This is a genomic window from Streptomyces sp. NPDC096339, from assembly GCF_044762985.1.
Lineage (GTDB): Bacteria > Actinomycetota > Actinomycetes > Streptomycetales > Streptomycetaceae > Streptomyces.
In genome coordinates, this window is record NZ_JBIWFI010000021.1 from 1 (window position 1) to 115343 (window position 115343).

The window sequence follows — 115343 nt, forward strand, 5'->3', positions numbered from 1 at the left end:
GAACCCCGCGTAACCCAACAGCCCACCGTTCTTGTCCGACACGTAGAACACCGACTCACCCGGCCGGTACACACCCGCCCTCTCAGGGTTCGAGTTCTCGGTGATGTTGTCGTAGCGCAGGGCCGAGTAGCTGCTCGTGGGGTGGTTCGCCAGAGTGGAGGCGTACAGGTTGCCGTCGGTGTTGTAGTTCGTCGGCCGGCTGCGGCTGCTCTCCTGGTAGTAGTTGAAAGTGCCCGCGCTCTTGTCCTTCCAGCCGGCGAAGAGGACGACGTGGTCGTTGCTGTTGAGGACGTCGCCGGGCTGGAGGTCCCACTTGCTGATCTGGGTGGAGACGTCGGGGAGGGTCCACGTGGTGCGGCTGGAGTTGAGCTGCCAGGCCATGGAGACGAAGCCGGAGCAGTCCTGCCGGTAGCGTCCGCCGGTGCGGCTGTCGGCCCACCAACTGTATGGAGCCTCAAGGCCGTTGGTGCTGTAGGGGACACGTTCGTCCACCCACACCTGGGCTCGGGAGATGGCCTGGTTGCGGGAGACCTTGCCGCCGGGGGAAGCGTAGTTGCCGAGCGATCCGGTGGAGGTGACGGACGAGTACGTGGCCTGGATGCTGTCGGCGTGGGCGGGCATGGCGGACAGGACGAGCGAGGCGGCACAGGCAGCGGCAACGATGCTCGCGGCGCGGAGGGACGAGGTCTTGACGGACAAGGTGACTCCTGATGAAGAGGGTGGGTGCAGCGGGAATTCCTGCTGCTTTGTTCGTGGTTGACGGGGCGCCCTCAGTTCGGGGCGCCGAGGTCGGCGAGCGCGCCGAGTACGGCGGCGTCGGTGCCGGTGTCGTGCGGCGGTGCGGGACGCTCGGCCAGCTCGTCGAACTGGAAGAGCGTGAGGTGGTCGCCCTGGAGGACGGCGTAGAGGTGGTTGGTCTGCACGTCGCGGCCGATGCCCGTCCAGTGCCGCGACCAGGCACTGCCGTCCTTGACGGTGGCGGTGTTGGACACGACGGCGTCCTGCGGCACGCCCTCGCGGGCCTGGAGTCCGCGGGAAGTGGCCTGGCAGTCGTTCATCTGGGCGACGAGCCGGTCGTAGGCACCCTTGGCGGATCCGGAATCCGGGAAGAACAGCAGTTGCTGACCGGCGGAGTTCCTGGCCGCGCTCAGGTATCCCTGCTGCTGCCATTGGGTGGCGCCGGCGACGGCGACGCACTCGTTCAGCGTGATCTTCTGGCCCTTCAGGTCCTGGCTGCTCAGCGGGCCGTCCGGCTTCCAGTCGAGGCTTTTGTCGACGGGCAGCTTCGCCAGTCCCTCCGGCTTGACGGCCACCGTCCGGGCCGCGGCCTGATCGCGCTTCCCCTGTACCGGCTTTCCTTCCGGTGACCTCGGCGCCGACGGAGTCGTGGCCTGGTTGTCCTGCTGGGGAGTTGCGGAGGACTCCTTTCCCGGCGGCGCGCTCGTCGAGGGAGAGGGCGCCCGGGTGACGGCCGTGGCCCCGTGGGCCGCCGCGGGCGGCGCGGCGGCGGCGTCGGCGCGGCCGCAACCGGCCGTCGCCGCGGCCGCCGCGCAGACGGCCAAGGCCACCGAGAGTGCGCTGAACGCGGATCGGTTCGAGTTTCTGGGCATGACGGCTCCCGGTGTGGTGAAGGGCATGACGGAGGAACTCCCGAAGGGGGAGGGGATGACCGCGGCGGGTCGGTGGGCCGGCGGGGGGGCACGGCGCTCGTTGGCGGGGCCGTACCTGTCGGCGGACGGCGGATGGTGGAGGGCGTCCGCGCCGGGGGCCGGTGTCGGCTCAGTGGTGGAAGGTGACCTGGAGTCCGCGGGTGGCGGCGGCGCCGGAGGTGAGCGCGGCGGTCATCAGGCATCCGGCCTTGGCCTGTGCGCCGGCGTCACCGGCGGCGCGGATGAAGAAGACGATCTCGATGCCGGCCGGGCTCGTTCGGGCCCGGACGTGTTCCATACCGCATTCGGGCGTTGCATGGGCCCACAGGAGGTCGACGAGGGTGTGGGCCTGGTCCTCGGTGGGTGCTTCCCCTCCCGTTGGTACCAGGGTGAGGTGGACCGGCACCATCTCGGGTCAGTCCCAGCCGATGCCGTTGTGGTCGGAGGTGCCGATCGTGGCCGCCGTGTACGCCGGGGCGGAGTCCCAGCCGATGCCGCCCGGTCCCGTCGCGGCGTACGCGTTCGACGCGAGGGGCGCCGCGAAGCCGGAGAGGACGGAGGTGAGGAAGGCGATGGTGATCAGGCGGACGGTCTTGGACACGGGGGTACCCCAAACTGGTGACATGGGCGGGATCGATCGGAACCGGGCCCTCGGGCCTCGGTTCCCCCTTCCCGGACGGGACTTGGTGTCCCCCGCCGTTCCGGTGAGCACCATCCTGCCGACGCCGGGAACCCCGCGGAAGCCGCTCCGCCCGTCAGCATGCGGCCTGGCCGCATCAGGACGCGGCCTCCATCGAGGGGTCCTCGGAGAGTCCCTTGACGGCTCCCCGGCCACGTGACGACTTCCGGTAGGCGGCGGCCACTTCGAGCAGCCAGGCGATCTCCTCGCCGGGGGTCCTGGCATCGGACGGGAGGGGTGCGTGGTGGGAGCCGGGGGCGCCGTGGAGTGCCGCGGTCAGCCATGCCGCTTCCTCGCCCGCGCCCGCCCCGCCTCTCGGCGTCAGCGTCCCGGAGCCGGTACCCGCTCCTTCGGGACGAGTCGCCCCGCACCGGTCGCGGAGCACGAGGCAGGCGTCGCGGATCTCGAAGGCCCGGTGTGCCACGTCCAGGGTGCGGTCTCCGAGGGTGAGCAGATCACGGGTGCGGCCGACCCGGGGGCCGAAGGCCACCGCCGGGACGGCGCGGACCAGGTCCGACCACAACGGGTACAGCCGCCAGAGCGCGTACTGGTCGTGGACGTAACGGACGAGCGTCTTCAGAGGCGGCAGGGCCAGCCCGACGGCGAGGACGAGAAGTATGACGGCCGGCAGGAACTCGGAGACGGGATCGCCGAATCCCTCCTGCGTGCCGTGCGTCCGGCTCTGCTGGCGGGCGAGGAAGACCACCCTGTAGACGGTGTAGACGAGGCCCAGCGCGCAGCCGCCGGCCAGGCACACGACTCCCGCGCGCAGGAGACCGGCGGGCACGGCGTGCCGGTTGGACCAGAAGAGCTTCGCCGACAGCAGCGTGGCGGTTCCGAAGTAGGCATAGACGACGCCTTCGTACAGGCGCACCGCCGGGTCGCCGAGGTGGTCGTCGGTCACGGCGGTCGCCGGAACGCCGGGGTCGTGCTCGAAGAAGAAGACGAACAGCACGGTGAGGGCCAGCGCGGCGGCTGACACCACGGCGACGCGCAGCCGCACGGCCGCCGCCCTCTGCGGCCTACGACCGTAGACGCTGATCACGTACTCCAGCATGAAGTGGAACGAGGCCAGGCAGGCAAAGTGTTTGACGAGCACCGAGAGGTCGGGCGAGCCGGTGGAGATCCTGATGAGGTGCTCCACGGCGGGCGGTCGGGTCGTCAACGCCACGGCGACGGCCACGAGGAAGCCCCAGAGGCAGCGTGAGGGGCGTGCGCCGCCGATGGCGGCGGGGGCGCGCCAGAGCACCAGCGTCCAGACCAGGGCGGGGAGGGTGAACTCGTATATCGGGTGCATCAGTCTCCTCGCCAGCCACGCAGGCGGCGTATGGGGTGCGCGAGGCTGGAGGCGAGTCTGCGCGAGGACGGGGTGCCGACCCGGTCGGCTCCGGCGAGGTCGGCGAGGAGCACGGCGATCATCTCGGCCTCCTGTTCTTCGACGTCGTCGAAGTTGCTGCGGGCCCTGCCGAGCGTCCGGGCGAGCAGTTCCGGGGTCAGCTCGGTGAGGGCCCCGGCGAGGCGGGCGAGTTCGACGTTCGGGGTGTGGCCGCACAGGACGTGACCGAGCTCGTGGAGTTTGATCAGGTCCTGGTGGGCCGGGCTGGTCCGCTGCTCGTAGAGGACGACGTCCACGCTGGGCAGCGTGATCCAGGCCCCGCACGGGGAGTTGAGGCCGAGCGCGGGCAGCGGCTCCATCACGATGGGGCGACCGCGTTGCCTGGCCAGCGCATCACGGAAGGAGTCGACCGTGAACGGATCGGGCAGCTCGAACTCGGCCAGGATGCTCTCACAGCGTCTGCGCAGACCCCGAGGTACAGGCATGCCGGAGTGGATCCTTCGGGTCGACCGTCACTATCCCGATCACCTTACTAAGGGCGGGTGTCCGGCGTGCCCGCATCCGGCGTGTGGCCTGCGGCCTCCGCCTCGAGCGCGCAAAGCCGGTCGGCGAGTGCGACCAGCATGTCGAGGCTGTTGTCGGACAGTCCCGAGGCGCGCTGCGCGAGGCCGATGACCGTGGTGTTGCCCGTGGCCGCGCGGAGCTCCGCGAGCTTGTCCAGAGCCAGTAGTTGCTCGTCCACGACGGCTGCCTTGGCGTCGTCCAGGAAGTACGTCGCCCCGGAACGGATGCCGAACGCGAGGCCCAGCCAGTCCAGTGTCTCGATCGTCGGGTTGGGGGGCTGACCCTTTTGCGTACTGGCCTGGTGCAGATTGCGGATCGTGTCCCTGGAGATGACGTTGCGTCCGGCGATCCGGTTCACCCGGTCGGCCAGCTCCCGGTACACGGGCGCCTTCCCTCCGGCCCGGGCGGCCTCACGGGCGATCAGCCCTTCCAGCCTCTCCGAGATCCTGCGGGCGCGGTCCGGCGCCGAAGACGAGCGTTGACGGTCACCCGGTTCTTCTGCGTTCATCCCGGCCGGCTCCGATCCGTCAGCGGTCGACGTGCCCCGAGCACGTGCGGGCGCGATTTTACTCGCCGGGTCACCGATGATTCAACCTGACCATGATTCAGCAGCTCTCGAGAATGGCTGGATTCACGCCGGTTGATCGATGATCGGGTGAACCCTAGACTCGGTGCGATCTAAATCGTCTTGTGAGCTGGGGGGCTGGCAGATGTTGGACATGCTCGGGCTGGACAGCACATCGGAAGCCGTATACCGAGCCATGCTCGCCCATCCCGAGGGCAGCGTGCAGGACCTCTGCGAGCAACTGGGCCTCACCGAGACCACCGTGCGCGACGCCCTGGACAAGCTCGCCGACCTCAGGCTCCTGCGTGCTTCGCGGGACGTACTGGGTGTCATGCGCCCGGTCAGCCCGGAACTCGGCCTGGAACTGATCCTGCGCCGCCAGGAGGAAGAGCTCGTGCGCCGCCGCCAGGAGCTCGAACTGGGCAAGGCGGCCGCGGCGCGGGCCATCGCCGAATACGCCGACCTACGACCCTCCGCCCCGGCCGCCCCGGCGACGACGACCCAGCGCCTGGTCGGCCTCGACGCCATTCAGGCGACGCTGGAGGTCCTCGCGCGGGAGGTGGCCGACGAGTGCCTCTCGGTGATGCCGGGCGGAGCCCAGTCCCAGGCCAGCCTCGACGCGTCCAGACCGCTGGACGAAGCGGCCATGGCGCGGGGCGTATCCGTTCTGACGCTCTACCAGGACAGCGTGCGCCACGACCCCCCGACCCTCGCCTACGCACGGTGGCTGACCGAACGGGGCGGCATGGTGCGCACCTGCCCGACGCTTCCTCCGCGCATGCTCGTCTTCGATCGCCGGGTCGCCGTGGTCCCGATCGATCCGGCCGACACGAAGCGCGGCGCGCTGTGCATCCACGAGGCAGGGGTCGTCGCTTCGCTGGTGGCGCTGTTCGAGCAGACCTGGCACTCCGCCATCCCCCTCGGCGCCGACCGCGCCAAGGACGTCGAGAGCGGTCTCACCGCCGCCGAACAGGAACTCCTGCGGCTCCTCGCATCAGGCCTCACCGACGAGGTCGCGGGGCGCAAACTCGGCATCTCCGCCCGCAGCGTACGCCGACAGATGTCGGCGCTCATGGAACGCCTCGACGCGTCGAGCCGGTTCGAGGCCGGTCTGAAGGCAGCCCAGCGGGGCTGGCTCGCGTAGCCACGACGCCGCGGCCGCGCCGCGGACCGTTGACGGGGGTGGGGCCCCGGCCCGCGCGGCAGGCCGGGGCCCCTCGTACCGTCAGCCCCGGCGCAGCCGGACCGTGACGATCTGGAACGGGCGCAGGGTGAGGGCGACCGTGCCGTCCGGGTTCGCGACTCCCACGGCAGTGCCTTCCATGGGGCGTTCCAGCAGGTCGCTCTCGACCGCCTCCGTGATCGGGAAGCCCGCGGTGAGGGTGGCCCCGGCCCGGCCGCCCCGGGATTCGTAGAGGCGGACGATGACATCGCCGCCGCGGTCCTCGGCCGGCTTGACCGCCTCGACGACGACCGCGTCGTTGTCGACGCAGAGCAGCGGGGGCACGACGCCCGCGCCGCGGACCACCCGCTCGGGCAGGTTCAGCGCGTGGCCCTCGCGGACGGCGTCGCCGATGCCGGCGCCGGGCGCGAGGGAGAACCGCAGGGTGTGCCGGCCCTGGTCGGTCTCCGGGTCCGGGTAGCGCGGGGCCCGGAGGAGGGAGAGGCGGATCGTGGTGGTCTGGCCGCCGTCGGGCCGCACGTCGCGGGTGACGTCGTGGCCGTACGTGGAGTCGTTGAGCAGTGCCACGCCCCAGCCGGGTTCCTCCGCGTGGATCCAGCGGTGCGCGCAGATCTCGAACTTGGCGGCCTCCCAGGAGGTGTTGGTGTGCGTGGGCCGGTGGACGTGGCCGAACTGGGTTTCCGAGGAGGTGTGTTCGGCCTTCACGTCCAGCGGGAAGGCGGCCTTCAGGAACTTCTCCGTCTCGTGCCAGTCCACGTCCGTGACCATGTCCACCGTCTTCGCACCGGCTCGCAGGGTGATCGTCTGCACCACCGAGGAGGAGCCGAAGGAGCGGGTCACGGTGACGGTCGCGGAGGCCTGACCCGCGTCCGCGAGCTCCAGGGAGTCCACCTGTACGAGGTCGGTGACCTTGTTGCGGTAGAACTCGTCGATGTCCCAGGCGTCCCACATGTTCGGGAAGTCGGGGTGGATCTGGAGCAGGTTGGCCGCGCCGCCCGGGGCGAGCGACTCCCGACCCGCTTCGAGGTCGCAGGCCGAGACGATCAGGCCGCGGCCGTCGACCTCCACGAGCAGCCGTCCGTTCCCGAGGACGTACCCGCCGCCGGACCGTTCCCCGGCCGTGACCGGCTGGTGCCCGCCCTCGGCCGGGCGGCCCGCGCCGCCGGCCGGGACACCGCGCCGGGTGTGCGGGGCGCAGTTGAAGACCAGTTCCTCCGTGCCCCGCCCCGCCAGCGCCTGCTGCGCGGCGAGGGTGATGCCCTGGAGCTCCTCCCGTACCCGCTCGTACGTCTCACGTGCCTCGCGGTGCACCCAGGCGATGGAGGAGCCCGGCAGGATGTCGTGGAACTGGTGCAGCAGGACCGTCTTCCAGATCCGCTCCAGGTCCTCGTAGGGGTAGGCGAAGCCGGGGACGCGCGACGAGGCCGTCACCGCCCACAACTCGGCCTCGCGCAGCAGGGATTCGCTGCGACGGTTGCCCTGTTTGGTCTTGGCCTGGGAGGTGTAGGTGCCGCGGTGCAGCTCCAGGTAGAGTTCGCCGGCCCAGACGGGCGCGTCCTCGTACTCGGCGTGGGCCTTCTCGAAGAAGGAGTCCGGCCGTTCGATCTCCACCCTCGGGGAACCTTCGAGGTTCCGCTGCCGCTCGGCGCGCGCGAGGTGCTCACGGGTGGGCCCACCACCGCCGTCGCCCCAGCCGAAGGGCACGAGAGAGCGCGAACCGCGCCCCTTCTCCCGGTAGTTGCGGGCGGCGTGCGCCATCTGTGCGGGGCTCAGGTCGGAGTTGTATGTGTCCACGGGCGGGAAGTGCGTGAAGACGCGGCTGCCGTCGATGCCCTCCCACCAGAAGGTGTGGTGGGGGAACCTGTTCACCTGTGACCAGGAGATCTTCTGCGTCAGGAACCACTTCGAGCCGGACAGTTTGACGATCTGCGGCAGCGCGGCGGTGTAGCCGAAGGAGTCGGGCAGCCAGACGGTGCGCGTCTCGATGCCGAACTCCTCCAGGAAGAACCGCTTGCCGTAGAGGAACTGACGGACCATGGCCTCGCCGCCGACCATGTTGGTGTCGGACTCCACCCACATGCCGCCGACCGGCACGAACCGGCCCTCCGCGATCCGCTTCTTGACCCGCTCGAAGAGCCCGGGCCGATGGGTCTTGATCCATTCGAGCTGCTGCGCCTGCGACATGGCGAAGACGAGACCGGGGTGCTCGTCCATCAGGCCGACCACGTTGGAGGCGGTCCGGGCGACCTTGCGCACCGTCTCGCGCAGCGGCCACAGCCACGCCGAGTCGATGTGGGCGTGGCCGACCGCGCCGATCCGGTGCGCGGAGGCGTCGGCCGGTGCGGCGAGCGCTCCGGCGAGCCGTTCGCGTGCGGCGGCCGCCGTGCCGAGCACGTCCGCGAGGTCCACCTCGTCGAGCGCGGCGCCGATCGCGCGCAGGATCCCGTACCTCCGGGCGTCCTTGGTGTCGAGCTGCGTCATCAGGTCGTAGAGCACTTCGAGGTCTTGGACCAGTTCCCAGACCTCCGTCTCGAAGACGGTGAGGTCCATCCGCGCGAGCCGGTAGAGCGGCTGGTGGCCGCAGGTCCGCGTGTCGCCCTCAAGGGTGGCCGACTGCTCGACCAGGACCGGGTTGGAGGCGCCTTCCACGTACCACTCGATCCGCTCGCCGCCCGCCGCCCGGTCGGCCACGCGCACCCAGTCGCTGTACGGGTTCAGCGCCTTGATCTCGCTGCCGTCGGCCCGGTGGACCAGGCCCTCGCACTGGAATCCGGGCATCATCCGGTCGAAGCCCAGGTCGAGGACGGCCTCCACGGTGCGGCCGGCCCACTCGGCGGGGACGGTGCCGGTGACCTTGAACCAGGTGGTGCCCCAGGCCGGCCCCCAGGGATCGCCGACGGCACAGGGCCCGTACGGCGCCGCCAGGCCCTCGGCCACGGGGACGGGTTCACCGGGGGCGTCCCAGCGCTCGACGGTCAGCGGAACCCGGTGCGAGCGGACGGCGGGTTTGATGCGCTCGGCCAGGACCCGGCGGAGACGGTGTTCGGTGATGTTCCGGTCGTCGTGCACGACGGCTGCTCCAGGGGATCTCGGTTGTACGAACGGTGTCCGTGCGTCTAGGTTTCCCCCACAACGGCGTGTAGCTCAGCAGCCAGAGCACCGACTTGCTCAGTCGGAGGGCGCAGGGGCGGAACCTGCCACGCCGGCCATGGACACCAAGGATCCCCTCGTGGACCTGCCCCCTGCCGAGGTCTTCGCCCACTGCCTTGACGACGAAGGCCTCGCCCGGCTGCGCTCGATGCTGGACAGCGGACGGTACGAGGTGCGCGCGCCCGAGGAGGCCGCGCTGCTCGTCGTGGCCTGGCTGCTGCGCGCCGGGGAGGGCGCCGCCGCGGCCGGACTGATCGAGGAGCTGCGGCCCCACGCCCACGAGGTGCGGTTCGCCCCGCGGCCCGCGGAGCTCCCCTCCCCCGGCGCGGAACTCGTGCACCGCCGTACCGTCGGCGAGGCCGCCGCCCTGCTGATGCGCCGGGGGCCCGCCCCGGCCGTCGAGGCGCAGCGCGAGGCGCTGACCGTGTGGCGTCCGTACGAGGACGAGCTGCTCGCCCACTGGCGGCGCGAGGACGCCCAGGGCCCGGAGTGGACCGCCGACGGTTTCGTACTGCTGGAGCGGTACCGGTCCCTCGCGGCCGCGCACACCCGCTGCACCGGGCACCGGGACCCCAAGTCGAACTCCGCGATCCTGCGCGGCGCGCTGGAGGAGGCCGTCGCGGGGCGTGCGCCCGCGCCCCGGGCGGCTGGGCTGCTGCGGCACGCCGTCGACTCGATGGCCGCCAAGCGGGAGAAGGCGCGGCAGCCGTACCGGGAGCGGCCCGGGCACCACGAGGCGGCCGCACTGGTGTTGCGCCGGCTCTCCGCCCACCCCGTGGACCGGGGACTGCCGCAGGAGGCGGTCGAGGCGCTCCTCGGTCCGGTGGCCGCCGAGGAGTCCCGGGAGAGCGGCCTGCCGGCGGGGACCGTGATCCCGCCTTCGGTGCGGGAGATCGCCGGCGGTGTCCTCGACGCGCCCCTGGAGGTCCTGCTGGAACGCGGGGCGATCCCCTCCGCCGAGGTGCTGGCAGAGCTGGCCCACAGGGTGATCGCGACGTACAACGCCCGCGACTACGCCGACGCCTCGCTGCGCACGCTGATCGCGGCCGTGTACCGGGCCTCCCGGGCCCGGTACGTGGGCTACTGGATCCCCGCCCCGCACGTGGTGGTGTCCGAACTGCCGTGGGTCCGTGCGGTCGACCGGTGGCACCGCCTCGAACCGGCGGAACGGGCCCGCGCGACGCTCACCCGGCTGGCCGAGACATCGCTGGGTGCCTTCCCCGGAACCGGACTGCCCGTCACCCTCGTCAACGCCCTGTCCCCGCTCGCGGGTCCGGCGGAGCTGCCGACGAGGCTCCTCGTCGAACCCTTCGCGCACGACTTCAGCGGGGCGGCCTCGCCACTCCTGCTCGACGCGGCCTGGCACGCCGCCGAGCTGCTGCGCGGCACCGTGTATGAGCGCTACTTCGGCATCGACTTCGCCGCGGTGCGGGACATGGCCGAGACCGGTGACGTGGAGGGCTTCGCCCGTCTGTGCGCCGACCGCGCCGGCCGTCCCCTGCTCGTGCCGCAGCCGGCCCACTGGCGGGCCCGCCCGGCCCTGACCCGTGACCCTGCCGTCATAGAGCAGGCCCGCATCCTCACGACGTTCAACCTCGCCACCCTGGTCCGCGAAGCGGGTGTCGACCCCGGGCCCGGTTGGGCGGCCCTGGCCAGGGGCGCCTTCACCGAGGCGACCGGCCGGGCCGCCACCGCGAAGCGTTCCGCCCGCGCATGGCGGCACCTGCTGTTCCACCTCTCGCTGTGCGAGCCCGCCGAGCAGACCCTCGTACTGGCCTGGATCGACGCGGAGGCCGCCCGGCTTCCCCCGCGCGCGGCCGCCCGGATCGCCCTGCCGCTCGCCCAACTCCGGGTCGTCGCGTAGCCCCGGGTGTCACGCCCCGGAGGTCACCAGGTCGCCGGGGTCGGTGTTGGCGCCGCAGAGGATGACGGCAACCCGCTTCCCGGCCGACTCGGCTTCGGTGCGCAGGGCCGCCAGCGCGGTGGCCGCGCCCGGCTCGACCACGATCCGGTGCTCCTCCCACAGGGCGCGCCGGGCTTCGGTGATCGCGGTGTCGGGGACGAGGAGGGACCGTACGTGGTCCCCGCGCGCGGCCTCCAGCGCGGCGGCGGAGACCCGGGGCGCGCCGAGGGAGTCCGCGGCGACCGAGTCCACGGTCACGTCGACGGGGCGGCCCGCCTCCAGCGCCGCGTTCAGCGCGCGGCAGTTCTCCGGCTCGGCCGCGAGCACCCGTACGCCGTGCTCGCGGGCGGCGGTGGCCACCCCGGCGAACAGTCCGCCGCCGCCGACCGCGACGACCACGGTGTCCAAGCCGGGCACGGCGGCCCGGATCTCGTCGAGCAGGGTGCCCGCGCCGGCCGCGATCAGCGGGTGGTCGTAGGCATGGGAGCGCAGCGCTCCGCTGTCGGCGGCGAACTCCTGGCTGGCGGCGAGGGCTTCGTGGTACCGGTCGCCGACGAGCCGCACGTCGGCCCCGTACCCGCGCAGCCGTTCCACCTTCACGCGCGGGGCGTTGCCCGGCAGGAACACGGTCGCCCGCACGCCGTGGGCGCGGGCCGCCCAGGCACAGGCGAGCCCGGCGTTGCCGCCGGAGGCGATGGTGACGCCCGCGGCCGGGAGGGCGCCGGCCGCGGCGTGCGCGGAGAGGAAGTTGTGGGCGCCGCGGGCCTTGAAGGAGCCGGTGTGCTGAAGGTATTCCAGCGCGTACCAGACGCCGTCGGCGGCGGGGGCGACGGCGACGGGCCGGATCGCGCCGGCGATGCGGTCCGCGGCGGCGCGTACGGCGGCGTAGTCGAGCTGCTGCGTCGGTTCCATGGTCGGTCTCCCCATCAGACGGTGGGCCGCTCGGGCCGGCCGGGCCGGGCGGCTTCGATCAGCTGGCGCAGGGCGCCGTAGTACACCTCGTGGTCGGTGAGCGAGGGCAGTACGTCGGCCACGGCGCCCGCGAGCACCGGGAATTCGGCCGGGTCGAGCGCGGCCAGGGCGGCCCGCGAGGCGGCGGTGGTGGCGTCCGGGTCGCCGTGGTCCACGAAGGCGGCGCTGCCGAGGGTGAGCAGGTACATGCGGCGGTAGACGGTCATCGCCTCGGCGGGGCTCATCCCTGCGGCCACGCTGTCGGCGAGTGCCGGTTCCACGAGCCGGGCCAGCAGCCGGCGGCCGAGCCAGGGGCGGCCGCCGCGCAGCACGAGCAGCCCGGGGTGGGCGACGAGCAGCCGGTAGAGGGCGCCGAAGCGCTGCTCGGCGGCGTCGGCCCAGTCCGTGCCGGCCGGGATCTCGGGGAGTCGACCGGCGAGGTGCTCGGTGCAGAGGTCGAGGAGCCCGGCGAGGTCGGTGCAGCGGCGCTGCACGGTGGCGTGGGAGACGTCGAGCCGCTCGGCGAGGGCGCGGAAGCTGAGGTGCCCGGGTCCTTCTTCGTCGATGATCCGCAGGGCCGCGACGGCGATGGTCTCGGGTGTCGCCCGGTCCAGGGCGGCTGATCTCCTCGGCATGAGATACACCGTAACATACGGCGTATCAGCCGCTGTATCGGTCTTCGTGTCGGCCGTGGTACCCGCCGCCGGGGCAGGCGTGGTCCCGGTTCCCGCGTCAGCCGCTGCGCCACCGGCGCGAAACCCGCTCCCCCCACCTCCTTCGTGTGACAGCGTTTACGGCCATATTGCTGGTCATCGGGTCATAATCAGCGACTTGCGTTGACAGCGGGTAGTCGCCTCGCTGCACTGGGCGCACGACTGCCCCCACGTCAAGGAGACTCCGTGCCGCCTCGCCTGCGTGCGACGCTCCCCTGCCTGACCGCGGCCGCCCTGTTCGCCCTCGCGCTCCCGCCCGCCCCGTCGTCGGCCGCCGCGGCCGAGCCGAAGGCGACCTCGGACACCCCCCTCGCGCTCACCCCGCCGATGGGTTGGAACAACTGGGCGCACTACATGTGCGACATCGACGAGGCCAAGGTCGTCGCGAACGCCGACGCGCTGGTGACCTCCGGGCTCGCCGCCAAGGGCTACGACACGGTGACCGTCGACGACTGCTGGATGACCAAGAGCCGCGACGCGGACGGCGCCCTGGTCGTGGACACGCAGAAGTTCCCGCACGGGATGGCCTGGCTCGGCGAACACCTGCACGCCAAGGGCCTGAAGTTCGGCATCTACCAGGACGCCGGGTCACTGACCTGCGAGAAGTACCCGGGCAGTGGTGCTCCCCAAGGCGGTGGCGCGGACCATTACGCGCAGGACGCCCGGCAGTTCGCCTCCTGGGGCGTCGACTACGTCAAGATGGACGGCTGCAACCTCTGGGTGCCGGAGGGCAGGACGAAGGAGCAGGCCTACCGGGACGCCTACACCGCGGTCGCCAAGGCCCTGCGCGCCAGTGGCCGGGACATGGTCCTCTCCGCCTCCGCCCCCGCCTACTTCCAGCAGGGCGAATGGGGCGGCCCGGACTGGCACAAGGTGCTCGGCTGGGTCGGCGAGACCGGCCAACTGTGGCGCGAGGGCCGGGACATCAAGGTGCACGACCCCGCCGCGCCCGCCACCTCCCGGTGGAGTTCGGTACTGGGCAACTACGGCTACAACCGCTGGCTGGGACGGTACGCGGGCCCCGGCAACTGGAACGACCCCGATTTCCTGATCGCGGGCGCCCCCGGCCTCACCGCGGCCGAGAGCCGCAGCCAGGTCGCGCTGTGGGCGATGATGGCGGCCCCGTTCATCCTGTCCTCCGACGTGTCCCGGCTGACCCCCGAGGGACTCGCCGCCCTGGGCAACACCCGGATGATCGCGCTGGACCAGGACCCGATGGGCCGTCAGGGTGCGGTGGTCTCCTCCAACTCCACCTTCGAGATCCTGGTCCGGCCCCTCGCCAACGGCGACCGGGCGGTCGCCGTGCTCAACCGCTCGTCGGCCACCCGGAACATCGGCGTGCCGCTCGACGAGATCGGCCTGCCCTCGTGTTCGGCAGACGCGCAGGACCTGTGGAGCGGTGAACGCCGCGAGGTCGCCGACACGTTGACCGGAACGCTGGCCGGACACGACACGGCGGTCTGGCGGCTCACCCCCCACGACCGGTGCGCCGAGGCCGTGCCCACCGGGCAGATCGTCGGGGACGGCGCCAGGTGCGCCGACGGGGCCAACACCACGGGCGTCGGCGCGATCGTGATGGGCGCCTGCACCGGCGCCCCCGACCAGCGGTGGTCCCTCGGCGCCGACGGGGATGTGCGACTGGCCGGCGAATGCCTCTCGGCGGGCGCGGCGGGCCTGGTGGAGCTGGTCGACTGCGCTCCCCCGCAGGCGCAGCAGCCGACCGGCCAGAGCTGGTCGCACCGCCGCGACGGAACGCTCGTGGACGAGTCGAGCGGGATGTGCCTGACGGCTCCGGCCCCGGTGACCACGCCGGACACCCCCGCCGAGCGGCTGCGCCTGGACCCCTGCGGCGACCACCGGGTCGACCAGGCCTGGTCCCTGCCCGTCTGACCACCCCAGCGAACGGATGAGCAACCCGATGTCACGAAGCGGGCGCCGCCACGTCGCCCTCGCCGCCCTGCCGGCCGCGCTGCTGGCCCTGACCTGCGCGGCCCCCGCGCCCGGGGCCACCGCTCCGGGCGCGCCCCTGCCCGCGCGTCCCGACGTACGCGGTGACGTACGGCCGGCAGCACACCCCGGGGGGCCGGGGGCGCGGGCCGTCGACGCCGTCGCGGCCGCGCGGGCCTCCCTGGAGCGGCTGCTGCCGCGCCACGCCGCGCAGTTCACCCTCGTGGCCGACGCGGGCGCGGCCGCCGACACCTTCACCGTGTCGGGCACGGCGGGCGCCGTCACGGTGCGCGGCCGCACCGGCGCCACCCTGCTGACCGGGGTCGGCTGGTACCTCCAGCACGTCGCGGGGGCCGACATCGGCTGGCCGGGCGACAGCATCGGGATGCTGCCCGACGTGCTGCCGGCCGTGCCCGCGCCGGTCACCCGAAGCGCCCTCGTCCCGCACCGGTACGCGCTCAACGACACCGACGACGGCTATTCCGGCCCGTACCGCACCTTCGAGGAGCACCGGCGGCAGATCGACCTGCTCGCCCTGCACGGCGTCAACGAGGTGTTCGTGCAGGTCGGCGCGGAGTACGCGTACTACCGGGCGCTCCAGGGGTTCGGCTACTCCGCCGAGGAGCTGCGCCGGTGGATCCCCGGCCCCGGCCACCAGAGCTGGTGGCTGCTGCAGAACCTCAGCGGTTTCGGCGGGCCGGTCTCCGACCACCTGCTGCGGGAGCGCGCCGAGCTGGGCGGACGGCTCGCCGAGCAGGTGCGGTCGCTCGGGATGACCCCGGTGCTGCCCGGCTACTTCGGGACCGTTCCGCCGGAGTTCGCCGCCCGCAACCCGGGCGCGGTCACGGTGCCGCAGGGTGATTGGGCGGGCTTCGACCGCCCCGACTGGCTGGATCCCTCGTCGCCCGCGTTCGGGAAGCTGGCGGCCTCGTACTACTCGGCGCAGCGCGCGGTGTTCGGGGACAGCACGATGTACCGGATGAGCCCCCTGCACGAGGGCGGCCGGACCGGGGACGTGGACGTGAAGGCGGCGGCGGGTGCCATCCAGCGGGCCCTGCACGCAGCCCACCCGGGCGCCCTGTGGGCGGTGCTGGGCTGGCAGGACGATCCGACGGCGGAGCTGCTCGCCGGGGTGGACACCTCGAAGCTGCTGATCCTGGACGGGCTGTCCGACCGGTACAACCGCCTGGACCGCGAGACCCGCTGGGGCGGTGCTCCGTACGCGATGGGCTCCATCTACAACTTCGGCGGGCACACCACGATCGGCGCCAACACCTCGGTGTGGATCGACCGCTTCGGCGCCTGGCGGGCCAAGGGCGACAGCGCGCTCGCGGGGATCGCCTACCTGCCGGAGGCCACCGGCACCAATCCGGCGGCCTTCGACCTCTTCACCGACCTGGCCTGGGAGCCGGGGCCGATCGACCAGCGCCGCTGGTTCGCCGAGTTCGCGGCCCGCCGCTACGGGCGGCCGGACGCGGAGGCGGCCGCGGCCTGGGAGGAGCTGCGCAAGGGCCCGTACAGCACCTCGTCGGGCCTGTGGTCGGAGTCGCAGGACAGCCTGTTCACCGCCCGGCCCTCGCTCAGCGCGGTCGGGGCGGCGCACTGGAGTCCCCAGTCGATGCGCTACCCGGCCGATTCGGTCCGCAGGGCGCTGGACCACCTGCTCAAGGTGGATCCGGCGTTGCGCGGTTCCAGCGCCTACCGGTTCGACCTGGTGGACACGGCCCGGCAGGCCCTCGCCAATCACTCACGGGTGCTGCTGCCGAAGATCAAGGCGGCCTACGAGGCCAAGGACCTGGCCCGGTTCCGCGAACTCACCGCCCAGTGGGCGGACCACGAACGGAAACTGGACGCGGTCATCGGCTCCGATCCGCACTTCCTGCTCGGCGACTGGCTCGGCAAGGCCCGCTCCTGGGGCGCCGACGAGGCCGAGCGCGACCGCTACGAGTACGACGCGCGTTCGATCCTCAGCGTGTGGGGGCTGCGCAGCACGAGCGAGGGCGGTTTCCTGCACGACTACGCGAACCGCGAATGGAACGGCCTGGTCTCGGAGCTGTACGCCGCCCGGTGGAAGCTCTACTTCGACTCGCTGGAGGAGGCGCTGGTACGGCAGGCCGCGCCCCGGGAGATCGACTGGCACGCGTACGAGGAGGAGTGGGCCCGGCGCACCACCCGGCACCCGGACCGGCCGAGCGGGGACCCGTACGTACTGGCGGCCGGGATCGCGGCGGCGCTGCCCGCGGCGGCGCCCGCACCGGTATCGAACTGACCACTCTCCCGGGGGAATCCCGCTACCCGTCCGGAGTACAGGGCGGTCGGCTCTCGGCCGCCCGGGGCGGCCGCGGAAATCATCGGGGGCATGACCGAGACCGCACAGCAGCCCCCGGTGGCTCCGGAGCCGACGGCCCTCGACCGCTTAGGCCACTGCCCGTGGCCCGACGGGGTGGTGGAGCTGCGCAAGCGCCGGGAAGTGGGCACCGGCACCTGGGCGCCGGACACCCCGGAAGCCCGGGAAGCCCCGGAACCCCGGGAAGCCCGGGAAGCCATTCGGAAGGCGACGACACCGGATGAACCGAGTGAACGCGACGAACCGCTCGACGACCGGCCCTAGACCGGGCCGGCAGCCGCTGGTCGGGGCTGTCACCGGCGTGGTGGCCGCCATCGCGGGGCTGGCCGCCGCGGAGTTGGCCGCCGCGGCGGTCCGGCCCGAGGCCGCCCCCGTCACAGCCGTCGGCAGGACACTGGTCGACCTCACGCCCGTGGGCCTGCGGGAGTGGGCGATCCGGCTGTTCGGCCCCTCGGACAAGGCCGTGCTGGGCATCGGCATCGTCCTCGTCCTGGCCGTGGTGGCCGCCGGCACGGGGATGCTCGCCCTGCGGAGCCTGCCCGCCGGGATCGCGGTCACGGGCGGCATCGGGGTGCTGGGGGCGGTGGCCGCCCTCAGCCGTCCGGAGGCCTCGTGGAAGGACGCGCTGCCTTCGCTGGTGGGCGCACTGGCCTCGGCCGCCGTGCTGTACCTGCTGGTCACGGCGGCGACCCGGCCCCGGCCGGCCGGGACACCGCCCGCCGGGACCTGGTCCCTGGACCGGCGCGGGTTCGGCCGGCTGACCGCGGCGGTCGTGCTGCTCTCGGCCGGGGTCGGGTACGCCGGCCGGCGCCTCGGCGCGTACGGCTCGTCGGGGGCGACGGCCTCCCGGGCCGAAGTCGTCCTGCCACCGCCCACGGTGCCGGCGCCGCCGGTCCCCCCGGGTGCACAGCTGCCCGTCCCCGGGATCACCCCCTTCATCACGCCCAACCGGGACTTCTACCGAGTGGACACCGCCCTCGTCGTACCGCGCGTGGACGCGGACGACTGGCGGCTGACCGTTCACGGCGACGGGGTGACCCGGCCCCTCACCCTCGGGCTGCGGGAGCTGCTGGCCCGCCCGCTCGTGGAGCACGACATCACCCTCTGCTGCGTGTCCAACGAGGTCGGGGGTCCGTACGCGGGCAACGCCCGCTGGCTCGGCGTACGCCTGGGCGACCTGCTCCGCGAGGCCGGTGTACGGCCGCCGTCCCAGGGCGGACCGGCCGACCAGCTGGTGGCGCGCTCGGTGGACGGGATGACCATCGGAACCCCCGTCGAGGCGGTGATGGACGGCCGGGAGGCGCTGCTGGCCGTGGGGATGAACGGGCAGCCGCTGCCGTTCGCGCACGGGTTCCCGGTCCGGATGGTCGTGCCGGGGCTGTACGGATACGTCTCCGCCTGCAAGTGGCTGACGGAGCTGCGCCTGACCACCTTCGCCGCGTACGACGCGTACTGGGTGCGTCGGTCCTGGGCGCAGCAGGCCCCGGTCAAGACGCAGTCGCGGATCGACACCCCCCGGCCGGGCGGCCGGGTGAACCCGGGCCGGGTGGCGGTGGCCGGGGTGGCGTGGGCGCAGCACCGCGGGATCCGGCGGGTGGAGGTACGGGTGGACGGCGGCGCGTGGCAGGAGGCGCGGCTCGGGGCGTCGGACGGTGTGGACACCTGGCGCCAGTGGGTCTGGCCGTGGGAGGCGACGCCGGGCCGGCACACCCTGGAGGTGCGGGCGACGGACGGCACCGGCGCCGTCCAGACCGGGGTGCGCGCGGGGACCGTGCCCGACGGGGCGACCGGATGGCACGCGGTGGAGGTGGACGTCGGCGCTCTCGGCGCCTCCGACTCCGAGGGGGAGCCGCGGCCGTGGAGCTGACCGGCACCTCGTTCCTCGTCACGTTGGTCGTCGTGACCGTGCTGGCCGTGCTCGCCGCGCTGCTGCTGTGGAACCGGATCCCCGGACCGGGATGGGTGCGGTGGCCGGCGCGGCTGGTGATGATCGGGCTGTGCCAACTCACCGCGATCTGCGTGGTGGCCACCTGGATCAACGACAGCTACGGGCTGTACTCCTCCTGGGACGACCTGCTGGGCACCGGCGCGGGCCAGGACCCCGGTGCGATGACCGGGCCTCCGGTGGGGCGGGCCAGGTTCACACCGGGCGGCGACGGTACGCGGACCACGTACTTCCGGGGCTCGCACTCGAAGCTCGCCGGGCAGGTGACGGTGTGGACTCCCCCGCAGTACGACGCCCCGGGCGCGGACCGCACGCGTTTCCCGGTGCTGATGCTGCTGCACGGCTACCCGGGCACGCCCCGCACCTGGATCGACCTCGGGAAGATGCCGGGCGCGCTGAACGAGCTCGTGGACCTGGGCGTGGCGCACCCGTTCATCCTGGTGATCCCGGAGATCTACCCGGGCGGGGTGAACACGGATTGCAGCAACACCCCGGACCGCAAGATCGCCGACTGGCTGGCGAAGGACGTGCCTGAGCTGGTCGCGCGGAAGTACCGTACGCTGCCCGCCCCGGGCGGCTGGGGCCTGATGGGCGTCTCCACCGGGGCGTTCTGCGCGGCCAAGCTGCCGCTCCAGTACCCGAAGGCGTTCCGGGCGGGGGCGGCCCTGGACCCGGATCCGCTGACGGGGGACCCGGAGGTGCTGTCCGATCCGGTGCTGCGGGAGCGCAACAGTCCGATGTGGCTGGTCGAGCACACGAAGAAGGCGGACGTCGGCCTGTTCCTGGCCACCTCCGCCCAGGACAAGGACAGCCCGCCGCGGCAACTGGCGGACTTCGCCAGGGCCGCGGCGGGCAGCGGGGTCCGCGTGAAGACCCTCGTCCGGCCGGCGGGCGGGCACAACTTCCAGACCTGGAGCGGAATGTACCCGGACGCGCTGGGCTGGCTGAGCACCCAGCTCACCCCGCCGGCGGGCCGGTAGCCGCCCTGTCCCGGTGGATCCGGCTGCCGCCCACCCCCGCGAAGCGGCAGGCACGGCCGGGACAGGGGCGTACGGCTAGCCGATGAGGTCCCGGGCGGTGGGGGCGACGACGCCGAACACGTCCCCGATGGTGACCAGGGCCGCGGTCTGGAGGGTCGCGGCGGGCAGGGCGGTGCCGTCGGGGGCGGTGAGGGACCGGGTGGCGGTGGCCTCGGCGACGACGGTGGGCCGGAAGCCGCGGTTGAAGGCGCCCTGGGCGGTGAAGGCGACGCACATGTGGGTCATGAAGCCGGCCAGCACCAGGTCCTGGCCGGTGCCCAGCTCGCGCAGGGTCTTCTCCAGCTCGGTGCCGTGGAAGGCGTCGGGAACCTTCTTCACGACGACCGGTTCGCCTTCGGCGGGGGCGACTTCGGGGCTGATGGCGCCGAGCTCGGAGTCGATGTCGTAGCCCGCGTCGGCCACGTGGACGACCGGGATGCCGGCGGCGCGGGCGGCGGCCAGCAGCCGGGCGCCGGCCGCGAGGGCCTCTTCGGCGCCTTCGAGGGCCATGACGCCGGTGCGGTAGGTGTTCTGGAAGTCGATCAGGACGAGCGTGGTGTCGGCGAGGCGGGGCAGCCGGTTGTCGAGGCCGATCACGTCGCGCAGGGTCGTGGAAGCGGGCATGGCAAAGCACTCCTTGCTGGGGTCGTTCGGGAAAACAGGGGAATGGAAGGCGCAGGTGGCCAGGCGGAGGGACCAGGCGGAGGGACTCAGCCGGCAGTGCGGAACCGGCGGCGGTAGGCCGCCGGGGTGACGCCGACCTGCTTGCGCAGCGCCCGGTGGAGGGTTTCCACCGAGCCGAGTCCGCACGCCGCGGCGACCTCGTCCAACGGCTGGTCGGTGTGCTCCAGCAGGCGGCGGGCCGCCTCCACCCGGGCGGCCTCGACGTAGGCGGCCGGGGTGGTGCCGGTCTCCTGGCGGAACACCCGGGCGAAGTGCCTCTCGCTCAGGCACATCCGCGCCGCGAGGGCCGCCGCGGACAGGTCGCCGTCCAGATGGTCGGCGATGAACATCCGTAGCTCGTCGATGTCCCGGCGGGAGGCGGCGGGTCGGCTCAGCGGCACGGAGAACTGGCTCTGGCCGCCCTGCCGCTTGAGGTACATCACCAGTTGCCGGGCCACCGTCAGAGCCACCTCCTCCCCCAGGTCCTCGGCGACCAGCGCCAACGCGAGGTCCATGCAGGCGCTGATCCCGGCCCCGGTCCAGATGTTCCCGGACCGGACGAAGATCGGATCGGGGTCCACGGTCACCGCCGGGTGGTCGGCGGCGAGTTGTGCGGCGGTCGACCAGTGGGTGGTGGCCGTCCTGCCGTCGAGCAGACCGGCCGCGGCCAGCAGGTGGGCGCCCACGCACACCGACGCCACCCGGCGGGCCTGTGGCGCGGCCGTCTTCAGCCACGCCACCACTTCGGCGTCGATCCGGGCGACCGGGCCACCGGGGCGCAGGTCCACCGCACCGGGCACGAGGAGCGTGTCCAGTACGCCGTCGACCTCGGCGAACGACAGGTCCGCGACCAGCCGCACGCCCGCCGACGTGGCCACCACCCCGGGCGCCGGGCCGGCGAGCTGCACCCGGTAGCCCGCCCGGCCGCCGGTTTCCCGGTTGGCCAGCGCGAAGACCTCGGCGGGGCCGGTGACATCGAGGAGGTCGACGTCGGGGAAGACCGCGATGACGACGCGGCGGATCGTGGACATGCACCCATCGTCACAGCCGTCCCGCATGGCTGCAATGACGGTGTTCTGTCACATCCGGACACGGCCCTCTACCCTGGTGGCCGCCAGGTGATCAAGTGCGGTTGGTTGAGGGAACGGGGCGTGCCGTGCCGGCGGGACAGGCGAATGACGGGGAACTGGTCGGCAGGGTGCTCGGGGGCCGCTACCGGGTGACCGCGGTGCTCGGCCGTGGCGGCATGGGCGTCGTCGGCCGGGCCGTGGACGAACTGCTGGGCCGCGAGGTCGCCGTCAAACTCCTGCGCGCCTATACGGACGCGTCCGGGCCCGAACTCGCCGACCTGCGCGCCCGGATGCGGCGCGAGGCGCAGGCCGCGGCGCGCATCCGGCACGGCGGGGTGGTCACGGTGCACGACGTGACCGAGGAGCAGGGCCTGCCCGTCATCGTCATGGAACTCGTCGAAGGGCCCTCCCTCGACGACCTCCTCCTCCGGCGCGGCACGCTGGAACCGGCGGAGGCGGCCGCGATCGGCGCGAAGCTGATGGACGCCCTGGACGCGGCCCACCGGGTGGGCGTGCTGCACCGGGACGTCAAACCGGGGAACGTGCTGCTGGAGCAGGACGGGGGCCGGGTGGTCCTCACCGACTTCGGCATAGCCTCGATGGAATCCGCCGAGGAGGAGGCCCTGACCAAGCTGACCCGCAGCGGTGAGATCATCGGCTCCCTGGACTACTTGCCGCCGGAGCGCGCCCAGGGCGGCGACCCCGGACCGGCATCCGACATCTGGTCGCTCGGCATGACCCTGTACGCGGCCGTCGAGGGCACCTCGCCCTTCCGGCGCACCTCCGTCTGGTCCACCCTGTCCGCGATCGTCTCCGAGCCGCTGCCCCCGCCGCGTCTGGCCGGTCCGCTCACGCCGGTCCTCCAGGCCCTGATGGCGAAGCGGCCGGAGGACCGGCCCACCGCCGAGCAGGCGCGCGCGATGCTGGAGCGGGTGGCGTCGAGCAGCCCGACCGGCGCCCGTCTCGCCCCGCCGACCCCCGTTCCCCCGGCTCCGGCTCCTGCTCCGGCTCCTGCTCCGGCTCCCGGTCCGACTCCGACTGCTCCGGCTCCGGCTCCGGCTCCGGCTCCGGCTCCGGCGGGCCGCTTCGGGCCGCCCGTCGGCCCTCGGCCCACGGTCGCGTCGCAGCGCGGCGGCGGACCGGGGCCCGACCGGCCGCGGCATCGGCGACGTACGGCGATCGTGGTGGCGGCCGCCGCCGTCGTACTCGCCGGGGGAGGCATCACGTACGCCGTGACGAACGGGGACGGCGGCGGCAAGGGCGGTGGGCACGGGGACCGGGCCGCCCGCCCCGGTACGGCGGCCCCCGCCGCGACCACGCCCGGCGCCTCCCCGGCCCCCACCGCCCCCGGGGCACAGGCCGGCGGCTCGGCCCCGAAGCCCGGCGCGACGGCGAAGACGGTGACCCCGCCGAAGGCTTCGGTGAGCCCCGCGACCAAACCGAGCCCGGTGTCGACGAGTTGTACGGGCTGGAGCCACCGCGCCGCGGCCACGGGCAGCTACGGCTACATGAACGGCGACTTCCACATCGAGACCGGCCCGTACCAGACCTGCCCCGCAGTGTCGCTCGCCAAGGCCGGCACGAAGCTCACGTACCACTGCTACGTCGTCAACGCGCACGGCAACAAGTGGACTTACGTCCGCGTGCCCGGCTCGAACGTCGAGGGCTGGATGTCCAACGACAACCTGACCCGGCAGAACGGCCCTTCGGCACCCTGCTGAACGCCTCCGCCGTATGCTCTTCGCTTCCTCCCTACAGCGAAGGCAGAAGAAGGCACATGTCCCCCCATAAAACCCGCCGCAGGCATGCCGGTTGGATATCCGTGGCGGCCGCGGCGGTCCTCGCGGTGTCCGTGCTCGCATCCCCCGCCCAGGCGGCGCCCGGCGATCCGGCGACCGCGTCCTCCTTCAACCTCAAGTCCGGCCCGGACCTGAGCGCCCAGGTCGCCGATCTCAAGTCGGCCCTCCCCACGCAGGGCGTCCAGGACCTGCTCGACCAGGGCAACCGGGTCGCGAAGACGGGCGCGTCCTGCACGGCCGACCCGTTCGGCACGGGCGACGACGGCAACGTGCTCGCCCCGGCCCGCAAGCTCTGCTGGGACTCCGGCGACGCCGCCACGGAGGAATGGATACCCCAGGGCATCACCGGTGTTTCCGACGCCCAGGCCGATGAGCTCTGGGGCTCCCGCAAGCCCCTGGTCACCGCCTGGTACGACAAGGCCGGGGGCAAGGGCGTGCGGCTGTCGTTCCTCGACCCGGAGACTGCGGTACCGGGCGACCCCGACGGCCGCCGCTACCGTCACGTCCTGCTCGTCGAGCCGTACTACAACAGCTTCGACCACGTCTCCTACAAGGCGGTCGACGTCCACGCGGGCGGCATCGCCTGGTACAAGTACCAGCTCTACGTCGCGGACACCCTGAACGGCCTGCGGGTCTTCGACATGCGTTCCATCCTCGACCTCAACCCGGACCAGAACGCCTCGGTGGACGACACCACGCTGGACGGTCTGAAGAGCAACGTCCGGGACGAAACCCGGATCGGCCGCCAGAACAACGTCTACTACGGCCACACGTACCGCTATGTGATGCCGCAGGTGGCCTCGTACAAGTTCGTGAGCGCCCAGGGCAATTCCTCCGCCGGGACCTGTGTCGCCACCGGAGCGCCGAAGGCCTCCTACATCTCGGTCGACCGCAGCGACACCGCCGCACCGGCACTGATCATGGGTGAATACTGCGATTCCGACACCGCGCACCCCGAGAAGGGCCGGGTCGGCGCACTGCCGATCGACGACGGCACCGGACTGCTCAAGGCGGCGGGCGGGGTGGTCGGCGCGACGAGCGCGTTCTTCCTGCCGCGCGACCTCACCCAGGGCGCGGCGCGCTACGACGGCATGTACTACTTCAACCGCAGCTGGACCACCCACAGCGGCAGCCTGCGCCGGGCCACCGTCTCCGGCGGCCGTCTCGTCGACTACGGCGCCAACATCACCAACGCGGTCGGCCCCGAGGACCTGTCCTTCGAGCACGGGCAGGGCGTGCAGGGCGGCGGCACGCAGTACCTGTGGTCGCTGACCGAGCACCGCACGGACACCGCGGACCCCACCTGCACGGACTCCGGTTCCCCGTGCGGCCGGGTGGTCTACGCCCACCGGGTGGGCGACGTCCTGGCCCGGCCGTAGCCGTGCCGGGCTGCCGGGGCCGCCCGCGGGGGGGGGGGGCGGCCCCGGCGACCCCTAGTCCCGGGTCAGGCGGACCGGCAGCGACTGGACGTTGTTGCTGATGAAGCTGCGCTGGTAGGGGAGTTCGTCCTCGGAGACCGCGAGGTCGAGGTCGGGGAAGCGGGTGAAGAGCCGCTCCAGCGCGATCGTCGCCTCCAGGCGGGCGAGCGGTGCGCCCATGCAGTAGTGGGCTCCGTGGCCGAAGGAGAGGTGGCGGGCCGCCGTGGGGCGGGTGATGTCGAAGCGGTCGGCGTCCGCGCCGTGGAAGGCCTCGTCGCGGCCGGCCGCCGTGTATCCGGCGAGCACCGGGGTGCCCTGCGGGATCACGGTGCCGTCCACCGTCAGGTCCCGGGTGGGGTAGCGGAAGGGGAACCAGCTGACCGGTCCGTCCCAGCGCAGGGTCTCGTCCACCACGTCCGACCAGGTCGCCTTTCCGTCCAGGACGAGCGCGAGCTGATCGCGGTGGGCGCACAGGGCCCGGACCGCGTTGGTGACGAGGTTCAGGGTGGTCTCGTGTCCGGCGACGAGCATCAGCCGCATCGTGCCGATGAGTTCGACTTCGCTGAGCCGGTCGCCGTCGCCCTCGCGCACGGCGATCAGGGCACTGGTGAGGTCCTCTCCGGGGTTCTCCCGCCGGGCCGCGGCGACCGTGCCGATCAGGGCGACGAGTTCCTGGAGGGCGGCCATCTTCTCCGCCGGGGTGATGTCGGTCGCGATGATCACCGTGTTGGTGAGGTGGTGCAGCCGGCCCCGGTGCTCGGGGTCCACGCCCAGCAGTTCGCAGATGACGTTCATGGGGAGCGGCAGCGCGAAGTGCGTGTACAGGTCGGCGACCCCGTCGGGGGCTTCGGCGGCGGCCCGGCCGAGGTCGTCGAGGAGCCCGGCGGTCAGCTCCTCGACGCGCGGCCGCAGTTGCTCCACCTGACGCGCGGTGAAGGCCTTGCCGACCAGGGATCGGAGCCGGCGGTGGTCGGCGTCGTCGGCCGTGTGCATGCCCTGGGCGTTGGCGAAGACGCGCAGCGGCCAGTCCGCGGGGATGGTGCCGTCGTGCAGGGAGGGGAAGTGCCGGGCGTCCTTGGCCACGTCGGGGTGGGCGAGGAACTCCTTCAGCGCCTCGTGTCCCAGGACGACCGCCCCGGGCACCCCACCGGGGAGTACGACCTCCGCCACGGCGCCCTGCTCGGCGCGCAGCCGGGCGTTGAGCGCGTGCGGGCAGCCGCCGGCGGGGTCGATGACGTGCGGGACCGGTGAAATGTGGGAGGACAAGCCGACTCTCCTGACCTGATGACCGAAACTCGCTCAACAGTGCGGGGTCGAGGTCACGTTGTACAAGTCCGTCCCGGGTGCGTTTCAGAACCAGTTGACGGTCAGCGCGAAGGACGTGCCCGCGGTGGCCCCGGTGGAGTCGGTCGCGGTGGCGGTGACCGTGACGGTGCCGACCGCCCAGGGCTTGCCGGTGATGCGTCCGGAACCGGCGTCGAGGGTCAGCCCCCAGGGCAGGGCGTCGACCGCGTACTTGACCGGGGCCTTGCCGCCGGTGGTGGAGAGCTGGACGGTGCAGGACTGGTTGAACTTGCAGGTCTGCGGGCCGGGGTTGGTGAAGCGCAGGTCACCCGGAGTGGGGGTGGGGGTTGGCGTGGGTGTCGGGGTTGGTGTCGGGGTGGGCGTGGGTGTCGGGGTCGGGGTCGGAGTGGGCGTGGGCGTCGGGGTCGTGCCGCAGCCCGGGGTGGCCTCCGGCGGGAGCGGTACCCGCCAGATCTGGGTGTCGTTCTCCGAACCGACGAGCAGGTTCGCGCAGTCGGCGTACGTCACCGTCTCGCCCTGGGACTGCGCCGGCAGGGCGACGTCCGCGAGCTTGGTCCCCGCGGTGTCGTACACCGACGCGGTGTTGGCGCCGAGCGGCCCGCCGCTGCGCAGGGTGTACGAGGCCCCGGTCGGCGAGAACGCGCCGTCGGTGGCGAACACCGGGCCGGGCCGGACCGCCGTCAGGGTGTTGACCTGCCCGGTCACCGGCGGCAGTGGGGCTTGGTAGAGCTGCCCCGCGGCCCCTATGACCTTGCTCGCGATGTGGATCCGGCCGCTGAGGGGGTCGACGAGGAGGGACTCGGCGTCGTGCTTGCCGTCGGCGTACGCGAAGCGGTAGGTCACCGGCGTCACGGTGGCGTTGACGAGCTGGTCGGGCTCGGGGAAGGAGTGCACCACGATCTCGGCACGGCTGCCGAAGTTGTCGCCGATGTCGCCGACCAGGATGGCGGGGCCGCCCGCGGCGTCCTTGCCCATCGCCAGCCCCTCCCAGTCGGTGTTGCCGACGCCGGAGACCGTGAAGGTGGCCGCGAGCCTGCCGGTGGAGGTGGTGCAGTCGATGGCGAAGACCTGGTTGGTGTTGCCGCTGTCGTTGACGATGTAGAGGATGCCCGGGTGCTTGCGGCTCACCGCGAGCCCGCTCTCTTCGACCAGGCCTCCCGGAAGCGTGCACTTCTTCTCCAGCGCCAGGGCGCCGGCGGCTGCCGTCACGGCGGACGGGGCGGACGCGGACGCGGTGGCGCTGCTCATCCAGGCGACGGCGGGCAGGACGGTGGCGAGGGCCGCGGTCGCGAGGGCGGCGGCCCGGTGGGGTGTGAGGAGTGGGGACATGCCCACAATGTGACGGGACATCAGTTGCTGGTACAGGCCTGATCTCCTCCCGTTTGAGCATCGTTCAATGCCGTGGCGGCATGCCCCCTCACCGCACCGGCTCCCGTACGGGCGCCTTGCGCCCCGCGTGCGCGATGAAGGCGCGGGCCGCGCGGCTCAGCGGCCGCCGGGCGTGCGCGATGCCCACCGGGCGCAGCAGGGGCGGGGTGAAGGAGCGGACCTCGGCGCGGCTGCCGAACGCCCTTAACACCACGTCCCGGTACCAGATCAGGGAACCCCGGCCATCGGTCACGCCCGTCACCCAGCCGAGGCGTTCGTCGACCTCCAGGGAGGGCACGGGCCGTACGCCGATGCAGCTGAACATCGCCTCCATCTCGGTGCGCCGTCCGGTTCCCGGAGTGGGCAGCACCATCGGCAGTCCGTCGAGCATCCGCAGCGGGATCGGGTCCGGCAGCCGGGAGCCCACCGGCGAGATCAGCACCACCTCCCGCTCCTGCATGAAGTGGGTGGAGAGTTCCTTGTCGACGGGCAGGTCGATCAGGGCCAACTCGGCCCGCCCCTGGTTGAGTTCCTCCACCATCGCCTCCCGGCTGTCGTACTGCTGGAGCCGGACGTCGACGGTCGGGTGCCGCTCGGTGAAGGCGGCGACCAGGTCCGCCGCCAGGTCGAGGGCCAGGGTCGGGGTGGTGATGAGGCTCAGCGTGGCCCTGGCGTTCTTGCCGTGCGGGGTCCCTATGTCGTCGATGGCCTCGACCGCGTTCAGCACGGTGCGGGCCAGCCGGACGACCCGGGCCCCCTCCGGCGTGAGGTCCACCCCCCTTCCCCGGCGTGCGAGGAGTTCGACGCCCAGATCGCGTTCCATGGCCTGGACGGCCCGGGACAGGGCGGACTGGGCGACGAAGACCGAGGCGGCGGCGCCGGTGATGGACCGGCAGTCGGCGACGGCGACGAGGTAGCGGAGCTGCGCGAGGGTGGGGGTCATGGACGGACGGTAACGGGGTGGGGCTGTACCCGTAAGGGCTCGTCGGGTGAACAAGTTCCCGAGTCCGGCGTGGCGTTCATACCTGGTTCCACGGGTTGGCATGCCGGTCCGGCATGCCCCTGGGGATGCGCGACGAGGGCACGCGCTCCGGGCCCGACCCGCTCTCGGCGGCATCGTCCCAGGCCACCGGCCCGGCAGGGCAGTGGAGGGGGGCCGCCGGGGGTGCGCGGCGGGTCCCGCGCGGCGTCCGTCGACGCGAAGCAGCGTATTCCGCATGCCTGTTGACAGTGCGGGGAGGCCACCGCACGATGCATCGCGGCGTGAGGGTATTTGACCACTGTTCAAGCCCGCCTTGTCGGCGGCGGGCCGCCCGGCCGATGTGCGCGAGACGCCGCACTCCCGTTCCACCTGATTCCCCGTTCTTCCGCCCTGTACTGCGCCATGTCACACAGCACTCAAAGAGGAGCGCCCGTGATCCCCCAGCCCCCGCAGTCAGCCGCCACCCGCGACCTCGTCGTAGCGGTCACCCCGTTCGAGGAGCCGCACCCTCGGATCGTGGCCGCCGCCGAGCGCGCCGGGGCCCTCGGGCTGCTCGATCTCGGCCGGGACCCGGACGCCGCGCGGCGCGCGTTCGCGGAGCTGACCCGCCGGCTCGGCGGCGCCGCCGCCTCCCGGCGGTACGGGGTGCGGGTGCCCGTGGGCTGCCGCGTCCAGCCCGGGGAGCTGCCCGCCGAGGTGGACACGGTGCTGCACGCCGACCCGGCGTACTACACCCCGGCGGAGGTGTCCGCGTGGGCCGCGGCGGCGGGGCGGCCGCGGGTCTGGGCCGAGGTCACCGATACGGAGGAGGCCGCGCGGGCCGTGGCCGCGGGGGTCGGCGGGCTCGTCGCCAAGGGGCACGAGGCCGGCGGCCGGGTGGGCGGGACCACCACGTTCGTACTGCTCCAGCAGCTGCTCGGGGACCCTGCCGTCGCCGTGCCCGTACGGGCCCTCGGCGGCATCGGCCGGCACACGGCGGCCGCGGCCGTCGCGGGCGGAGCCGCCGGGGTGCTGCTCGACGTACAACTGGCCCTGACTGCGGAGGGGGAGGCCGGCCTGCCGGCGGAGGTCTGCTCGGCGCTGCGGGCGATGGACGGCTCCGAGACCCGGCTGACGCGGGGCCACCGGGTGTTCACCCGGCCCGACCTGCCCCGACCCGAGGGGCCCGTGGCCGCGCTCCTCGGAGCCCGGGACCTGCGGGCGCAGCTGCTGCCCGTGGGGCAGGACGGGGCGGCGGCCGCCCGGCTGGCGGCGCGGTACCGGACCACCGGGGGCGTGCTCCAGGCCGTGCGGGCCGCGATCGCCGGACACCTGGCGGCGGCCGAGCGGGCCCGCCCGCTCGCGCGTCCGCTGTCCGTGGCGCAGGGCCCGATGACCCGGGTCAGCGACCGGGCGGCCTTCGCGGGGGCGGTGGCCGACGCGGGCGGGATCCCGTACCTGGCGCTCGCGGTGATGGAGGGTCCCGACGTGCGCGAGCTGCTCGCCGAGAGCGCCGAGCGGCTCGGGGAACTCCCCTGGGGCGTCGGCCTGCTCGGCTTCGCCCCGCCGGAACTGCGGCGCGAGCAGTTGGCCGCCGTCGCCGAGGCCCGCCCGCCGTACGCGATCATCGCCGGGGGCACTCCGGCGCAGGCGGCCCCCCTGGAGGCGGCGGGCATCCGGACGCACCTGCACGTGCCGTCGCCGGGGCTGTTGGAGCGGTATCTCGCCGAGGGCGCGCGGCGGTTCGTCTTCGAGGGGCTGGAGTGCGGGGGGCACGTCGGGCCTCGGGCGTCGTTCCCGCTGTGGGAGGAGCAGATCGAGCGGTTGCTGTCCTGCCCCGAACCGGAGGCCCTGGACGTGCTGTTCGCGGGCGGCATCCACGACGAGCGCTCCGCGGCGATGGCGGCGGCGGCCGCGGCGCCGCTGGCGGAGCGGGGCGCCCGCGTGGGGGTGCTGATGGGAACGGCGTACCTCTTCACGGACGAGGCGGTGGCGGCGGGCGCGGTCGTGCCGGGCTTCCAGCGGGCGGCGCTGGACTGCGACCGTACGGTGCTGCTGCACACCGCCCCCGGCCACGCGACGCGCTGCGCGGCCACCCCGTACGCCGACGCCTTCGAGGCGACCCGCCGCCGCCTCACGGAGAGCGGCACCGAGCCGCGCCGCGTGTGGGAGGAACTGGAGACCCTCAACCTGGGCCGCCTCCGCCTGGCGAGCAAGGGCCTGCGCAGACCCGCCCCGGACGGCCCGGCCGACTCCCCTGCGGGGGGCTCGACCGGCTCCCTCGCGGAGGGCTCGACCGGCTCCCTCGCGGAGGGCTCGACCGGCTCCCTCGCGGGGGGCTCGGCGGGATCCCCTGCGGAGGGCTCGGCGGCCTCCCTCGCGGGGGGCTCGGCGGGATCCCCTGCGGAGGGCTCGGCGGCCTCCCTCGCGGGGGGCTCGGCGGGCTCTGTCGCGGAGGGCTCGGCGGGCTCCCCAGCGGAGGGCTCGGCGGGCTCCCCTGCGGAGGGCTCGACCGGCTCCCTCGCGGAGGGCTCGGCGGAAACGGGCGGGACCGCGGCCCGTACCGCCGCAACCCCCGGTCCCGCCCGGGCCTCCGAGGCCCCGGCGGGGGGCATTCCAGCCCCTCCGGCGTTTGAGGAGCGGGGTCCGGGGCGGAGCCCCGGCGGCGCAGCCGCGCCCGACGACCTCGCCGCCGCGCCCACGCCCCCCGATCAGGCGTCCAGGCTGGAGGAACCCCCGCCGCAGGCGGACCGGCTGGTGGCCGTGCCCGAGGAAGAACAGTACGCCGAGGGACTGTTCATGCTCGGGCAGGCCGCCGCCCTGCGGGACGCGACCACCACCGTGGCCGCACTGCACGCGCAGGTGACCGAGGGGGCCACGGAGCTGCTGGCCCGGCGGGCCCGGGAGTTCACCCCGGCCGAGCCCGCGGCAGGCGACCCGCTCGACGTCGCCATCGTCGGGATGGCCTGCGCCTACCCCGGCGCCCCCGATCTCGCCGCCTACTGGGCCATGGTGCTCGCCGGGACGGACGCCGTGACCGAGGTACCGGCCGAGCGCTGGGACCCGGAGCTGTACTACGACGCCGATCCGGCCCGGGCCGGCGAGCGCACCCCGTCCCGCTGGGGCGGTTTCCTCGGCCCGGTGCCCTTCGACGCCCTCGCGCACGGCATACCGCCCGCCTCCCTCACCGGGATCGAACCCGTACAGCTGCTGGCCCTGGAGATCTCCGCGCGAGCCCTCGCGGACGCCGGGTACGGCAAGGGCCGGGAGTTCGACCGCTCCCGGACCTCGGTGGTGTTCGGCGCGGAGGCGGGCACCGAGCTGGCCGGCGCGTACGGGCTGCGCGCCCTGCACCCCGCCTACCTGGGCGAGCTGTCACCCGCGCTGGACGAGCAACTGCCCCGCCTCACCGAGGACTCCTTCCCCGGGATCCTCGCCAACGTGATCGCCGGCCGGGTCGCCAACCGCCTGGACCTCGGCGGCGCGAACTGCACGGTCGACGCCGCCTGCGCGTCCTCGCTCGCCGCGCTCGACCTCGCCTGCCGCCAACTGTGCGACGGAGACTCCGACATGGTGCTGTGTGGCGGCGCCGACGTGCACAACGGCATCAACGACTACCTGATGTTCGCCTCCGTCCGCGCCCTGTCCCCCGGCGGCCGCTGCCGGCCCTTCGACGCGGCCGCCGACGGGATCGCCCTCGGCGAGGGCGTCGGCGCGCTCGTCCTGAAGCGACTCGCGGACGCGGAGCGGGACGGCGACCGGGTGTACGCCGTGATCAAGGCGGTCGGCGCCTCCAGCGACGGCCGGTCGCTCGGCCTGACAGCGCCCCGCCCCGAGGGGCAGCGGCGGGCGCTGGAGCGGGCCTACGCGCGCGCCGGGGTCTCCCCGGGCCAGGTGGGCCTGGTCGAGGCGCACGGCACCGGCACCGTGGTCGGCGACAGTACCGAACTGGCCGTACTGAGCGAGGTGTTCACCGCCGCCGGGGCCGGGGCCGGTTCCTGCTCGCTGGGCTCGGTGAAGTCGCAGCTCGGGCACACCAAGTGCGCGGCGGGCCTGGCCGGGCTGATCAAGGCGGCCCGGGCGGTCCACGCCGGTGTGCGACCGCCGACCCTGCACATCGACGCGCCGAACCCCGCCTGGGAGGCGCAGAGCAGCCCCTTCTTCTTCGACGACGAGGCCCGACCCTGGGCCGAGCCCCCGGAGCGGCGCGTGGCCGGCGTGAGCGCGTTCGGGTTCGGCGGTACCAACTACCACGCGGTGCTGGCCGGTTACGCGGGCACCGAGGAACCCCGGCACGGGCTGGAGGAATGGCCCGCGGAGGTGTTCTTCTTCCGCGGGGAGGACCGGCGCGCGGCGGGCCGGGCGATGGCGCGGCTCGCGGCCCGTCTGGAGGAGAACGACGCGGCCGGCCGGCCGTGGGCGCTGCGCGACCTCGCGGCGGAGGTTGCCGCCGACACCGGGCCGGTCCACGTGGCGGTGGTCGCCGCCGGCCCGGACGAACTGGCGGCCCGGCTGGAGCGGGCCCGCGCCTTCGCTCCGGGCGCGGGGGTCCACGTACGGGAGGAGTCCGCGCGGCCGGGGCGGGTGGCGTTCCTGTTCCCGGGGCAGGGCAGCCAACGGCCCGGGATGCTGGGTGAGTTGTACATGGCGTTCCCGGGGTTGCGCGGGCTGCTGGACGAGGCGCCGCAGCCGGTGGTCTCGGCGATGTTCCCGCCGGCGGCGTTCACCGCCGAGGAGCGGGCGGCGCGGCGGGCGGCGGTCACCGACACCCGCGTGGCCCAGCCGGCCCTCGGGCTGGCGGGGGCGGCGGCGCACCTGCTGCTCGGCGAGCTCGGCGTCCGCCCGGACTGCGTGGCCGGGCACTCGTACGGGGAGCTCGCCGCGCTCTGGGCGGCCGGGGCGTACGACACGGAGAGCCTGCTGCGGCTCGGCACGCGCCGGGCCGAGGCGATCCTGGCGGCGGCCGGCGCGGATCCCGGTTCGATGGCGGCGGTGTCGGCGGCTCCGGAGGAGGTTCGGGAGATCGCGGAGCGCGCCGGATGCGTGGTGGCGAACCACAACGCGCCCCGCCAGTGCGTGATCTCGGGCCCGACGGAGGCCGTCGCCGCCGCCGTGTCGGCCCTGGGCGCGGCGGGACTTTCGGCCCAACCCCTTCCCGTCGCCTGCGCGTTCCACAGCGAGGTGGTGGCGGGGGCGACGGATGCCCTCGCGGCCGAACTGGCGGCGACGGCGGTGTCCGGGCCGGCCGTCGAGGTGTGGTCGAACGCGACGGCCGCGCCGTATCCGGCTTCCGCCGATGAGGTACGTGGCCTCGTCGCGAGCCAACTCGGCCTGCCGGTGCGGTTCGTGGAGCAGGTGGAGGCGATGTACGCCGCCGGCGTCCGGACCTTCGTTGAAGCGGGCCCCGGCCGGGTGCTGTCCGCTCTGGTCACCCGCATCCTCGGCGACCGCCCGCACACGGTGGTCCCGCTGGACGTACCGGGCGAGCACGGACTGCTCCGGCTGGTCACGGCCCTGGCGGAACTCGCGGCGGCGGGCGTGGAGATCGCCCCGGCGGCGCTGTTCCGAGGCCGGACCACCACCCTCCCGGACCGCGCCCCGCGCCGCCCGGGCTGGCTGGTGGACGGCCACCTGGTCCGCACGGCCGACGGCATCCCGGTCAAGGGCGGCCTCCAGCCGGCCCGCCGTGTCCCTCCGGGGGTCCAGGGGGCCCAGGGCTCGGCCCGGGACGGCGGGGCGTGGGCGAACACGGCCGCCGGTCGGGGATCGGCCCCGACCGCCGGCCCGTGGGCGGGCACGGACACGGGTCGGGGTGCGGGCCCGGCCGCGGGCACGGGCACGGCAGCGTGGGTGGCCTCCGCCAACGGGCCGGGCGCGTCCCAGGACGCCGGAGTGCGGGCAACCGCCGCCCCGGCTCCGGGCTCGCACCCCGGTGCGTGGGCGGCTCCCGGCGCCGACCGGCGCGAGGAAGCGGTCTTCGAGTACCTGCGCGCCTCGCGCGAACTCGTGCAGGCGCAGCGGGATGTCCTGCTGGGCTACCTGGGCGCGGGAAGGGCCCCGGCTCCCGGCGAAGACGCCCGGGCGGGCGCCGCGCCCGTTCAGGCGGGACCACACCCGTGGGACCCGGGGGCCCTGGCCGCCGACACGCCCGCACCGGACGACCAGTGGGGCGGGCCCGGCGAGGCCACGGCCGGCACGGGCCGCGGCGACCTCGCGGGTGGCGACACCGACCCGGCGGGCGGCACGGCGAACGGCGGTGGTGAGCGGCCTTCCGCCGAGGAGGTCATGGACGTCGTCCTGGAGATCGTGCACGCGCGGACCGGCTACCCGCGGGACATGCTCGACCCCGAGCTGGACCTGGAGGCGGACCTCTCGATCGACTCCATCAAGCGCGTCGAGATCATCGGCGCCCTCGCGGACCGCATCGGGCTCCCGCAGGACGCCGGCGGGTCCGCCGAGGACGCGGTCGAGGAGCTGTCCCGGATCAAGACCCTGCGCGGGATCGTGGACTGGGTCGTCTCCCACACGGGCGAGCCCCCGACAGCAGTGCCAGTGGCGGAGGCGGCCGGGCCGGAGCCGGAGCCGGAGCCCGTGGAGGGTACGCCCGCCCGGTCCCGGACGGACGCGGCCGCCGGCTCCTCGCCCGCACCCGATCCGGCACCCGCGCCACCGCCCGTACCCCTCGGCCGGCTCGTGGTCACCACGGTGGCCCTGCCCCCGGCCGACGGACGACCCGCGCAACTGCGCGGGCTGCGCATCGGGATCGTCGGGGACGGTCAGGGCGTCGCGCCGGCCCTCGGCGCGGCCCTCGCGGCGCACGGTGCCCTGGTGACGGTGGTTCCCGGCGTCGAGGCGGCCACCGAGGCAGAGGCCGAGACCGGGGCGGGGACCGGGGCAGGGACCGGGTCGGAGGCCGGGGCGGACGGGTACCGCGAGGGCGTCGGCGCGTTCGACGGGGTCGTCGACCTGTCCGCGCTGCGGCCCGGGGCCGAACCCGTGCTGCCCGCCGCCTTCCCGGGGCTGCGGCAGGCCCTGACCGGCGGCGTACGGCGGCTGCTCCTCGTCACCGCGCCCGGCACCCCCGGCGCCGGCCTGCACGGCTTCGCCCGCAGCGCGGCGCTGGAGTACCCCGGCGCACTGGTCCGCGCGGTGGAGGTCCAGCCCAAGGAGGACCCCGACCGCATCGCCGCGCAGCTCGTGGACGAGCTGGCCGACGCCGGTGGCGCGGACGCGCACGCCTCCGTCGGGTACACCCCCGAGGGGGTACGGGTGGCCCGCCGCCCGGTGGCGACCCGGCTCACCGAGGCGGACGGGCCGCCGCCGCTCGGCCCCGGCTCCGTCGTCCTGCTCACCGGCGGCGCCCGCGGCATCACCGCGCGGACCGCCCTCGCGCTGGCCCGGGCCACCGGCTGCCACGTCGAGCTGATCGGCCGCACCCCCGAACCGGCGTCCGCAGGCGACGGGTTCGGCCAGGCCCACGACCGGGTCGCGCTCCGTGCCGCACTGATCGCCACCGGGCTGCGCAAGCCGGTCGAGATCGAGGCGGCCGCTTCCCGGATCCTCGCCGAGCGCGAGGTACGGGCCACCCTCACCGAACTCGCCGGCGCGGCGGCCTCCGTCCGCTACCACTGCGCGGACGTCACCGACGCGGCCGCCGTGCGGGCCGTGGTGGCCGACGTACGGGCCAGGCACGGCCGGCTCGACGGGATCGTGCACGGCGCCGGGATCCTGCGGGACGCCCTGCTGCGGGACAAGCGGCCGGCCGACTTCGCCGAGGTGTTCACCACCAAGGTGGCCGGCGCCCGCCACCTCGCCACCGCGGCCGCCGAGCACGGTGCGACGCCCCCGCCCCGCTTCCTCGCCCTCTTCGGCAGCGTCGCCGGCGTGTACGGGAACCGCGGCCAGTGCGACTACGCGGCGGCCAACGACGCCCTGGACGGTCTCGCTCACACCTGGGCGGAGTCCTTCCCCGGCCGGGTGCTGGCCGTCGACTGGGGCCCGTGGGCCTCGGACGCGGGCGGGATGGTCACCCCGGAGCTGGAGCGCGCCTACGAACGCCGCGGGATCCCGCTGATCGCACCGGAGGCGGGCACCGCCGCGTTCCTCGCCGAGCTCGCGCACGGGACCGACGTACAGGTGGTGCTGATGGCCGGGGCGGCCGAGGAGGGCGGCCGCGATGAGTGAGCGCGGACCGCGCCCGACGGACGCGGCGATCGTCGGGATGGGGGCCGTCTTCCCCGGGGCCGGCGACCTGGCCGCCTACCGGCGCAACCTCCTCGCCGGTACGGACTCCATCGGCGAGGTCCCGCCCGGACGCTGGGACCCGGAGGTGTACTACGACCCGGACGCCGCGACCGGCCCCGTCTCCGGCGACCGGTTCTACTGCCGGCGCGGCGGCTTCGTCGACGGACTCGCCGCCTTCGACCCGACCCGGTTCGGGATCATGCCGGCCGCGGTGGAGGGGGCCGAGCCGGATCAGATGCTGGCCCTGCACGCGACGGCCGAGGCCATCGCCGACGCGGGCGGCGAGGACCGGCTGCCGGCCGACCGTTCCCGTGTCGGGGTGGTGCTGGGGCGCGGCGGGTTCATGGGCGTGGCCACCGCCCGGCTGGACCAACGGGTGCGCACCGCACATCAGTTGGCCCAGACGCTGCGCGAGCTCGCGCCGGAGCTGGGCGAGCGTCGGATCGCGCAGGTGCGCTCGGCGTTCCAGGAGGCGCTGGGCCCGGAGCGGCCGGACGCCTCGATCGGGCTGGTGCCCAGCTTCACCGCCGCCCGCACCGCGAACCGGCTGGACTTCCGGGGCCCCGCCTACACCCTGGACGCGGCCTGCGCGTCCTCGCTGCTGGCCGTGGACCAGGCGGTCGGGCTGCTGGCGGCCGGGCGCTGTGACGCGGTGGTCGCGGGCGCCGTCCACCACTGCCACATCGCGACGCTGTGGAGCGTCTTCACGCAGCTGCGGGCGCTCAGCCCGAGCGAGCGGATCCGGCCCTTCGACCGACGGGCCGACGGGACCCTGCTGTCCGAGGGCACAGGGGTGGTGCTGCTGAAGCGGCTGGCGGACGCGGAGCGCGACGGCGACCGGGTGTACGCGGTGATCCGCGGTACGGGCGTGGCCGGGGACGGCCGGGCGGCGAGCCTGATGAGTCCGCTCGTCGCCGGTCAGGTACGGGCGCTGGAGCGGGCCTGGCGGGAAGCGGGTCTGGATCCGCGGGCGCCGGGCGCGCTGGGGCTGCTGGAGGCGCACGGCACGGGCACCCCGGTCGGGGACGCGGCCGAACTGGACACCCTGGCCCGGGTGTTCGGCCCGCCCGAGGCGGGCGCCGGGGGGCGCGGGATCGGCTTCGGGTCGGTGAAGTCGATGCTGGGCCACACCATGCAGGCCTCCGGCATGGCCGGGCTGATCAAGGCGGCCCTCGCCGTGCACGAGGGGGTGCTGCCGCCGACCCTGCACCTGGAGGAGCCGCACGCGGACCTCGTACGGACCCGGATGCGGCCCGTGACGGCGGCCGAGCCGTGGGAGCGCGGGCCCGCGCCGCGCCGCGCCGGGGTCAACGCGTTCGGGTTCGGCGGGATCAACGCGCACGTGGTGCTGGAGGAGGCTCCGGCGGCGGCCCGCCCGGCGGCCCCGGTGCGGCGGTTCCTGCCGCTGGGGCCCGCGGCCGCGCCGGTGGGGTCGGCGGCCGCGCCGGTGGGGTCGGCCCCGGCCCGGGAGGACGTACTCCTGCTGGCCGCCGACGGCCCGGCGGAGCTGGCCGCGCTGCTGGCCGCCGGTGCTCCGGTGTCGGGCGGTGCCGGGCCCTGCCGGCTGGCGGTGGTCGGGCCGACCCCGCAGCGGCTCGCGCTGGCCGCGAAGGCGGTGGCGCGCGGCCGGGCCTGGTGCGGAAGGGGGGACGTGTGGTTCGCGCCGGAGCCTCTGGCCGGCCGTACGGCCTTCCTCTTCCCGGGCCTGGAGCCGGAGTTCACGCCCGTCGTGGACGACGTGGCGGACCGGCTGGGGGCCGCCCGGCCCCCGCTCACCCGGGGGTCGACGCTGATCGAACGGGCTCTTGACGCGATCGCGACCGGCAGGTTCTTCGCCGGTCTCATGCCGGGGCTCGGCATCGAGGCCGACGTACTGGCCGGGCACAGCCTGGGCGAGTGGGCGGCGATGGTGGCCGCCGGCATGTACCCGAAGGAGGCGGCCGACACCTTCCTCGGCTCGCTGCGGCCGGGGGACCTGCTGGTCCCGGACCTCGTGTACGCGGCGCTGGGGTGCGGTGCGCGGCGGGCGGAGGCGGCGCTGCACGGGTTGGACCGGGTCGTGGTGAGCCACGACAACTGCACGCACCAGTCGGTGATATGCGGGGAGCCGGAGCAAGTGGCAGCGGTGGTCGCGCGGTTGCGCGCCGACGGGGTGCTCGGGCAGGAACTGCCGTTCCGTTCGGGCTTCCACACACCGATGTGGGAGCCGTACCTGGGGCAGGTGCGGGCCGCGTTCGGGCGGCTGCCGTTGACGGCCGGGGCGCTGCCCGTCTGGTCGGCGACGACCTGCGCCCCCTTCCCCTCCGATCCGGGTGAGGTGCGGGAGCTGGTGGTCCGTCACCTCCTGGAGCCGGTGCGGTTCCGTGAGCTGACCCTGCGGCTGTACGAGGAGCAGGGCGTGCGGTGCTTCGTCACGCTGGGCCCGGGCAGCCTGCCGGGCTTCGTCGAGGACACCCTGCGCGACCGCCCCCACCTGTCGGTGTCGGTGTCCTCCCCCCGGCTCGGCGGCCTGGCGGCCCTGCGCCGGGCCTGCGCCGCGCTGTGGGCCGAGGGGTACGCCCCGCGCTGGGACCGTCTTTCGCCTGCGGGGAGCTCGGCGGGTGGATCGGCCGGCAGCCCTGCGGGCGGCTCGGCGGGCGGCTCGGCGGGATCCCTGGGATCGGCTTCCGGCCCTGCGGGTGGCGCAGCCATCGTGGCCACGCGCGGCTCGGAGAAGGGGGCTGCCGGACCTGCGGGTCGCGAGGCGATGTCCCGCCCACCGGCCCCCGGGCCGGTGGGCGGGGCTGCCCGCCACACGGCGGGCAGCCCGACCCCGCCCGGTGCGGACGCGATGGCCGGTTCGAGCCCGGCGGGCCCGACGGCGGGCTCTGCGGACGCCTCCGGCCCGGCCGTTGCCCTCCATGACTCGCACGCGGGGTCCCTTCGTCGCGCCGACGACCCCGGTGCGGGGCCCGGCTCGGGCCCGGGTTCGAGCCACGGCTCGGGCCCGGATTCGAGCCACGGCTCGGGCCCGGGTTCGGGCCCGGGCCCGAGCCGTGGCTCGAACCCGGGTTCACCCGGCTCCGGCTCCGGCTCCGGCTCCGGCTCCGGCTCCGGCTCCGACAACGGCACGGGCACCGGATCCGGTGCCCGGCGCGGCCTCGGCGTGACCCTGGACCTCGGTTCGCCGCTGGTCCGGCTCGGGGAGGAAGCCCGGGCGGCCCTGGGCGGGCTCCTGTCGCCACCCGGACCCAGGGAACCCGTACCGGCGGAGCCGACCGGTCCGCGGCCGGTGCTGCTGTCCGCCCTGGACACCGTGCTCGCCGACACCGGCGCGGCCGCCCGGAGCGTCACCGAGGCCTGGACGGCCGTACGGGCCCCGGTCAAGCCCGCCGCAGTCGCCCAGCCGACCGCGGCCGGGCCGGACCACGGCCCCCGCCACGGTGCGGGAGGGGCCACGGGGAAGGCCCTCCTGCGGCTCTCCCTCGCCGCGCTGCCCTACGTACGGGACCACTGCGTGTACCTCCAGCCCGACGGCTGGCCCGAGGACTCCGACTGGTTCCCCGTCGTACCCATGACGACCATGCTGGAACTGGCCGCCGACGCCGCCCGCCGCCACGCGCCGCCCGGCCTCGCCGTCGTCGGCTACGAGGACGTACGGGCCCTGCGCTGGCTCGCGGTCGAGCCGGCCGTGGACGTCGAGGTCACCGTCCGGGACGCCGGGCCCGGCCGGCTGCGCGTCACCCTCGGGGAGTACGCGAGCGTGGTCGTCCTGCTCGGCGCGCGGTACGAGCGGCCGCCCGCGCCCGACCCGGCGCCCCTGCGCGACCCGCGGCCGGCCCCCGTCAGCGCCGAAGCCCTGTACCGGGACCGGTGGATGTTCCACGGCCCCCGGTTCGCCGCCGTCCACGAGGTGCGGGCCGTCGGCGAGGACGGCATCCAGGGCGTGCTGCGGGCCCTGCCCGATCCGGGCGCGCTCCTCGACGCGGCCGGGCAGCTGTTCGGGCACTGGATGCAACTGCGGCTGCCCGTCGACCGCCTGGTGTTCCCGGCGACCGTGGACCGGGTGCGCTTCTTCGGACCCCCGCCCGCCGGGCGGGACCTCGTCGCCGCGACGGCCCGCGTCCGCGAGGTCCGCGACATCACCGTGCGCGGCGATCTCGAACTGCGACGGGCCGACGCCTCCGGCGATGCCACCGGCCCGGTGTGGGCGCGGATCGAGGGGTGGACGTACCGCCGCTTCGGCGCCGACGAGCGGGTCTGGCCGATGAAGTTCACCCCGGAGGTGTGCGGCATCGGCGAGCCCCGGCCCGAGGGCTGGTGTCTGGCCCGGCGGCGCTGGACCGACCCCGCTTCGCAGGAGCTGGTGATGCGCCGCTACCTCGGTGCCGCCGAACGGGCGGTCTACGAGGGGCTGTCGCCTCGCGCGAAGGCGCCGTGGCTGCTGGGCCGGATCGCGGCCAAGGACGCTCTGCGCGGCCTGCTGTGGGACGCCGGGGCGGGGCCGGTGTTCCCGGTGGAGGTCCCGATCGGCAACGACGCGGCGGGCCGCCCGCTCGCGCTGGGGCCGCTGACCGGCGGCTTCCGGCTGTCGATCGCCCACAAGGACCGGATCGCGGTCGCCCTCGCCCATCCGTCCCGGCCGGTCGGCATCGACGTGGAGCCGGTGACCGCCGACCCGGACGCGCTGGTCCGCATCGCACTCGGCCCGGACGAACTCCGTCTGGCCGAAAGGCTGGCCGCCCGCGAGGGCACCGGCCTGCCGGCCGCGCTGACCGCCCTGTGGTGCGCGAAGGAGGCCGCGGCCAAGGCGGAGGGCAGCGGGCTCGGCGGCCGCCCCCGCGCATGGCGGGTGATGGCCGAGGACTCCGGGAACCCGGACCCGGGCGCCCTGCTGGTGCGCTCGCCGGGCGGCCACCCGTACCCCGTCCGCGCCGCCCTGCCCGGCCCCGCGCCGCTCGACCACGTCGTCGCCTGGACCGCCGGCCCGGCGGAACCGGCGGACCCGTCCACCGTCCCCTTCCAGCTCACGGAGACCCGTCATGGCACCTGACATCCTCGCCGAGATCACCTCCATGCTCGTGGAGATCGTCGGCGACGAGTACCTGCTCGCGGAGGAGGTCACGATGGAGACGACCTTCAATCAGGATCTCGCGCTGGAAAGCGTCGAGTTCGTCGCCCTCGCCGAGTTGCTGCACCACCGCTACGGCGCCGATGTGGACCTGATGGGGTTCCTGGCGGAGAAGGACATGGACGCCATCCTGGCGATGTCCGTCGGTGAACTCGTCACGCACATCGGGCGGATCACCCACGCCTCCCTGGCCCGGACGGCGGCGGCCTCCGCCGCCTCTCCGGCCTCGGCCGCCGCTCCGGCCTCGGCGGGCTGAGCCCGCCATGGCCGTCGTCCTCGCGGACTCCCTCCGCTTCCACGTCCAGCGGCTCCCGGCCGACGCCGGGGCCGCCGGCCCCGACCGGCCCGTGGTCGTGTTCCTGCACGGGCTGGTCGTCGACAACCTGTCCTCCTTCTACTGTCCGCTGGCCGTGCCGGTCGCCCTGGCCGGGTACGAGACCGTCCTCTACGACCTGCGCGGCCACGGCCGCACCGAGCGGCCGCCCACGGGCTACGACAGCCGCACGGCGGTACGCGACCTGTTCGCGCTGCTCGGCGCCCTGGACCTCGGCGGGCGCCCGGTCCACCTGGTCGGCAACAGCTACGGGGGAACCCTCGCGCTGCACGCCGCCCTGGCCCGGCCCGACCTGGTCGCCGGGCTCACCCTCCTCGAACCACCGCTCAGCGGCGACTGGGTGGAGAACATGGTGGACACCCTGTCCGCCGCCGCGCTCAGCCTGGAGGACAGCCCGGTCCCGACCGAGCTGCACGGCCTGCGCCTGCGCAAGGCCGCCAACCTGACGGCCATCGCCGACGCCCTCCTCAACCGCACCACGTTGATCGACGACATCGCCGGGAGCCGCACCTTCACGCCGGCCGACTACGCCCTGCTGCGCTGCCCGGTGCTGATCGTGTGCGGTGAGCACTCCGAACTGGTGCCGGGGGCACGGGAGCTGGTCCGCCACGCCCCGGAGGTCGCCTCGATCGAGATCCTGCCGGGCCTGGGCCACGACGTGCTGAAGGAGAGCAGCGGGACGCTGCGCAAGACCGTCCTGGCCCATCTCGACGCCACGACCGGTGCGACCGGTGCGACCGGTGCGGCCGGTTACCGCGCCCCGACGGGAGCTCTGGTCCCATGAGGGTGCTCTTCACCGTTCCCCCCCTCGCCGGGCACGTCAACCCGACCGTGGCCGTCGGGGCGGAACTGGCCGCCCGGGGGCACGAGGTCGCCTGGACCGGGCCGGCCTCCGCGCTGGCCGGCCTGCTGCCGCCCAGGGCCCGGATCCTGCCGGCCGGCGAGGGGGCCGACGGTCGGGAGATCGGCGGCGCCTACGCCGGCCTGCACGAACGCTGGCGGGATCTGCGCGGGGTCGGGGCGCTGCGCTTCCTCTGGGAGGAGGCCCTCGTCCCGCTGGCCCGGGCCATGGTCCCGGGGGTGACCCGGGCGGTGCAGGCCTTCGGGCCGGACGTGCTGGTCGCCGACCAGCAGGCCCTGGCCGGGCCGCTGGTCGCCCGCCGGCTCGGTGTCCCGTGGGCCACTTCCGCCAGCACCTCCGCCGAACTCACCCGCCCCTTCGCGGACTTCCCCAAGGTCGGGGAGTGGGTGGCCGGGCAGATCGGCGGCCTGCTCGCCGAGTTCGGGGACGACGGGGAGGGCTGGGACCCCCGGTTCTCGGAGCGGCTGGTGCTGGTCTTCTCCACTCCCGAACTCGTGGGTCGGAGCGAGGAGTTCCCGTCGCACTTCGCGTTCGTCGGGCCGGCGTTCGGGGCGCGTCCGGCTCCTGCCGGTTTCCCGTGGCAACGGCTGGACCCGGCGCGCAAGCGCGTCCTGGTGTCGCTGGGCACCCTCAACCAGGAGGCGGGGGGCCGTTTCTACCGGTCGGTGCTGGGCGCCGCCGAACGGCTCGCCGAGCAGGCGCAGCTGGTACTGGCGGCCCCCGCCGCCCTGGTCGGGGATCCACCCCGCCACCTCCTGCTGCGGGAGCGGGTCCCGCAACTGGAGCTGCTGCCCCATCTGGACGCGGTGGTCTGCCACGGCGGCCACAACACCGTCTGCGAGTCACTCGCCCACGGGCTGCCGCTGGTGGTCGCCCCGATCAGGGACGACCAGCCGATCGTGGCCCGGCAGGTCGTCGAGGCGGGGGCGGGGGTCCGGGTGCGGTTCGGCAGGACCCGGGCCGAGGAACTGCGCGATGCCCTCACGGCCGTGCTGGACGACCCCGGCCCGCGCCGGGCCGCCCGGCGGATACAGGCCTCATTCGCCGCGGCGGGCGGGGCCTCCGCCGCGGCCGACCGGTTGGAGAAGCTCACATGACACCACCCCCGCTCCCCCGGATCCCCTGGGTCCCGGCGGTGCTGCTGGCCGCCCTCGGTGCGGGCACCGTGCGCACCCGGCGGCGGCTCGGGGCGGTCCACGTGCTGCCCGTGGTCCCGCCCCCGGCCGCCGCGGTGCCGCGCCCGGCGGGCTGGCGGCTGCTGACCTCCCGGGGCGTGGAGCCGGACGCGGCCACGTTCCTCGCGGCCTGTGCCCACGCCGAGCGGGAGGGGCTGCGGGTGCTGGACCTGCTGCCCGCGGATCTGCCCGCCGAGCGGGCGCTCGGGCTGCTGCGGCTGGTGGACCCGGCTCGCTACCGGGAGGACCGGCTCGGCGAGGGACGGGGTGCCGGGTTCGCGGTGCTCGTCGCGGACGAGGTGCTGGCCCGGGCCGGGGTGGACGCGGACGGGCCGTACTCCACCCCGGCGGAACTCCTCGCGCTCACCCGCCGTTTGAAGGAGTACGCGGCCGACGCGACGGGCCTCGCCATCGCCCCGGCGCTGAGCTGCGGGCCGGCCGGGCGCCAAGGGGCCGTACGGGGGGCCGCCCGGGCCGCGGAGCTGCGGGCCCAGGGGCTGCCGCCGGGGGCCTTGGCCGCCGCGCAGCTGGGCGGGCTGGCGCTGCTCGCGGCCGCCGTCGTGCGTCACGGCCGGTGGGGGGCGGCCGCGGCCGGGCTGTACTGCCTGCAGCCGTACCTCGCGCTCGGCGGGCCGGACTCCCCGCTGCGCCCGGCGGATCTGGCCCTGGCCGGCGCCGCCCGGCCGCTCCGCTCCCTCGGCGCCGCCCTGCGTACCGCCTCGGCGGCGGCCGGCCGCAAGGGGGACACGGACCCGGCCAGGGCCGCGGCGTACCGGGCCGAACTCGCCGACGGCACCGCCCGGTTCCTGGAGCCGCGCCGCCCCGACTGCCCGTGGTGCGGCTCGCACCGGCTGTCGGTACGGGTGCGCGTGCCGGACCTGCTCCAGGGCAAGCCCGGCCGGTTCACCCTCGAACGGTGCGGGGACTGCGGGCACGTCTTCCAGAATCCCCGGCTCACCCCGGAAGGGCTGGACTTCTACTACCGCGACTTCTACGACGGGCGCGGCGGCGAGGGGGCCGGCACGGTCTTCGGGCGGCTCGGCGCGGCCTACCGGAGCCGGGCCGAGATGCTCCGCCCGCACGCCGTTCCCGCGTCCTGGCTGGACGTGGGGACCGGGCACGGGCACTTCTGCAACGCGGCACGGGCGGTGTGGCCGGGGACCCGGTTCGACGGGCTGGACATGGGCGAGGGGGTCCGCGAGGCGGAGCACCGGGGGTGGGTGGAGACCGGGTACCAGGGCCAGTTCCCGGAGTTCGCGCCGAAACTGGCGGGGCAGTACGAGGTGGTCAGCATGTACCACTACCTGGAGCACACGCGGGACCCGTTCGCCGAGCTGGACGCGGCGGCCGCGGTCCTCGCCCCCGGCGGGTTCCTGACGATCGAGCTGCCCGATCCGCAGTCGCGGATGGCGGGCCTGCTCGGCCCGGCCTGGCTGCCGTGGTTCCAGCCGCAGCACCAGCACCTGATCCCGGCCGCGAACCTGCGGGAGGCGTTGTCCGACCGGGGGTTGACGGTCCTGGCCGAGGAGCACGGTCCGGCCCACCAGGGCAACGACTTCTTCGGCGCGGTGGCCCTCACCGCGACCCGGCTGGCCCCGGACCCCGACCGGCCGTGGGGACCCCGGCCGACGGCGGGCGCGCGGGCCCGCGCGAGCGCCGTACGGGTGGCCGCGCTGCCGTTCTTCGCCGCGGCGGCGGCCCTCGACGCCCTGCGCACCACGGCCGCCCACCACTCGGACGGCGGCAACGCCTACCGTCTCCTGGCCCGCAAGGACACCCGATGACACCCCCCGCGATGGGACTCCCGTCCCCCTCACCCCGGCCCGCCGCCGGGACGGGCGCCGCCGCCCCCGCCCCCGGTGCGGAGCGGCACGCGGCCCGCCCGGACACCCTCGGGAGCACCGCCGGAGCGGATCCGGCCGCCACCCGCGCCCGCCGGGCCGGACCCGCCACCGGCGCGGTGGAGGACGCCCCCGGCTCGCATCCGGGCGGCGCCCATGGGGGCACCTCCGAGACCGCCGACCACCCCGGAGGCGACCCGGCCGGAGGCGGCCTGGCGCGGCGGGCCACCGTCGATCCCTTGTTCCGGCTCGTCGCCTACGCCTTGGAGGCCGCGCACGGTCGGCGGCCCGACGCCGTGTGGAGCGCCCCGTACGCCTTCCACCTCGGCTCCCCGGGACTGGTCGCCGCGGCCGGCTGGCCCACCGCGGCCGCCGCCGCCCCGCGTACCGACGGGCTGGTGCGGCTCAGCTCCCTCGCGCACCCCGCCGACAGCTGCGACCTGCCGCTGACCCTGTCCGGGCCGCCGCCCGACGCCCCCGAGTGGGCGGTACGGCCGTACGCGGTGCTGCGCGCACTGGCCCGGGCCGGCCACGGCCGCGGCGGGACCGACCTGCACGTACAGGGCTCGCTCACGGCGGCCGCCGGGCTGGCCACGGCCGAGCCGGCGGAGTGCGCGATCGCCCTGGCCGCGGCCGACGTGCACGGCGGCCGGGGCGAGGAGCCGGACCGTGCCCACCTGGCGCGGCTGCTGGCCGACGCCCTGCCGGACGGGGACGACACCCTGCGCCGGGCGGTGCTCTTCGCCCGGCCGGGCAAGGCCCTGCTCCTGGGCCCGGAGCCGGGTCGCGGGCGGCGGTACGTCGACTTCGACCCGGCCGCCTCGGGCGCGCGGCTGGTGCTGCTGGCCGTACGGGGGGAGCAGGCGGACCGGCCCGCCGAGTTGGCCCGGGCCGTGGCCCGGACCCGCGCGGCCGGGGCGCTGAGCGCCTGGCAGCCCGGGCAGCGGGAGGGGCGGAGCGTGCTGGTGCTGCTGCCCGAGGCACGACTGGCGGCGGTACGGGCCGCGGTCGCGGAGGACTTCCGCGGCCGGGGGCGGCCCGTACCGCGGTTCCTGAACATCGCGGTGGCCGGACCGGCCCGGCGCGAGGAGTAACACCACAACCGAGGCACGACACCCGAGGAGGCACCACCATGTCCACCCACTCACCCGGAACGACCACGAGACGCGGAGCCCGGCGCTCCGCGTTCGTGGCCGCCCTCGGCACGCTCGGCCTGCTGGGCGCCTTCACGGTGGCCAGTTCCCAGGCCGCCGAGACCGGTTCGCAGGCACCCGCGGCGGCGGCCGCCGCGGGCCTGCCCTCGTACGACCACGTGGTGGTCGTCGTGTACGAGAACAAGCAGTACGGCGAGATCATGGGCAGCTCGAACGCCCCGTACATCAACCAGCTGGCGGGCGGCGGCGCGAGCCTGACAGGGATGAAGGCGCTGACCCACCCCAGCCAGCCGAACTACTTCAACCTCTTCTCCGGCGCCACGCAGGGCATCACCGGGGACGGCTGCTACACCCCGCAGTCGATGACGGCGGCCAACCTCGGCCAGGAGCTGATCGCGGCCGGCAAGACCTTCGCCACGTACAACGAGGACCTGCCGAGCGAGGGTTCCACGGCCTGCACGAACGGCCAGTACGCGCAGAAGCACAACCCGTGGTTCGCCTTCAAGAACGTGCCGCTGAACACCGGCAAGACGTGGGCGCAGTTCCCGCAGAACAACTTCGCGGCGCTGCCGAACCTGTCGTTCGTCGTCCCCAACCAGTGCAACGACATGCACTCGTGCTCGGTGAACACGGGTGACACGTGGACGAAGAACAACATCGACGCCTACGCGCAGTGGGCCAAGGCCAACAACAGCCTGCTGGTGCTGACCTGGGACGAGGACAACTACCTCGGCTCGAACCAGATCGCCACCGTCTTCTACGGCGCGAACGTCAAGACGGGGACGTACTCCACCGCCTTCAACCACCACCACCTGCTGCGCACCTTCGAGGACCTCTTCGGGTCGGCGACGCACGCGGGGAACGCGGCCAACGTCCAGCCGATCAGCGAGGTGTTCACCACCGGATCGACCCCGACCCCGACGCCGACTCCCACTCCGACTCCGACGCCGACTCCGACGCCCACCCCGACCCCCACGCCGACCCCCACCCCGACCACGGGTGATCTGAAACTGGCCAACCCCGGCCCCCAGACCTGCAAGTTCAACCAGTCCTGCACCGTCCAGCTCACCGCCACCGGCGGCAAGTCCCCGATCCGCTACGCGGCCACGGGTCTGCCCTTCGGCCTGACCGTCGACGCCGGCTCGGGCCGGATCAGCGGGAAGCCGTGGTCCGTCGGCACGGTCCAGATCACCGCGACCGCGACCGACTCCGCGGGCGCCACCGTCACCGCCGCGTTCCCGCTCACCGTCAACTGGTTCTGAGGGGGCCTTCCGTGTACCTGTCGACCAGCCGGGCCGCCGACGTCGCCGTGGACGCTCCCGCTCCGCGAGGACCCCTGCGGGCCGTACCCGGCACGGTGATCGCGCTCGGCCTGGTCAGCCTGGTCACGGACGTCTCCGCGGAGATGGTGACCGCGGTCCTGCCGCTGTACCTGGTGGCCGGACTGGGCATGTCCCCGCTCGCGTTCGGCGCCCTGGACGGACTCCACCAGGGCGCCACCGCGCTGCTGCGCCTCGTGGGCGGCCGGATCGCGGACCGTACCCGGCGCCGCAAACTCGTCGCGGGCGCCGGATACGCGCTGTCCGCCGCCTGCAAGGGTGCGCTGCTCTTCGTCGCCACCCCCTGGTCGGTGGCGGCGGTGCTCGCCGCCGACCGGGCGGGCAAGGGCCTGCGCACCGCCCCGCGCGACGCGCTGATCTCGTTGTCCTGCCCACCGCGGGACCAGGGCCGCGCCTTCGGCGTGCACCGCGCGCTGGACACGGCGGGCGCGCTGCTGGGGCCACTGGCCGCGTTCGGGGTGCTGTGGGTGGTGGTGGACGGGTACGACGCCGTGTTCACCGTCAGTTGCTGCGTGGCCCTGCTGGGGGTGGCGCTGCTGGCTCTCTTCGTACGGGAGGCCCCCGCGCCCGCCGCTCCACGCCCGGCCCGGGCTCCCGTACGCACCCTCCTGCGGATCCCCGCACTGCGGCGGCTCTGCCTGACCGCCGCCGTGCTCGGCCTGTTCACCGTCGGCGACGCCTTCCTCTACCTACTGCTCCAACGCCGGCTCGACCTGCCGGCCGCGTACTTCCCGCTGCTGCCGGTCGGCACGGCGGCCGTGTTCCTGGCTGCCGCCGTGCCTGCGGGCCGGTTCGCCGACCGGCTCGGCCGGAGCCGGGTCTTCCTGGCCGGTCACGTACCGCTGATCGGCGCGTGCCTGCTGCTCCTGCTGCCGGTGCCGGCCGGGCCCCCGCTCCTCGTCGGCGTCCTCGTGCTCCTCGGCCTGTTCTACGCCGCCACGGACGGGGTGCTGATGGCCGCGGCGGGGGCGGTGCTCCCGGCCGAGCTGCGGACCACCGGGCTCGCGGTGCTGCAGACCGCGCAGGCCCTGGCCCGCTTCGCGGGGTCGGTGCTCTTCGGGGCGGCCTGGACCCTGTGGGGGCCGGGTCCGGCGCTGGGGGTGGGGGCCGGCGGGCTGCTGCTGTCGGTGGCCGCGGCCGGCGTGATCGCCGTATGGCGCGGGCGGGGAGCGCGCGTGCCGTCGTAGGGTCGGGGCATGTCCCAAGCAGAGCCGGAACGGCACACACTCGAAGGCAGGGTCGCCCTGGTGGCCGGCGCGACGCGCGGCGCGGGGCGCGGCATCGCGGTCCAGCTGGGCGCGGCGGGCGCGACGGTGTACGTATCGGGGCGCAGCACCCGTGGACGGCGTTCGGAGTACGACCGGCCGGAGACCATCGAGGAGACCGCGGAACTGGTGACGGCGGCGGGCGGGGTGGGGATCCCGGTGGTCGCCGACCATCTCGTGCCGGCGGAGGTGGAGGCCCTGGTCGGGCGGATCGATGCCGAGCAGGGGCGTCTGAACGTCCTGGTCAACGACATCTGGGGCGGGGAGCGGCTCTTCGAGTGGGAGAGCCCGGTCTGGGAGCACGACCTGGAGAACGGTCTGCGGCTGCTGCGCCTCGCGGTGGAGACCCATGCCGTCACCAGCCACTACGCGCTGCCGCTGCTGCTGCGCGAGCCGGGCGGGCTGGTGGTGGAGATGACGGACGGCACGGCGGAGTACAACGCGGGCCGCTACCGCAACTCGTTCTTCTACGACATCGCCAAGTCCTCGGTGCTCCGCATGGCGTTCGCCCTGGGGCACGAGGTCGGCCCGCGCGGGGCCACGGCGGTGGCGCTGACCCCGGGGTGGATGCGGTCGGAGATGATGCTCGACGCCTTCGGTGTGAAGGAGTCGAACTGGCGCGACGCGCTCACCGAGGTCCCGCACTTCGCCATCTCGGAGACCCCGTCGTACGTGGGCCGTGCGGTGGCAGCGCTCGCCGCCGACCCGGAGGTGGCCCGCTGGAACGGGCAGTCCCTCTCCAGCGGCGGGCTCGCCGGGGTGTACGGCTTCACGGACCTCGACGGCAGCCGCCCGGACGCCTGGCGGTACATGGTCGAGGTCCAGGACCCGGACCGCCCGGCGGACACCACGGGCTACCGGTAGTGCTGTGCCCCCCGGATCACAGGCGGAATGCGGACGGGTCGATCGAGGCCAGACGTTTCACCAGGGCCGGCACACCGCGGCCGCGGTCCTCTCGGTGCTCCACCGCGCGCAGCGCCGGCATGACCAGACGGGCGCCCGGGTAGCGGACCGGTTCCGGGGGGATCCAGCCGCCTGCCGGGCGGGCGAGGGGCGAGCCCGACCATTCGTCCTTCGTGCCCAGGACGAGGGAGGCGAGGACCTTGGCCATCAGCCGTGAGGGGCCCACCCCGTCACCCGAGTAGCCCGTCGCGTAGCAGACCCCGGGCACCGACTTCAGCCAGCCGGCGAAGGGCAGTGAGGTGGTCGAGTACTCGACCGGGGCGGTCCACGCCGTGTCCACCGGCGCGTCGGCGAGCTCCGGGAAGAGCCGTGCGAGCTGCCGCCGGAGCTCGGCGGGCCGCAGCGCGCCGCCCCACAAGGTGTCGGCCCCGCTCCGGCCGAACGCCACACCGGAGCCGCCCTTGCCGAAGAGCAGCCTGCCGTCCGGGGTCGTGCGGTAGTAGTTCAGTCTGCGGCGGGAGTCGCAGACCGAGGTCCGGCCGTCCCAGCCGAGTGCCGCGAGCCGCTCCGGTACGGGTTCGGTCAGTACGGTGTCGCTGGCCACGGTCACCATCCGGCGGCCGAGGTCCTCCAGTTGCCCGGCCCAGGCGTTGATGGCCAGTACCACCCGTGCGGCGTGCACCCGCCCGTAGGGGGTGTGGGCGGTGGTGGCGCCGGCGGGCGCGCGCCGCAGGGCGGTCAGCGGGGTGCGCTCGTGGATGCGCACGCCCGCTTCGATCGCCACCCGGCGCATGCCGCGGGTCAGTTTGGCGGGCTGGAGCGTGGCGCAGCCCGGGTCGAGGACGCCGCCGAAGTGGTTCCGGGTGCCGACGGCCCGCCGGGACTCGGCGGTGGACACCTCCTGCAGCGGCTCCGTCCCGGCGCGGCGCAGGTCCTCCAGGGTCTGCCGCCACGCCCCGCGCTGGGCCGGTGAGGAAGCGGCCCACAGCCATGGCCCGCGCGTGTACTCGACCTCGATGCCGTGGGTTTCGGTGAAGGCGAGGATGTCGTCGACGGCCTGGGCGGAGGCCTCGCCCAGTCGGCGCGCCTCCTCGTACCCGCCGATCGCGACGAGGCTGCTGAACCGGGCCCACATCGGCATCAGATAGCCCGCGTTGGCACCGCTGGCGCCGCCCCCGCACACGTCGGCCTCGATGAGGACGATGTCCGTGCCGGGTGCCCGGCGCAGGATCTCCAGGGCGGTCCAGAGCCCGGTGAACCCGCCGCCCACGACGAGGACGTCGCAGCGCACCTCGTCCAGCAGGTGCGGGGAACGTCCGTCGTCGGATTCGGCGTGCAGGGCGTCCCGCAGCCAGGCGGTGCGCCGGGCCGGGCGCGGGGTGGCGGGGCGGGGCCAGGTGCCGGTCAGGACGAGATCGGGATCGCGATCGGTCACGGGTACGGGTCTCCATGGTCGGTGCGGTGCGGTGACGGGTCCTGCGGTGAGAGGTCGTGCGTGCATGCGGCGGAGCCGGTCAGTTCTGGCGGGCGCGGGCGGCCCGGCCGGCGGTGTCCAGGTGCTCCGCCGCGGTCAGCAGGTCGATGCGCGAGCTCACCCCGAAGGTCTTGAACAGCCTGCGGAGGTGGTAGTTGACGGTGTGGGGGGACAGTGCGAGGCGCCTGGCGATCTGCTGGTTGGTGAGGCCCTCGCCCACCAGGCCCACCAGCGCCCGCTGCTGATCGCTCAATTCCGGTCCGGCGGACGGCGCCTCGACGAACCCGGACGTCGCCCGCAGCGCCGCCGCTTCCCGCTGGAGGGAGAGGCGCAGGGAGTCGGGCATGGAGTCGGCGATGAGCCGGCGCAGCAGCGCGTTGGAGAAGACGGCCCGGCCGCCGTCGTTGCGTACGACGCCGGTGGCCTCCACCTCCTCCAAGGCGGGGAGCAGGGCGGAGACCGAGGTCCGCAGCATCTGCGCCAGGTCCTCGTAGACCACCTCGCAGCCCAGGAGCGAGGCCACGCACAGCAGTTGACGGCAGCCCGGGGAGAAGCGCTCCAGGGTGGCCCGCACCCGGGTGGCCAGGCGGGCCGGGAGCTTCGGCGTCAGCAACCGGACCTCGTCGCCGGCGGTCTCCAGGGAGCCTTCCTCCTGGAGACCTGTGAGCAGTTCGATCAGCAGCCGGGGGTGCCCGCCGGCCTGGCCGATCAGCTGGACCAGGGCCGGTTCGGGAGGCGCGCCCAGCAGGTCGTGGGCCAGATCCAGCGCGGACGACGGCCCCAGCGGGCCCAGTGCCAGCCGCTCGGTACGACCGGTGAGACCGGCCGGCGGCTCCGACCCCTCGCCGGGGCGGTGGGCCACCAGCCATACGACCGGATCACCGCCGGTCCATTCCCGGCGGGCGAAGGGCATCCGCGGCGGTCCCTCCACCGCGCGGCGGGTGTCGTCGACGAGGACGAGGACGGGCCCCGCCGGGGCGTGGCACCGGCCGGGCCGGCCGGGGGTGTGGTGGGCGGGGGCGGTCCGACGCCGTCTGGGGCGGGGGTCCGCCCACGGATCGGGGTGGTGTCCGGTGAAACCCAGGCCGTCGGCGAGCGCAGCGGCTTCCCGGAGCAGCCGGGTCTTGCCGATGCCCGGCATTCCCTCGATGGACAGGACGGCCGGGCCGGAGCGGCGGCCGTATTCCAGCACCTCGCGGATGAGCCGCATCTCCCGTTCGCGCCCGCGCAGCGGCATGTGGGTGAACGTGCTGGTCATATGGACCCGCCGTAGCGGCGCACGCCGACGGTGTGGAAGCGCGCGGAGACGAACGCGGCGTCGCAGTACACCGCGTTCCCGGAGGGGTTCGTTCCCGTTCCGTGCAGATCCGAGTAGACGGCCGACTGGGAGATGTACCAGTCGCCCCCCAGGTTCGCCGAGAGCATCACCCCGGCTTCGGCGCAGGCCTGTTCCATCGCCGTTTCCACCTCGGGTGACGTGGAGTAGAGGCCGACGGACAGGGCGCCGCACTCGCTGGTGGTACGGGAGACCAGCGCGACCGCGTCGGCGACGGAGTCCACCGCCACGGCGAACACCACGGGGCCGAGCCATTCGGCGAGCAGCGTGGCCCGGTCCGCGGCCCGGTTCGCGTCGAGGGTCACCACGGCCGGGGTGCGGATGACGGCCTGCGGGTACGCGGGGTCGCGCACGGTGCGGGATGCGACGGCGACGCTCCCGGCTTCCCCGGCCATCACCCGTTCGAGCCGCTCCAGGACCGGGGGCCCGAGGAGGGCGCCCAGGATGCCGGTGGCCTGTTCGTCGTCGGCGAGCAGCGTGGCGAGGGCGTCGCCGAGGTCGGCGACGATCTCCTCGTAAGTCCGGTGCCCCTCGTCGGTGCTGATCCCGGCCCGTGGGACGAGCAGGTTCTGCGGGCTGGTGCACAGCTGCCCGCTGTACAGCGAGACCGAGAAGGCCAGGTTGGCGAGCATGTCGCGGTAGTCGCCGGTGGACTCGAGGAACAGGGTGTTGACGGCGGAGCCGGCGGTGAACACGCGTGCGTGGCGGACGTTCTCCTCCAGCCAGGAGCCGAAGGCGGTGCCGCCCGCGTAGTCGACGAGGCGGACCTCGGGGCGGGTGGCCAGCCGCCGCGCCAGTCCTTCGCCGGGGTGTTCGGCCGCCAGGCACACCAGGTCGGCCGGGAATCCGGCCTCGGTCAGGACCTCGCGGGCGATCCGCACGGTGAGCGCCAGCGGGAGGACGGCCGCCGGGTGCGGTTTGACCAGGACGGGGTTGCCCGTGGCGAGGGAGGCGAAGAGGGCCGGGTAGCTGTTCCAGGCGGGGAACACGCTGTTGGCGACGACCAGGGAAATGCCCCGGGGCACCGTCTTGAAGGTCTTGGCCAGGGTGACGGCCCGGCCGTCGCCCTGGGGTTTGCGCCAGACCGAGGCGGCCGGCAGCCGGGTCTGTTCGGCGAGGGCGAGGGCCACCGCTTCGAGCCCGCGGTCCTGGGCGTGGACGGCCCCCGCGTGGAAGGCCATGAGGAAGTTGTGGCCGCTGGTGTGCACGGCCGCGTAGGCGAACTCGGCGCTGCGGGCGTTGATCCGGTGGAGGATCTCGGCGCAGACCGCCGCACGGGCCTCGGGGCCCGCGTCACGCCAGGCCGGCAGGGCGGCCCGCATGGCGGGCAGCAGGACGTCGGGGTCACAGTGCGGGTAGGAGATCTCCAGCAGGGGACCGTAGGGGGAGCGCTCGCCTCCCGTCTCGGGGCCGGGGCCCACCGTGCCGTCCCGGCCGGGCTGCCCGAGTTCCACCGGCCGGCCCAGGAGCCGGCCGAAGGCGGCCTCGCCCGCGGCTTTCGCGCCGCGGCCGTAGGCCGCCGGGTCCTCGGGGTCTTCGGAGTAAGGCGACCAGTGCTCGCGGGTACGGATCACTTCGCGGGCCCGCGCGAGGGTGGCGGTGTGCCGGGCGGTGAACCGTGCCAACGCGCCACCGTCGGCTCGGGTTTCGGGAACGGGCTGCCGCGCGGTGTGCGCCATGGTCCTCATCCTTCGTCGAACGGTAGGGGTCGGTCGGTCCGGGTTCACCGGATCCGGGAGTCCTCGGCGATCACGCTAGATCGGCGGATGGGCACCTACGGCGGAGTCCGGTCATATGGGGAATTGACAGGACCTTCACACTGCCCGGCAGCGGACCGGCCGCACGACGGACTCCCGGCCCGGGGCATGCGCACCGAAATCCCCGCCGGCTCAGCAGTGTTGGGCACGCCCGCCGGGCGGACGGGTCGAACGGTGCCGATCGCCGTGTCCCGCGCGACCCGCCGTGATCGGCCATGCTCTGGCGTGATGTCACCGTTCATCGCCGCTCGGCGGGCGCGCCAACTGGCTTGTTCTGTACGGCCTGCTCGGCAGCTGCACCTATTACTCAGGCCGATGGCCCCGGTCGCTGCCGCGGCTACTGGGTGATCGGCCGCAGGTACCGGTCGAGTGCCGTGTCGGGCAGCACCCGCGCGAGGACGCTCACCTTCCGCGCGTCGGGCCCCACCCGGTACCGGGTCCTGGGCCGCCGGGCCGTCAGGGCCTGGCGGACGGTCTCCGCGAAGTCCTCCGGGCGGGTGGGGCTCTCCCGCGCCTGCCTCTCGTTCTGGTGCAGGAACCGGTTGAACGGGATCCGGTACAGCTCGGCCACCTGCTCGGGGACACCGTCCATCGCCGCCCGCGCCACGTCGGACACCTTGCCCCAGATCGGCGTCATGATGGCGCCGGGCTGCACCAGAGCGACGTCCACCCCTTGCGGTGCCAGCTCGCGCCGCAGTACGTCGGTCAGGGCTTCCTTGGCGAACTGCGCCGCCGCGTACGCCCCGAGGAACGGGATCGCCACGCTGCCCAGACCCGACGTCACGTTGACCACCCGGCCCCGGGTGCGTCGCAGCAGCGGCAGGAACGCCTGGGTGACGGCGAGCTGTCCGACCACGTTGGTGTCCAGCTGCTCGCGCAGCCGCTCGGCCGACACGCACTCCAGCGGGGCCGAGACGCAGATGCCCGCGTTGTTCACGAGCCCCCACAGGCCGTCCTCGCCCACCTCGGCCGCGACCCGTTCGGCGGCCGCGGCCACCGACTTCTCGTTCGTCACGTCGACGAGCACCGGGACGATCCGGCCGTGCACGCCGGCCTCGGCGAGCGCCAGGGCGTCGGCCTCCTTGCGGACACCTGCGAAGACCCTGAAGCCTGCCTCCTCCAACCGGAGTGCGCAGACCCGGCCGAGGCCGGAGGAGGCTCCGGTGACGAGAACGGACCGGCCGCGCGGCGACAGGGCGGCGCGCTGTGCGACAGCTGACACGAGATCCCTCCTCAGGGAACCACGGGAAGCGGAGGAAGCGGGGGAAGCGGGGGCGTTCATCCGGCCACCGCCGGGAACGTCAGGGCGTCTTCGAGCGTGCGGGTGAGCCTGCTCTGCGGCATGAACCGGAAGTACGCGTCCCGCACGGGCCGGCGGAACGGGTCCTCGGACTGCTCGAAGGAGCTGATGCCGCGCGAGGCGGCGACCATTCCCCGGGTCCGCTCCCGGCGTTCGTCCTCGTACCGGCGCAGCGCCCGCGGCAGGTCGGTCGCGCCCTTCAGGACCCGCCCGAGCACCACGGCGTCCTCGATCGCCATGCCCGAGCCCTGGCCGAGGCTGGTCAGCATCGGGTGGGCCGCGTCCCCGAGAAGGGTCACCGGTCCCCGGCCCCAGCGCTCCAGGAACGCCCGGTCCCGCGAGGGCACGGCGATGATCGACTCCTCGGGGGTGGCCAGGATCGCCTGCCGCACTTCGTCCGCCCAGCCGGCGTAGGAGTGGAGGATCTCCGCCTTGCCGCCCTTCCAGTCCCGCGAGAGCTCGGCCGGCATGTTCTTGGTGCCCCACCAGTACAGCCGTCCGGCACCCATGTCCACGAGCCCGAAGCGCTTGCCACTGCCCCAGAAGTGAGTCACCGAGCCGGGTGTGAACCGCGGGTGTGAGAAGGGCACGACGGCGAGCCAGCAGATGTAGCCGCTGTCCTGCGAGTCCTCCGGCCCCACCAGCTGCCCGCGGACCACCGAGTTGAAGCCGTCGGCCCCGATCAGCACGTCGCCCTCGGCGGTGGTGCCGTCGTCGAACGCGACCCGCACCCCGCCGCCCGGCACCCCGTCGGTCTCGAAGCCCGTGGCTGCTGCGCCGAAGTGCAGGGGGATGCCCTCCGCCGCCTCCAGCAGCGACTGCTGGAGGTTCGCCCGGGTGATGAGCACGCTGGGCACGCCCAGCCTGCCGATGATCTCCGGGAAGGGGAACTCCCGGATCAGCCGGCCCGAGGCCGTCTTCACGTGGTAGGAGCGCAGCGCTTCGCCGCGCTTCTCCAGGTCGATGCCGACGCCGAGCGAGTTCAGGGCGCCGATGGCGTTGCTCATCACCGAGAGGCCGGAGCCCGCGGCCCGCAGCTCGCCGGCCCGCTCGTGGACCTCCACGTCGAGTCCCGCCTCGCGCAGGGCGACGGCGGCGGTGAGGCCGCCGATGCCCGCGCCGATCACCAGGGCCTTCTTGCGGGGTGAATTCCGTGTCATCCGTGTCATCTCACTGTCCGATCAGTTCGGTGACGACCCCGACCATGTGCGCCACGTACGGCTCTTCCATGATCGTGAGGTGGTCGCCGGGTACGTCCACGACGTCGAGGACGCCGCTGGTGCGGTCGCGCCAGCCGTTGCTGGGGTCCGCGTGCATGCTTTCGATCGCCGTGTGCATCGAGTTGAGGACGCCGGGCAGCGGCTCCGCCGCGTGGATGAGGACCATGTCCTGGTCCACCACCTCGGGCCGGTAGGCGAACGCCGCCTTCCAGTTGGCCTCGTACACGTGGAACAGGCGGCGCACGACGGCCCCGGTGCTGCCCGCGGGCAGGACGCCCTCGTCGATGGCGAGCCGGGCGATGAAGTCGAACTTCTCCTCCAGCGTCGTCAGCCGGCCGGGGATGAGCTCCAGCGGGGAGTCGCCTCCGCGCCGCAGCCACAGGAGTTCCCAGAAGAACCAGCCGAGCAGGGCCTCGTCGTCCGTGGTCAGGCGGCGGCCCGGATTGAGGGCGGTGGTGTCCAGCAGGACGAGACGGGCGATCTCCTCGCCGGCCGCCCTCAGCTGCCGGGCGATCTCGAAGGCCACGAACCCGCCGAAGGACCAGCCGCCGATGACGTACGGTCCGCTCGGCTGCACGCGGTGCATGGCCTCGATGTAGCTCGCCGCGATCTCCTCGACGCTGCGCAGCGGTTCGGTGCCCGGGTCGCCGCCGGCTGCCTGGAGCGCGTAGAACGGCTGGTCGTCGTCCAGGTACTTGGCGAACCGGACGTAGCAGAGCACGTTCCCGCCCATGGGGTGGACGAAGAACATCGGGCGCTTCGAACCGGCCGGGCGGATGGGCACCAGCGGATCGAAGGCGGTCATCGCCTCGCCCGAGTGCAGGCGCGCCGCGAGCTCTGCCACGGTCGGCGCCGACACGAACTCGGAGAGCGGGACGCTGATCCCGTAGCGCTGCTCGATCTGGACCACCAGGCGCATCGCGGTGAGCGAGGTCGCACCGAGGTCGAAGATGTTGTCGTGCACCCCGAGCGCGGGCAACTGGAGCAGATCCCCGACGATCTCCGCCAGCGTCTCCTCGTACGCGTCGCGCGGGGCCGCGGCGGCGTCGGCGGCGGCCCCCGCACTCAGCCGGGCCTCGCGCAGCGCCTTGTCGTCGCGCTTGCCACTCGGCGTCAGCGGCAGGGCCGCCAGCCACTCGAAGTGCGACGGCATCATGTACTCGGGCAGCACCGTCCGCAGCTGCTTGCGCAGGAGCGTGAGATCGGCGCCGTCCGGGTCGCCCGTGAGGAAGGCGGCGAGGAAGGAGTCGTTGCCCTCACGGCGGCGTGCGACGACCGCGGCCTCCGCGATGCCGGGGTGGCCCGCCGCGAAGCGGGTGATGGCCAGCTCCACCTCGGCCGGCTCCACCCGGTAGCCGCGCACCTTGACCTGTGCGTCGGCCCGGCCCAGGCACACCACGTCGCCGCTCGGCAGGGCGAAGCCCAGGTCCCCGGTGCGGTAGAGGCGCTGCCCCGCGGCCGCGGCCTCGGGGGACGGATGCGGGAGGAAGCGCTCCTCGGTCAGGTCGGGGCGGCCCGCGTAGCCGTCCGCGAGGCAGGCCCCCGACAGGTACAGCTCTCCGCGCACCCCGGCCGGGACCGGGCGCAGCCGGGCGTCCAGGACGTGGACCGCGGAGCCGGCGATGGCCCGCCCGATGGGCGGCAGCGCCGGGAAGGCGGACGGGTCGCCCTGCATGCTGTACGCGGTCACCACGTGCGACTCGGTGGGCCCGTACTGGTTCTCCAGGATCACCCCGGGCAGGGCGGCGCAGAGCCCGCGTATCTCGTCGGTGACGCGGAGCTGCTCGCCGGAGGAGAGCAGTGCCCGCAGCGAGCGGGGGGCGAGCCCGAGCGCGTCGGCGGTCTCGGCCAGCTGCTGGAGCGCGACGTAGGGGAGGCAGATGCGGTGCACGCCCTCCCGGTCGAGCAGGCGCAGCAGGGCGGGCATGTCGCGGCGCTCGTCCTCGGAGAGCAGGAGCAGGGTGCCGCCGCCCGCGAGGGTGGAGAAGATCTCCTGGAAGGAGACGTCGAAACTCATGGGGGCGTACTGGGCGGTGACGCCGCCGACGACACCGCTGGGGATGCCGTTCTGCCAGGCGACCAGGTGGGCCAGTGACCGGTGCGGCATCTCCACGCCCTTGGGCGCGCCCGTGGAGCCCGAGGTGAACAGGACGTAGGCGATGGATTCGGGGGTGATCTCCTCGGTCACCTCCGCCGGGATCCGGGGCAGGTAGGGCCGCTCGCCGCCACCGGCGAAGATCTGCTCGGTGGTGAGGACGAGCCCCGGTCCGCCGACGGTGTCGGTGTGGGCGGCGTTCGCGATGATCCGGAAGGGGCGGGCCTGTTCGACCATGGCGGTCAGCCGGTCGACGGGGTAGCTCACGTCCAGTGGGACGGTGGCCGCGCCGGCCTTCATGACGCCGAGGATGACGGCGATCGTCTCCGGCGAGCGGTCCATCGCGATGCCGATCCGGTCACCGGGCCGCGAGCCCAGCGCGATCAGCTCACGGGCCACCCGGTCGGCGGCGGAGTCCAGTTCGGCGTAGCTCCAGCGACGTGCGCCGAAGACCAGCGCCGTGGCGTCCGGCGTGCGGGCGGTCTGCTCCGCCACGGCCCGTACGACGTCCGGCGGCGCGGCGGCCTCCCCCTGGTCCCGGGGCGCGTCCCGGTCCGGGACCGGCGAGAGGAAGCCGAAGTCCACGGCCTCGTCCGGGTGGTGGACCAGCCGGTCCAGGATCGCCGTGAACCGCTCGGCGTACAGGTCGGCCTGGGACGGCGTGAAGGTCAGCCCGTGGTGGTCCAGCCGCAGGCGCACGGAGCCGTCCACCGGGTCGGTCATGGCGTTGACCAGCAACTGGAAGTTGGTCTCCTCCCAGGTCTTGAACTCCAGGAGGCGGACCCCGGGCAGCTCGAAGACGGCGGCGAGCTGGCGGAAGTGGATGTAGTTGAAGGCGGTTTCCAGGACGGTGGAGCCACGGTCCTCCTGGATCGCGCTGAGCGGGTAGCGGCGGTGCGCGTGGCTCTGCTGCTCCTGCCGGAACCCGGCCCGGACCACGTCCGCCCAGCTGTCGGCGGCGGTTCCGAGCCGCACGGGAATCGTGTTGAGGAACAGGCCGGCGATGCGGTCGGCGTCCTCGAGCTCGGGACGGCCGTGGGTGACGAGCCCGGTGGTGATGTCGTCGGTACCCGAGAACAGTCCGAGCGTCAGGCAGTGGGCCGCGAACAGCACGGACTTCACGGGCAGCGCCCGCTCCCGGGCGAACACGCCCACCTGCCGGGTGAGTTCGGCGGGAAGATCCACGATCCTGGTGATCTGGGTGTCCGGACCCGGGGCCTCGTGCCCGCGGAAGGCCTGCAGGCGCAGCAGCGGGGCGTCCCGCAGGCGCTCTTGCCAGAAGGCACCGCTGTGCTCCGATTCCAGGGCCTCGCGTTCGGCGCGTACGTGGTGCGCCGCCGAAGGCAGGACCGTCTCGGTCACGGCCGCTATGGGGTGGCCCAGTCCGTGGAGGTAGTCCTGTAGCAGCTCGGCGACCAGGGTGGCGACGCTGCCGCCGTCGAGGATCGCGTGGTGGAAGCTGAGGACCAGTTCCAGCCTGTCCTCGCGGACGTGGGCGCGCAGGTGGTAGAGCGGCGCCTGATCGAAGTCGTAGCGGTGGTGGCGCCGTTCGTCGACGTGGGCCTGGATCACGGCGAGCGCCGCGGCCTCCTGGCGGCCCCGCAGGTCCACCGCGTCGAATCCGCCCGCCACCTGGTGGTCCACGATCTGGAGCGGCTCGGAGAAGGAGCCCAGGTCGAAGGAGGAACGCAGTACGGGGTGACGGGCGACCAGCCTTTCGAAGGCGCGCCGGAAACCCTGCTCGTCCCACGCCGAGGTGACGCTGTACTGGAAGACGTCGCGGTAGACGGCGGAGTCCTGCTCGGCGCGGCTGTGGTAGAGCAGTCCGAGCTGGAGGCGGGTCAGCGGGTAGGCGTCGGCACGGCCTTCGAGGCGGGCCCGGTCGACGCCCGAAACCAGCGCGAACGGGGCGAGTTCGGAGTCGGGCGCGGGCCCTGCGCCGCCGGTGGCCGACCTGGCGGCCAGCTGGGCTACGGTCGGCTGCTGCACCAGGTCCGTCAGTGAGAACACGATGCCGGCCTTCTCGGCACGGGCGCGGATGCGCAGCATCGTGATGGAGTCCCCGCCGAGCGCGAAGTAGTCGTCGTGGATCCCGACCCGCTCCGCTTCCAACACCTCCCCCCAGATCGCGGCGAGCGTCTCCTCGGTGGCGTTGCGCGGCGCCGTGAACTCGGGGCCGGCGGTGGCCGAGGGGGCGGGCAGGGCGCGGCGGTCGGCCTTGCCGTTCGGGGTGAGGGGGATCGTGTCGATCCGGATGAAGTGCGCCGGGACCATGAATTCCGGAAGAACGGAGCCGAGTTCACCGCGCAGCAGGGCCGGGCTGAGTGCGGCGTCCGCCACGTAGTACCCGACGAGCAGGGTGCCCCGGCTGCCCGACTGGTGGTCGACGACGACGGCGTCCCGTACTCCGGCCACGGATGCCAGCCGGTTCTGGACCTCGCCCAGCTCCACCCGGTTGCCGCGGATCTTGACCTGGCCGTCGATGCGGCCGAGGTACTCCAGGCTGCCGTCGGCCAGCCAACGGGCGAGGTCGCCGGTGCGGTAGAGCCGGCCGTCCGGGGAGAAGGGGTCCTCGGTGAACTTCTCCGCGGTCAGCTCGGGCCGTTCCAGGTAGCCGCGGGCCACGCCGACACCGCCGATGCACAACTCACCGGGGACCCCGGCCGGCTGGAGCCCGCCGTGCGCGTCCAGGACGTAGAGCCGGGTGTTGTCGATGGGCCGGCCGATGGGGACCCGGCGGACCGGCCCGTCGGAGGCTGTGGGGCAGTCGTGGTACGACACGTCGACGGTGGCCTCGGTGGGCCCGTACAGGTTGACCAGCCGCGGGGCGCTCTCGCCGCGCGGCGCGAAGACCCGGTTGAACTGCTCGACGCGTGCGGTGGGCAGAGCCTCGCCGCTGCAGAACACCTGTCGTAGGGAGGCGGCTTCGGTGCGCAGCTCCGGGCGGTCGTCGAGCAGGTCGAGGAAGGGGCCCAGCATGGAGGGGACGAAGTGCAGGGTGGTGACCCGCTGTTCGGCGATGGTGCGCAGGATGCCCCGCGGGTCGCGCTGGCCGCCGACGGGCAGCAGGGCGAGTGCCGCGCCCTCGATCGCCCACCAGAAGAGCTCCCACACGGAGACGTCGAAGGAGATCGGGGTCTTCTGGAGCAGGACGTCGCCCTCGCCGACCGGGTAGGCCTTCTGCATCCAGGCGAGCCGGTTGACCACCGAGTGGTGCTCGACCATGACTCCCTTGGGCCGGCCGGTGGAGCCGGAGGTGTAGATCACGTACGCGAGGTCGTGCGAAGTGGCCGTCTCTTCGAGCGGCTCGCCCGGACCGGTCAGCAGTTCTTCCGTGCGCAGGACGGGGACACCCTGCTCCTCGACCGCTGCGCCGCCGTCGGTGAGCACCACCTTGGCCCGGCTGTCCCGGAGCAGGAAGCCGATCCGCTCGGCCGGGTAGCCGGGATCGACGGGTACGTAGGCGCCGCCGGACTTGAGGACGCCGAGGAGGGCGACGATCAGCTGCGGGGAGCGGTCCATGAGGACGGCCACCCGGTCGCCGGCGCCCACACCGTGGGCGCGCAGGGCGTGCGCCAGCCGGTTGGAGCGGGTATCGAGGTCCGCGTAGGTCAGCAGGGACCCGTCGGCTCCGGTGACGGCGGTCCGCTCCGGGGTACGAGCGGCCTGCTCGGAGATCAGGCCGTGTACGGTCCGGTCGTCGGCGTACGGGACGACGGGGCCCTGCCACACCTGGGTGAGGTCCTTGTGCTCGGCCTCGTCCAGGATCGGCAGCGTCGCCGCGGGCCGGCCGGGCTCGGTGACGCCCGCGCCGATGAGGCGCAAGAGGTGCCCGGCGACCGCCGTGATGGGGTAGTCCTCGTCGAAGACGTCGACGGCGTAATCGAGGTCGACCCGCAGGTCGGCGTCGTCCTCGAAGGCGTGCACCATCACGGACAGCGCGTCCTGGTGGTGGACGGGCGCCAGCACGACGGACTCCACCGAGGTGCCCGGGAGCGGGGCGGGCCGGGGGTGGCGCAGGTAGGAGAGGGTGACGTCGAAGAGCCGGCGGGAGCCGGAGCCTGCGGCCGGGAGGTCCCGGAGCACGTCGCCGAGGGCGAGCCGCTCGTGGCCGCGGAGTGCGTCCGCGGTACCGCGGACGGCGGCGGCCAGCTGGTGCAGGGTGGCGTTGGGGTCGACCCGCACGCGCAGCGGGAGGTTGTTGGCGAGCTGGCCGACCGTCTCGAGGTCTTCGTCCGAGTGCCGGTTGCGGAACGGGACGCCGAGCACCAGCTCCTCGGTGCGGTGCACGCGGGAGAAGTACGTGGCGAAGGCGGCCGCGAGGAAGGCGAACGGGGAGCTGCCACCACCGCGGATCCGGCGGACCATGTCGGCGCCGACGGTGAAGCTGTGGCGGGCCCGGCGCCGCCCGCCTTCCGCGGGAGGCACGGTGGCGCGGGTGAACAGGGCGGGCTCGACGCCCTTCAGCGCGTCACGGAAGTGGGCCCGGTCCTCTTCGAAGGCGCCGGAGGCACGGTAGGCGGTGTCCGCCTGCACGAGTGCCGCCAGGGAACGGGGAGCGGGACGGGCTGCGGGCATGCCGCCGCCCGTCGGGCCGGCGTAGCGCTCCCACATCCGGAGGCTGACCTGGTTCAGCGCCCAGGCGTCGGCGATCAGGTGGTGGGCGTTGAGGTGCACATGGACGACCGAAGCGCTCTCGCGCAGCACCGCGGCCGTGAACAGACGCGAACGCCGCACGGTGAAGGGGCGCGTGAAGGAGTGCTCCTGCCACGCCGCACAGGCCGCCGCGGGATCGGCCGCGCCGGAGAGGTCGACGTACTGGACCCAGGGACCGACCTCCTCCTCGGCCTCGGTCCCGGCCACCCACTGGCAGGGAACTCCGTCCTGTTCGTCGAAGCGCAGGGAGAACGCCTCGTTGTTCCGCAGGACGCCTTCGAGCGACTCCCTCAAGCTGTCCACGTCGACATCGCCGGCCAAGCGCTCCTGGATGACCACGTTGAACTGGGGGTCACCCGGCGCGGTGGACTCGGCAGCCCAAATGTCCCGCTGGTAGGCGGACAGAGGGAGCTGGCGCATTGCGAGCATCGGCCTTCCTTCGCTAATTCGGACAGCTGGATTGTTGCCGTCCGATGCTCAGGAGCCTACGTTTCCCGCAATCCGGTTCACCACTACTCGTATGAGTAGAGGTGAACCACTCGTTCAGGTAGTCGAGAACGGGAAGGTGTGATCCACGCGATATTCCTCAGGGATTTCTCCGCACCCTCGCTAACATCTCGGACATGACCACTCCGCTCCCCTCCAGGAAATCCGTCATCGTGTCCGGCAGTGGGCCGGGACTGCTGCTCGCACATGGTGCGGGCAGCGACGTCGAGGACAGCTTCGGCCCGATCCTCGAAAGTCTCGCCGCCCACCGGACCGTTGTCGGCCCGGATTATCAGGGCTCCGGCATTAATCCGCTCCCGGACCGCCCGCTCACGCTCGACGGACTGGCCGACCACATTGTGGAAAGCGCCGTGCAATCCGGCGTGCATTCATTTGCCATATCCGGATTCTCGATGGGTGCGGCAGTGGCCGTACGAGCCGCCGTACGCCATCCCGAGCGCGTTACCGCTCTTGTTCTTTCCGCCGGGTTCGCCCGCCCGAACGCGCGCCTCGATCTGGTGATCGGCACCTGGCGGGCGCTCGGCGCACCGGGCGGGGACGGCAGGGTCCTGGCTTCCTACCTCTCGCTCATGGTCGGGGGCACGCGCTGGCTCGACGAACGCTCCCACGAGGAGATCGGGGAACAGGTCGAGCTGTTCTCCGCCGGCATGCCGCCGGGGGCCGACGCACAGCTCGCCCTCTTCGACGACATCGACGTACGGGGCGACCTGGCGCGGATCGCGGTACCGACCCTGGTCGTCTCCCCCCTCGGGGACCTGCTCGTCACCCCCGTTCACTCCCGCGAACTCGTGGACGGTATCCGGGGGGCCCGGCTGGCGACACTGGACTGCGGTCACGCCATCGCCGCGGAGCGGCCGGCCGAGTGGGCCGAGCTGATCACCGGGTTCCTCGCCGGCGTCGACGGCTGACGGTCCGGGCGGGCCGGGCAGTCCGGGCAGTCCGGGCAGTCCGGGCAGTCCGGGCAGTCCGGGCGGGCGATCGGAGGCCCGGCGCCCGGCCCCGCCGACCCCGGGATCGGGGGTGGCGCGGCCCGGGGGTGGGCGCCGGGCCCGGCTTCAAAGGCGCCCGGAGGAGGGGGCCTTGCCCAGCGCGGTCGCCGCGAGGGCCAGTGCGGCGAGCCCGGCGCCCAGCCACATGACCGCGTTGATCCCCGCACCGTCCGCCGCCAGTCCCCCGACCAGCGCTCCCAGGGCGATCGCCCCGTTGAACACGCCGACGAACAGCGAGGACACGGCCTCACGCGCCTCAGGAGCCGAAGCCAGCAGCCAGGTCTGGGTGCTGACCGACACGCCACCGTACGAAAGCCCCCAGACGGCGAGCAGCACGCCGGCGGTCAGGACGGAGCCGCCGAGCACCGGTACCAGTGCGACCGTGGCCGCCAGTACCGCACTGATCACCAGCAGGGTGCTGCGCGGGGACCGCCCGGCACCCGCACCGGCCGCGAAGTTGCCCGCGACGCCCGCGACCCCGTACACGAGCAGCAGCGTGCCTATCATTCCGGCGCCGGCCCCCGAGACCTCCTCCAGTACGGGGCGCACGTACGTGTAGGCGGCGAAGTGCCCGGTGACGAGCAGCGCCACCACCGTCAGCCCGGTCCGCACCCGCGTCTCGCCGAACAGCCGCATCACACCGCCGAGCCGCACCTCCTGCTCGGCGGGCAGCCGCGGCAGCAGGGCCGCCAGGGCGACCAGCACCACCAGCGCCAGGGCACCCACCGTGATGAAGGCCGTTCGCCAGTCGGCCAGTTCGCCGATGTACGTACCGGCCGGAACGCCGAGCACCGACGCCACCGCGATACCACTGAAGACCAACGAAGTCGCGGAGCCGATCGACTTGGGGGGCACCAGCCGCACGGCCAGGCCGGCCGCGATCGCCCAGACGCCGCCCATGCCGACGCCCACCAGCACCCGGGCGGCCACCATCACCGCGAAGTTCGGCGACCACGCCGCCAGCAGGTTGCCCACCGTGAGGACCGCCATCAGCGCACACAACACCGTCCGCCGGTCGATCCGCCCCAACAGCGGTGTCAGCAGCGGCGCCGAGACCGCGCCGACCAGGCCGGTGATGGTCAGGGTCAGTCCGGCGGTCCCCTCGGTCACCTTCAGTGCGTCTCCGATGGGCGTCAGCAGGCCCACCGGCAGCATCTCGGACGTCACCACCGTGAACGTCGCGCTCGCGACCGCGGCGACGCCCAGCCAGCCGCGGGTCGCGGAGCGCGCCGGCACCCCGGTGGTGTCTGCAATTTCCTCAGTCTGTGCCATGTGACCAGCCAACCCGCCCCGACCTGCGGGAACAACGGCCGATCTCTCATCCTTCGATAAGCGGGACTACTCGATCGGCCGCGCCCGGCGGGCGGTGTAGAAAGGGAACCATGAGCGGTGTCGAGATACGCGAACTGGAGACGTTCCTCGTGCTCGCCCAGGAGCTGCACTTCGGACGGGCGGGCGAGCGGCTGTACGTGACGCAGAGCCGGGTCAGCCAGCTCCTGCGCTCCCTGGAGAGCCGCATCGGGGCCCCGCTCGTCGAACGCACCAGCCGCCGGGTGCGCCTGACCCCGCTCGGGGAGAGCTTCCTCGCGGGGCTGCGCCCGGCGTACGACGCCCTGCGCGCCACGGTCGACGAGGCGCGGGCCGCCGCGCGGGGCATGGGCGGGGAGTTGCGCATCGGCTTCCAGGGCACCGTCGACGACTACCTCAGCCGGGCGATCGCCGTGTTCGGGGACCGGTATCCCGACTGTGCGATCGACATCGTCGAGATCCCGCTCTCGGACCCGTTCGGGCCGCTGCGCCGCCAGGAGGTGGACTGCGCGGTGGTCCTGCTGCCGGTTGCCGAGGACGACCTCGTGCTCGGCCCGGTCTTCTCCCGCCAGCCGCAGACCCTCGCCGTGTCCGTCCGGCACCCCTTCGCCGCCCGGGAGTCGCTCTCCGCCGAGGAACTCGCCGATTGCCGGCTCATCGGCCTCGATGGCGGCGCCCCCGAGTACTGGCGGCGGGCCCAGGCCCCCGGCCTGACCCCGGGCGGCCTCCCCGTACCGGCCGGGCCCAGCGTCAACACGCTCCAGGAGGGGCTGAGCCTGACGGCGGCCAATCGCGGGGCGATGCTGCTGTGCCGCTCCACGGCCGACTACCACGGGCGCCGCGACTCCCTCACCTTCGTCCCGGTCCAAGGCCTGCCCGACTCCGAACTGGGCCTCATCCGCCACCGCACGCGACCCTCCGCGCAAGCGGAGGCCTTCGCAGTGGCGGTCGCCGAGGCGGCCGGCCCGACGGCCTGACCCCGGCCCCGTCGACCTGCGCGCGTCCGACCGCACCGGGCCGCGCCCCGGCCCCTCCTCCGCTCATCGGCCAGGACCCGGTCCGTCACCCGAAGGACCAGACCGCCTCGGGGTCGTAGGCCCCCACCGCGCTGCCGACGCGGCCGGCGAGGGGGTAGCGGTCGGGGTCCATGGCCCGTTCCAGCAGGGGGGGCGCTGACGGCCCACCACTCCTCGTCGGTCTGGCGGCTGTTAACACCGCCCACGCGAGGAGTTCTACCTCTGATCTCGCCCAGTGCTCCCCCGTTCACGCGCACGCCGCGTCAAGCCCGCCACCGCGAGGTAGGCAGGAATCTCCCGCGTTTACGCGGGAGAGAACTTCAATCGCCCGACACGAAGCTGAAGGACTTCACCGAGCAGGAGTGGTCGGACTTCCTGCACAAGAGCGCGGTGAAGGTGAAGGTCGGGCCGAACAACTTCACCTACGAGGGCCTCGTCACCAAGGTGGCCCGCACCTACCTGTCCAAGGACCGCGAGTCCATGCAGCCCCACATCCGGGCGTTCGTGGACCGTGCCGTCGTCTTCACCGCCTGCCCGGACTGCGCCGGCACCCGCCTGTCCGCGGCCGCGCTCTCCTCCCGGATCGACGGGGTGAACATCGCCGAGTGCTCGGCGATGCAGATCAGCGACCTCGCCGCCTTCGTCCGCCGGATCGAGGACCCGGCCGTGGCGCCCCTGCTGGCGAACCTGCGCGACCTGCTCGACTCCCTCGTCGAGATCGGCCTCGGCTACCTCAGCCTGGACCGCCCCGCCGGAACCCTGTCCGGCGGCGAGGCGCAGCGGGTCAAGATGGTGCGCCATCTCGGCTCCGCGCTCACGGACGTCACGTACGTCTTCGACGAGCCCACCACCGGCCTGCACCCGCACGACATCCGGCGGATGAACGACCTGCTGCTGCGGCTGCGCGACAAGGGCAACACGGTGCTGGTGGTGGAGCACAAGCCGGAGGTCATCGCGATCGCCGACCACGTCGTCGACCTCGGTCCGGGCGCGGGCACGGCCGGCGGGGAGCTCTGCTACAGCGGGGACGTGGCCGGGCTGCGCACCTCCGGCACCCTCACCGGCCGACACCTGGAACACCGGGCACGGCTCGGGGAGTCGGTGCGCGAGCCGCGCGGGACGCTCTCGGTGAAGGGCGCCGACCTGCACAACCTGAAGGACGTCAGCGTGGACGTGCCGCTCGGGGTGCTGACCGTGGTGACCGGGGTCGCCGGCTCCGGCAAGAGCTCGCTGATCCACGGCTACCTGGCCGGGCGGGAGGGGGTGGTGGTCGCCGACCAGTCGCCGATCCGCGGTTCGCGCCGCTCCAACCCGGCCACGTACACCGGCCTGCTGGGGCCGATCCGGACCGCCTTCGCCAAGGCCAACGGGGTCAAGGCGGCGCTGTTCAGCGCGAATTCGGAGGGCGCCTGCCCGAACTGCAACGGGCTCGGGCTGGTCTTCACGGATCTGGCGATGATGGACGCGGTGTCCTCGGTCTGCGAGGAGTACCGAGGGCAAGCGGTTCACGCCCGAGGTGCTCACGTACCTGCTGCGCGGCAAGAACATCGGCGAGGTGCTCGACATGCCGGTGGCGGAGGCGTACGAGTTCTTCACCACCGGCCAGGCCCGTACCGTCCTGGGCCGCCTCGCCGACGTGGGGCTGGGGTACGTACGGCTCGGGCAGCCGCTGAACACCCTGTCCGGCGGTGAACGCCAGCGGCTCAAGCTCGCCATCAGCATGGCGGAGAAGTCCTCGACGTACATCCTGGACGAGCCGACGACCGGGCTGCACATGGCCGACGTCGACAAGCTGCTCGCCCTGCTGGACCGGCTCGTCGACGACGGGAACTCCGTGATCGTCATCGAGCACCACCAGGCGGTGATGGCCCACGCCGACTGGCTGATCGACATCGGCCCGGGCGGCGGCCACGACGGCGGCCGGGTGGTCTTCGAGGGCACCCCGTCCGATCTGGTGGCGGGGGCCGACACGCTGACCGCCCGCCACCTTCGGGAGTACGTCAACAGGGGCTGAGGTCGGGGAAGGTGAGCTCGCGGCCGGCGCCGAGCGGGGCGAAGAACCGCTCCACCTCGGCGTCGGCGACCTCCTCCAGCCGGGCCGGGGACCAACGGGGGCTGCGGTCCTTGTCGACGACCTGGGCCCGGATGCCCTCCACCAGGTCGGGGGAGGTCAGCGCGTTGCAGGACACCCGGAACTCCTGGGCCAGCGCCTGGGGCAGGCTCTTCGGTTCCGCGGCCCGGCGCAGCGCGGCGAGGGTGGTCTTGAGCGCGGTCGGGGACTTGGCCAGGATCGTCTCGGCGGTCTCCTTGGCGGCCGGGTCCCCTTCGGCGTGGAGCCGCTCGACGATCTCCTCGACGGTGTCCGCCGCGTAGCAGCGGTCGATCCAGGCCCGCCGCTCGGCGAGTTCGCCGGGCGGGGGCACGGCCGCGTGGCGCGGGAGGACCTCCGAGGCCGGGGCAGCGGCGAGTTCGGCGGCGAGCTCCGGGAGCCGGGCGGCCGGTACGAAGTGGTCGGCGAGCCCGCACAGGATCGCGTCGGCGGCGCCCACCGCGGTGCCGGTGAGGGCGAGATGGGTGCCGAGGAGGCCGGGGGCGCGGGCGAGCAGCCAGGTGCCGCCGACGTCGGGCACGAAGCCGATGCCGGTCTCGGGCATCGCGACGCGGGAGCGTTCGGTGACGACGCGGACGGAGCCGTGCGCCGAGACGCCGACGCCGCCGCCCATCACGATGCCGTCCATGAGGGCGACGTACGGCTTCCGGTAGCGGGCGATGTGCGCGTTGAGTCGGTACTCGTCGCGCCAGAAGTCCGCGGAGGCGGTGGTTCCGGCCTTGGCGTCGTCGTGGATGGCGCGGATGTCCCCGCCCGCGCACAGCCCGCGCTCGCCGGCCCCGCGGATCAGCACCTGGTGGACGGCGGGGTCGTCCTCCCAGCCGGTGAGGACCTCGTCGATCCGCAGCACCATGGGGTGGGTGAGGGCGTTGAGGGCCCTGGGGCGGTTGAGGGTGACCACCCCCGTCCGACCCCGGACTTCGAACAGGACGGTGTCGCCTGCGTTCCCGGTGTCGCCTGTCTGCCCGGTGTTTCCGGTGTTCCCGGTGTTTCCGGTGTTCCCCGTGTCATCTGAGCTCTTCACACCGGCACAGTATGTAGCGTGGAGCGGTATGCGGAAGATCATCCTGATGAGTGGCATGTCCCTCGAAGGCTTCTTCGAGGGGCCCGAGCGGCAGATCGACTGGCACTGCGTCGACGAAGAGCTGCACCAGCACATGAACGACGTGATCCGCCCGATGGGCGGTCTGCTCAGCGGCCGCGTCACGCACGAGCTGATGACCGACTTCTGGCCCACGGCCGACGCCGACCCGGCCAACGCGGGGCCGGTGGCCGAGTTCGCCGGGATCTGGCGGTCCATGCCGAAGTACGTGTACTCGCGCACCCTCCCGCCGGGCGAGGCCGACTGGAACACCACCGTCCTGCGTGACGTCGTACCGGAGGAGGTCGCCGCGCTCAAGGCCGAGCCCGGCGGCGACCTGATCCTGGGCGGGTCCGATCTCGCCGCCACCTTCCTGCGCCTCGACCTCGTCGACGCGTACCGGATCTACGTGCACCCGGTGCGCATCGGCCGCGGCAGACCCCTCTTCCGGCCCGCCGACGCCCACGTTCCGCTGCGCCTGACGGGGACACACGCCTTCGGCAACGGTGTGGTGCTGCTGACCTACGAGCGGCCGTAGGCGCCCGGCGTCTGCCCGAAGGCACGCCGGAAGACGTCGATGAAGGCGCTCGCGGACGACCATCCGCAGCGGTGCGCCACCGCCGTCACCGGGTTGCCGGTCGCGAGCAGCCGCAGTGCGTGGTGCAGCCTCAGCTGGGTGCGCCACTGCGGGAACGTCATCCCCAGTTCGGCGCGGAACAGCCGGCTCAGCGTCCGCTCGCCGGCCCCCGCCCCGGCCGCCGCCGCGAGTGCGGCCAGCCCCCTCGGGTCGCCGGGGTCGGCGTGCAGCAGCGCGCACACCGCCGCGAGGCGGGGGTCGGCGGGGGCGGGCAGGTGCAGCGGCTGGAGCGGGGAGGAGCGCAACCGGTCGAGGAGGACCGCGAGCAGCCGGCGCCGCTCCGGGGTGTCGTCCTGCGGGTCACGGGTGTAGGCGAGGATCAGCTCGCGCAGCAGCGGGCCGACGGCGATGACGGCCGGCGCGTCCAGGGACAGCGGGTTGAGGCTGGTCGGCAGGCCCACGCAGTGCAGGTCGGTACGGCCGAAGGCGCGGTGTTCGTGGACGGTCCCGGCGGGGATCCACAGGGCCCGGGTCGCGGGGGCCAGCCAGGTACCGGCGTCGGTGGTGATCGACAAGACCCCGGAGCCCGCGTAGGCGATCTGGTGGTCGTCGTGGTGGTGCGGATCGACCCCGAGGTCGGTGTCGAGTTCGAGGACGCTCGTCGCGGCGCGGGGCGTATGGCGGATTTTCTGCATCACGCGGCAATTTATCGGAAGCGCGAGGGCATCGCCGACGGCGATTGTCGATTCGTGAAGCCAGTGAAGCCCGTGAACCCTGTGACCCCTGTGAACTCCTCGAATCCTGCCGGGCCCTTGCCCTCCGTGCGGCCCTTGGCCTCCGTAGGGCCCTCGGCCTCCGCGCAGCCCGCCGTCGGCCCGCCCGAGCCGTCGCATCCGGTTGCGGCGCGATCCCCGGCTCCCGGCCGCCGCCGTGTCGCCGCGTTCGCGGCCGGCCACTCGTGCGTGGACGTCTACCAGGGCGCCGTCGCCGCGCTCGTGCCCTTCCTCGTGTCGGAGCGCGCCTACGGGTACGCCGCCGCGTCCGGCATCGTGTTGGCCGCCTCGCTGCTCTCCTCCGTGGTCCAGCCCCTGTTCGGGATGCTGACCGACCGCCGGCCGACGCCCTGGCTGATCCCCCTCGCCACGGCGGCGTCGGGGCTCGGCATCGCCCTCGTCGGTCTGGATGCCGGGTATCCGGCCACGGTGGCGGCCGTGGCCCTGTCGGGGCTCGGCGTGGCCGCCTACCACCCGGCGGCCGCGCGGGCGGTGCGCACCGCCTTCGGCGGGTCCGGGCACTCGGTGATGAGCTGGTTCGCGCTCGGCGGGAACATCGGCTTCGCCTGCGCGCCGCTGCTGGTCATGGCCGCGCTGGCGGTTCCCGGGCCGACCGGCTGGTGCCTGCTCGCCCTGCCCGCCGCGCTCGGCGTCCTGGTGGGCAGGCCCCCCGCCCCGGTCACCGCGGCCGATTCCCGTACGCCGGCCCGGCCGGAGGATTCCCTGGCGGCCGCCCCGCAGGAGAACCGGCGGGCCTTCCTCCTGCTCTCCCTGGTGGTGGTCGTCCGGTCGGTCGTGTTCACGGGCCTGAGCACCTTCGTCGCCCTGTACGTGACGGAGCGCGGCGGCGGCGGAACCACCGGGTCGGTCGCCCTGTTCGCGCTCTTCGCGGGCAGCGCCGGCGGGACGCTGCTCGGTGGCCTGCTGGCCGGCCGGTGGGGCCGGGCCGCCACCGTCCGCCGGGCCTACGCCGCGGCGGTGCCCGCCGTCGCGGGGATCCTGTTCCTGCCGCTGCCCCTGGTGCCCGTCTGCGCGGCGCTCGCCGCCACCGCGCTGTACGTGCCGTTCTCCCTCCAGGTCACCCTGGGCCAGGACTACCTCCCGACGCGCATGGGTACGGCGAGCGGGGTCACGCTCGGCCTGACCGTCAGCGTGGGCGGCCTGGCGAGCCCGCTCATCGGCGCGGCCGCGGACGCCGCTTCGCTGCGCACGGCGCTGCTGCCGCTGGCCGTGCTCCCGGTGCTGGCGTGGGCTCTGGCGCGGCGGCTGCCGGAGCCGGACGTGGAGCCGGATCCGGCCCGCTGAGGTCAGTCCCGGGGCCGGGCCCGGTGCGCCTTCCAGGCGTCCAGGGCCTCGCCCCGGGTGCCGCCGGGGTGGTCGGCGTGCCAGGCGCGCAGGAAGCGGTTGAACTCGAACTGGGCCGCCACTTCCCGTGGTTCGGCCGCCCGCGCCCGGGTGGTGTGCCAGTGGGCGACGGCCTCGGCCAGGGTGTGTCCCGCGTGTCCGGCGATGTAGTCGCGCATGAAGGCGTCGAAGTGGAAGCCGGGGCCGATCTCCCGCGTGAAGTACTCCCGGAGCACCTGGCTGCACCGCTGCCCCGGCGGGATCACGGTCCGGCCGTCGACGGGCGCGGCGAGTTGGCGTCCCGTCCGGCGCGCCACGGGCCGCTCGGGCGCGAGGGGGGCCGCTGCCGGTTCGGGCACGCCGTCGAGCGCGGCGGCGAGCCGGGCGGTGACGGCGACCTTGCCTCCCCCGGCCGACAGCCCCATCTCCCGTGCCAGCGCGCTCAGTTCGGCCAGCGTCCAGTACCAGCGCAGCAGTTCGGCGCCGGTCAGGTGCGGCGTCAGGGACGGCCGGGATTCTTCCGCATTCGTACGCACGTTCGCATCGTAGCGGAAGGCGCGAAGCGGCAATCAATAAGGCAACCTTGCAAGTTTGACTGCACATCTCCTAGTTTTGGATCATGCCTGCGACCTCATCCGACACCGCCGAAGAGCTCCAACTCGCACTCGGCATGCTGCTCCGCCAGGTGCGGGCCGCCGCCGGCACCGGCGTGACCCTGTCACAGGTGTCCGTACTGAAACGGCTGGAGCGGCTGGGCCCGTGCACCGCCTCGGATCTGGCGCGGGCCGAGAAGATCCGACCCCAGTCGGTGATCGCCACGGTCAACGCGCTGCAGGCCGACGGCTACGTCACGCGGACCCCGCACCCCACCGACGGCCGCCAGTTGCTCATCTCCCTCACCCCCGAGGGGCGGATCTGCGTCCGCGAACGCCGCCAGGCCGGGCAGAACCGGATAGCCGAGCTGATCACCGAACGACTGAGCCCGGCCGAACAGCACCGGCTCGCGGAAGCCGTCCCGCTGCTGCGGCGCCTGGCCGAGGACTGACCCGCGGTCACACCGCATTCGAGACCCGAACCGAGATCGAACGCCCGAAGGAGCCCGCATGACCGCCACCGACCCGAACCGTCTCGCCCTCGGAGACGACACCGCCCTGGTCCTCATCGACCTGCAGACCGGCATCATGGCCATGCCCACGGCCAAGCCCTCCGCCGAGATCCTCGAGAAGGGCATCGCACTCGCCGAGGCCTTCCACGCCCGCAAGCTGCCAGTGGTCCTGATCAAGGTGGCCTGGTCCCCCGACGGCGGCGACCTGCCCACCGTCGACGTGGACCGCCCCGGTCCGCTCACCGCGCCGCCCGCCGCGTTCTCCGAGATCCCCGCCGAACTCGCCGCCCTCGGCGACGTGGTCGTGACCAAGCGCCACTGGGGCGCCTTCACCGGGACCGAACTCGACCTCCAGCTGCGCCGCCGCGGCATCCACCGCATCGTGCTGGCCGGGATCTCCACCAGCGTCGGCGTCGAATCCACCGCCCGTACGGCCTGGGAGCTCAGCTACGACCTGGTCTTCGCCGAGGACGCCACCGCCGACCTGGACGCCGACTCCCACGCCCACACCTTCGGCAAGATCTTCCCGCGCATCGGCAAGGTCAGCACCACGGAGGAGATCCTCGCCGCCCTGAGTTCCTGACGAAGAGCGCAGTTCATTCCTAGGTCGATCGACCTGGTTTTCTTAGGTCGATCGACCTAGAATCCGGATCATGACTGACTCACTGCGTCACGACGCCGCCGGCCCCGTTCTGATCACCGGCGGGTACGGGACCGTCGGCGCCGAAATCGCCCGTATGGCCGCAGCCGACGCCCCCGTCCTGCTCACCGGCCGCTCGCCCGAGCGGGGCCGGGCCCTGGCCGATGAACTCGGGGGCGAGGTGCGCGCCTGGGACCTCGGCGACCCCGCCCCGTTCCACGCGGGCGTACGGGCCGTGATCAACTCGGTGAACGACCCCGACGACCGGGTGCTGCGCGCGGCCGTCTCCGCCGGCATCCCGTACGTGGACATCACGCGCTGGACGGCACGGCTGCAGCGGGCTGTCACCGTGGCCGCGCTGATGCGGCCCACCTCCCCCGTGCTGCTGTCCTCCGCCTGGATGGGCGGGGTGGTCAGCCTGGTGGCGGCCTCGCTGGCGGCCGAGCTGGGCGGTGCCGACCGGGTGGAGACGGCCGTGCGGTGGGACATGGCCGACCGGGCCGGCGCGGACTCCGTGGAGTTCATGGACCGGCTCGGCGTGGGCTTCGAGGTGGTGGACGACGGCCGGCGGCGGCTCGCCGCGCCGCTCACGGACGCCCGCACGGTCCTCATCGACGGCACGCCCGTACGCGTCGCCCGCATCGACACCCCGGAACAGTTCACGCTCCCGCTGACCCTGGGCACCACCACCGCCGCCACCCGCATCGGCTTCAGCTCCCCGGCGGCCACCCGTGCGCTGCTCGCCCTGCGGGGAACGGGCTTCTTCCGCTGGGCCGGCGGCGACCGCTGGGCTCCCGCACGCCGGGCCCTGCTCCACTCGCCCGGCGAGGGCGGTACGGCCCTGCTCCGCGTGGACGTCTCCCACGGCGGACGCGGCCTGAGCGCGACGGTGACCGACGCCCGCGGGCAGAGCCACCTGACGGCGGTCGGGGCCCTGCTGGGGCTGCGCCGCGTACTCGGCACCGACGGGCACCGGGCCTGCAACGGCGTGGTCTTCCCCGAGCAGCACCCGGACCCGGCCCGTGCCGAGAGCCTGCTCGCGGCCCACGGCGTCCACCTCACCGTCGACCGGGCCGACGACCCGGCCGAAGCCGCAGGCAGCGGGGCCGCCGCGTGAGCGCCGCGGCCACCCCGCCCGCGCCCACCCCGAAGGGCCGGCAGCGGCGCACGGCCCTGCTGGACGCCGCGGAGCGGATCCTGACCTCCTCGGGCGGGGCCGAGCTCACGATGCGTACGGTCGCGGACGAGGCCGGAGTCCGGCTCGGCCACCTCCAGTACTACTTCCCGACCCGCACGGACCTGCTGGCGGCGCTGCTCGACCGGATCCTCGCGACTTCCCTGGAGCGCGTGGCAGGCCTCACCTCCACGGCGGGCGCCGACCTCCCGGCCGTCCTCGACGCCCTCCTCGCCGAGCAGCAGGATCCGGCCATGATGCGGCTGTTCACCGAGGTCTGGGCCATGGCCGCCCACGACGCGGCGGCAGCCGAGGCGGTGCGCGGCTTCTACGCCGCGTACGCCGCCCACGTGGCCGAGTTCGTCATCGGCCGGTCGCCGGGCCTGGCGCCCGGGGCGGCGCGGGCGCGGGCCGACGTGTTCGTCATGCTGATGGAGGGGTCGTCGCTGTTCCGCTCCGGCCTCGCCGGCCGCCCGGACCCGGGCAGCGACGCCCTGCTGCGCCACACCCTGCTCGGCGTGCTCGGCGAGGACGCACCGGAGGCACGGGGCCCGGCCGACGGCTAGCATTGCGGGGTTCCGCCATCGTCAGGTGCCGCGAGGCCGCGCCGGACCGCCCTTGGAGACCGAGAGATGACCGAAGCCGACGCGGCCGCCCCGAACCCGGACGGCGAGTCCGGGGCGAGGACCGAGGCCAGGTGGCTGGAGCGCGGCGTGGCGCTGCGGGCCTTCTTCTACATCTTCGGCACGCACGTGTTCGCGGGCTTCGTCTACCTGCTCTTCTTCCTCGGAGAGCACGCGAAGAAGTAGCCCGCCCGGATCAGCCGCCGACGGCCTCCTCACAGGCGGCGCAGACCAGGTCCGCGTACTGCGGGTCGTACCACGCGGTCCCCGGATGGTCGGCGGGCCTCCACCGGGACACCTCCATGGCGAAGGTGTCCCGGCCGCAGTAGGTGCGGGGCCCGGCGACGGCCGCCATCCCCGGGGCGGCGGGCACGGCGTGCACGCGGAGCACGGACGGTTCGGCATCGGCCGCCGTCGGCTTGTCGAGCTCGTAAACGACGACAATCTCGCTCATACCTCGACCGTAGGCGGCCGGGGACGCGTCCGCTCAGCCGAAGCCGAGGTTGAGCAGCACGATGCCCGCCAGCACGGTGGCGCTCGCGGCGAGCCGCACCCGGCCCAGCCGCTCCCGGAAGACCACGCTGCCGATCAGGGCGGCGAAGACGATGCTCGTCTCGCGCAGGGCCGAGACGCCGGCCAGAGTCCCGTAGGCCTGTGCCCAGACCACCAGCCCGTACGCGGACAGCGAGAGCACCCCGCCGATCAGGCCACGGGCGGCGACGGGCCGCAGGTCGTTCAGCAGGGACCGGCGGCGGACGGCGAAGGCGATGAGCGGGATGACCGGCGCCTGTAGCAGCAGGGTCCATGCGACGTAGCCGGGCACGGTGTCGGAGTGGCGGACGCCGACGCCGTCGAGCAGCGTGTAGCAGGCGATCAGCACGCCGGTGCCGACGGCGGCGGCGAGGGCGGGCAGGTGCCTGCGGCCCGGTACGCCGTTGGCCAGGGTGAGGCCGATCAGGCCGGCGGAGATGACGAGGACGCCCGCCAGTTGCGGGCCCGGCAGCACCTGGCCGAGCAGCAGCGTGGCCACGACGGCGACCACCCAGGGCGAGGTGCCGCGGGCTATCGGGTACATCTGCCCGAAGTCGCCCAGCTTGTACGCCTGGAGCAGCATCAGCTGGTAGACGACCTGAAGGGCGGCCGATCCCGCGATGAAGGGCCAGGCGCCGGCGGGCGGCACCGGTACGAAGCAGGCCAGGACGATGGCGAAGAGCAGGTAGGCGAGGTTGATCAGGGCGAAGCCGAGCAGTTTGTCCTTGATCGCGTGCGCCACCGCGTTCCAGCTCGCGTGCATGAGCGCGGCGAGCAGGACGACCGCGGGGACGAGCATCGTCACCTCGGGCGCCGCCGGCAGGGCGAGGGGCATGGGGGTGTCCATCAATGGCTCCGGGAAGTGGTGGGTGGGGAAGGGAGAGCGGGCCGCGGGCGGTGGCGGTGGCGGTGGCGGTCAGAGCCAGCCGCGGCGGCCGGCGCGGAGTCCGGCGACGAACCGGCTCTGGGCGTCGAGGCGTTCCATCAGCTCGGCCATCATCCGGCGGACGGTGCGCAGGGAGAGTCCCAGCCGGTTGCCGGCCGCCGCGTCGGTGAGCCCTTCGCCGAGCAGCCGGAGCAGTTCCTGCTGCTGGGGGGTCAGGCCCTGCTCGTCGCGTTCCGGGCCGGCGCCGAGAGGCGCCGCCGACTCCCAGACGCGCTCGAACAGCGCGACGAGCCCGGCCACGACGCCGCTCCCGCTGAGCTGGACGGCGCCCTTGCGGGTGTTGCCCGGGTCCACCGGGACCAGCGCGACCTCACGGTCGATGAGCAGCATCCGCAGCGGCAGCGTCGGAACGGTCCTGACCTCGGCGCCGAGGTCGGTCAGCCAGCCCGCGTACTCGGTGGTCACGCTGTCGTTGCGGACGCTGTCGAGGTAGACCGTGCGCATGGTGACGCCCCGTCCGATGACGTCTCGGTCGAGCGGCTTGCTGGCCTCCAGGCTCTCGTGCGACTGGGCGCCGCCGGGGTTGAAGGTCAGGCACTCCGATCCGGCCTCGCGGGCCAGTGCCTCGATCCTGGCGGTGATGGCCGCCATGCCGATCAACTGCTCGGCGTGCCGTTGCCGGTTGCCGGAGTACAGGTCGCTGAACTCGTCGATCAGGCAGGCCACGGCCTCCTTGGCCTGTTCCAGTTCGGCCTGCCGGAGCTGGAGTTCCGCCTCCCGCCCCTGTAGCAGGGCCTGCAGCCCGGCTTTCGGGTGTACGGGTCTGAGCTCTCCCGGTTCGGCGGAGGGGGTCAGCAGTCTGAGCTCGGCGAGCCGGTCCAGGCATCCGCGCAGTACCGCGTCGCTCACCCCTTGCCGCGAGGCGAGTTCGGCGACTCCCCAGCGGTGGTTGGTCAGCATCAGCCGGTAGACGCCCTCGGTCTGCCGGTCCAGTCCCAGCCCCTCGAGCAACATCCCCACGGTCCCCTGTCCCTGTCATGCACGTTCTCGCCTGCCGTGCACGTCCTGCGTCTCGTACCTGCGCGTGTGAAGCGGCCGGTACTTCGCGGCGCTGGGTGGTGCGCGAGGAACGGGGACGCGGGCGGGGCCCTGGCCCGTGCGTGGTGAGGCACGGGCGGTCCGCCGGTCGGGGTCAACCCGATGATCTTGCCGGTTGCGGCGACTCCAGGTGTGTATTCCAGATGAATTCCAGATGACCCGACCGGAACAGCGGGGCCGAGCTGGAATCCGGGTGCCGTCGGGATATCTGGCACCGAGGTGCCAGGGGGAATTTGGTGCCACCCGGAACCACTTCCACCGCCGGATTGCCTCGAGCAGACTTCTCGACGTCAGGGCAACCGGGCGGCGCCGGCGGGAACGGACCGCCACACCGAATTGCCCGGGCCTTTCGGTCGGAATTCGCGGCCGGTTCGACGTCCGCGGTCCTCGACCGTCCGCGCCACCTCAACGGGAGAAACCCCATGCCGATCCTCGTCACCGTCCGCACGGCCCGCCTCCTCGCCTTCTCGGCCCTGGTCTCGGCCGTCGCCGCGCTCGCCCTCGGCACCCCGGCCGCCACCGCCCTGTCCGCCGCCGGCCCGGTCACGGCGCCGGTCACCGCGGTCACCAACAACCTCAACTGGGACTGAGGCGCTCCCGGTGCAGATGAGCCGGGTAACCCTCACCACCAACGCCCCCGCGCCACCCGGGAAGTTGGACACCTCCCTGCTGACCGCCCTGTTGCGGGAGGTGGCCGGCCCCGCCGAGGCGCCCGAGCACATCTATGCGCGGAGCGCGCCGGGCCGGGTCGAGCTCGTCTTCTTCCACGCCCTCGACAGTCCCGCCGAGGCAGCCTCGGCGGCACGGGAACTGTGCCGCAGGCTGCTGGGCCTCGGGGACCTGCTCCCCGCCTGGCGGATGCTCGGCGAATCCGGCGAGACCGATGAATTTCACCACCTCCAGAGAATGGAATTCCCCTCATGACCATCGATCGACACGAGCCCGACAAGTACAAAGAGGAGTACGACGTCATGGTGCGCCGGTTCACGGAACTCATGGCGCTCACCTCACCCCTGAAGGAGGCGATGGGCGCCGCGATCAGCGAGTTCGGGCCCGGTGAAACCGTTCGCGAACACATCAACAAGGAGCGGGTCGAGGAGATCTTCCTGCTTCTCGACGGAACGGCGGAGTTCACCCTCGACGGGGTGAAGCAGGAGCTGCGCGCCGGTGATGTCGGCTTCGCCCGGATCGGGCAGTCGCATTCCTTCACCAATACCTCGGAGGAGAAGATCCGGCTGTTCAGCGTGTGGTGGCGTGCCGTTTCCCCCGAGGGGGCGGCCGCATGAGCTCCGCCACCCGTTCCGGCCAGGGGCCGCTGGTCGTCGTCACCCCGCCCCCGACCCCGAACGGCCGCCTGCACATCGGCCACGTGGCCGGCCCGTACCTGCGCGCCGACCTGTACACCCGGCTGGTCCGCCACCTGGGCGGGCGCGAGGTGCACCACGTGTCGCACATCGACACGTACCAGAGCTACGTGCCCAAGAAGGCGCGCCAGCTCGGCCGGGACGTGGACGAGTTCATGGCCGAGATCCGCGTCGGGATCAAGGCCGACTTCACCTCCTTCGGCATCGACCACGACCTGTTCATCGACAACGAGGCACCCGAGTACCTGCGCTTCCTCGACTCGGCCGTCGAGTACCTGGTGGACCGGGTGCCGGTGGCCGACGCCCCGGCGAGGTTCTGCGCCGACTGCCGTACCCCGCTGTTCGAGGCGAACCTCCGCGGCAACTGCGGCCGTTGCCTGCACGACGCCTTCCAGAACGTGTGCGAGAACTGCTGCGTCCCGCAGGAGTACGCCACCATGGTCGGCCCCGTCTGCGGGACGTGCGGCAGCGGTGAGCACACCGTCTCCGACGAGCGGGCGGGCCAGTGCCTGCCGATCGGCGCGCAGGACATCGCCCGGATCGCCGGGCTGATGGGCCCGAAGGCGGCCGGCCACCGGCGGCTGGAGTCGCTCTTCCGGGGCCTCGCGCCCCACTCCCTCGGACTGGGTTTCGCCACCGACTACGGGGTCTTCCCGAAGGGGGTCAAGGCCGCGCTCAACCCGTGGATCGAGATCTACTTCGGCCACCTCTACTCCGTCCTGCGGATCACCGGCATCGACACCGGGCAGGAATTCGCGGACATCGTGGCCGAGTTCAACGCCCTGGAATCCCCTCCGACGGTGGTCAACTTCTTCGGGGTCGACAACTCCTACTACTACGCCTTCCTCTTCCCCTACCTCTCCGACCGGCTGGGCCTGCCCGGCATGGTCCCGGAAGCCCTCCAGGCCAGTTACTTCATGCTGTTGAACGACGCCAAGGTCTCCTCCAGCCGCAACAACGCCATCTGGGCCGCCGACCTGCTGGCCGAGGGCGAACTGCCGGCGCTCCGCACCAATCTGGCCGCCGCCTGCCCGGAGTACGCGGAGAAGAACTACACCACCACGCACCTGCGCTCCCCCGGCAAGGCCGCGCCTGAGGCGCCCGCGAGCGGGGCCGTCCAGGTGCTGCTGGACCGGCTGGTTCCGCTGACCGCGCCGGCGCGGTTCGGCGTCGACGAACTGCTGAACGTCTTCGACAAGGGCCGGCTGTACTCCGCACACCTGCGGGAGTCCGCCGCGAGCCGCCCCGAAGCCGCGGCCGTGGCCGTGGCCGAAGCCGAGGCCGAGGCCGACGCGATCGACGGCTTCCTCACCTCGCTCGCCGACCGCCTGCTGCTGGGCTGACCCACCCGTCCCACCCCCCGCTCTCTCCAAGGAACACACCCGTGAACACTGCACAGACCACCCTCCAGACCGGCCCCGCCGCGCTCCGCGAGCTCTTCGCCCGCCCCGGCGCCGTCCGGATCGTCGGCGCCCACAATCCGCTGGGCGCGCGCCTCGCCGAGCGGGCGGGCTTCGACGGCGTCTGGTCGAGCGGACTGGAGATCTCCGCGTCCCAGGGGCTCCCGGACACCGACATCCTGACCATGACGGAACTGCACGCGGTGGCCGAGTCCCTGGCCTCGGCGGTGGGCATCCCGGTGGTGGCCGACTGCGACGCGGGCTACGGCAACGCCAACAACGTGATGCACATGATCCGCCGGTACGAGGCGGCCGGGATCGCCGCCGTCTCGATCGAGGACAAGCGCTTCCCCAAGGTGAACAGCTTCATGTCGGCCCGTCAGGAGCTGGCCTCCGTGGCCGAGTTCTGCGGGAAGCTGGCGGCCGCCAAGAGCGTGCAGCGCGACCCCGACCTGATGGTGATCGCCCGGATCGAGGCGCTCATCGCGGGCTGGGGCATGGACGAGGCGCTGCGCCGCGGTGAGGCGTACGTGGAGGCGGGCGCGGACGCGGTGCTGATCCACGCCAAGGGCAGCTCCCCGGAGCCGATCCTGGAGTTCCTCCACGCCTGGCGGCTGCCGACCCCCGTGGTCGTGGTGCCGACCACCTACCACACCGTCACCGCCGACGAGCTGGCCGAGGCGGGCGCGAAGATGGTCATCTACGCCAACCAGGGTCTGCGCGCCGGGATCAACGCCGTCACCGAGACCTTCGAGACCATCCTGCGCGACGGGCGCAGCACCGGTGTCGAGGACCGTATCGCCCCGCTGTCGACCGTCTTCGACCTTCAGGGCATGACCCAGCTGCTGGCGGACGAGGCCCGCTTCATGAAGCAGAGCGCATGAGCGCGGGGACCCTGGCCCCCGCCCGGCCGGTGACCCCCGCCGCGGTCACCGCCGCCGTGGTCACCGCCGCCGCGGCCGTCGATCCGGGCCGGCTGGTGGACGGCCTGATCGCCGCCGGTTTCGGCCCCTTCACCGGAGTGCCCTGCTCCTTCCTCGGGCCCGTGATCAGCCACCTGGAGGACCACCACCCCGAGCTGTACACGATCGCCGCCAACGAGGGCGAGGCCGTGGCCATCGCCGCCGGTGCCCGCCTGGCCGGCCGCCGGCCGGTGGTGATCCTGCAGAACTCGGGCCTCGGCAACACCGTCAACCCGCTCACCTCGCTCTGCCACACCCTGCGGCTGCCCGTGCTGCTGCTGGTGACCTGGCGCGGGGAGCCCGGGCGCCCGGACGAGCCGCAGCACGAGCTGATGGGCCGGATCACCCCCGAGCTGCTCACCTCGATGGAGATCCGCCACGAGCCGCTGCCGACCGACGAGGAACTGCTGGCGCAGCGGCTGCGCGTGGCCGCCGAGCACATGGCGGACACCGGCCTGCCGTTCGCGTTCGTGGTGCCCAAGGGCGCGGTCGCCCCCTACCGCGGCGCGAAGGCCGCTCCCGCCCCGGCCGGGGGGCTGATGCTGCGCGCCGAGGCGATCGGCGAGGTGGTCCGGGCCGTGGGCGAGCGGAGCCTGCTGGTGGCCACCACCGGCAAGACGGCGCGCGAGCTCGAACGCGACTGGGACCGGCCGGAGAACCTGTACGTGGTCGGCTCGATGGGCTGTGCGTCGAGCGTGGCGCTCGGGGTCGCGCTGCACGCACCCGACCGCCGGGTGGTGGTGCTGGACGGCGACGGCGCGGCCCTGATGCGGCTGGAGGCGCTGGCCACCATCGGCCGCCTGGCTCCGGGGAACCTGCTGCACGTACTGCTCGACAACGAGGCGTACGAGTCCACGGGCGGCCAGCCCACCGGTTCCGGGCGGCTCGACTTCGCCGGAGTGGCGGCGGCCTGCGGCTACCGGGCCACCGCCGACGTGGACGACGCCGCCTCGCTGCGCGCCGCCCTGCGCACCGCGGCCGGCGCCGCCGGCCCGGCCCTCGTCCGGGTCCGGATCGCCGCGGGCTCCGACCCGAACCTCGGCCGCCCCGCCCTGACCCCGCCGCTTTCGGCCGCCCGCTTCCAGGAGGCGATCACCGCATGACCGCGATCACCGAAGAACCCGTACGCCTCGGCGCGGCCGAGCGGACCGCACCGCCCCGCCGCCAGGTGCTCATGAACCCCGGCCCCGTGGTCACGGACGACCGGGTGCGGGCGGCGCTGGCCGGTCCCGACCTGTGTCACCGGGAGCCCGAGTTCGCCGAGCTGATGACCCGGGTCCGCCGCAAGGCCACCGAGGTCAGCGGCGGCGGGGCCGAGCACGCCTCGGTGGTGCTGACCGGTTCGGGGACGGGCGCGGTGGAGGCGGCGATCGCCTCCGTCGTCCCCGCCGACGGCGGGATCCTCGTACTCGACAACGGCCACTACGGCGAGCGCCTGCACGACATCGCCGTGGTCCACGGCATCCGCGTCCGGCGGCTGGAGTTCGGCTGGGGCGTCCCCGTCGACCCGGCCGCCGTGGAGGAGGCGCTCGCCGCCGATCCGGCCCTGACCCACGTCGGCGTGGTGCACCACGAGACCAGCACCGGCATGCTCAACGACCTCTCCGCGATCGCGGGGGCCGCGCACCGGCACGGCCGCCAGGTGATCGTCGACGCCGTCAGCAGTGTCGGCGCCGAGCACGTCGACCTGGCCGGGGACGGCATCGACTGGCTGGTCGGCTCCGCCAACAAGTGCCTGGAGGGCATGCCGGGGCTCGGATTCGTCGTCGCCCGGCGGGACGCGTTCGCGGCCCTCGCCGAGCTGCCCCGGCGGACCTACTACCTCGACCTGTACCGGCACTTCAAGGCGCAGGAGCTGGCCGTCGCCCCCGCCTTCACCCCGGGCATCCCGGCCTTCTACGCCTTCGACCGGGCGCTGGACCTGGCCCTCGCCGAAGGGGTCCGGGCCCGGGGCGAACGCTACCGGGGCCTGGCCGAGCGGCTGCGGTCCGGGCTGGACGCCCTGGGCCTGGACATCCTGCTCGCCCCGGAGCACCGGGCGGCCGGCCTCACCGCGATCCGGCTCCCCGAGGGCCTGACCTACCGTGCGCTGCACGCCGCCCTCAAGGCCGAGGGGTTCGTGATCTACACGGCTCAGGAGCAACTGGCCTCCGACCACTTCCGGCTCTCCACCATGGGCGACATGACGGAGCAGGACATCGACCGCTTCCTGGCCGTCCTCGCACCCGTCCTCGCGGGAGCGGCCGCCGCCCTCCCGGGGCGGGCCTCGTGAGCACCCCGGTCCCCCCGGTCGAAGAGCCGTTCCGCCTGGCCGTGATCGGCGGCGGCCCCCGGGCCACGTACGCCCTGGAGCGGCTCTCCGCGACCCTCGACCGGCTCGGCCCCGAAGGCCGTCTGGAGGTACGGGTCTTCGAGCGCAGCGGTGAGTTCGGCTCGGGGCTTGCGCACAGCCCCTCGCAGCCGAGGACCAGCTACCTCAACCGGATCAGCAGCCAGGTCGGTTTCGCCGCCGACGAGACGGTGCGCGGCGCGGGCCCGCTGCGACCGGCCGGGGAGCGCCCCACGCTGTACGAGTGGTGCCGGCGCCGGTACGAGTCCACCGGCGAGCCCGATTTCGACCTCGGCCCGGAGGACTGGCCCAAGCGGTACGTCCACGGGCTGGCCCTCCAGGACATGTTCGGCGCCTTCGTACGGGACCTGCGCGCCCACCCGGGGGTGACGGTGCGGCTGCACGCGGTCGAGGTGGTGGACCTCGTGGAGGACGCCGCACCCCCCGGCGGGCGGCTGCGCGTCGTGACGGCGGACAGCGGCGCGTACCCGGCGGACCAGGTGCTGCTGCTCACCGGCCACACCCACCACGATCCCGAACTGTCGCCCAGGGCACGCCGGTTCACGGAGTTCGCGCGCACGTCGGGCGCGGCGTACGTCCCGTACGCCTACCCCCTGGACCGGGCGCTGCCGCAGGAGATCACCGGCCTCGGCGCGGTCGTCGGCTGCGCCGGGACGGGGCTGACCGCGATCGACGAGATCCTGCACCTCACGGAGGGGCGGGGCGGCCGGTTCGAGCACGATGCCCGGTTCGGGCTGCGGTACGTGCCGAGCGGCGAGGAGCCCGCCTCGATCGTGGCGTTCAGCGGCTCGGGGCTGTTCACCTTCACCCGTCCGGTCAACTACAAGGAGATCAACCCGGAGTTGCTGGAGCACCGGGGGGTCTTCCTCACCGAGGGCGCGGTGGACCGGCTGCGGGAATCGGCCGGGGTGCCGGGCGGCCCGGCGGGCGGTACGGTCCGGCGTCAGCTCGACTTCGAGCGGGACGTGCTGCCCGTCATCGTGCTGGAGATGGCCCACCTGCACTACACCACGCTCTTCGGGCCCGCGGCGGGCCGGCTGCTCGCCGAGCGGGCGGAGCCCGGGTACCGGGAGTTCCTGGCCGGGCGGCGCTCGGGCGCGGCCGGGCCGGAGTCGCTGCAGGCCCCGCTGGAAGCCGCCGTGGACGAGATCGTCGCGGTACTGGAGGCGGCGCTCTGCGGCCGTCCGGGGGCGGATCCCGTGGCCGTGCCCGGGCTCGACACCGAGGAACTGCTGGCCCGCTGGGTCGGCGTGGTCTTCGGGCCCGACGCCCAGGCCCAGACCCTCGCCCTGCGCGCGGACCCCGCGGCCCTGCACCGGGCCTTCGCGGGCTGGACCTCGCCCTGGCTGCTGGACCACGGCCCGGCCGGGAACCGGTTCGGCTGGTCCGCGGCCCTCGACCCGATCGGCCCCGAGGACCTGACCGACCCGGACCGCTACCGGGTCGCTGTGCTCGACTTCATGGACCGCGACCAGCACTGGGCGGACCAGGGCAACCTCGACAACCCGCACAAGGCCGCGGCCGACGGTGTCTGGCGCGACCTGCGCGGGGTGATCTCGTACGCGGTGGACGACGCGGGCCTGACCGCGGCCTCCCAGCGCACCTTCACCGAGCGCTACCTTCGCCACCACAACCGGCTCGCCAACGGCGCGGCGCCGGAGGTGATGGCCCGGATGCAGGCCCTGGCCCGGCACGGCCTGCTCGACCTGTCCTGCGGACCGGGCGCCCGGGTCTCCCCCGATCCGGGCAGCGGGCGGTTCCGGGTGGACGGCCCGGTCACCGGGGCGTCCTTCCTGCTGGACACGTTGGCCGACGCCCGGTTGCACGCCTTCGACCCGGCCCGGGACGCCGCCCCGCTCTACCGCAACCTCGCGGCCGCCGGGACGCTGCGGCTCTGGCGCAACGAGTCCGCCGACGGCGGGGCCTTCGAGCCGGGCGGGATCGATCTGACGCCCGAGTCCCACCCGGTACGCGCCGACGGCACGGTCGAGCGGCGGATCACCCTGCTCGGGCCGCCCGCCGAGGGCGCCAGGTCCTTCCTGCTGTCCGCACTGCGGCCGGCCTGCGACCACTATGTGATGCGAGAGCTGGCCGAGTGGCAGCGCCGCTTCTGGACGAGCCGTACGGCCGCCCGGCCGGCGCGCCGCCCCCCGGCCGACCACCGGACCACCGCGTAAGGAACGAAGACCCCCGATGAGCACCCAGCACACCCGGAACACCCCGGGCGCGACCCCCGCGCCCTGGGCGGAGATCACCCTGGCCGAGCTGCCGCTGCGCGACGCCCTGCGCGGCGAGGAGCCGTACGGCGCACCGCAGTTGGACGTGCCCGTACTGCTGAACGTCAACGAGAACCCGTACGCGCCGTCGGAGCGGGTGGTGGCCGACATCGCGGCCGCCGTCGCCGGGGCGGCCCGGCAGCTGCACCGCTACCCGGACCGCGAGTTCCCGGGCCTGCGCGGCGATCTGGCCGGCTATCTGGCCGAGGACACCGGGGTGGATCTGGCCGCCGAGCAGGTGTGGGCGGGCAACGGCTCCAACGAGGTGCTCCAGCAGGTCCTCCAGGCCTTCGGCGGCCCGGGCCGCACGGCCCTGGGCTTCGCGCCGCACTACCCGATGTACCCGGAGTACTCGCGCAACACGCTCACCACGTGGGCGGCCGGGCGGCGTACCGATGACTTCGGTCTGGACCTCGGCCACGTCCTGGACGCGATCGCCGAACACCGGCCCTCCGTGGTCTTCCTGACCTCGCCGAACAACCCGACGGGCACCGCACTGCCGCTGGGCGACATCGAAGCCGTGCTGGACGCGGCCCCCGGCATGGTGGTGGTCGACGAGGCGTACGCCGAGTTCCGCCGCGACGGCGTGCCGAGCGCGGTGACGCTGCTGCCGCACCGGCCGAAGCTGATCGTGAGCCGCACGATGAGCAAGGCGTTCGCGCTGGCCGGCGGCCGGCTGGGCTACCTCGCCGCGCACCGGGCCGTGGTGGACGCGCTGCGCATCGTACGACTGCCGTACCACCTGTCCGCCGTGGCCCAGGCGACGGCGCGCGCCGCGCTCGCCAACCGCAAGGAACTCCTGGGCCGGGTGGCCGAGTTGCGTGCCGAGCGGGACGCCACCGTGGACTGGCTGCGCGGCATCGGCCTGCGCGCCGCCGACTCCGACGCGAACTTCGTGCTGTTCGGCACCTTCGACGACCGGCACGCGGTGTGGCGCGGACTGCTGGAGCGGGGTGTCCTGATCCGCGAGGCCGGCCCCGACGGCTGGCTGCGCGTGTCGATCGGCACCCCGGACGACATGGCCGCGTTCCGCCACGCCCTCCAGGACGTGCTGGGCGGCTGACCCACCGGCGGGCGGGCACGGACCCGCCCGCCGGTACCCCAACCCCTCCCCGTCCAAGGAGCAAGAGTGACCACCACCGACCTCGCCGTGCGCTACTCCCGGCGCGTCGCCCTGCGCCACGAGCGGCTGTACGGGCACGGCTACCAGGGACCCGGGCAGGAGGCGGTATTCGCCGAGCTGACGGACCGTCTCGACCTGCGGCCGGGGCTGCGGCTGCTGGACATAGGCAGCGGCCTCGGCGGCGACAGCTTCCGCCTGGCCGAGCGGCACGGGCTGACCGTGGTCGGCCTCGACGCGGCGCCGGACATGACGGCGGTCTGCGTCGAGCGTGCCGCCGAACAGCGGCTGTCCGGCGTGTCGTTCGTCTCGGGCGACGTGCGCACCACGGAGCTGCTGACCCCGGACTCCTTCGACGTGCTCTGGACCCGCGACTGCGGGGCGTTCGTCCCGCCCTCCGACAAACTGCCGGCCTGGCGGCGGCTGTACGGCGCGCTGCGCCCGGGCGGCCAGGTGCTGGTGACGGACTACTGCCTCGGCCCGCAGGGCGCGTCGGCCGAGTTCGCCGCGAAGATGGCCGCGTGGGGCCAGTACATGCTCACCCCCGACGCCTACGGCGAGATGCTGGACGCGGCCGGCTTCGCCGAGGTGGTGGTGGAGGACCGCAGCGTCCACCTCATGGAGAGCATGCTGGAGGGCCGGCGGCTGCTGCTGGACGAACGGGAGTCGTTCCTGCGGGAGATGACCGTCGAGGAGTACGACGGGCTGCTCGACCGGTGGGACCGGAAGATCGGGTTCTGTGCGCGCGGCGAGCTCGTGTGGATGGTGCTGACGGCGCGCGGGGCGCAGTCCTGATGGTGCGCCGCTACGACGTGGCGGTGGTCGGGCTCGGCGCGATGGGGGCGATGGCGGCCTGGCAGGCGGCCCGGTCGGGCGCCACCGTGATCGGCCTGGACCGCTTCACCCCCGGTCATAAACGCGGCTCCTCGCACGGAGGCTCCCGGATCTTCCGGATGCTGCTCTTCGAGGATGCCCCGTACGTCTCGTTCGCCCGCGCCTCGCTGGGTCTGTACCGGGAGTTGGAGGCCCGGTCGGGGACCGGGCTCCTGGACCGGTGCGGCGGATTGCTGATCGGCTCGCGCGACGGGCCTGCCGTCGCCGCCGCGCGGCGCACCGGGGTCCCGTACGAGGAGTTGGACGGCGACGCCCTGCGGGCCCGGTTCCCGCAGCACGCTCCGGCCGGGGACGACGTGGGCCTGTACGAGCCGACGGCCGGGGTGATCCGGCCCGAGGCGGCGGTGCGGGCGGCGGTCGCCGAGGCGGCGGCCCTGGGGGCCCGGATCGAGACGGGCACCCGCTGCCTCTCGCTCGCCCAGGACGACCGCGGCACCACGATCACCAGCGACAGCGGGGTGCACCTGGCCCGGACGGTGATCCTGGCCGCGGGCTGCTGGACCGCCGGGCTGCTCCCTGAGCTCGCTCTGCCGATCCGGCCGCAGCGCTCGGTCCTCTCCTGGTTCCGCCCGGCCGAGGGGGCCGCCGCGGACCACGGGCCCGGCCGGTTCCCGGTGTTCGTCCGGCGCAGCGGGCAGTGGCAGGGCTGGGGCATCCCGGACGTCGACGGCAGCGGGGTGAAGGTCGGTGTCAGCGGGCCGGCCTCCCCGAAGCGCTGGCTGACCCGGCCCGAGGAGAACTGGGCCACCCCTCCCAGCGGGGCGGAGACCGACCCGGTGGCGGCGTTCGTCCGCTCCGCCCTGCCGGGGCTGCGGCCGGCCGTGGCCTCCTCCCGGGCCTGTATGGACGGCCGCACGCCCGACGGCCACTTCGTCCTCGGGATCCCCGCCGGCCGCCCCGGCACGGTGGTCTGCGGCGGGTTCGCCGGGCACGGCTTCAAGCACGCCCCGGCCGTCGGCCTGGCGGCGGCCCAACTGGCGCTGGAGGCCGCCACCGAGCTGCCGGTCGGGGCGTTCTCACCGGACCGCTTCGGGGAGCGGAGCTGACGACCGGGGTTCAGTGCACATCGGCTCCGGCGGGGGTCTCGTCGAGGAAGCCGCCGGACTGGTGCTGCCAGAGCTTCGCGTAGGCGCCCTCGGAGGCGAGGAGCTGCTGGTGGGTGCCCTGTTCGACGATCCGGCCGCGGTCGAGGACGACGAGCCGGTCCATGCCCGCGACCGTGCTCAGCCGGTGCGCCACCACCAGCGCGGTCCGGCCCTCCATGAGGCGCCACAGGGCGCCCTGGACGAGGATCTCGCTCTCCGAGTCCAGGGCGCTGGTGGCCTCGTCGAGCAGCAGGATCGGCGCGTCGCGCAGGATCGCCCTGGCGAGGGCAACGCGCTGGCGCTGCCCGCCGGACAGCTTGACCCCTCGCTCGCCGACCATGGTGTCGAAGCCTTCCGGGAGCCCGTCGGCGAACTCCGTGACGTGCGCCGCCTCGGCGGCACGGCGGATCTCGGCCTCGGTGGCGTCCGGCCGGGCGAAGGCGATGTTCTCGCGCAGCGTGCGGTGGAACATGGCCGGGTCCTGCGGCACATAGGCGATCAAGCTGCGCAGGTCGGCCTGGGACAGCCGGGTGATGTCCTGTCCGCCGATGAGGATCCGGCCGTCGTCGATGTCGGTCATGCGCAGCAGCAGCCGGGTGAGGGTGGTCTTGCCGCCGCCGGACCGGCCGACGAGGCCGATCTTCGTCCCGCTGGGAACGGCCAGGTCGAGGCCCTCGAAGAGCGGCTCCTTGCCGGCGCCCGCGTGGGTGAAGGTCACCCCTTCGAAGCGTACGTCGGCGGCCTGGGAGCGCAGCGGTTCCGGCGAGACCGGGTCCCGTACGGTCGACGGCGTCAGCAGCAGTTCGGTGAACTGCGCGGCCTCCGTCATCGAGCTCTCCAGACGGCGGTAGATCTGGTTGAACTCGAACATGATCCTCGTGGCGTTGGCGTAGTAGGTGAAGGCGACGATGATCGCCTCCACTCCGTGCTCCCCCGCGCCGAGGGACACGGCGAGCAGCAGGCCGAGCGCGTTGGTGAGCACGGACATCGGTGCGACCACGGTGTCGATGCGCAGGTTGCCGTAGTCCCATGAACGCAGGGTGAGCCGCCTCGACTCGGCCACCCGGGTGCGGTGTTCGGCCGCCTCGCGGTCCTCGGCGGCGAACGCCCGTACGGTGTCCATGTTCATCAGGCTGTCCGCGACGTGGCCCGACACCTGGGCGATCGCCTCCTCGCGCTGGGCGACGAGGGCCTGGCGGCGCCGGATGAGGGGTCTGACGCACACCGCCGCCAGCACGATCATCACCAGGAGCCCGGCCACGAGCAGCGGTTCGTACTGCCACAGCACCACCGACGCGAAGACCAGCGGCACGAAGCTGCCCATGACGTTGAAGGTCAACGTGTCGACGAACTCCTCGAAGCGGGAGGCGAAGCTGAGGACCCGCTTGGTCAGCGATCCGGCGAAGTTGTCGTGGAAGAACGCCGCGTCCTTCGCGAAGAGTTCGTCCATCCCGATCACGTACAGCTGCTCGATGCCGCGGGCGTCGAGGCGGTTCAGGCAGTGGAGTCCGATGCGCCACAGCGTCTCGGCGAGCAGCAGCACTCCGGCGAAGACGAGCACGTAGGGCAGCGCCGCCCCGATGCCCGCGCCGCCTTCCCCGCCGTCCCCGACGATCCGGCCGACGAGCTTCGCGACGATCAGCGGCGCGACGTAGAAGATTCCGATGTTGCCCAGGGCGGGCAGCAGCATGGCGGGGACCGTCAGCCGGCGCAGCCGCGCCAGCTCCCGTCCGTAGTAGCGGAGCGCGAGGAGCACGGGGCCCCTGCGCGGTGATGTTCCGTGAGATTCGACTGATCCCATCCCAAACCCTGTGTTGAGGTACCAACAGGACAGGAGTCGGAGTGTCCCGCAAGGGCGCCCGCGCAGTCCAACGGTGCCCGCCGCTACCCGCCGAGCACGGCGGGCGTCGGGCCGTCGGGGCGGACGGTGATGCTGTACGCGGCCCCGTCCGGGCGGGAGCGGAAGCGCGGCAGGTGCGCGGGCAGCAGGTGTTCGAGGAGGACGGTCGACTCCCTCAGGGCGAACTGCAGGCCCAGGCAGGCCCGGGGCCCGAGGCCGAACGGGTAGTAGCTCCCCGGGTGGGCGGGGCGGCGGCCGGGGGTGGTGAACCGGCCGGGGTCGAAGAGCTCGGGATCCGCCCAGAGTCCGGCGTCCCGGTGGGTGAGGTAGGGGCAGACCAGCACGTCGGTGCCGGCCTCGATCCGGTATCCGGCGAGCTCGTCGTCCTGCGCCGCGCAGCGGGGCAGTATCCAGGCGGACGGGTAGAAGCGCAGCGCCTCCTGGACGAGCGCCTGCACGGCCTGCCGGCGCTCCGCGGAGCCTTCGGGCCCCGGGGCGAGGGCCTGTTCCCGCGCGTCGGGGTTGCGGTCCAGCAGCAGGTACAGCCAGGTCAGGGTGGAGGCGGTGGTCTCGTGGCCGGCGACGAGCAGTGTCACCAGCTCGTCGCGGATCAGGCGGTCGGTGTACTCGGGGCGGGTGCCGGCCGCCTCGGTGAGGACGTGCAGCAGCCCGGGCCCGTCGGGTCCGGCCGCGCCGTCGCGTGCGGCGGCGATGGCGCGGGCCGCCACGGCGTCGATCCGGGCCAGCTCGGCGGCGACGGCCCCCTGGGCGGCGGTCACGTCGGCGGGCAGGCTCGGCATGGCGGCCACCACGGCGGGGACCGCGGCCAGTTCGCGTTCCGTGCCCGGGTCCAGGGGGTGGCCGGTCAGGGAGCGCCAGATGGTGTCCAGGGCGAAGCGGCGCATCTCCTCGCCGACGTCGAAGACCTCCCCGGTCCGGGCGTACGCGGCCCAGCGCGCGGCCGTGGTCCGCGCGGCCCCGGTGATCCGCTGCTCGTAGCGGCGCATGCCCGGTCCGGTGAACTGGGACTGGAGCAGCCGCCGTTGGCGCTGCCACGCCTCGCCCGTGGCGGCCAGCACCCCGTCGCCGATGAGCAGCCGGGCGCGGTGCGAGCGTTTCACGTACCGGTCGGGGTGGTGCGCGAGCACGTGCTGCACGGCCGGGGGGTCGGTGACCAGCACGGTGGGGCGGGGACCGAGCCTGAACGCGGCGATCCCGCCGAGCCGTTCACGCGCCAGGGTGAAGAGGTCGACGAGCTCCCCTCCCCCGCCCCGCCACTGTTCGACGAGGGCGGGGTCCAGCTCGGGGACCCGGCGGCCTGCCGGGGCAGGGCGCGGGAGGGGGCCGGGGCGGGCGTGGGTGGCCACGGGTGTGCTCCTGTACGTCGTCGCCGACGGGGTGCGGTCATCACGCACTGTAGGCGAGCCGCGTCCGTGTGCGACACCCCGCCCCGGGCCCCGGCCTCACCCCGCCGGGGCGTTCCGGCGTTCGCGGGCGCGGCGGATGTCGTAGGCGAAGAACCTCCTCACCGCGCCGCCGAGTTCGTCGGGGCCGGTGAAGCCCCGTCGGGCCATTTCGACCACCGGTGAGGTGCCGCTGCCGTGCCAGTGGCGCAGGAAGAGGGTCGCGCACATCGCGGGCGGCGGGACGGCGAGGCGGGGGCCGGCCTCCTCCGCGGCCTCGTCCGCGCGGGCGACGAGGGCGCACCACTCGTCCCAGCGTTCCGATGCGCGCAGCCGGTCCAGGACCGCCGGCCTCCAGTCCACCGACTGCCACACCGGCCACACCCGCACCATGAGGAGCCGGTTCCGGTCGGCGGCGGTGAGCCCGTCGGCAGCCTCGGCCTCGGTGAACCAGTGGGCGAGGGACGGCGGCAGGGGTGACCGGTCTTCGAGGCCGAGTTTGGTCGTCCCGTACTGCTCCAGGGTCATGCCACGGTCTGCCGCGAGGTCCCGCAGGAGCCCGGTGAGGACGTCCTCGTGCAGCGCGGGGTAGTCGGCGTCGAACAGCCTGGCCGCGTCCAGGACGTCGAGGTCGGACATCCAGCGGCCGGGGGCGTGCTCCCGGCGGGTCCCGCGGACCAGGGATTGGGTGCGGCCGATCCCCGTGAAGGGGACCTCGGGGGTGGTGGGGGCGGGGGCCGCGGCGGGGCGGTCCGCGACGGCGCGGAGGGCCGCCATCGCGTCGAGCCGCTTGAGGTCCCAGACGCCGGAGTCGATCATCTCCTCCAGCGTCCGCAGGGCCTCGTGGTCGGGCTCGTCCAGGGCCCGCTCGATGTCCTTCCAGCCCCGGTGGGTGAAGGGCACGGCCGCTGCCGCCGCCACGATCCGCCGCCCGGCCCGTGCCGGGACCAGGTCCTGCTCGGCCCCCTCCCGGCAGCCGTAGCGCAGGTTCACCAGTGCCACGGTCAGCGCGGGGTACCCCATTTCGGCGGGGCCGTGCAGGACGCCGACCTCGTCGTCGCCGTCGATCTCGCCCGAGGCGTACATTCCGTAGACGGTTCCGAGGCCCCGCATGCCGCACGGGGCCAGTTCCGCGGCGCGCAGTGCCCCCATGCTCGCGGCGCCGACGACGTCCACGCCTTCGGTGAGCACCTGGAGGATCTCCTTGTGGCCGACGGACCGCCGCTCCCGGAAGTAGCCGTCGATGACGACGGCGACGTCCCCCGGGTGCCACTGCTCCGCCAGGAGATCACCTCGACCGGCGGGGGGCCGGACCTCGGCGTCCGGGAGCACCGCCCGGACGTCGGCCGCGGAAAGCGTCGGCCCTGCGTAGACGACCACCTTGGGCGTGCTCACTACAACACCTCCGGACATACGCGGCTCCCCGGTGCGATGACCTTGACGACGGGGACTCCGATCTCGTCCCGCGTCAGATCGACCACGACGGGCGGGTGGGAAAAGGCGCTTGCCGCCTGCCGGACCACGTGCGCGAGGTCTCCCACCAGGCTCTCGTGGCGGGCGGGCGGCGACACCAGGCCTGCGATGTCGGCCGCCGGGGCGGACCGGGCGTCCTTCAGCCGGCCGACGTCCGCCCGGCCGAAGTCGTCGCGGAGGTCGTCCCGCGCGCCCGCTATGTACGCGAGTCTGGCCTGCGCCGCTTCGGAGACGGCTCGGGTGAGCGCGATCTCCGTACTCAGGTGGCATCCGAACCCGAACATCGGAGCCGGATAGTCGTGGCAGGCGACCCAGGCCAGGAAGCACGGCAGGCCGGTGGGCGAGGGTACGAACCGCACTTCGAGGGTGACGTCGGCCTTCTCGATCAGCGTGCACATCTCGTCGGCCACCGCCGACCCGGCGGTCCGCGGGTCGACGCGCACCCCCATCTCGCCGCCCCGCTTGACGGCCGCGGTCATCGCGTCCCGCTCGATGATCTCGCAGAGGGCGTGGAGGGTGGCTTCCACCAGGGTGTTCCCGCCGGCCAGCCCGTTCGTCGACTCGAAGAACACCGGCGGGTTCCAGTCGGTCTTCTCCTCCAGCGACAGCCGGGCCAGGCCCGCGGGGACGAACGTCCGCGCACCGTCGACCAGCGATCTGGCCTCCACCCAGTCCAGCGGGAGCCCGTCGTGCAGGAGGCTCGGTGCGCAGGGCGCCAGGGCGGCCACGTCGTAGCCCAGTTCCGGGCCGAGGTCGCGGGGGGCGGCCGTCATGACGGGGGTGACGGGCTGTTCCACGTGCCAGGTCTCGACGGACTCCATGACCGCCGAGAGTTTCGCCAGCTCGGGGGTCATCCCCTTGCCCTGGGAGACGGCGAGGGTTCGCGACAGGGGCCGGACGGCCTGGAAGGTCGGGATGCCGATGGTGTCGAGCCGGGTGATGTCGGCGACCCGGGTGACACCCACCTTCGCCGCCGCGCGGCTCACCATCTCCCAGGTGGCCTCCGGGGGCCGGGCTCTGTTCGTCCCGGGCAGGCGGAGCACGGAGCAGTCCTGGGGCGAGGCGAGCCAGGACAGGGTCTGGTCTTCGGTCTGCACGGTGAGGGACTCCCTGGGGTCAGAGGTTCCGGGTGCGCCGCAGCAGCGCGCGGCCGGCGACGAAGTTGGCGACGAGCGCGACGGCGGCCAGGACCAGCAGGGAGGGCCACGCCTTCTCCAGGCCGAAGATCGCGGCGTCGCGCATGCCGGTGACCGCGTAGGACACCGGGTTCACCGTCGAGATCCACTGCAGCACGGTGGGGAGCTGCTGCGAAGTGGACAGCGACGGCGCGGCGAAGACGAGGACGGGCACCGAGATGCTGGTGAGCACCATGAAGGTGCGGTAGTCCTTGATCAGGACGGCCGCGGCCAGGTAGAGCCCGTTGAAGGCCACCGACGACAGGACCAGCGCGAGCAGCAGCCAGATCCAGTGGGACGCCTCGAACGGGTAGTCGAAGATGATCGCGGCGACGGCCATGGCCAGCAGGCTCTGGGCCAGGACGAGCGTGACCCCGGCGAGGAGTTTGCCGGCCAGGAAGCGGGATCTGCGCAGCGGCCAGCTCCACAGCTGGGTCGACACCCCGCTCATCTCCTCCTGGAACATCGCCATGCCGGTGGTGCCCGAGGCGCTGACCACGGACATCGCCAGCACCATGGGGAGGAGGAAGACCGAGAACGGCAGGGTCTCGCCCCGGTAGACGATGTTCCCGACGACGTTGCCGAGGGAGGTGTTGACCAGCAGCAGGTACACGAGCATGGGGGTCAGGCCGAGGATGAGGTTGACCCGGTTGCGGGCGAGGAGTGCGTACTCGCGGTAGAACACGGCGGTGAAGTCGGCCGGTTTGCCCGTGCCGACCGGCGCCTTGGTCTTGAAGTCCAGCTCGGCCACGGTGTCAGCCCTCGTTCCCGGTCATGCGCAGGAAGACCTGCTCCAACGAGTCGGTGACGGTGGAGATGTCCGAGATCGCGACTCCGGCGTCGTGGCAGTGCCGTGACAGCTGCGGCAGTACGTCGCGGACCTGCGCGTTCTCGATGCGCACCTCGGTGTCCTGGGCGCTCGCGGCGAGTCCGGCGGCGCCCGCCCACTCCTTGACGACCTTGGCCGCGACCGCGTCGTCCACCTTCACCAGCAGGTGGGCTCCGCCGAACTCCCGCAGCAGCTCGCTCGGCTGGGCGAAGCGGACCACCTTGCCCTTGTTGATGACGAGGACGCGCTGGGCGTTGCGCTCCAGTTCCTCGATGATGTGGCTGGTCCAGATCACGGTCATGCCGTTCTCCTCGCGGAGCCACCGCACGAACCGCTCGATCTGGTGGCGGCCGGCGACGTCGAGTCCGGCCGAGGGCTCGTCGAGGATCAGGAGTTCGGGGATGGTCAGGAGCGCCCGGACGAGTTGCAGGCGCTGACGCTGTCCGCCCGACAGCTGGAAGACGAGCTGCGACAGGGCGTCCTTCAGACCGAGGTACTCGGCCACCTCCAGCGCCCAGGGCCGGGTGGTCCGCCAGGACAGGCCCTTGAAGCGGGTGGCGATCAGCAGGTTGTCGAGGGCCGACAGCATCTCGTCGTACGGGGCGGACTGGTGCATGGCGCCGATGCCGGTCTTGGCGGTGACCGGGTCGCGGGCCGGGTCCGCGCCGAACACCCGGATCTTCCCGGTGGTGGGAGGGGTGACGCCGCAGATCATCTTCATCAGGGTCGTCTTTCCGGCACCATTGGGTCCCAGCAGCCCGATGGTCTCGCCTCTGGCGATGTCGAATGAAATACCGTCGACCGCCGGCGTCTCTTTTCCGCGGTAGCGCTTTGTCAGTTCTTCGGCGTTCACCACGTGATTCGCCACGATCCCTCCTTCCACAATGCGCTTGATGATTCATCAGGAATCAGGAATGCCGATCGAGTCGCTGCGGGTGGACGTTACGCCTGTTGGCCACTGGGGAAGCGGCAGCTGCCCAAGCTGCCTTCGAACTGCCTCTGTTCTTCCGCCCCGCCCGCGGTCCCGTTGCTAGCATTCGCAGCATGAGCCGTTCGGGAAATACCGAAGACCACGACGGAAAACCCGTCGTGGTTCTCGTGAATTGCGCGGGCGGCCCCGAATTGGAGGTCGTTCACCGCGCCTTGACGGGACCGCTCGGAACTCCGACGGTGCTGATCCGGCCGGGCGAACTCTCCTCGACGTCCATGGCGCTGGACGTGGACACCGGTCTGCTGGACATCGCGGGGCGCCGGGTCAGACCGGCGGTGGTGTGGGTGCGTCACGCCTCGGCCTGCGCTCTGCTGGCCCAGGCGCGGCCGGCGGGCTCGGTGACCCCGTTGCAGGCGGAGTCGTGGTCCGGGTTCCTCCGTCAGGTGGGGCAGGCGGCGTCCGCCGCCCTGCCCGGCGGCACGGTCGTCGGTCCGGGCCAACTGGCGCAGGCCCGCCGCCTGGGCGTGCGCACGCCCCGGACGGTGATCACCAACGACGTCGCGGCGGCGGCGCGCACGGTGGCGTCGGCGACCCTGCTGGTCAAGACGCCGGACTTCCGGCTGTTCGAGCCGGACCGGGCCAACTGGCCGCCGTGCCAGCCCGCGGTGGTCGGCCGCGAGGCGGTGGCGCGGGGCCTCCCGGCGGACACCGCGACCGACGGGGGCGGGGTCGCGGCCGACGGGAACTGGGGCGCGGCCGGCCTGGTCCCGACCGGCGATGGACGTCCCGTCGTCGTCCAGGAGTACGTGGCTCACGCCCGTGAGCTGCGCGTCTACCACCTCGACGGCGGGATCTGCGCCTTCGAGGTCCGCAAGCCCGATCCGTCGAGCCCGGTGACGGATCCCGACAGTGTGACGGTGACGCGGGTCGATTGCCCGCCGCGCGCGGCCGACGCGGTACGCACCCTCTGCGCCGCGTGGGACCTGCGCTACGGGGCGTTCGACCTGCTCGTGCCGGACACCGGGGAACCGGTGTTCCTGGAGGCAAACCCGGACGGCGACTGGCTCTGGTTCGAACGCAAGGCGCGCTGGCACGGCGTCTCGTTCATGGCCGCCGTCATGGTCCGTGAGTTGTTCGTACGGAGTACGTCGTGAGGAGCTCGCGTTGATGACGTCGTTACGGGGCCCCGAGATCTCCACTCGGGGCCTGGTGCTCGTGGCCATGGTCGCTCAGGGTCATACGACCGACCGCGTGGCCCGTGCGCTGGGCCTGAGCAGACACACGGTGGGCGAGGAGATCAGCGTTCTCCTCGACCGGTTCAACTGCAGGAACAGGGCGGAGCTGGTGGCCTACTGCTACGTCCACCGGATCCTGCCGGTCGGTATCTGGCCGCCGCCGTGCGGTCCCGTGAAAGAGGTGAGTGACGTGTTCGACCCCCTGACCGCCCTGCGCGAAGCGGGACTTCCCGTCGACCAGCTGAGCACCGCGCAGCGCGATGTGCTGGCACACCTGACCGAGGAGGAGACCGCCGTCGTCGTATCCGTCCAGCACAGGCTGAACGAGGCGGATGCCGGCCCGGACGCCGAGGTGTGGGCCCACAACCTCAAGCTGCTCTGACCCCGCGGCACTTGCCCGTACCACGACCGAAACCCCTGGAGGAGGACCTCGCGTGAGCCGCAGACTGGTGGTCGTCCTCTTCCTCGATCTTGTCGGCTGGACCCGGCTCGCCGAGCGGGTCGACCCGGAGCCCCTGCAACAGCTCCTGGAGGAGTACTACGAGATCTGCTCGGCCTCGGTGGAGGAACACGGCGGGGTGGTCGAGAAGTTCATCGGCGACGCCGTGATGGCGGTGTTCGGCGCGGACACCTCCCAGGAGGACGACGCCCTGCGCGCGCTGCGGGCCGCCACCCACATCCGCACCGCCGTCCGCGAACTGCGCACCCCGGCGGCCGACGCGGCGCCGGTCGAGATCCACTGCGGGATCGCGGCCGGCGAGGCCCTGGTGACGCGTTCGGCACGGGCCGGGATCCGGGTCGTAGGCGACGTGGTCAACCTCGCCGCGCGCCTGCAATCGGTGGCGGTCGCCGGGGAGATCGTCGTCAACGAGACCGTGGCACACCTGGCCCGCCCGCACTTCACCATGGCCCCGGTCCTGCCGGTGATGCTGAAGGGCAAGGCCGAGCCGGTGCCCGTGCTGGTGGTGACGGGTGAGGCCGACGACGACCCGGCCGGTGACGGCTCGCCCATGGTGGACCGCAGGGCCGAACGGCACCGGCTGCGCCAGGCCTACCACCGGGTGGCGCTGGAGCGGCGGCCGGAGCTGGTCACCGTGCTCGGGCCGCCCGGCATCGGCAAGACCCGTCTGGTCAAGGAGGCCGTGGACGACCTCGTCGCGGCCGGGGCCGGGCCCATCGCCGTCTTCGGCAGCTGCCCCTCGTACGGGACGAACGGGAGCTACGCGGCGCTCCTCGAGGTGCTGGACGCGCTGACCCGGCAGTCGCCGGCCGGCGCGGAGCTGCTGCGGGCCGACGAACGCGTCGCGGGGGTGCTGGCCGGCCTGCGCGACGCCTCGCTCTCCCGCCTGGACGAGTCCGTCCCGGGCCCGGGTGTGGAGGAGGTGTCCTGGGCCGCGCGCGAGCTGCTCACCGCCGCGGCCTCCCGCCCGCTGGTCGTGGTGTGGGACAACCTCGCGTGGGCGGGGCAGTCGCTGCTCCGGCTCATCGGTGAGCTGATGGAGGACCTCCGGGACGTCCCGCTGCTGATGGTCTGCGTGTCCAGGCCGGAGCTCACCGGGCCCGACGGCCCCTGGTTCCCGGACGACGGGGTCATCGACGTCGGCGCGCTGGTCCCGATCGACAGCGCGCGCCTCGCGATGTCGCTGGCCGGACGGAGCCACGGCGACGAGGTGGAACTCCACGACCTGGACCTGGTCGACCGGGTCGCGCTCTACAGCGCGGGCAACCCGCTCTACATCCGCCTGATGATGGACTGGCTGCGGGACGGCAGGACCCTCGACGAGGTGCCGCCGACGATCACGGCCATGGTCGGCGCGATGATCGACCGGCTGCCCGCGCCCGCCCGGCGGCTGCTGGGCGCGGCTTCCGTGATCGGCCCGGCGTTCACGCTGGAGCAGCTCGCGCTGCTGGGCGAGGAGGTGCCGGCGGCGAACGTCAACGCCCTGGCGGGGCACCGGTTGTTCCACGCGACGGCCGAGGAGGGCGGGTACCGCTTCGTGCAGCAGCCCGTGCACGAGGTCGCCTACGGCAGGCTGGAGAAGGAGCAGCGCATCACCTGGCACCGGCGCCTGGCCGAGCGCGGTTTCAACCCCGGCTTCCACCTGGAGGCCGCCACCCGACTGCTCGGGGGGCTGCGTCCGGACGACACGGAGCTTCCGGAGCTGGCCCGTCAGGCGGCCGAGGCGCTGCTGGGCGAGGGCACGGTGGCGCTCCGGCAGCGTGACGTACCGACCGCGATCGGGCTGCTCGAACGGGCGCTGATGCTGGCACCGAACGGGCCGGACGGATGCCGGTCGGTCGCGGCGATCCGGCTCAGCGACGCCCTGATGCTCTCCGGGGACACCCGGCGCGCGCTGGACGTGGCCGCGGACGGCGCGCGGCAGGGCCCCGACGGCGACGGCCAACTGCCCTGCCTGGTCCAGCGGTACCTGCTGGCGGCGCGGCTGGGCCGGGTCACCGCGCAAGACGTCGGCAAACTGCGGGCCGCGCTGGCGGGCGGTGAGCCCGACCGGTTCGCCTGGTGCCGGTTCGAGCAGGTGCGGATGCTGCTCCACCTGGACCAGGGCCGGTTCGGCGCGGCCGAGGAAGCGGCGTGCGCCGCGCTCGGGCACTCCCGGCTGATCGGTGACGCGTACGAGGAGGACCGCCTGCTCGTCGCGCTGTGCGAGATCCGGCAGTGGTCCCCGACGCCGATGGCGGAGAAGCTCTCGGGCTGTGCCGAGCTCCTCGAACGGTTCGCCGCCGACCGGTTCCTGGCGCTGCCCGCGCTGGCCGCCCGCGCCCGCTGCCTGGCCCTGACCGGGGACCGCCCGGGCGCGCGCTCGGCACTGGCCGACGCCGAGTCCGTCGTGGAGCAGCTCCGGTTGACGATGGGTCGGGTCCTGGTCGACCAGGTGGCCGGGCTGGCCGCTTCGCTGGAGGGCGGGCACGAGGAGGCCGAGGGGCGGTTCCGCCGCGCGGCGAACGCCCTCGAACAGGCCGGCTACGTACCGGTGGCGCTGACCATGCGGGTGCAGGCGGCCCGTGAGCTCGCCCGGTGCGGCCGCTCCGAGGAGTCCGCGGAGCGGATCGCCCGGCTCCTGGAGCGTCGCGAGGAGATGGACGTGCGGGGGCGGATCCTGTGCCTGTCCGCCGCCGTGCTGGCCGCCGCCGGGGAAGGCCGCGTCGACCCGGCGCGGGGCGAGGTGCTGACCTTGCTGAAGGACATCGACGACCCCTGTCTGCGCGGCGAGGTCTGCTTCGACCTGGCCCGGGCCCACCGGTGTCTGGGCGAGACGTCCGAGGCCGGGGTCCTGGCCGGGCTGGCCGCCGACAGCTACCTGGCTGTCGGCGCCACGAGCCCTCTGGAGGCGGTGCGCGAATGGATTTGAACGACGTCCCCTGGCGGCGCGAACGGATGCCGCACCTGCTGGGGATGCCCGCGTGGAGCATGTCGCCCGACGGTGATCCCGGCGAACCCGTGCCGACGGCCCTGTTCGAGGGGATCGACCCGCGCTGGGCCTGGGAGGGCGCGGACGGCGAGGGCGTACGGGTCTGTGTGCTCGACAGCGGTGTCGACCCGACGCACCCGCTGGTCGGGTCCGTGGACCGGGCGTGGCAGGTGGTGACGGCCGAGGGCCGGGCGCCGCGCGTGGAGGAGTGCGAGCCCGTCGACGGCGCCGGCCACGGGACGGCGTGCGCGGGGATCATCCGCGGCATCGCCCCCCGGGTCTCGCTCAGCTCGCTGAAGGTCCTCGGCGACGGGAGGTCCGGCAGCGCCGCCGCGCTGATCTCCGGGCTCGCCTTCGCGATCGAGGAGGGGTTCGACGTGGTCAGCATGAGCCTGTCGACGACCCGGGTCGAGTTCCGCGACCGGCTGACCGAACTGTGCGACCGCGCCTACTTCCGCCGTACGACCGTGGTGGCGGCGGCGCACAACCTGCCCATCGAGAGCTTTCCGTGGAACTTCTCGTCGGTGATCTCGGTCGCCAGCCATGCCGAGTCGGACGGCATGCGCTTCTACTACAACCCCGCGCCGCCGGTCGAGTTCCGGGCCCGGGGCGTGCGCGTGCCGGTGGCGACCCGCGGCGGCGGCACCGTGCGGGGCACCGGAAACAGCTTCGCGGCACCGCACATGGCCGGGATCGCCGCGCTGGTACTGGGCAAGCACCCGTGGCTCACGCCGTTCCAGCTCAAGAGCGTCCTCTATCACTGCGCGGCGAACGTATCGGTCCAAGGAGGCGGGGAATGAAACCCTGGTCGCACGAGGTCATGGCCACCGAGCGCCAACTGCTCCAGTCCGTGGTGGCGGTGGCCCGCTACATCTACGGGGCCGCCGCGTCCTCGGTCTTCATGGTGAGTCCCGACACCGGCGAGCTGATCTTCGCCGCGGTCGCCGGCGAGGGCGAGGAGGGCCTGGTCGGCAAGCGCTTCGAGCCCGGCACCGGCATCGCCGGCTGGGTCGCGGCCAGCGGTCAGCCGCTGATCACCGACGACGTGGCCGGGACCGAGCAGTTCGCCGGCGACGCGGCGGCCTCCACCGGGTACGTGCCCGCGAGCATCATGGCCGCACCGCTGATCGCGGACGGGGAGTGCATCGGCGTGATCGAGGTGCTGGACCGGCACGTCCACGACACGGGCTCCCCCGGCCGGGAACTCGACGACATCGAACTGCTGGGTCTGCTCGCGACGCAGGCCGCGCTCAGTCTCGCCCTGCTGCGGCGCAGCGAGCAGGCGGCGAGCGCGGTGCCGCGCATGGGCGATCTGGTGGCCCGGCTGTCGCGGCACGCGGTGCTGGACTCCTCCGACCCGCTGGCCCTGTCGCTGCTGGGCATCTCGCTGGACCTGCTGGACCGGCGGGCCGACCCCGCCCCGAAGCCGGTCTGACGGCCGCCGGAGACGGATCGCAGACGTCCCGGCGACGCGCCGGAGACGCTTGCGGAACGGGGCCCGCCTACGCTCCCGCGCATGGTCCCCACAGCCGAGGTCGAAGCGCCGTCGTTTCCCGAACTGCTGCGCCACAAGCGCGTCCAGGCCGGGCTGACCCAGCGGACGCTCGCCGACCTGTCGACGATCAGTCCGCGTACGATCCGCGCCCTGGAGTCGGGGAGGGTGAACGCGCGGATGCAGACCGTCCGCCTGCTCGCGGACGCCCTGCGGCTGGAGGGGCTGTCCCGGGAGCTGTTCGTCAACGCGGGCCTGGGCAGCGGGCGGCAGGTTCCGGCCGGGACGGATCCCTGGCTCGCGGTGCCCCGGTCGGTCAACGCCCTGCTCGGGCGGGACGTCGAGGTACGGGCGATGGTGGGCGCGTTGGCGTCGGACCACCGCCGCATGATCTCCCTGTCCGGGCTTCCGGGGGTGGGCAAGTCGAGGGTGGCGACGGAGGTCGCGGTCCGGCTGAGCGCGCGCCGCGGATGGCCGGTGCTGTGGATGGGTTCCGGCCCGGTGGACGTCGACGCTCAGGGTGCGGCGCTCGGTTCCCTGATGAAGTCGCTGCGCCTGCTGGTCGAATCGCGTGAGCAGGACGTTGCCGCGGTGTGCCGGCTCATCGGTCGCAGCGAAGTCCTGCTCGTGCTCGACGGGGTCGCCGACGCGGGCGGTCCGGTCGTCGGCGTGCAGGACCTGCTGGCCTACTGTCCGGGTCTGCGCGTGGTCAGTACGTCCCGTACGCCGTGGCACGTGGCGGGCGTCCAGGGGACGGTGGTCCCGCCACTGGCCGTGCCGGGGCCGGACTGGGAGGCGTCGCGGTCGCTGGACGTCCTCGCCCAGGTGCCCTCGGTGCGGCTGCTCGTGGACCGGCTCTCGGAGGTCCGGCCCGGGTTCGCGCTCGGCCGTGCCGAGGCCGAGGCGGTGGTACGGCTGTGCCGGAGGCTCGACGGACTGCCGGTCGCACTGGAGGCGGCGGCCGCCGGGTCCCGGGTGCTGAGCCTGCGGCAGCTCGCGGACCTGCCCGACGCCCACCTGCTCGACCTGCCGGCGGCGACACGGTCCGGCGGCTCTCCGAAGACGACCGGCCCCGAGACGATCGGGGGCCTGGTCCTGGCCGGCTTCGACCGGCTGGAACCCTCGCACCGCTCGGTCCTGCGCGAGCTCGTGGCCCGCGACGGGGCGCCCACGGTCTCCGAGGTCGCCGAGGCCCTGCGCCGGCCGCTCAACCGGGTGGTGGACCATCTGAGCACGCTGATGGGCTGCGGGTTCGTCCGAGCCTCCCACGAGGAGGCGGAGGCGCGCCTGCACCTGCCGAACCTGCTGCGGGCGGCCCTGACCCGGCAGTGACGGCGGCGCGGACGCGGACGCGTCATGCCAGGTGGGCGGCGAGGAACCGTTCGACCGCGGTGTAGTAGGCCTGGCGGTTGCCGGGCCTGGCCAGACCGTGTCCTTCGTCGGGGAACAGCAGGTACTCGTGCGCGAGCCCCTTCGCGGCGAGCGCCTCGACGATCTGCTCGGCCTCCGCCCGCGGCACCCGTACGTCGTTCGCGCCCTGGACCACCAGGACGGGGATGCGGATGTCGTCGACCCGGGACAGGGGCGAGCGTTCCCACAGCATGTCGCGCTCGGTCTCCGGATCACCGACGTGGGCGTACATGAAGGCCTGCAGCGGAGTGCGCGTGGGCGCGCCGCCCGCCAGCATGGTCAGCAGGTTCGACGGACCGCAGAGGGCTATGGCGCAGGTGAACACGTCCGGTGTGAACGCCGCTCCGGCGAGCGCGGCGTACCCTCCGTACGAGCAGCCCATGATCGCGACCCGGTCGGGGTCGATCCCGCCCTCCGCCACGAGGTGGCCGAGGGCGTCGAGCAGGTCGGTCTGCATCGCGGCGCCCCACTGCTTGGCGCCCAGGTTGCGGAAGTGCTTGCCGTAGCCCGTCGAGCCGCGGAAGTTGACCTGGACGCAGGCGTATCCGCGGTTGGCCAGCAGCTGGGCCTCCTCGTCGAAGGCGAAGGTGTGGCGGGCCCAGGGGCCGCCGTGCACGTTGACCACCGCGGGCAGGCCGCGGCGCTCGGCGCCGGGCGGCCAGGTCACGTAGCCGTGCACCGTGACCCCGTCGCGCGCGGTGAACTCGAAGGGCTCCATCCTGGAGAGCCGGTACCGCTCCAGTTCCGGCTGGTGGCTGAAGAGCCGGCGCAGGTCTCCGGCCACCCGGTCGTACACGTGGTAGAGGACGGGGCCGGCGCCGGTGACCACCGAGACGGTCCACAGCCGTCCGGAGCGGTCGGTGCGGTCGACGTAGATCTCGCCGTCGATCCCCCGCAGGGCGAGTTCGCCGCGGATCCGGCCGAGGTCCTTGCCGAACTCCTCGTCGAGGAAGACCCGTTCGTCGCGGTCCTTGGCGAACAGCACCGCCTGCGGCCTGCCGGTCAGCGGGTCCGTCTCGACCTGTTTGACGTCGTACACCGGATCCTCGGCGAGCAGGGTCCGCTCGCCTGTCGTGATGTCGACCTCGAACAGGCGGCAGGCGTTGGCCCCGATGGAGGACAGGAGGTAGCAGGTCGCCCCGTCGCGTGCGAAGCCGGTGACGCGGGTGCCCATGGCGTCCTCGTAGGGCACGTCGAGCCAGGGCGGTGCCGCGCCGTCCGGTCCTTCCGGACCGTCCGTCGGGTCCAGGAAGACGGCCGTGCCGCCGTCGGGCTTCATCCTCGTGCCGCCGCGGACCCTGAGGTCGGTGTCGATGAGCCAGCTCAGGTAGCCGGGGTTCTCCGCGATCTTGGTGAGGTCGCCCGTCACCAGGTCCAGGCCGTACACGTCGTGCAGGCCCGGCCGGTCCTTGTTCAGCCCGATCAGCATGGTGGTGGGGTGCCACCGGTTGTGCGCGAGCACGCGCGCCTGCACCCCGTCGAAGGGGGTGGCGCAGCGCTCCTCGCCGGTCACGAGGTCGACGAGGTGCACCCGCCAGCTCTCGTCGCCGTTCTCGTCGCGCAGGTAGAACAGCGTGCGGTCGTCGTGGCAGAGGCCGTACGTGCGGATGCCGCGGCCCCGGTCGTGCGTGACGGCCACGGCCTCTTCCGGCCGGTCCACCGGCGCCACCCAGACGTTCAACACGCCGTCCTCCGGCGCCAGGTAGAGCAGGCGGGTCCCGTCCGGGGAGATCTCGGGCACGAGACGGGACGGGTTGCCGAACAGGACGGAGTGCGGGATCAGCGGTACGGCTTCAGTCGTCACGGGTCTCTTCCCAGGTGGCTTGCCGGTTTCGACGCCCCGAGAACCACCACTCGGAGAGCGCGGGGAACTGCGCGACCGCCTCGTCGGTGTCGAGCGGGGGGTTCGGGTGGGCGGTCCGCCCCCGGGGGGAGGGCGTGTCCTCGGCGCCCTGTGCGGGGACCAGCGTCTGGGTGCGGAAGAGCCGGCTCATCAGCACCGGGCTGGTCAGCAGGGCCCGGGCCATCGTGGCCCGCATCCGCTGCCCCGCGGCCGACGCGGGGGCGGAGCCGGCGGGCACCGCGGCGGCCCGTGATCGGTCCTGCTCGGTCGCCATCCGCCAGGACACGTCGGCCACTTCCGCCACGGCGGCCTGGAGCGCGGGCAGTCCGGAGGGCTTCGCGCCGTGCTCCGCCCATGCCCGGTCCAGCCGCAGGGCGCTGAGCAGTGCGATGGACATCCCGTGCGAGTGGACGGGGTTCACGGCGGTCAGCGCGTCGCCGACGACGAGGAAGCCCTCGGTCCGCGGCCGCCGTTCGTAGAAGCGTCTGCGGTTCGCGGTCGCACGGAACGGCCGCACCCCGCCCAGGGGTTCGGCCGAGGCCAGGAGTTCCGCCACGACCGGTGAGCGCAGTGCGCGGGCGCAGTCGGTGAACCCCCGCTCGTCGGTCGGCGGTGTCGACTCGCGGGTGCCGGTCAGCGTGACGATCCAGCGGCCGTCCTCGATGGGGAACAGCGTCGCGCCGTGGGCCGGCCCGCCGCCCTCCGCGCTCGGGTGCAGCATGACCGCCGGGATCCCGGAGGCCAGATCGGCCGGCGCCCGGTAGATCCGGGTGGAGTAGGCGAGTCCCGGGTCGACCACCTCTTCCTCGACGCCGGGTCCGCCGATCGCGGCCAGCCACCGGCCCGCCCGCGAGCGCCGGCCCGTGGCGTCCACGACGATGTCGGCGTCGATGCGCTCGCCGGCGCCGTCCTCGCCCGCGACCACGACGCCCGTCACGCGTGAGGCGTCTCCGGCGAGTCCGAGGACCCGGGTGCCCTCCCGGACCCGCACCGCGCCGCCGGCCAGCGCCCGTCGCCGGATGACGTGGTCCATGAGCCACCGGCTGCACGAGACCAGGTGGGCGCCGGTCTCGTGCCGCCGGAACCAGCCGTCCGCGCTCAGGATCAGCGCGCCGTCCGGCAGCCCGCGCCGGTGCGCGCCCCGGCCCCGGAGCTCTTCCAAGGTCCCCGGCAGCAGGGTCTCCAGGGCCTCGGCGCCGGCCGTGACGAGCACGTGGCTGTGGTGCGCCTGCGGCACCCCCGTCCGTGCCCCCGGGCCCCGCGGGTACCGGCCGGCCTCGATCACGGTGACCTCGTCGACGTGACCGGAGAGCACCTTGGCCATGAGCACACCCGCGAAGCCTCCGCCGAGGACGACCGCCTTGGTCATGGCCGCGCGACCGGCTGGTCCGTCTCCAGGAGAAGTTCGGCCTCGACCATGGAGGTGATGAAGGCGTCGACCTCCGCACGGATCCGGGCCGTCATGACCGCGTTGTTCCCCGCGAAGACGAGGGACAGCTTCTCGCCGACCGCCGCCCGGTCGCAGTCGTCCTCCACGAGCACCCAGATCTGGGCGGCGGTCGCGTTCAGCGTGCGGAACTCGCCGGACTCCGTGTGGTAGAGCGAGATGCCGTCCGCGGTCTCCTGCCAGATGACCGCGTCACTGATGTGCAGGGACATCGCCCAGCCTCCTGTTCACCGGCATGATGGGAATGAGTTCGCCGACCTTGATCGCGGGCCTCGGGGTGGGGACGTAGGTCTTCCACTGTTCGTGGACCGCGTGCACCTCGCCGGTGGAGACCAGGCGGGGGACCGTCATCTCCAGGTCGTTGCGGGCGAGTTCCTCGCGGCTCACTCCGGTTTCCTGCCACAGCTGCGTGGTGACGCCGTGCCGCAGGATCCGGCACAGGTGCCGGCTGTTGCGGCGCAGGTCACCGGATTCCGACATGTGCGCGGCCCGGCAGCCGCCGCCGCAGTTGGCCTTGATGTAGCACTTCTCGCAGTCGGCGTGGAACTCGCCGCCGAAGACCGTGCTCCGGCGCATCGCGAAGAGGACCGGGCTCGCGAAGATCTCCGAGAGCCGCTGCTTGCGGATGTTGCCGGCGTACTCGCCCTTGCCGGTGGTGAGCTTGCACGGGTAGACGTCGCCGAGGGAGTTGACGTAGATCTCGTTGCCGCCCATCCCGCAGTTGCCCTTGACCGAGCACGGGGTGACGGGCCTCGGCCCGTCCGGCCTGAACTTGCCGGCGACCGGCGAGGTCCAGACGAGCTGCTGCACCCTCAGGTGGTCGGCCCAGCCGAAGCCGTCGTCGTCACCGGCGCCGCGGCCCAGGTCGTTGTGGTTCATCAGGCGGACGCTGTGGATCTCGATCCCGTCGAGGAAGGACGCGAAGTCCTCCAGCTCGTCGATGTTGTCCGAGGTGACGATGTGGTTGATGGCCGGGGTCACGCCCTCGGCGTTGAGCAGTTCGATCGCCCGGCGGGTCCTGGCGAACGAGCCCTTGCCGCGGGTGCGGTCGTGCGTCTCGGCCGTGCCTCCGTCGAGGCTGATGGTGACGACGTTGAACAGCTCGGCGAAGCGTTTCGCCGTGGCCTCGTTCCGGATCATCGTCGCGTTGGTGATGATGTTGGACTTCAGGCCGCTGTCGTTGGCGTGCTCGACGATCCGGAAGAGGTCCTTGCGGAGCATCGGTTCGCCGCCGGTGAAGACGAGGACCTTGGTGCCGAGTTCGGCGATCTGAGTGACCAGGTCCATCGATTCGGCGGTGTCGAGCTCACCGGGAAGGCACTTCTCGGAGGACGCGTAGCAGTACGGGCAGCGCAGGTTGCAGCCGTCGGTGATGGCGTAGTACGCGAAGCTCAGGGGCGGTTCACCGAGCTTGATCTTCGGCTTGTTGCCGTTGAAGTAGACGAGCCAGTTCAGGATGAGTTTGGCGAGGGCGCGCTCCGTCTCATCGTCCGGCTCCAGCACCGCCTGCTCCCCGCGGGCCCGCGCGACGGACAGGGCCTGGAGCACCCGGAATTCACGCCCGTCGAGGACGCACCGGGCGGCCACCTCCGGGTTGACCACGAGGTGGTCCTCGCCGTTCACGAAGTAGGTCAGGTCCTGCGGCACGTCGAACCGCGCCAGGTTCCGGACCAGGTTCCCTCGCATCCCGCCTCCTCTCTGAGCCGGCACAGGCGCGGCCCGACGCGAGCGGCCGTCGGGCCGCGCCTGTGAACTGTCGGACTAGTTCTGCGCGTGACCGGAGCCGGACCAGACGCCGCAGGCACACAGCATCGCGGCGTCCCAGCCCTCCTTCGAGGACTCGGGCGAGGACCACTCCTGGGAGTGGGCCACCACGTCGGGCAGGATCGCCGCGAGGCGGTTCTTGGTCGAGATGAGGACGGTGGTCTCCTCCTCGGTCAGGCTGCCGTAGAACTCCTCGAGTGCGGGGGCCATCGTGCCGCCGATGACACCGGCGGAACGGAGCGCCTCCAGGGAGTTGAAGCTCATGTTTCCCACCCTTCGCTGTGACGTTCGGTACGGGGACGCCACCGAGACTGCGCGTGGCGGTTCGGTGAAACAACCCCACGAATGTGGGTTGTGTCAGAGGCATGAACGGGGACATACGCGCGAGGACGGCGCCGCTCCCGGCAGCGGATCCGGTGGCCGTATACGAGCCTCGGGAACCGGCCACGCGAGGGTGTTGACGATCTCCATGCCGTGCCTCACGCTCATACCACAGCTGTTGTGAAGCTCATGTGAAGCGAACGTGGATGTCGGCACCGGAGATCACTGACACGCCCAGTCGGCGGGCCAACGGTCCGTCGGACGACCCGAGAGGTGCGATGAACCCCACAGGCTTCGGCATCGTGCACGTATCGCTGCTGCCAGGCTTCGTCTGCCGCACGGATCAGGGGGTCGCCGATCTCAGCGACATCCAGCAGCGGCTCGTCGCGGGCCTCGTGCTCGGCGACCGTCCGGTACGGCGCGGCGACCTGGCCGCACGGCTGTGGCCCGACGCCCCGCCGGCCCGGGCCGCGGCCCGATTACGGCAGACCGTGTGGCGGCTGAATCAAGCCACGTCCGGGGCGCTCTTGCGGACCACGCACACCACCATCTCCCTGGCCGACCACGTCGAGGTGGACTACAGGACGGCCGCACGACTGGTCTCGGCGGTGTCGGGAACCGCCGGCGCCGCGGTCGACGAGGACTGGCAGCCGCAGCTGTGGAGCATGTTGCGGCACCCGCTGCTGTACGGATGGGACCACGACTGGCTCGTGCCGTTCCAGGAGAAGTGGAAGCTCCAGCGCGTCCAGACGCTCGAGCGGCTCGCGGAGACGTTCCTGCAACGCCGGCAGCACGACGCCGTGCTCGAACTGGCCGACGCCGCGGCCCAGGCCGACCCGCTGCGGGAGGGACCCCGGCGCATCGCCGTCCAGTCGTGCCTGCACGTCGGCGAAGTCGCCGACGCACACCGGCGCTACCGCCACTACCGCGAGCTCCTCTTCTCCGAACTGGGCGTGGCCCCGAGCGGCGCGATCCCGCAGTTGCTGAAGCAGGACCGCGAACGCCAGCTCGCCCTCACCGCGGAGTACTGAGCGCGGAGCGCCGACCCCGGAGTGCGGAGCATGGAGCGCCGACCCCCGAGTGCGGAGCATGGAGCACCGACCCCCGAGTGCGGAGCGCCGAGTGTCGAGCGCCGGCCGGGTGGCCCGCCGCTCCGCATCACCCGTGCGGCCCCCGCGTCCGCGCCCCGACGGGACGGCACCGCCGCCCGGAGCGCACCTGGCGTCACTCCCGTCCGGGAGTAGGGTCGAGAGATGACTGATCAGGAGCTGACCTGGCGGGGCGTGGCGGCGCGGTGGGACCGGCAGCTGTTCGACCTGGTGGCCCGGCGGCACTGGCCGGGGGCCGACCGGGTGCTGCCGAGGCTCGGGCGGGCCGCGAACCACGGAGTGCTGTGGGGCGCGTCCGCCGCGGTGATCACCGTGGCCGGCTCGGCCCGGGCCCGCAGGGCCGCACTGCGCGGAGCCGCCTCGCTGGCGCTGGCGTCGGCGGCCATCAACACCGTCGGCAAGTGGACCGTGCGCCGGCCCCGGCCGCTGCTGGAGGGGGTGCCCGCCGCACGGCAGTTGGCGACCCAGCCCCGGACCACGTCGTTCCCGTCCGGGCACTCCGCGTCCGCGTTCGCGTTCACGGCCGGGCTGGCGCTGGAATCCCCCGGCTGGGGAGCGGTGCTCGTCCCCGTCGCGGTGTCCGTGGCGTTCTCCCGCGTGTACACCGGGGTGCACTACCCCTCGGACGTGGTCGCCGGGGCGGCCCTGGGGGTCGCTTCGGGGTTCCTCGTACGACGACTCGCGCGCGACGCGGAGGGGGCCCGCATCGTTCCGGGCAACGAGCGGACCGCCGCGGAGGCACCCGCGCTGCCGGACGGAGCCGGGCTCACGGTGGTGGTCAACGCCGGGTCCGGAACCGCCGCGGAGGCGGGGCTCGACGTGGTGCGCGCCCGGCTTCCCAAGGCCGAACTGGTCGAGTGCGAGGGCTCCGAGCTGCCCGCGGCACTGGCGGAGGCGGCCTCCCGGGCCACTGTGCTCGGGGTGTGCGGCGGTGACGGAACCATCGGTGCGGCCGCCGCGGCCGCACTGCGGGCGGGGGTGCCGCTGGCGGTGTTCCCCGGTGGGACGCTCAACCACTTCGCCCAGGACTTCGGCCTCACCGGCGCCGAGGACACCTGCCGCGCCCTCGCCGCGGGCCACGCGGTCCGGGTGAGCCTGGGCCGTTTCACCCCGGGCCCGGCCTCGTCCGGGGGCACACCGGGGTACTTCGTCAACACCTTCAGCATCGGCGCCTACCCGCTGCTGCTGAAGCACCGTCTGACGTGGGCGCCGCGCATCGGGAGCGCGGCCGCCGGGCTGCTGGCGGCCTGGCGGGTGCTGCGCGCGGAACACCCCGTACGGCTCCGGCTGGCCGGCCGGACCCGGAGCGTCTGGCTGCTGTTCGCGGGCAACGGCACGTACCACGGCACGGGCCCGGCCCCCCGCCGGCGCGACGGCCTGGGCGAGGGGCTGCTCGACGTGCGGCTCGCCTACGGCGGCGGCCGTCCCGGCCCCCGGCTCCTCGCGACCGCCATGGCGGGCCCGCTGACCCGGTCGCCCGTCCACACGGCCACCAGGCTGCGCACCCTGCGGATCGCGGACATCCCGAAGGGCACCGCGCTCGCCTACGACGGCGAGTACGCCCTGGCCCCGAGCGAGCTCGTTCTCGACTCCCTCCCGGACGCGCTGACCGTCTACCGCCCGCGCGCCTGACCCCCGCCCGCAATCGGACGAGCCGGCGGTGAACCGCCGGCTCGGCTCCGGGCATCGTGGAGCGACTAGTAGTAGTGGCGCCGGCCGCCCACCGTGTGTCCGACGGCACCGAGGACCCAGAGGATGAGCCCGATCACGACGAGGATGAGCCCGATGGTCCACAGGATCGAGATGCCGAGGAGCCAGCCGACGAT

86 protein-coding genes, 1 tRNA gene and 2 pseudogenes (1 of these 89 running past the window's edge) are annotated in these 115343 nt (G+C 73.5%); 49 read left to right on the forward strand and 40 right to left on the reverse strand.

The window, feature by feature from the left end; all coding sequences use genetic code 11:
- The 7 genes and pseudogenes from ACIQ5Y_RS24390 to ACIQ5Y_RS24420 form a co-directional block, all read right to left on the reverse strand.
- Window positions 1-699 (reverse strand): annotated as a pseudogene (locus ACIQ5Y_RS24390) (hypothetical protein); the annotation flags it as partial.
- Window positions 700-770: 71 nt separating this feature from the next.
- Window positions 771-1610: a hypothetical protein gene (locus tag ACIQ5Y_RS24395; RefSeq protein ID WP_403884180.1), complete on the reverse strand. Its 840-nt coding sequence runs from the start codon at window positions 1608-1610 to the stop codon at window positions 771-773.
- A gap of 169 nt (window positions 1611-1779) precedes the next feature.
- On the reverse strand, window positions 1780-2058 hold the full coding sequence (locus ACIQ5Y_RS24400) for a hypothetical protein (RefSeq protein WP_403884183.1): 279 nt from the start codon (window positions 2056-2058) through the stop codon (window positions 1780-1782).
- Window positions 2059-2064: 6 nt separating this feature from the next.
- Entirely contained in the window at window positions 2065-2250 is a 186-nt protein-coding gene (locus tag ACIQ5Y_RS24405; protein WP_403884185.1) for a hypothetical protein, read from the reverse strand.
- Between the two features lie 175 nt (window positions 2251-2425).
- Window positions 2426-3625, reverse strand: a complete 1200-nt coding sequence (locus ACIQ5Y_RS24410; RefSeq protein WP_403884188.1) for an MAB_1171c family putative transporter — start codon at window positions 3623-3625, stop codon at window positions 2426-2428.
- The gene (locus ACIQ5Y_RS24415) at window positions 3625-4149 is read right to left on the reverse strand and encodes a hypothetical protein (protein ID WP_403884191.1); all 525 of its coding nucleotides are present in this window, start codon (window positions 4147-4149) and stop codon (window positions 3625-3627) included. The genes ACIQ5Y_RS24410 and ACIQ5Y_RS24415 overlap by 1 nt, the downstream gene beginning before the upstream one ends.
- Before the next feature lie 47 nt (window positions 4150-4196).
- Complete coding sequence (locus tag ACIQ5Y_RS24420) at window positions 4197-4736, reverse strand: hypothetical protein (protein WP_403884194.1); 540 nt, start codon at window positions 4734-4736, stop codon at window positions 4197-4199.
- A 202-nt stretch (window positions 4737-4938) separates the two neighbouring features.
- Between ACIQ5Y_RS24420 and ACIQ5Y_RS24425 the strand changes: the two genes are divergently transcribed.
- The gene (locus ACIQ5Y_RS24425) at window positions 4939-5937 is read left to right on the forward strand and encodes a LuxR C-terminal-related transcriptional regulator (RefSeq protein WP_403884197.1); all 999 of its coding nucleotides are present in this window, start codon (window positions 4939-4941) and stop codon (window positions 5935-5937) included.
- 81 nt (window positions 5938-6018) lie between these two features.
- Here the strand turns inward: ACIQ5Y_RS24425 and ACIQ5Y_RS24430 are convergent, their stop codons facing one another.
- The gene (locus tag ACIQ5Y_RS24430) at window positions 6019-9045 is read right to left on the reverse strand and encodes an alpha-mannosidase (RefSeq protein WP_403884200.1); all 3027 of its coding nucleotides are present in this window, start codon (window positions 9043-9045) and stop codon (window positions 6019-6021) included.
- 64 nt (window positions 9046-9109) lie between these two features.
- Between ACIQ5Y_RS24430 and ACIQ5Y_RS24435 the strand changes: the two genes are divergently transcribed.
- Both ACIQ5Y_RS24435 and ACIQ5Y_RS24440 read left to right on the forward strand, forming a co-directional pair.
- Window positions 9110-9185: transfer RNA gene (locus tag ACIQ5Y_RS24435), tRNA-Ser, on the forward strand.
- A gap of 20 nt (window positions 9186-9205) precedes the next feature.
- Window positions 9206-10990, forward strand: a complete 1785-nt coding sequence (locus ACIQ5Y_RS24440; RefSeq protein WP_403884203.1) for a hypothetical protein — start codon at window positions 9206-9208, stop codon at window positions 10988-10990.
- 9 nt (window positions 10991-10999) lie between these two features.
- Here the strand turns inward: ACIQ5Y_RS24440 and ACIQ5Y_RS24445 are convergent, their stop codons facing one another.
- Both ACIQ5Y_RS24445 and ACIQ5Y_RS24450 read right to left on the reverse strand, forming a co-directional pair.
- Window positions 11000-11941, reverse strand: a complete 942-nt coding sequence (locus tag ACIQ5Y_RS24445; protein ID WP_403884206.1) for a serine/threonine dehydratase — start codon at window positions 11939-11941, stop codon at window positions 11000-11002.
- A gap of 14 nt (window positions 11942-11955) precedes the next feature.
- On the reverse strand, window positions 11956-12615 hold the full coding sequence (locus ACIQ5Y_RS24450) for a TetR/AcrR family transcriptional regulator (RefSeq protein WP_403884209.1): 660 nt from the start codon (window positions 12613-12615) through the stop codon (window positions 11956-11958).
- 264 nt (window positions 12616-12879) lie between these two features.
- On the opposite strand from ACIQ5Y_RS24450, the gene ACIQ5Y_RS24455 reads away from it, so the two are divergent.
- The 5 genes from ACIQ5Y_RS24455 (at window position 12880) to ACIQ5Y_RS24475 (ending at window position 19912) form a co-directional block, all read left to right on the forward strand.
- Complete coding sequence (locus tag ACIQ5Y_RS24455) at window positions 12880-14583, forward strand: ricin-type beta-trefoil lectin domain protein (RefSeq protein ID WP_403884211.1); 1704 nt, start codon at window positions 12880-12882, stop codon at window positions 14581-14583.
- Between the two features lie 28 nt (window positions 14584-14611).
- The gene (locus ACIQ5Y_RS24460) at window positions 14612-16909 is read left to right on the forward strand and encodes an alpha-N-acetylglucosaminidase (protein ID WP_403884214.1); all 2298 of its coding nucleotides are present in this window, start codon (window positions 14612-14614) and stop codon (window positions 16907-16909) included.
- Window positions 16910-16999: 90 nt separating this feature from the next.
- Window positions 17000-17251, forward strand: a complete 252-nt coding sequence (locus tag ACIQ5Y_RS24465; RefSeq protein ID WP_403884217.1) for a hypothetical protein — start codon at window positions 17000-17002, stop codon at window positions 17249-17251.
- Window positions 17208-18854 (forward strand): molybdopterin-dependent oxidoreductase, encoded by a 1647-nt coding sequence (locus ACIQ5Y_RS24470; protein ID WP_403884220.1) that lies wholly within the window; start codon window positions 17208-17210, stop codon window positions 18852-18854. The genes ACIQ5Y_RS24465 and ACIQ5Y_RS24470 overlap by 44 nt, the downstream gene beginning before the upstream one ends.
- The gene (locus ACIQ5Y_RS24475) at window positions 18845-19912 is read left to right on the forward strand and encodes an alpha/beta hydrolase (protein ID WP_403884223.1); all 1068 of its coding nucleotides are present in this window, start codon (window positions 18845-18847) and stop codon (window positions 19910-19912) included. Before ACIQ5Y_RS24470 ends, ACIQ5Y_RS24475 begins: the two co-directional genes overlap by 10 nt.
- A 75-nt stretch (window positions 19913-19987) precedes the next feature.
- Here ACIQ5Y_RS24475 and ACIQ5Y_RS24480 read toward each other — a convergent pair whose 3' ends face one another.
- Complete coding sequence (locus tag ACIQ5Y_RS24480; protein ID WP_403884226.1) at window positions 19988-20575, reverse strand: isochorismatase family protein; 588 nt, start codon at window positions 20573-20575, stop codon at window positions 19988-19990.
- Window positions 20576-20661: 86 nt separating this feature from the next.
- A complete protein-coding gene (locus ACIQ5Y_RS24485; protein ID WP_403884228.1) occupies window positions 20662-21645 on the reverse strand; it encodes a GlxA family transcriptional regulator in 984 nt (327 codons plus the stop codon).
- 125 nt (window positions 21646-21770) lie between these two features.
- Between ACIQ5Y_RS24485 and ACIQ5Y_RS24490 the strand changes: the two genes are divergently transcribed.
- Window positions 21771-23405 (forward strand): serine/threonine-protein kinase, encoded by a 1635-nt coding sequence (locus ACIQ5Y_RS24490; protein WP_403884231.1) that lies wholly within the window; start codon window positions 21771-21773, stop codon window positions 23403-23405.
- 56 nt (window positions 23406-23461) lie between these two features.
- The gene (locus tag ACIQ5Y_RS24495) at window positions 23462-24862 is read left to right on the forward strand and encodes a hypothetical protein (protein ID WP_403884234.1); all 1401 of its coding nucleotides are present in this window, start codon (window positions 23462-23464) and stop codon (window positions 24860-24862) included.
- A gap of 54 nt (window positions 24863-24916) precedes the next feature.
- On the opposite strand, the gene ACIQ5Y_RS24500 is transcribed toward ACIQ5Y_RS24495, so the two are convergent.
- The 3 genes from ACIQ5Y_RS24500 to ACIQ5Y_RS24510 form a co-directional block, all read right to left on the reverse strand.
- The gene (locus tag ACIQ5Y_RS24500) at window positions 24917-26167 is read right to left on the reverse strand and encodes a cytochrome P450 (RefSeq protein WP_403884236.1); all 1251 of its coding nucleotides are present in this window, start codon (window positions 26165-26167) and stop codon (window positions 24917-24919) included.
- 84 nt (window positions 26168-26251) lie between these two features.
- The gene (locus ACIQ5Y_RS24505) at window positions 26252-27535 is read right to left on the reverse strand and encodes a putative Ig domain-containing protein (RefSeq protein ID WP_403884239.1); all 1284 of its coding nucleotides are present in this window, start codon (window positions 27533-27535) and stop codon (window positions 26252-26254) included.
- Between the two features lie 88 nt (window positions 27536-27623).
- Window positions 27624-28517 carry a LysR substrate-binding domain-containing protein gene (locus ACIQ5Y_RS24510; RefSeq protein WP_403884242.1) on the reverse strand — a complete coding sequence of 298 codons (894 nt, stop codon included), beginning with the start codon at window positions 28515-28517 and terminating at the stop codon, window positions 27624-27626.
- Window positions 28518-28988: 471 nt separating this feature from the next.
- Here ACIQ5Y_RS24510 and ACIQ5Y_RS24515 point away from each other — a divergent pair, with 471 nt between their 5' ends.
- From ACIQ5Y_RS24515 to ACIQ5Y_RS24560, 10 genes are read left to right on the forward strand one after another with little or no spacing between them, the layout of a single operon-like run.
- Window positions 28989-36719 (forward strand): SDR family NAD(P)-dependent oxidoreductase, encoded by a 7731-nt coding sequence (locus tag ACIQ5Y_RS24515; RefSeq protein ID WP_403884244.1) that lies wholly within the window; start codon window positions 28989-28991, stop codon window positions 36717-36719.
- Complete coding sequence (locus ACIQ5Y_RS24520) at window positions 36712-41811, forward strand: beta-ketoacyl synthase N-terminal-like domain-containing protein (protein WP_403884247.1); 5100 nt, start codon at window positions 36712-36714, stop codon at window positions 41809-41811. The genes ACIQ5Y_RS24515 and ACIQ5Y_RS24520 overlap by 8 nt, the downstream gene beginning before the upstream one ends.
- Window positions 41801-42145: an acyl carrier protein gene (locus ACIQ5Y_RS24525; RefSeq protein WP_403884250.1), complete on the forward strand. Its 345-nt coding sequence runs from the start codon at window positions 41801-41803 to the stop codon at window positions 42143-42145. The genes ACIQ5Y_RS24520 and ACIQ5Y_RS24525 overlap by 11 nt, the downstream gene beginning before the upstream one ends.
- A 7-nt stretch (window positions 42146-42152) precedes the next feature.
- Window positions 42153-43007 carry an alpha/beta fold hydrolase gene (locus tag ACIQ5Y_RS24530; protein ID WP_403884253.1) on the forward strand — a complete coding sequence of 285 codons (855 nt, stop codon included), beginning with the start codon at window positions 42153-42155 and terminating at the stop codon, window positions 43005-43007.
- A complete protein-coding gene (locus ACIQ5Y_RS24535) occupies window positions 43004-44182 on the forward strand; it encodes a glycosyltransferase (RefSeq protein ID WP_403884256.1) in 1179 nt (392 codons plus the stop codon). Before ACIQ5Y_RS24530 ends, ACIQ5Y_RS24535 begins: the two co-directional genes overlap by 4 nt.
- Window positions 44179-46044 carry a methyltransferase domain-containing protein gene (locus tag ACIQ5Y_RS24540; protein ID WP_403884259.1) on the forward strand — a complete coding sequence of 622 codons (1866 nt, stop codon included), beginning with the start codon at window positions 44179-44181 and terminating at the stop codon, window positions 46042-46044. The genes ACIQ5Y_RS24535 and ACIQ5Y_RS24540 overlap by 4 nt, the downstream gene beginning before the upstream one ends.
- Window positions 46041-47195: a galactokinase gene (locus ACIQ5Y_RS24545; RefSeq protein ID WP_403884261.1), complete on the forward strand. Its 1155-nt coding sequence runs from the start codon at window positions 46041-46043 to the stop codon at window positions 47193-47195. The genes ACIQ5Y_RS24540 and ACIQ5Y_RS24545 overlap by 4 nt, the downstream gene beginning before the upstream one ends.
- Window positions 47196-47233: 38 nt before the next feature.
- Window positions 47234-48517, forward strand: coding sequence for an alkaline phosphatase family protein (locus ACIQ5Y_RS24550; protein ID WP_403884264.1), 1284 nt, complete (start codon window positions 47234-47236; stop codon window positions 48515-48517).
- Between the two features lie 11 nt (window positions 48518-48528).
- Complete coding sequence (locus tag ACIQ5Y_RS24555) at window positions 48529-49782, forward strand: MFS transporter (RefSeq protein ID WP_403884266.1); 1254 nt, start codon at window positions 48529-48531, stop codon at window positions 49780-49782.
- 9 nt (window positions 49783-49791) lie between these two features.
- Entirely contained in the window at window positions 49792-50724 is a 933-nt protein-coding gene (locus ACIQ5Y_RS24560) for an SDR family oxidoreductase (RefSeq protein WP_403884268.1), read from the forward strand.
- Window positions 50725-50740: 16 nt separating this feature from the next.
- On the opposite strand, the gene ACIQ5Y_RS24565 is transcribed toward ACIQ5Y_RS24560, so the two are convergent.
- From ACIQ5Y_RS24565 to ACIQ5Y_RS24590, 6 genes are all read right to left on the reverse strand, one after another.
- A complete protein-coding gene (locus ACIQ5Y_RS24565) occupies window positions 50741-52198 on the reverse strand; it encodes an NAD(P)/FAD-dependent oxidoreductase (protein ID WP_403884271.1) in 1458 nt (485 codons plus the stop codon).
- Between the two features lie 79 nt (window positions 52199-52277).
- Entirely contained in the window at window positions 52278-53495 is a 1218-nt protein-coding gene (locus ACIQ5Y_RS24570) for a LuxR C-terminal-related transcriptional regulator (protein WP_403884274.1), read from the reverse strand.
- Window positions 53492-55252, reverse strand: coding sequence for a phenylacetic acid degradation protein PaaN (gene paaN, locus ACIQ5Y_RS24575; RefSeq protein ID WP_403884277.1), 1761 nt, complete (start codon window positions 55250-55252; stop codon window positions 53492-53494). The genes ACIQ5Y_RS24570 and paaN overlap by 4 nt, the downstream gene beginning before the upstream one ends.
- 415 nt (window positions 55253-55667) lie before the next feature.
- Entirely contained in the window at window positions 55668-56552 is an 885-nt protein-coding gene (locus ACIQ5Y_RS24580) for an SDR family NAD(P)-dependent oxidoreductase (RefSeq protein WP_403884280.1), read from the reverse strand.
- A 56-nt stretch (window positions 56553-56608) separates the two neighbouring features.
- Window positions 56609-57790 carry an FAD-dependent monooxygenase gene (locus ACIQ5Y_RS24585; RefSeq protein WP_403884283.1) on the reverse strand — a complete coding sequence of 394 codons (1182 nt, stop codon included), beginning with the start codon at window positions 57788-57790 and terminating at the stop codon, window positions 56609-56611.
- Between the two features lie 10 nt (window positions 57791-57800).
- Window positions 57801-65030 carry an amino acid adenylation domain-containing protein gene (locus ACIQ5Y_RS24590; RefSeq protein WP_403884286.1) on the reverse strand — a complete coding sequence of 2410 codons (7230 nt, stop codon included), beginning with the start codon at window positions 65028-65030 and terminating at the stop codon, window positions 57801-57803.
- Between the two features lie 194 nt (window positions 65031-65224).
- On the opposite strand from ACIQ5Y_RS24590, the gene ACIQ5Y_RS24595 reads away from it, so the two are divergent.
- Window positions 65225-66016 (forward strand): alpha/beta fold hydrolase, encoded by a 792-nt coding sequence (locus tag ACIQ5Y_RS24595; protein WP_403884289.1) that lies wholly within the window; start codon window positions 65225-65227, stop codon window positions 66014-66016.
- 147 nt (window positions 66017-66163) lie between these two features.
- On the opposite strand, the gene ACIQ5Y_RS24600 is transcribed toward ACIQ5Y_RS24595, so the two are convergent.
- Window positions 66164-67369, reverse strand: coding sequence for an MFS transporter (locus ACIQ5Y_RS24600; protein ID WP_403884292.1), 1206 nt, complete (start codon window positions 67367-67369; stop codon window positions 66164-66166).
- 110 nt (window positions 67370-67479) lie between these two features.
- Here ACIQ5Y_RS24600 and ACIQ5Y_RS24605 point away from each other — a divergent pair, with 110 nt between their 5' ends.
- Both ACIQ5Y_RS24605 and ACIQ5Y_RS24610 read left to right on the forward strand, forming a co-directional pair.
- Complete coding sequence (locus tag ACIQ5Y_RS24605) at window positions 67480-68382, forward strand: LysR family transcriptional regulator (RefSeq protein WP_403884295.1); 903 nt, start codon at window positions 67480-67482, stop codon at window positions 68380-68382.
- Between the two features lie 366 nt (window positions 68383-68748).
- A pseudogene (locus ACIQ5Y_RS24610) lies at window positions 68749-70435 on the forward strand (ATP-binding cassette domain-containing protein); the annotation flags it as partial.
- Here the strand turns inward: ACIQ5Y_RS24610 and ACIQ5Y_RS24615 are convergent.
- Window positions 70422-71555 (reverse strand): enoyl-CoA hydratase/isomerase family protein, encoded by a 1134-nt coding sequence (locus ACIQ5Y_RS24615; RefSeq protein ID WP_403884298.1) that lies wholly within the window; start codon window positions 71553-71555, stop codon window positions 70422-70424. The pseudogene ACIQ5Y_RS24610 and the gene ACIQ5Y_RS24615 sit on opposite strands and share 14 nt — an antisense overlap.
- A 28-nt stretch (window positions 71556-71583) precedes the next feature.
- Here ACIQ5Y_RS24615 and ACIQ5Y_RS24620 point away from each other — a divergent pair, with 28 nt between their 5' ends.
- Complete coding sequence (locus tag ACIQ5Y_RS24620) at window positions 71584-72150, forward strand: dihydrofolate reductase family protein (protein ID WP_403884301.1); 567 nt, start codon at window positions 71584-71586, stop codon at window positions 72148-72150.
- Here ACIQ5Y_RS24620 and ACIQ5Y_RS24625 read toward each other — a convergent pair.
- Window positions 72135-72884 carry an AraC family transcriptional regulator gene (locus ACIQ5Y_RS24625; RefSeq protein WP_403884304.1) on the reverse strand — a complete coding sequence of 250 codons (750 nt, stop codon included), beginning with the start codon at window positions 72882-72884 and terminating at the stop codon, window positions 72135-72137. The genes ACIQ5Y_RS24620 and ACIQ5Y_RS24625 overlap by 16 nt on opposite strands.
- A 135-nt stretch (window positions 72885-73019) precedes the next feature.
- On the opposite strand from ACIQ5Y_RS24625, the gene ACIQ5Y_RS24630 reads away from it, so the two are divergent.
- Complete coding sequence (locus ACIQ5Y_RS24630; protein ID WP_403884307.1) at window positions 73020-74267, forward strand: MFS transporter; 1248 nt, start codon at window positions 73020-73022, stop codon at window positions 74265-74267.
- Between the two features lie 2 nt (window positions 74268-74269).
- On the opposite strand, the gene ACIQ5Y_RS24635 is transcribed toward ACIQ5Y_RS24630, so the two are convergent.
- A complete protein-coding gene (locus ACIQ5Y_RS24635; protein ID WP_403884310.1) occupies window positions 74270-74842 on the reverse strand; it encodes a DUF6434 domain-containing protein in 573 nt (190 codons plus the stop codon).
- A gap of 83 nt (window positions 74843-74925) precedes the next feature.
- Here ACIQ5Y_RS24635 and ACIQ5Y_RS24640 point away from each other — a divergent pair, with 83 nt between their 5' ends.
- The 5 genes from ACIQ5Y_RS24640 to ACIQ5Y_RS24660 all read left to right on the forward strand — a co-directional run bounded on the left by ACIQ5Y_RS24640 (window position 74926) and on the right by ACIQ5Y_RS24660 (window position 78034).
- Window positions 74926-75351 carry a MarR family winged helix-turn-helix transcriptional regulator gene (locus ACIQ5Y_RS24640; RefSeq protein WP_403884313.1) on the forward strand — a complete coding sequence of 142 codons (426 nt, stop codon included), beginning with the start codon at window positions 74926-74928 and terminating at the stop codon, window positions 75349-75351.
- Between the two features lie 58 nt (window positions 75352-75409).
- Window positions 75410-75994, forward strand: a complete 585-nt coding sequence (locus tag ACIQ5Y_RS24645; protein ID WP_403884316.1) for an isochorismatase family protein — start codon at window positions 75410-75412, stop codon at window positions 75992-75994.
- A 70-nt stretch (window positions 75995-76064) separates the two neighbouring features.
- The gene (locus ACIQ5Y_RS24650) at window positions 76065-77168 is read left to right on the forward strand and encodes a saccharopine dehydrogenase (protein ID WP_403884319.1); all 1104 of its coding nucleotides are present in this window, start codon (window positions 76065-76067) and stop codon (window positions 77166-77168) included.
- The gene (locus ACIQ5Y_RS24655) at window positions 77165-77791 is read left to right on the forward strand and encodes a TetR/AcrR family transcriptional regulator (protein ID WP_403884322.1); all 627 of its coding nucleotides are present in this window, start codon (window positions 77165-77167) and stop codon (window positions 77789-77791) included. Before ACIQ5Y_RS24650 ends, ACIQ5Y_RS24655 begins: the two co-directional genes overlap by 4 nt.
- A 66-nt stretch (window positions 77792-77857) precedes the next feature.
- Window positions 77858-78034: a DUF6126 family protein gene (locus ACIQ5Y_RS24660; RefSeq protein ID WP_403884325.1), complete on the forward strand. Its 177-nt coding sequence runs from the start codon at window positions 77858-77860 to the stop codon at window positions 78032-78034.
- Between the two features lie 10 nt (window positions 78035-78044).
- On the opposite strand, the gene ACIQ5Y_RS24665 is transcribed toward ACIQ5Y_RS24660, so the two are convergent.
- From ACIQ5Y_RS24665 to ACIQ5Y_RS24675, 3 genes are all read right to left on the reverse strand, one after another.
- Window positions 78045-78302, reverse strand: a complete 258-nt coding sequence (locus ACIQ5Y_RS24665; protein WP_403884328.1) for a hypothetical protein — start codon at window positions 78300-78302, stop codon at window positions 78045-78047.
- 33 nt (window positions 78303-78335) lie between these two features.
- A complete protein-coding gene (locus tag ACIQ5Y_RS24670; protein ID WP_403884466.1) occupies window positions 78336-79184 on the reverse strand; it encodes an EamA family transporter in 849 nt (282 codons plus the stop codon).
- Window positions 79185-79295: 111 nt separating this feature from the next.
- On the reverse strand, window positions 79296-80279 hold the full coding sequence (locus ACIQ5Y_RS24675; RefSeq protein ID WP_403884469.1) for a LuxR C-terminal-related transcriptional regulator: 984 nt from the start codon (window positions 80277-80279) through the stop codon (window positions 79296-79298).
- Between the two features lie 506 nt (window positions 80280-80785).
- Here ACIQ5Y_RS24675 and ACIQ5Y_RS24680 point away from each other — a divergent pair.
- The 11 genes from ACIQ5Y_RS24680 (at window position 80786) to solA (ending at window position 91775) form a co-directional block, all read left to right on the forward strand.
- A complete protein-coding gene (locus ACIQ5Y_RS24680) occupies window positions 80786-80953 on the forward strand; it encodes a hypothetical protein (protein ID WP_384726826.1) in 168 nt (55 codons plus the stop codon).
- Between the two features lie 16 nt (window positions 80954-80969).
- Window positions 80970-81287: a hypothetical protein gene (locus ACIQ5Y_RS24685; protein WP_403884332.1), complete on the forward strand. Its 318-nt coding sequence runs from the start codon at window positions 80970-80972 to the stop codon at window positions 81285-81287.
- Window positions 81284-81649, forward strand: coding sequence for a cupin domain-containing protein (locus tag ACIQ5Y_RS24690; RefSeq protein WP_403884334.1), 366 nt, complete (start codon window positions 81284-81286; stop codon window positions 81647-81649). Before ACIQ5Y_RS24685 ends, ACIQ5Y_RS24690 begins: the two co-directional genes overlap by 4 nt.
- Window positions 81646-83070, forward strand: a complete 1425-nt coding sequence (locus ACIQ5Y_RS24695; RefSeq protein WP_403884337.1) for a class I tRNA ligase family protein — start codon at window positions 81646-81648, stop codon at window positions 83068-83070. The genes ACIQ5Y_RS24690 and ACIQ5Y_RS24695 overlap by 4 nt, the downstream gene beginning before the upstream one ends.
- Window positions 83071-83111: 41 nt before the next feature.
- Window positions 83112-84011 (forward strand): isocitrate lyase/phosphoenolpyruvate mutase family protein, encoded by a 900-nt coding sequence (locus ACIQ5Y_RS24700; protein ID WP_403884340.1) that lies wholly within the window; start codon window positions 83112-83114, stop codon window positions 84009-84011.
- A complete protein-coding gene (aepY, locus tag ACIQ5Y_RS24705) occupies window positions 84008-85192 on the forward strand; it encodes a phosphonopyruvate decarboxylase (protein WP_403884341.1) in 1185 nt (394 codons plus the stop codon). Before ACIQ5Y_RS24700 ends, aepY begins: the two co-directional genes overlap by 4 nt.
- Window positions 85189-86361, forward strand: a complete 1173-nt coding sequence (locus ACIQ5Y_RS24710; RefSeq protein ID WP_403884344.1) for a 2-aminoethylphosphonate aminotransferase — start codon at window positions 85189-85191, stop codon at window positions 86359-86361. The genes aepY and ACIQ5Y_RS24710 overlap by 4 nt, the downstream gene beginning before the upstream one ends.
- Window positions 86358-88616 (forward strand): FAD/NAD(P)-binding protein, encoded by a 2259-nt coding sequence (locus ACIQ5Y_RS24715; protein ID WP_403884347.1) that lies wholly within the window; start codon window positions 86358-86360, stop codon window positions 88614-88616. Before ACIQ5Y_RS24710 ends, ACIQ5Y_RS24715 begins: the two co-directional genes overlap by 4 nt.
- Before the next feature lie 16 nt (window positions 88617-88632).
- Window positions 88633-89778, forward strand: coding sequence for a histidinol-phosphate transaminase (locus ACIQ5Y_RS24720; protein ID WP_403884349.1), 1146 nt, complete (start codon window positions 88633-88635; stop codon window positions 89776-89778).
- Between the two features lie 66 nt (window positions 89779-89844).
- Window positions 89845-90630 carry a methyltransferase domain-containing protein gene (locus tag ACIQ5Y_RS24725; RefSeq protein WP_403884351.1) on the forward strand — a complete coding sequence of 262 codons (786 nt, stop codon included), beginning with the start codon at window positions 89845-89847 and terminating at the stop codon, window positions 90628-90630.
- On the forward strand, window positions 90594-91775 hold the full coding sequence (solA, locus tag ACIQ5Y_RS24730; protein WP_403884353.1) for an N-methyl-L-tryptophan oxidase: 1182 nt from the start codon (window positions 90594-90596) through the stop codon (window positions 91773-91775). Before ACIQ5Y_RS24725 ends, solA begins: the two co-directional genes overlap by 37 nt.
- 10 nt (window positions 91776-91785) lie before the next feature.
- Here the strand turns inward: solA and ACIQ5Y_RS24735 are convergent, their stop codons facing one another.
- From ACIQ5Y_RS24735 to ACIQ5Y_RS24760, 6 genes are all read right to left on the reverse strand, one after another.
- Complete coding sequence (locus ACIQ5Y_RS24735; RefSeq protein ID WP_403884356.1) at window positions 91786-93615, reverse strand: ABC transporter ATP-binding protein; 1830 nt, start codon at window positions 93613-93615, stop codon at window positions 91786-91788.
- An 83-nt stretch (window positions 93616-93698) separates the two neighbouring features.
- Window positions 93699-95021, reverse strand: a complete 1323-nt coding sequence (locus ACIQ5Y_RS24740) for a cytochrome P450 (protein ID WP_403884359.1) — start codon at window positions 95019-95021, stop codon at window positions 93699-93701.
- Window positions 95022-95117: 96 nt separating this feature from the next.
- On the reverse strand, window positions 95118-96452 hold the full coding sequence (locus ACIQ5Y_RS24745) for a TfuA-like protein (protein ID WP_403884362.1): 1335 nt from the start codon (window positions 96450-96452) through the stop codon (window positions 95118-95120).
- Window positions 96452-97627 (reverse strand): YcaO-like family protein, encoded by a 1176-nt coding sequence (locus ACIQ5Y_RS24750; RefSeq protein WP_403884365.1) that lies wholly within the window; start codon window positions 97625-97627, stop codon window positions 96452-96454. Before ACIQ5Y_RS24750 ends, ACIQ5Y_RS24745 begins: the two co-directional genes overlap by 1 nt.
- A gap of 19 nt (window positions 97628-97646) precedes the next feature.
- Window positions 97647-98456, reverse strand: coding sequence for an ABC transporter permease (locus tag ACIQ5Y_RS24755; RefSeq protein WP_403884368.1), 810 nt, complete (start codon window positions 98454-98456; stop codon window positions 97647-97649).
- Window positions 98457-98460: 4 nt separating this feature from the next.
- Window positions 98461-99402, reverse strand: coding sequence for an ABC transporter ATP-binding protein (locus tag ACIQ5Y_RS24760; RefSeq protein ID WP_403884370.1), 942 nt, complete (start codon window positions 99400-99402; stop codon window positions 98461-98463).
- 176 nt (window positions 99403-99578) lie between these two features.
- Between ACIQ5Y_RS24760 and ACIQ5Y_RS24765 the strand changes: the two genes are divergently transcribed.
- From ACIQ5Y_RS24765 to ACIQ5Y_RS24790, 6 genes are all read left to right on the forward strand, one after another.
- Window positions 99579-100619, forward strand: a complete 1041-nt coding sequence (locus ACIQ5Y_RS24765; RefSeq protein WP_403884373.1) for a hypothetical protein — start codon at window positions 99579-99581, stop codon at window positions 100617-100619.
- A 13-nt stretch (window positions 100620-100632) separates the two neighbouring features.
- Complete coding sequence (locus ACIQ5Y_RS24770; RefSeq protein ID WP_403884376.1) at window positions 100633-101082, forward strand: aroma-sacti cluster domain-containing protein; 450 nt, start codon at window positions 100633-100635, stop codon at window positions 101080-101082.
- 52 nt (window positions 101083-101134) lie between these two features.
- The gene (locus ACIQ5Y_RS24775) at window positions 101135-104071 is read left to right on the forward strand and encodes an AAA family ATPase (RefSeq protein ID WP_403884379.1); all 2937 of its coding nucleotides are present in this window, start codon (window positions 101135-101137) and stop codon (window positions 104069-104071) included.
- Complete coding sequence (locus tag ACIQ5Y_RS24780; protein ID WP_403884382.1) at window positions 104062-104931, forward strand: S8 family serine peptidase; 870 nt, start codon at window positions 104062-104064, stop codon at window positions 104929-104931. Before ACIQ5Y_RS24775 ends, ACIQ5Y_RS24780 begins: the two co-directional genes overlap by 10 nt.
- Window positions 104928-105566, forward strand: a complete 639-nt coding sequence (locus ACIQ5Y_RS24785) for a GAF domain-containing protein (RefSeq protein ID WP_403884384.1) — start codon at window positions 104928-104930, stop codon at window positions 105564-105566. Before ACIQ5Y_RS24780 ends, ACIQ5Y_RS24785 begins: the two co-directional genes overlap by 4 nt.
- Before the next feature lie 81 nt (window positions 105567-105647).
- Window positions 105648-106955 carry a helix-turn-helix domain-containing protein gene (locus tag ACIQ5Y_RS24790; RefSeq protein WP_403884387.1) on the forward strand — a complete coding sequence of 436 codons (1308 nt, stop codon included), beginning with the start codon at window positions 105648-105650 and terminating at the stop codon, window positions 106953-106955.
- Window positions 106956-106977: 22 nt separating this feature from the next.
- Here ACIQ5Y_RS24790 and ACIQ5Y_RS24795 read toward each other — a convergent pair whose 3' ends face one another.
- The 5 genes from ACIQ5Y_RS24795 to ACIQ5Y_RS24815 form a co-directional block, all read right to left on the reverse strand.
- A complete protein-coding gene (locus ACIQ5Y_RS24795) occupies window positions 106978-108837 on the reverse strand; it encodes a S9 family peptidase (RefSeq protein ID WP_403884390.1) in 1860 nt (619 codons plus the stop codon).
- Window positions 108827-110245: an NAD(P)/FAD-dependent oxidoreductase gene (locus tag ACIQ5Y_RS24800; RefSeq protein ID WP_403884393.1), complete on the reverse strand. Its 1419-nt coding sequence runs from the start codon at window positions 110243-110245 to the stop codon at window positions 108827-108829. The genes ACIQ5Y_RS24795 and ACIQ5Y_RS24800 overlap by 11 nt, the downstream gene beginning before the upstream one ends.
- Window positions 110242-110535 carry a PqqD family protein gene (locus ACIQ5Y_RS24805; RefSeq protein ID WP_403884396.1) on the reverse strand — a complete coding sequence of 98 codons (294 nt, stop codon included), beginning with the start codon at window positions 110533-110535 and terminating at the stop codon, window positions 110242-110244. The genes ACIQ5Y_RS24800 and ACIQ5Y_RS24805 overlap by 4 nt, the downstream gene beginning before the upstream one ends.
- On the reverse strand, window positions 110516-112009 hold the full coding sequence (stsB, locus tag ACIQ5Y_RS24810; protein ID WP_403884399.1) for a StsB family radical SAM/SPASM domain sactipeptide maturase: 1494 nt from the start codon (window positions 112007-112009) through the stop codon (window positions 110516-110518). Before stsB ends, ACIQ5Y_RS24805 begins: the two co-directional genes overlap by 20 nt.
- A gap of 75 nt (window positions 112010-112084) precedes the next feature.
- Entirely contained in the window at window positions 112085-112351 is a 267-nt protein-coding gene (locus tag ACIQ5Y_RS24815) for a StsA-related sactipeptide RiPP (RefSeq protein ID WP_403884401.1), read from the reverse strand.
- Window positions 112352-112686: 335 nt separating this feature from the next.
- Between ACIQ5Y_RS24815 and ACIQ5Y_RS24820 the strand changes: the two genes are divergently transcribed.
- The gene (locus tag ACIQ5Y_RS24820; RefSeq protein WP_403884404.1) at window positions 112687-113439 is read left to right on the forward strand and encodes a BTAD domain-containing putative transcriptional regulator; all 753 of its coding nucleotides are present in this window, start codon (window positions 112687-112689) and stop codon (window positions 113437-113439) included.
- Between the two features lie 222 nt (window positions 113440-113661).
- Window positions 113662-115149, forward strand: a complete 1488-nt coding sequence (locus tag ACIQ5Y_RS24825; RefSeq protein WP_403884405.1) for a bifunctional phosphatase PAP2/diacylglycerol kinase family protein — start codon at window positions 113662-113664, stop codon at window positions 115147-115149.
- A 65-nt stretch (window positions 115150-115214) separates the two neighbouring features.
- Here the strand turns inward: ACIQ5Y_RS24825 and ACIQ5Y_RS24830 are convergent, their stop codons facing one another.
- A protein-coding gene (locus tag ACIQ5Y_RS24830; RefSeq protein WP_403884407.1) for a DUF6131 family protein crosses the window boundary here: on the reverse strand, window positions 115215-115343 show its 3' portion. Its footprint extends 27 nt past the window's final position; 129 of the gene's 156 nt are visible here — the last part of the coding sequence; its start codon lies beyond the right edge, outside the window; the stop codon is at window positions 115215-115217.

Bases quoted from the DNA above. Each gene is read 5' to 3' on its own strand.
- ACIQ5Y_RS24675 (WP_403884469.1), bottom strand. From the start codon at position 80,279: ATGTTGCTCGAGGGGCTGGGACTGGACCGGCAGACCGAGGGCGTCTAC.
- ACIQ5Y_RS24460 (WP_403884214.1), top strand. From the start codon at position 14,612: ATGTCACGAAGCGGGCGCCGCCACGTCGCCCTCGCCGCCCTGCCGGCC.
- ACIQ5Y_RS24785 (WP_403884384.1), top strand. From the start codon at position 104,928: ATGAAACCCTGGTCGCACGAGGTCATGGCCACCGAGCGCCAACTGCTC.
- aepY (WP_403884341.1), top strand. From the start codon at position 84,008: ATGAGCGCGGGGACCCTGGCCCCCGCCCGGCCGGTGACCCCCGCCGCG.
- ACIQ5Y_RS24420 (WP_403884194.1), bottom strand. From the start codon at position 4,736: ATGAACGCAGAAGAACCGGGTGACCGTCAACGCTCGTCTTCGGCGCCG.
- ACIQ5Y_RS24640 (WP_403884313.1), top strand. From the start codon at position 74,926: ATGCCTGCGACCTCATCCGACACCGCCGAAGAGCTCCAACTCGCACTC.
- ACIQ5Y_RS24805 (WP_403884396.1), bottom strand. From the start codon at position 110,535: ATGTCCCTGCACATCAGTGACGCGGTCATCTGGCAGGAGACCGCGGAC.
- ACIQ5Y_RS24485 (WP_403884228.1), bottom strand. From the start codon at position 21,645: ATGTCCACGATCCGCCGCGTCGTCATCGCGGTCTTCCCCGACGTCGAC.
- ACIQ5Y_RS24540 (WP_403884259.1), top strand. From the start codon at position 44,179: ATGACACCACCCCCGCTCCCCCGGATCCCCTGGGTCCCGGCGGTGCTG.
- ACIQ5Y_RS24665 (WP_403884328.1), bottom strand. From the start codon at position 78,302: ATGAGCGAGATTGTCGTCGTTTACGAGCTCGACAAGCCGACGGCGGCC.
- ACIQ5Y_RS24650 (WP_403884319.1), top strand. From the start codon at position 76,065: ATGACTGACTCACTGCGTCACGACGCCGCCGGCCCCGTTCTGATCACC.
- stsB (WP_403884399.1), bottom strand. From the start codon at position 112,009: ATGCGAGGGAACCTGGTCCGGAACCTGGCGCGGTTCGACGTGCCGCAG.
- ACIQ5Y_RS24445 (WP_403884206.1), bottom strand. From the start codon at position 11,941: ATGGAACCGACGCAGCAGCTCGACTACGCCGCCGTACGCGCCGCCGCG.
- ACIQ5Y_RS24695 (WP_403884337.1), top strand. From the start codon at position 81,646: ATGAGCTCCGCCACCCGTTCCGGCCAGGGGCCGCTGGTCGTCGTCACC.
- ACIQ5Y_RS24410 (WP_403884188.1), bottom strand. From the start codon at position 3,625: ATGCACCCGATATACGAGTTCACCCTCCCCGCCCTGGTCTGGACGCTG.
- paaN (WP_403884277.1), bottom strand. From the start codon at position 55,252: ATGGCGCACACCGCGCGGCAGCCCGTTCCCGAAACCCGAGCCGACGGT.
- ACIQ5Y_RS24770 (WP_403884376.1), top strand. From the start codon at position 100,633: ATGACGTCGTTACGGGGCCCCGAGATCTCCACTCGGGGCCTGGTGCTC.
- ACIQ5Y_RS24400 (WP_403884183.1), bottom strand. From the start codon at position 2,058: ATGGTGCCGGTCCACCTCACCCTGGTACCAACGGGAGGGGAAGCACCC.
- ACIQ5Y_RS24690 (WP_403884334.1), top strand. From the start codon at position 81,284: ATGACCATCGATCGACACGAGCCCGACAAGTACAAAGAGGAGTACGAC.
- ACIQ5Y_RS24505 (WP_403884239.1), bottom strand. From the start codon at position 27,535: ATGTCCCCACTCCTCACACCCCACCGGGCCGCCGCCCTCGCGACCGCG.
- ACIQ5Y_RS24710 (WP_403884344.1), top strand. From the start codon at position 85,189: ATGACCGCGATCACCGAAGAACCCGTACGCCTCGGCGCGGCCGAGCGG.
- ACIQ5Y_RS24600 (WP_403884292.1), bottom strand. From the start codon at position 67,369: ATGGCACAGACTGAGGAAATTGCAGACACCACCGGGGTGCCGGCGCGC.
- ACIQ5Y_RS24535 (WP_403884256.1), top strand. From the start codon at position 43,004: ATGAGGGTGCTCTTCACCGTTCCCCCCCTCGCCGGGCACGTCAACCCG.
- ACIQ5Y_RS24415 (WP_403884191.1), bottom strand. From the start codon at position 4,149: ATGCCTGTACCTCGGGGTCTGCGCAGACGCTGTGAGAGCATCCTGGCC.
- ACIQ5Y_RS24470 (WP_403884220.1), top strand. From the start codon at position 17,208: ATGAACCGAGTGAACGCGACGAACCGCTCGACGACCGGCCCTAGACCG.
- ACIQ5Y_RS24585 (WP_403884283.1), bottom strand. From the start codon at position 57,790: ATGACACGGAATTCACCCCGCAAGAAGGCCCTGGTGATCGGCGCGGGC.
- ACIQ5Y_RS24570 (WP_403884274.1), bottom strand. From the start codon at position 53,495: ATGACCAGCACGTTCACCCACATGCCGCTGCGCGGGCGCGAACGGGAG.
- ACIQ5Y_RS24815 (WP_403884401.1), bottom strand. From the start codon at position 112,351: ATGAGCTTCAACTCCCTGGAGGCGCTCCGTTCCGCCGGTGTCATCGGC.
- ACIQ5Y_RS24735 (WP_403884356.1), bottom strand. From the start codon at position 93,615: ATGGGATCAGTCGAATCTCACGGAACATCACCGCGCAGGGGCCCCGTG.
- ACIQ5Y_RS24395 (WP_403884180.1), bottom strand. From the start codon at position 1,610: ATGCCCAGAAACTCGAACCGATCCGCGTTCAGCGCACTCTCGGTGGCC.
- ACIQ5Y_RS24480 (WP_403884226.1), bottom strand. From the start codon at position 20,575: ATGCCCGCTTCCACGACCCTGCGCGACGTGATCGGCCTCGACAACCGG.
- ACIQ5Y_RS24790 (WP_403884387.1), top strand. From the start codon at position 105,648: ATGGTCCCCACAGCCGAGGTCGAAGCGCCGTCGTTTCCCGAACTGCTG.
- ACIQ5Y_RS24645 (WP_403884316.1), top strand. From the start codon at position 75,410: ATGACCGCCACCGACCCGAACCGTCTCGCCCTCGGAGACGACACCGCC.
- ACIQ5Y_RS24825 (WP_403884405.1), top strand. From the start codon at position 113,662: ATGACTGATCAGGAGCTGACCTGGCGGGGCGTGGCGGCGCGGTGGGAC.
- ACIQ5Y_RS24620 (WP_403884301.1), top strand. From the start codon at position 71,584: ATGCGGAAGATCATCCTGATGAGTGGCATGTCCCTCGAAGGCTTCTTC.
- ACIQ5Y_RS24590 (WP_403884286.1), bottom strand. From the start codon at position 65,030: ATGCTCGCAATGCGCCAGCTCCCTCTGTCCGCCTACCAGCGGGACATT.
- ACIQ5Y_RS24685 (WP_403884332.1), top strand. From the start codon at position 80,970: ATGAGCCGGGTAACCCTCACCACCAACGCCCCCGCGCCACCCGGGAAG.
- ACIQ5Y_RS24510 (WP_403884242.1), bottom strand. From the start codon at position 28,517: ATGACCCCCACCCTCGCGCAGCTCCGCTACCTCGTCGCCGTCGCCGAC.
- ACIQ5Y_RS24425 (WP_403884197.1), top strand. From the start codon at position 4,939: ATGTTGGACATGCTCGGGCTGGACAGCACATCGGAAGCCGTATACCGA.
- ACIQ5Y_RS24545 (WP_403884261.1), top strand. From the start codon at position 46,041: ATGACACCCCCCGCGATGGGACTCCCGTCCCCCTCACCCCGGCCCGCC.
- ACIQ5Y_RS24605 (WP_403884295.1), top strand. From the start codon at position 67,480: ATGAGCGGTGTCGAGATACGCGAACTGGAGACGTTCCTCGTGCTCGCC.
- ACIQ5Y_RS24525 (WP_403884250.1), top strand. From the start codon at position 41,801: ATGGCACCTGACATCCTCGCCGAGATCACCTCCATGCTCGTGGAGATC.
- ACIQ5Y_RS24550 (WP_403884264.1), top strand. From the start codon at position 47,234: ATGTCCACCCACTCACCCGGAACGACCACGAGACGCGGAGCCCGGCGC.
- ACIQ5Y_RS24560 (WP_403884268.1), top strand. From the start codon at position 49,792: ATGTCCCAAGCAGAGCCGGAACGGCACACACTCGAAGGCAGGGTCGCC.
- ACIQ5Y_RS24820 (WP_403884404.1), top strand. From the start codon at position 112,687: ATGAACCCCACAGGCTTCGGCATCGTGCACGTATCGCTGCTGCCAGGC.
- ACIQ5Y_RS24495 (WP_403884234.1), top strand. From the start codon at position 23,462: ATGTCCCCCCATAAAACCCGCCGCAGGCATGCCGGTTGGATATCCGTG.
- ACIQ5Y_RS24720 (WP_403884349.1), top strand. From the start codon at position 88,633: ATGAGCACCCAGCACACCCGGAACACCCCGGGCGCGACCCCCGCGCCC.
- ACIQ5Y_RS24465 (WP_403884217.1), top strand. From the start codon at position 17,000: ATGACCGAGACCGCACAGCAGCCCCCGGTGGCTCCGGAGCCGACGGCC.
- ACIQ5Y_RS24680 (WP_384726826.1), top strand. From the start codon at position 80,786: ATGCCGATCCTCGTCACCGTCCGCACGGCCCGCCTCCTCGCCTTCTCG.
- ACIQ5Y_RS24800 (WP_403884393.1), bottom strand. From the start codon at position 110,245: ATGACCAAGGCGGTCGTCCTCGGCGGAGGCTTCGCGGGTGTGCTCATG.
- ACIQ5Y_RS24530 (WP_403884253.1), top strand. From the start codon at position 42,153: ATGGCCGTCGTCCTCGCGGACTCCCTCCGCTTCCACGTCCAGCGGCTC.
- ACIQ5Y_RS24520 (WP_403884247.1), top strand. From the start codon at position 36,712: ATGAGTGAGCGCGGACCGCGCCCGACGGACGCGGCGATCGTCGGGATG.
- ACIQ5Y_RS24780 (WP_403884382.1), top strand. From the start codon at position 104,062: ATGGATTTGAACGACGTCCCCTGGCGGCGCGAACGGATGCCGCACCTG.
- ACIQ5Y_RS24660 (WP_403884325.1), top strand. From the start codon at position 77,858: ATGACCGAAGCCGACGCGGCCGCCCCGAACCCGGACGGCGAGTCCGGG.
- ACIQ5Y_RS24625 (WP_403884304.1), bottom strand. From the start codon at position 72,884: ATGCAGAAAATCCGCCATACGCCCCGCGCCGCGACGAGCGTCCTCGAA.
- ACIQ5Y_RS24765 (WP_403884373.1), top strand. From the start codon at position 99,579: ATGAGCCGTTCGGGAAATACCGAAGACCACGACGGAAAACCCGTCGTG.
- ACIQ5Y_RS24450 (WP_403884209.1), bottom strand. From the start codon at position 12,615: ATGCCGAGGAGATCAGCCGCCCTGGACCGGGCGACACCCGAGACCATC.
- ACIQ5Y_RS24595 (WP_403884289.1), top strand. From the start codon at position 65,225: ATGACCACTCCGCTCCCCTCCAGGAAATCCGTCATCGTGTCCGGCAGT.